At 33.9% G+C, this 115,343-nt stretch carries 99 protein-coding genes and 3 tRNA genes (1 of these 102 only partly in view); 46 read left to right on the top strand and 56 right to left on the bottom strand.

Annotated features, from left to right (window positions below; all coding sequences use genetic code 11):
• Positions 1-114: 114 nt before the first annotated feature.
• Complete coding sequence (locus tag BUE22_RS11650; RefSeq protein ID WP_073395182.1) at positions 115-3,633, bottom strand: nitrate reductase; 3,519 nt, start codon at positions 3,631-3,633, stop codon at positions 115-117.
• Positions 3,634-3,820: 187 nt separating this feature from the next.
• Here BUE22_RS11650 and BUE22_RS11645 point away from each other — a divergent pair, with 187 nt between their 5' ends.
• From BUE22_RS11645 to BUE22_RS11625, 5 genes are all read left to right on the top strand, one after another.
• A complete protein-coding gene (locus BUE22_RS11645) occupies positions 3,821-4,525 on the top strand; it encodes a Crp/Fnr family transcriptional regulator (protein ID WP_042563004.1) in 705 nt (234 codons plus the stop codon).
• 552 nt (positions 4,526-5,077) lie between these two features.
• A complete protein-coding gene (locus BUE22_RS11640; protein WP_207761278.1) occupies positions 5,078-6,517 on the top strand; it encodes an alginate export family protein in 1,440 nt (479 codons plus the stop codon).
• Between the two features lie 28 nt (positions 6,518-6,545).
• Positions 6,546-7,775 carry a CmpA/NrtA family ABC transporter substrate-binding protein gene (locus BUE22_RS11635; protein ID WP_073395181.1) on the top strand — a complete coding sequence of 410 codons (1,230 nt, stop codon included), beginning with the start codon at positions 6,546-6,548 and terminating at the stop codon, positions 7,773-7,775.
• A gap of 111 nt (positions 7,776-7,886) precedes the next feature.
• Complete coding sequence (ntrB, locus tag BUE22_RS11630) at positions 7,887-8,774, top strand: nitrate ABC transporter permease (RefSeq protein ID WP_073395180.1); 888 nt, start codon at positions 7,887-7,889, stop codon at positions 8,772-8,774.
• 94 nt (positions 8,775-8,868) lie between these two features.
• The gene (locus BUE22_RS11625; protein WP_073395179.1) at positions 8,869-9,675 is read left to right on the top strand and encodes an ABC transporter ATP-binding protein; all 807 of its coding nucleotides are present in this window, start codon (positions 8,869-8,871) and stop codon (positions 9,673-9,675) included.
• A 61-nt stretch (positions 9,676-9,736) separates the two neighbouring features.
• Here the strand turns inward: BUE22_RS11625 and BUE22_RS11620 are convergent, their stop codons facing one another.
• The 10 genes from BUE22_RS11620 to nirB form a co-directional block, all read right to left on the bottom strand.
• Positions 9,737-10,357 (bottom strand): class I SAM-dependent methyltransferase, encoded by a 621-nt coding sequence (locus BUE22_RS11620; protein WP_073395178.1) that lies wholly within the window; start codon positions 10,355-10,357, stop codon positions 9,737-9,739.
• A gap of 2 nt (positions 10,358-10,359) precedes the next feature.
• Entirely contained in the window at positions 10,360-11,073 is a 714-nt protein-coding gene (locus BUE22_RS11615) for an exonuclease/endonuclease/phosphatase family protein (RefSeq protein ID WP_073395177.1), read from the bottom strand.
• A 53-nt stretch (positions 11,074-11,126) separates the two neighbouring features.
• Positions 11,127-11,492: a hypothetical protein gene (locus BUE22_RS11610; protein ID WP_073395176.1), complete on the bottom strand. Its 366-nt coding sequence runs from the start codon at positions 11,490-11,492 to the stop codon at positions 11,127-11,129.
• A 138-nt stretch (positions 11,493-11,630) separates the two neighbouring features.
• On the bottom strand, positions 11,631-12,890 hold the full coding sequence (locus BUE22_RS11605) for an alginate export family protein (RefSeq protein WP_073395175.1): 1,260 nt from the start codon (positions 12,888-12,890) through the stop codon (positions 11,631-11,633).
• 100 nt (positions 12,891-12,990) lie between these two features.
• Positions 12,991-14,469 (bottom strand): MFS transporter, encoded by a 1,479-nt coding sequence (locus BUE22_RS11600; RefSeq protein WP_073395174.1) that lies wholly within the window; start codon positions 14,467-14,469, stop codon positions 12,991-12,993.
• A gap of 98 nt (positions 14,470-14,567) precedes the next feature.
• Complete coding sequence (locus tag BUE22_RS11595; RefSeq protein WP_073395173.1) at positions 14,568-15,227, bottom strand: response regulator transcription factor; 660 nt, start codon at positions 15,225-15,227, stop codon at positions 14,568-14,570.
• Positions 15,228-15,598: 371 nt separating this feature from the next.
• A complete protein-coding gene (locus BUE22_RS11590; RefSeq protein WP_073395172.1) occupies positions 15,599-17,404 on the bottom strand; it encodes a sensor histidine kinase in 1,806 nt (601 codons plus the stop codon).
• Between the two features lie 9 nt (positions 17,405-17,413).
• Complete coding sequence (locus BUE22_RS11585) at positions 17,414-17,998, bottom strand: DUF4202 domain-containing protein (RefSeq protein WP_073395171.1); 585 nt, start codon at positions 17,996-17,998, stop codon at positions 17,414-17,416.
• 136 nt (positions 17,999-18,134) lie between these two features.
• Positions 18,135-18,515 carry a nitrite reductase small subunit NirD gene (nirD, locus tag BUE22_RS11580; protein ID WP_073395496.1) on the bottom strand — a complete coding sequence of 127 codons (381 nt, stop codon included), beginning with the start codon at positions 18,513-18,515 and terminating at the stop codon, positions 18,135-18,137.
• 236 nt (positions 18,516-18,751) lie between these two features.
• Positions 18,752-21,265, bottom strand: a complete 2,514-nt coding sequence (nirB, locus tag BUE22_RS11575; RefSeq protein ID WP_073395170.1) for a nitrite reductase large subunit NirB — start codon at positions 21,263-21,265, stop codon at positions 18,752-18,754.
• 269 nt (positions 21,266-21,534) lie between these two features.
• Between nirB and BUE22_RS11570 the strand changes: the two genes are divergently transcribed.
• Together BUE22_RS11570 and BUE22_RS11565 are read left to right on the top strand one after the other, a co-directional pair.
• Positions 21,535-22,314, top strand: coding sequence for an META domain-containing protein (locus BUE22_RS11570; RefSeq protein WP_073395169.1), 780 nt, complete (start codon positions 21,535-21,537; stop codon positions 22,312-22,314).
• Between the two features lie 110 nt (positions 22,315-22,424).
• Positions 22,425-22,856, top strand: a complete 432-nt coding sequence (locus BUE22_RS11565) for an META domain-containing protein (RefSeq protein ID WP_073395168.1) — start codon at positions 22,425-22,427, stop codon at positions 22,854-22,856.
• Positions 22,857-23,153: 297 nt separating this feature from the next.
• Here the strand turns inward: BUE22_RS11565 and BUE22_RS11560 are convergent, their stop codons facing one another.
• Positions 23,154-24,437, bottom strand: coding sequence for a DUF2130 domain-containing protein (locus tag BUE22_RS11560; RefSeq protein WP_073395167.1), 1,284 nt, complete (start codon positions 24,435-24,437; stop codon positions 23,154-23,156).
• A gap of 397 nt (positions 24,438-24,834) precedes the next feature.
• Positions 24,835-25,716 (bottom strand): LysR family transcriptional regulator, encoded by an 882-nt coding sequence (locus BUE22_RS11555; protein WP_073395166.1) that lies wholly within the window; start codon positions 25,714-25,716, stop codon positions 24,835-24,837.
• A gap of 329 nt (positions 25,717-26,045) precedes the next feature.
• Here BUE22_RS11555 and BUE22_RS11550 point away from each other — a divergent pair, with 329 nt between their 5' ends.
• Complete coding sequence (locus tag BUE22_RS11550) at positions 26,046-26,753, top strand: class I SAM-dependent methyltransferase (protein ID WP_073395165.1); 708 nt, start codon at positions 26,046-26,048, stop codon at positions 26,751-26,753.
• A 170-nt stretch (positions 26,754-26,923) separates the two neighbouring features.
• On the top strand, positions 26,924-28,165 hold the full coding sequence (locus BUE22_RS11545) for a dipeptidase (protein WP_073395164.1): 1,242 nt from the start codon (positions 26,924-26,926) through the stop codon (positions 28,163-28,165).
• 36 nt (positions 28,166-28,201) lie between these two features.
• Here the strand turns inward: BUE22_RS11545 and BUE22_RS11540 are convergent, their stop codons facing one another.
• From BUE22_RS11540 to BUE22_RS11525, 4 genes are all read right to left on the bottom strand, one after another.
• Positions 28,202-28,675, bottom strand: coding sequence for a DUF3291 domain-containing protein (locus tag BUE22_RS11540; RefSeq protein ID WP_073395163.1), 474 nt, complete (start codon positions 28,673-28,675; stop codon positions 28,202-28,204).
• Positions 28,676-28,731: 56 nt separating this feature from the next.
• Positions 28,732-29,010: a putative quinol monooxygenase gene (locus BUE22_RS11535; RefSeq protein WP_073395162.1), complete on the bottom strand. Its 279-nt coding sequence runs from the start codon at positions 29,008-29,010 to the stop codon at positions 28,732-28,734.
• 1 nt (position 29,011) lies between these two features.
• The gene (locus BUE22_RS11530) at positions 29,012-29,617 is read right to left on the bottom strand and encodes an NAD(P)H-dependent oxidoreductase (protein ID WP_073395161.1); all 606 of its coding nucleotides are present in this window, start codon (positions 29,615-29,617) and stop codon (positions 29,012-29,014) included.
• A 320-nt stretch (positions 29,618-29,937) separates the two neighbouring features.
• Positions 29,938-30,924 carry an aldo/keto reductase gene (locus tag BUE22_RS11525; protein WP_073395160.1) on the bottom strand — a complete coding sequence of 329 codons (987 nt, stop codon included), beginning with the start codon at positions 30,922-30,924 and terminating at the stop codon, positions 29,938-29,940.
• A 119-nt stretch (positions 30,925-31,043) separates the two neighbouring features.
• Between BUE22_RS11525 and BUE22_RS11520 the strand changes: the two genes are divergently transcribed.
• Together BUE22_RS11520 and BUE22_RS11515 are read left to right on the top strand one after the other, a co-directional pair.
• Positions 31,044-31,889 carry an AraC family transcriptional regulator gene (locus tag BUE22_RS11520; RefSeq protein ID WP_073395159.1) on the top strand — a complete coding sequence of 282 codons (846 nt, stop codon included), beginning with the start codon at positions 31,044-31,046 and terminating at the stop codon, positions 31,887-31,889.
• Positions 31,890-32,034: 145 nt separating this feature from the next.
• The gene (locus BUE22_RS11515) at positions 32,035-32,322 is read left to right on the top strand and encodes a hypothetical protein (protein WP_073395158.1); all 288 of its coding nucleotides are present in this window, start codon (positions 32,035-32,037) and stop codon (positions 32,320-32,322) included.
• 24 nt (positions 32,323-32,346) lie between these two features.
• Here BUE22_RS11515 and BUE22_RS11510 read toward each other — a convergent pair whose 3' ends face one another.
• The 3 genes from BUE22_RS11510 to BUE22_RS11500 all read right to left on the bottom strand — a co-directional run bounded on the left by BUE22_RS11510 (position 32,347) and on the right by BUE22_RS11500 (position 35,445).
• Positions 32,347-33,402 (bottom strand): SMI1/KNR4 family protein, encoded by a 1,056-nt coding sequence (locus tag BUE22_RS11510; protein WP_073395157.1) that lies wholly within the window; start codon positions 33,400-33,402, stop codon positions 32,347-32,349.
• A 32-nt stretch (positions 33,403-33,434) separates the two neighbouring features.
• Positions 33,435-34,196, bottom strand: coding sequence for a C40 family peptidase (locus BUE22_RS11505; protein WP_073395156.1), 762 nt, complete (start codon positions 34,194-34,196; stop codon positions 33,435-33,437).
• A 70-nt stretch (positions 34,197-34,266) separates the two neighbouring features.
• Entirely contained in the window at positions 34,267-35,445 is a 1,179-nt protein-coding gene (locus BUE22_RS11500) for an acetyl-CoA C-acyltransferase (protein ID WP_073395155.1), read from the bottom strand.
• Positions 35,446-35,694: 249 nt separating this feature from the next.
• Here BUE22_RS11500 and BUE22_RS11495 point away from each other — a divergent pair.
• The 3 genes from BUE22_RS11495 (at position 35,695) to BUE22_RS11485 (ending at position 35,975) form a co-directional block, all read left to right on the top strand.
• Positions 35,695-35,778 (top strand) — tRNA-Ser (locus tag BUE22_RS11495).
• 15 nt (positions 35,779-35,793) lie between these two features.
• Positions 35,794-35,868 (top strand) — tRNA-Pro (locus tag BUE22_RS11490).
• A gap of 33 nt (positions 35,869-35,901) precedes the next feature.
• A tRNA-Arg gene (locus BUE22_RS11485) sits at positions 35,902-35,975 on the top strand.
• Between the two features lie 61 nt (positions 35,976-36,036).
• On the opposite strand, the gene BUE22_RS11480 is transcribed toward BUE22_RS11485, so the two are convergent.
• The 3 genes from BUE22_RS11480 to BUE22_RS11470 form a co-directional block, all read right to left on the bottom strand.
• Positions 36,037-36,933, bottom strand: a complete 897-nt coding sequence (locus BUE22_RS11480) for a helix-turn-helix domain-containing protein (protein ID WP_073395154.1) — start codon at positions 36,931-36,933, stop codon at positions 36,037-36,039.
• A 50-nt stretch (positions 36,934-36,983) separates the two neighbouring features.
• On the bottom strand, positions 36,984-37,277 hold the full coding sequence (locus BUE22_RS11475; protein ID WP_073395153.1) for a putative quinol monooxygenase: 294 nt from the start codon (positions 37,275-37,277) through the stop codon (positions 36,984-36,986).
• An 89-nt stretch (positions 37,278-37,366) separates the two neighbouring features.
• Positions 37,367-38,155: an SDR family oxidoreductase gene (locus BUE22_RS11470; RefSeq protein ID WP_073395152.1), complete on the bottom strand. Its 789-nt coding sequence runs from the start codon at positions 38,153-38,155 to the stop codon at positions 37,367-37,369.
• A 186-nt stretch (positions 38,156-38,341) separates the two neighbouring features.
• Between BUE22_RS11470 and BUE22_RS11465 the strand changes: the two genes are divergently transcribed.
• The 3 genes from BUE22_RS11465 (at position 38,342) to BUE22_RS11455 (ending at position 41,457) form a co-directional block, all read left to right on the top strand.
• On the top strand, positions 38,342-39,337 hold the full coding sequence (locus BUE22_RS11465; protein WP_073395151.1) for a helix-turn-helix domain-containing protein: 996 nt from the start codon (positions 38,342-38,344) through the stop codon (positions 39,335-39,337).
• Between the two features lie 123 nt (positions 39,338-39,460).
• Complete coding sequence (locus BUE22_RS11460) at positions 39,461-40,534, top strand: alkene reductase (RefSeq protein WP_073395150.1); 1,074 nt, start codon at positions 39,461-39,463, stop codon at positions 40,532-40,534.
• Positions 40,534-41,457 (top strand): NADP-dependent oxidoreductase, encoded by a 924-nt coding sequence (locus BUE22_RS11455; protein WP_073395149.1) that lies wholly within the window; start codon positions 40,534-40,536, stop codon positions 41,455-41,457. The genes BUE22_RS11460 and BUE22_RS11455 overlap by 1 nt, the downstream gene beginning before the upstream one ends.
• Positions 41,458-41,562: 105 nt before the next feature.
• On the opposite strand, the gene BUE22_RS11450 is transcribed toward BUE22_RS11455, so the two are convergent.
• From BUE22_RS11450 to BUE22_RS11430, 4 genes are all read right to left on the bottom strand, one after another.
• A complete protein-coding gene (locus tag BUE22_RS11450; RefSeq protein WP_073395148.1) occupies positions 41,563-42,324 on the bottom strand; it encodes a LytR/AlgR family response regulator transcription factor in 762 nt (253 codons plus the stop codon).
• A 9-nt stretch (positions 42,325-42,333) separates the two neighbouring features.
• The gene (locus tag BUE22_RS11445) at positions 42,334-43,128 is read right to left on the bottom strand and encodes a sensor histidine kinase (protein ID WP_159438474.1); all 795 of its coding nucleotides are present in this window, start codon (positions 43,126-43,128) and stop codon (positions 42,334-42,336) included.
• Between the two features lie 512 nt (positions 43,129-43,640).
• A complete protein-coding gene (locus BUE22_RS11435; RefSeq protein ID WP_124020527.1) occupies positions 43,641-44,276 on the bottom strand; it encodes an outer membrane beta-barrel protein in 636 nt (211 codons plus the stop codon).
• A 209-nt stretch (positions 44,277-44,485) separates the two neighbouring features.
• On the bottom strand, positions 44,486-45,487 hold the full coding sequence (locus BUE22_RS11430) for a zinc-dependent alcohol dehydrogenase family protein (protein WP_073395144.1): 1,002 nt from the start codon (positions 45,485-45,487) through the stop codon (positions 44,486-44,488).
• Positions 45,488-45,583: 96 nt separating this feature from the next.
• Between BUE22_RS11430 and BUE22_RS11425 the strand changes: the two genes are divergently transcribed.
• The 4 genes from BUE22_RS11425 to BUE22_RS11410 all read left to right on the top strand — a co-directional run bounded on the left by BUE22_RS11425 (position 45,584) and on the right by BUE22_RS11410 (position 47,982).
• Complete coding sequence (locus BUE22_RS11425) at positions 45,584-45,949, top strand: winged helix-turn-helix transcriptional regulator (protein WP_073395495.1); 366 nt, start codon at positions 45,584-45,586, stop codon at positions 45,947-45,949.
• Between the two features lie 21 nt (positions 45,950-45,970).
• Positions 45,971-46,552, top strand: coding sequence for a Crp/Fnr family transcriptional regulator (locus tag BUE22_RS11420; RefSeq protein ID WP_073395143.1), 582 nt, complete (start codon positions 45,971-45,973; stop codon positions 46,550-46,552).
• Positions 46,553-46,636: 84 nt separating this feature from the next.
• On the top strand, positions 46,637-47,527 hold the full coding sequence (locus BUE22_RS11415) for an MBL fold metallo-hydrolase (protein ID WP_073395142.1): 891 nt from the start codon (positions 46,637-46,639) through the stop codon (positions 47,525-47,527).
• Positions 47,521-47,982: a nuclear transport factor 2 family protein gene (locus BUE22_RS11410; protein WP_244152486.1), complete on the top strand. Its 462-nt coding sequence runs from the start codon at positions 47,521-47,523 to the stop codon at positions 47,980-47,982. The genes BUE22_RS11415 and BUE22_RS11410 overlap by 7 nt, the downstream gene beginning before the upstream one ends.
• Positions 47,983-48,036: 54 nt before the next feature.
• Here the strand turns inward: BUE22_RS11410 and BUE22_RS11405 are convergent, their stop codons facing one another.
• The 5 genes from BUE22_RS11405 to BUE22_RS11385 all read right to left on the bottom strand — a co-directional run bounded on the left by BUE22_RS11405 (position 48,037) and on the right by BUE22_RS11385 (position 51,911).
• Positions 48,037-48,726: a DUF4397 domain-containing protein gene (locus tag BUE22_RS11405; protein ID WP_073395141.1), complete on the bottom strand. Its 690-nt coding sequence runs from the start codon at positions 48,724-48,726 to the stop codon at positions 48,037-48,039.
• Positions 48,727-48,762: 36 nt separating this feature from the next.
• Positions 48,763-49,206 (bottom strand): DUF2141 domain-containing protein, encoded by a 444-nt coding sequence (locus BUE22_RS11400; RefSeq protein WP_073395140.1) that lies wholly within the window; start codon positions 49,204-49,206, stop codon positions 48,763-48,765.
• Positions 49,207-49,366: 160 nt separating this feature from the next.
• On the bottom strand, positions 49,367-50,128 hold the full coding sequence (locus BUE22_RS11395) for a LytR/AlgR family response regulator transcription factor (RefSeq protein WP_073395139.1): 762 nt from the start codon (positions 50,126-50,128) through the stop codon (positions 49,367-49,369).
• Entirely contained in the window at positions 50,109-51,167 is a 1,059-nt protein-coding gene (locus BUE22_RS11390) for a sensor histidine kinase (RefSeq protein WP_073395138.1), read from the bottom strand. Before BUE22_RS11390 ends, BUE22_RS11395 begins: the two co-directional genes overlap by 20 nt.
• 168 nt (positions 51,168-51,335) lie before the next feature.
• Positions 51,336-51,911 (bottom strand): porin family protein, encoded by a 576-nt coding sequence (locus tag BUE22_RS11385; RefSeq protein WP_073395137.1) that lies wholly within the window; start codon positions 51,909-51,911, stop codon positions 51,336-51,338.
• Positions 51,912-52,179: 268 nt separating this feature from the next.
• Here BUE22_RS11385 and BUE22_RS11380 point away from each other — a divergent pair, with 268 nt between their 5' ends.
• From BUE22_RS11380 to BUE22_RS11370, 3 genes are all read left to right on the top strand, one after another.
• Positions 52,180-52,770 (top strand): TetR/AcrR family transcriptional regulator, encoded by a 591-nt coding sequence (locus BUE22_RS11380; RefSeq protein ID WP_073395136.1) that lies wholly within the window; start codon positions 52,180-52,182, stop codon positions 52,768-52,770.
• A gap of 143 nt (positions 52,771-52,913) precedes the next feature.
• Entirely contained in the window at positions 52,914-53,681 is a 768-nt protein-coding gene (locus tag BUE22_RS11375) for an SDR family oxidoreductase (protein ID WP_073395135.1), read from the top strand.
• A gap of 22 nt (positions 53,682-53,703) precedes the next feature.
• On the top strand, positions 53,704-54,705 hold the full coding sequence (locus BUE22_RS11370; protein WP_073395134.1) for an NADP-dependent oxidoreductase: 1,002 nt from the start codon (positions 53,704-53,706) through the stop codon (positions 54,703-54,705).
• A gap of 307 nt (positions 54,706-55,012) precedes the next feature.
• Here BUE22_RS11370 and BUE22_RS11365 read toward each other — a convergent pair whose 3' ends face one another.
• The 10 genes from BUE22_RS11365 to BUE22_RS11320 form a co-directional block, all read right to left on the bottom strand.
• Entirely contained in the window at positions 55,013-56,314 is a 1,302-nt protein-coding gene (locus BUE22_RS11365; protein ID WP_073395133.1) for a hypothetical protein, read from the bottom strand.
• Between the two features lie 541 nt (positions 56,315-56,855).
• Positions 56,856-57,257, bottom strand: coding sequence for a hypothetical protein (locus BUE22_RS11360; protein WP_042565081.1), 402 nt, complete (start codon positions 57,255-57,257; stop codon positions 56,856-56,858).
• Between the two features lie 133 nt (positions 57,258-57,390).
• Positions 57,391-57,936 (bottom strand): YceI family protein, encoded by a 546-nt coding sequence (locus tag BUE22_RS11355; RefSeq protein ID WP_073395493.1) that lies wholly within the window; start codon positions 57,934-57,936, stop codon positions 57,391-57,393.
• Between the two features lie 11 nt (positions 57,937-57,947).
• Positions 57,948-58,298: a hypothetical protein gene (locus tag BUE22_RS11350; RefSeq protein WP_073395132.1), complete on the bottom strand. Its 351-nt coding sequence runs from the start codon at positions 58,296-58,298 to the stop codon at positions 57,948-57,950.
• Between the two features lie 10 nt (positions 58,299-58,308).
• Positions 58,309-59,151 carry a DUF5777 family beta-barrel protein gene (locus BUE22_RS11345; RefSeq protein ID WP_042565111.1) on the bottom strand — a complete coding sequence of 281 codons (843 nt, stop codon included), beginning with the start codon at positions 59,149-59,151 and terminating at the stop codon, positions 58,309-58,311.
• Positions 59,152-59,153: 2 nt separating this feature from the next.
• The gene (locus BUE22_RS11340) at positions 59,154-59,549 is read right to left on the bottom strand and encodes an OB-fold protein (protein WP_052483657.1); all 396 of its coding nucleotides are present in this window, start codon (positions 59,547-59,549) and stop codon (positions 59,154-59,156) included.
• A gap of 120 nt (positions 59,550-59,669) precedes the next feature.
• Positions 59,670-60,551, bottom strand: coding sequence for a COG4315 family predicted lipoprotein (locus BUE22_RS11335; protein ID WP_042565077.1), 882 nt, complete (start codon positions 60,549-60,551; stop codon positions 59,670-59,672).
• A gap of 296 nt (positions 60,552-60,847) precedes the next feature.
• Positions 60,848-63,298 carry a TonB-dependent receptor gene (locus BUE22_RS11330; RefSeq protein WP_244152485.1) on the bottom strand — a complete coding sequence of 817 codons (2,451 nt, stop codon included), beginning with the start codon at positions 63,296-63,298 and terminating at the stop codon, positions 60,848-60,850.
• A gap of 84 nt (positions 63,299-63,382) precedes the next feature.
• A complete protein-coding gene (locus BUE22_RS11325; protein WP_073395130.1) occupies positions 63,383-64,282 on the bottom strand; it encodes a FecR family protein in 900 nt (299 codons plus the stop codon).
• Positions 64,283-64,331: 49 nt separating this feature from the next.
• Complete coding sequence (locus BUE22_RS11320) at positions 64,332-64,847, bottom strand: RNA polymerase sigma factor (protein ID WP_042565074.1); 516 nt, start codon at positions 64,845-64,847, stop codon at positions 64,332-64,334.
• Positions 64,848-65,048: 201 nt separating this feature from the next.
• On the opposite strand from BUE22_RS11320, the gene BUE22_RS11315 reads away from it, so the two are divergent.
• The 3 genes from BUE22_RS11315 (at position 65,049) to BUE22_RS11305 (ending at position 69,946) form a co-directional block, all read left to right on the top strand.
• Entirely contained in the window at positions 65,049-66,068 is a 1,020-nt protein-coding gene (locus tag BUE22_RS11315) for a hypothetical protein (RefSeq protein ID WP_073395129.1), read from the top strand.
• 143 nt (positions 66,069-66,211) lie between these two features.
• On the top strand, positions 66,212-67,033 hold the full coding sequence (locus BUE22_RS11310; protein WP_073395128.1) for a phospholipase A: 822 nt from the start codon (positions 66,212-66,214) through the stop codon (positions 67,031-67,033).
• A gap of 639 nt (positions 67,034-67,672) precedes the next feature.
• Positions 67,673-69,946 carry a polyprenyl synthetase family protein gene (locus BUE22_RS11305; protein WP_073395127.1) on the top strand — a complete coding sequence of 758 codons (2,274 nt, stop codon included), beginning with the start codon at positions 67,673-67,675 and terminating at the stop codon, positions 69,944-69,946.
• Between the two features lie 220 nt (positions 69,947-70,166).
• On the opposite strand, the gene BUE22_RS11300 is transcribed toward BUE22_RS11305, so the two are convergent.
• Positions 70,167-72,539 (bottom strand): TonB-dependent receptor, encoded by a 2,373-nt coding sequence (locus BUE22_RS11300; protein WP_073395126.1) that lies wholly within the window; start codon positions 72,537-72,539, stop codon positions 70,167-70,169.
• 124 nt (positions 72,540-72,663) lie between these two features.
• Here BUE22_RS11300 and BUE22_RS11295 point away from each other — a divergent pair, with 124 nt between their 5' ends.
• Positions 72,664-74,316, top strand: a complete 1,653-nt coding sequence (locus BUE22_RS11295; RefSeq protein ID WP_243396822.1) for a histidine kinase — start codon at positions 72,664-72,666, stop codon at positions 74,314-74,316.
• Positions 74,313-75,008, top strand: coding sequence for a LytR/AlgR family response regulator transcription factor (locus tag BUE22_RS11290; protein WP_073395125.1), 696 nt, complete (start codon positions 74,313-74,315; stop codon positions 75,006-75,008). The genes BUE22_RS11295 and BUE22_RS11290 overlap by 4 nt, the downstream gene beginning before the upstream one ends.
• A gap of 5 nt (positions 75,009-75,013) precedes the next feature.
• Here BUE22_RS11290 and BUE22_RS11285 read toward each other — a convergent pair whose 3' ends face one another.
• A complete protein-coding gene (locus BUE22_RS11285; RefSeq protein WP_073395124.1) occupies positions 75,014-76,765 on the bottom strand; it encodes a CocE/NonD family hydrolase in 1,752 nt (583 codons plus the stop codon).
• A 159-nt stretch (positions 76,766-76,924) separates the two neighbouring features.
• Here BUE22_RS11285 and BUE22_RS11280 point away from each other — a divergent pair, with 159 nt between their 5' ends.
• Complete coding sequence (locus tag BUE22_RS11280; RefSeq protein ID WP_073395123.1) at positions 76,925-77,590, top strand: M15 family metallopeptidase; 666 nt, start codon at positions 76,925-76,927, stop codon at positions 77,588-77,590.
• 569 nt (positions 77,591-78,159) lie between these two features.
• Positions 78,160-83,442 (top strand): T9SS sorting signal type C domain-containing protein, encoded by a 5,283-nt coding sequence (locus BUE22_RS11275; RefSeq protein ID WP_073395122.1) that lies wholly within the window; start codon positions 78,160-78,162, stop codon positions 83,440-83,442.
• 71 nt (positions 83,443-83,513) lie between these two features.
• Here the strand turns inward: BUE22_RS11275 and BUE22_RS11270 are convergent, their stop codons facing one another.
• The 8 genes from BUE22_RS11270 to tsaD all read right to left on the bottom strand — a co-directional run bounded on the left by BUE22_RS11270 (position 83,514) and on the right by tsaD (position 90,952).
• Positions 83,514-84,077, bottom strand: coding sequence for a hypothetical protein (locus tag BUE22_RS11270; protein ID WP_042565064.1), 564 nt, complete (start codon positions 84,075-84,077; stop codon positions 83,514-83,516).
• Positions 84,074-85,261: a THUMP-like domain-containing protein gene (locus tag BUE22_RS11265; RefSeq protein ID WP_073395121.1), complete on the bottom strand. Its 1,188-nt coding sequence runs from the start codon at positions 85,259-85,261 to the stop codon at positions 84,074-84,076. The genes BUE22_RS11270 and BUE22_RS11265 overlap by 4 nt, the downstream gene beginning before the upstream one ends.
• 2 nt (positions 85,262-85,263) lie before the next feature.
• Entirely contained in the window at positions 85,264-86,355 is a 1,092-nt protein-coding gene (locus tag BUE22_RS11260; protein ID WP_073395120.1) for an AI-2E family transporter, read from the bottom strand.
• Between the two features lie 109 nt (positions 86,356-86,464).
• On the bottom strand, positions 86,465-87,415 hold the full coding sequence (locus tag BUE22_RS11255) for a zinc metalloprotease (RefSeq protein ID WP_073395119.1): 951 nt from the start codon (positions 87,413-87,415) through the stop codon (positions 86,465-86,467).
• A 158-nt stretch (positions 87,416-87,573) separates the two neighbouring features.
• Positions 87,574-88,068, bottom strand: coding sequence for a TrmH family RNA methyltransferase (locus BUE22_RS11250; RefSeq protein ID WP_073395118.1), 495 nt, complete (start codon positions 88,066-88,068; stop codon positions 87,574-87,576).
• Between the two features lie 363 nt (positions 88,069-88,431).
• Positions 88,432-89,070, bottom strand: a complete 639-nt coding sequence (locus BUE22_RS11245; protein WP_042565059.1) for a DUF4159 domain-containing protein — start codon at positions 89,068-89,070, stop codon at positions 88,432-88,434.
• Positions 89,071-89,216: 146 nt separating this feature from the next.
• Positions 89,217-89,927 (bottom strand): 16S rRNA (uracil(1498)-N(3))-methyltransferase, encoded by a 711-nt coding sequence (locus tag BUE22_RS11240; RefSeq protein WP_073395117.1) that lies wholly within the window; start codon positions 89,925-89,927, stop codon positions 89,217-89,219.
• A gap of 2 nt (positions 89,928-89,929) precedes the next feature.
• Positions 89,930-90,952 carry a tRNA (adenosine(37)-N6)-threonylcarbamoyltransferase complex transferase subunit TsaD gene (tsaD, locus tag BUE22_RS11235; RefSeq protein WP_042565057.1) on the bottom strand — a complete coding sequence of 341 codons (1,023 nt, stop codon included), beginning with the start codon at positions 90,950-90,952 and terminating at the stop codon, positions 89,930-89,932.
• Positions 90,953-91,157: 205 nt separating this feature from the next.
• Between tsaD and BUE22_RS11230 the strand changes: the two genes are divergently transcribed.
• The 5 genes from BUE22_RS11230 to BUE22_RS11210 all read left to right on the top strand — a co-directional run bounded on the left by BUE22_RS11230 (position 91,158) and on the right by BUE22_RS11210 (position 99,397).
• Complete coding sequence (locus tag BUE22_RS11230) at positions 91,158-95,645, top strand: translocation/assembly module TamB domain-containing protein (RefSeq protein WP_073395116.1); 4,488 nt, start codon at positions 91,158-91,160, stop codon at positions 95,643-95,645.
• Positions 95,646-95,945: 300 nt separating this feature from the next.
• A complete protein-coding gene (gene pfkA / locus BUE22_RS11225) occupies positions 95,946-96,932 on the top strand; it encodes a 6-phosphofructokinase (RefSeq protein WP_042565055.1) in 987 nt (328 codons plus the stop codon).
• Positions 96,933-97,024: 92 nt separating this feature from the next.
• A complete protein-coding gene (gene gap, locus BUE22_RS11220; protein WP_042565054.1) occupies positions 97,025-98,029 on the top strand; it encodes a type I glyceraldehyde-3-phosphate dehydrogenase in 1,005 nt (334 codons plus the stop codon).
• A 131-nt stretch (positions 98,030-98,160) separates the two neighbouring features.
• Positions 98,161-99,012 carry an N-acetylglucosamine kinase gene (locus BUE22_RS11215; protein ID WP_073395115.1) on the top strand — a complete coding sequence of 284 codons (852 nt, stop codon included), beginning with the start codon at positions 98,161-98,163 and terminating at the stop codon, positions 99,010-99,012.
• Positions 99,013-99,022: 10 nt separating this feature from the next.
• Positions 99,023-99,397 (top strand): methylglyoxal synthase, encoded by a 375-nt coding sequence (locus BUE22_RS11210; protein WP_029273108.1) that lies wholly within the window; start codon positions 99,023-99,025, stop codon positions 99,395-99,397.
• Here the strand turns inward: BUE22_RS11210 and BUE22_RS11205 are convergent.
• Positions 99,378-99,758 (bottom strand): RidA family protein, encoded by a 381-nt coding sequence (locus BUE22_RS11205; protein WP_073395114.1) that lies wholly within the window; start codon positions 99,756-99,758, stop codon positions 99,378-99,380. The genes BUE22_RS11210 and BUE22_RS11205 overlap by 20 nt on opposite strands.
• Positions 99,759-99,844: 86 nt before the next feature.
• The gene (locus tag BUE22_RS11200) at positions 99,845-102,541 is read right to left on the bottom strand and encodes a putative LPS assembly protein LptD (protein WP_042565110.1); all 2,697 of its coding nucleotides are present in this window, start codon (positions 102,539-102,541) and stop codon (positions 99,845-99,847) included.
• Positions 102,542-102,623: 82 nt separating this feature from the next.
• Here BUE22_RS11200 and BUE22_RS11195 point away from each other — a divergent pair, with 82 nt between their 5' ends.
• The 7 genes from BUE22_RS11195 (at position 102,624) to BUE22_RS11165 (ending at position 109,835) form a co-directional block, all read left to right on the top strand.
• A complete protein-coding gene (locus BUE22_RS11195) occupies positions 102,624-103,745 on the top strand; it encodes an N-acetylmuramoyl-L-alanine amidase family protein (RefSeq protein WP_073395492.1) in 1,122 nt (373 codons plus the stop codon).
• Between the two features lie 51 nt (positions 103,746-103,796).
• Positions 103,797-104,762, top strand: coding sequence for an MlaD family protein (locus BUE22_RS11190; RefSeq protein ID WP_042565051.1), 966 nt, complete (start codon positions 103,797-103,799; stop codon positions 104,760-104,762).
• Between the two features lie 16 nt (positions 104,763-104,778).
• Positions 104,779-106,110, top strand: a complete 1,332-nt coding sequence (locus tag BUE22_RS11185; RefSeq protein WP_073395113.1) for a 4Fe-4S dicluster domain-containing protein — start codon at positions 104,779-104,781, stop codon at positions 106,108-106,110.
• 142 nt (positions 106,111-106,252) lie between these two features.
• A complete protein-coding gene (locus tag BUE22_RS11180; protein ID WP_042565049.1) occupies positions 106,253-107,044 on the top strand; it encodes a (Fe-S)-binding protein in 792 nt (263 codons plus the stop codon).
• Between the two features lie 84 nt (positions 107,045-107,128).
• Positions 107,129-107,611, top strand: a complete 483-nt coding sequence (locus BUE22_RS11175; protein ID WP_042565048.1) for a hypothetical protein — start codon at positions 107,129-107,131, stop codon at positions 107,609-107,611.
• A 640-nt stretch (positions 107,612-108,251) separates the two neighbouring features.
• Positions 108,252-109,397 carry an N-acetyl-alpha-D-glucosaminyl L-malate synthase BshA gene (bshA, locus tag BUE22_RS11170; protein WP_042565047.1) on the top strand — a complete coding sequence of 382 codons (1,146 nt, stop codon included), beginning with the start codon at positions 108,252-108,254 and terminating at the stop codon, positions 109,395-109,397.
• A gap of 15 nt (positions 109,398-109,412) precedes the next feature.
• The gene (locus BUE22_RS11165) at positions 109,413-109,835 is read left to right on the top strand and encodes a protease complex subunit PrcB family protein (RefSeq protein WP_073395112.1); all 423 of its coding nucleotides are present in this window, start codon (positions 109,413-109,415) and stop codon (positions 109,833-109,835) included.
• A 222-nt stretch (positions 109,836-110,057) separates the two neighbouring features.
• Here the strand turns inward: BUE22_RS11165 and BUE22_RS11160 are convergent, their stop codons facing one another.
• Positions 110,058-110,555 carry a hypothetical protein gene (locus tag BUE22_RS11160; RefSeq protein WP_042565045.1) on the bottom strand — a complete coding sequence of 166 codons (498 nt, stop codon included), beginning with the start codon at positions 110,553-110,555 and terminating at the stop codon, positions 110,058-110,060.
• 157 nt (positions 110,556-110,712) lie between these two features.
• Positions 110,713-111,537, bottom strand: a complete 825-nt coding sequence (locus tag BUE22_RS11155; RefSeq protein ID WP_073395111.1) for a UDP-2,3-diacylglucosamine diphosphatase — start codon at positions 111,535-111,537, stop codon at positions 110,713-110,715.
• 188 nt (positions 111,538-111,725) lie between these two features.
• On the opposite strand from BUE22_RS11155, the gene aroC reads away from it, so the two are divergent.
• The 3 genes from aroC to BUE22_RS11140 all read left to right on the top strand — a co-directional run.
• Positions 111,726-112,784 carry a chorismate synthase gene (gene aroC, locus BUE22_RS11150; RefSeq protein ID WP_073395110.1) on the top strand — a complete coding sequence of 353 codons (1,059 nt, stop codon included), beginning with the start codon at positions 111,726-111,728 and terminating at the stop codon, positions 112,782-112,784.
• 51 nt (positions 112,785-112,835) lie between these two features.
• Positions 112,836-114,116 carry a dicarboxylate/amino acid:cation symporter gene (locus BUE22_RS11145; protein WP_073395109.1) on the top strand — a complete coding sequence of 427 codons (1,281 nt, stop codon included), beginning with the start codon at positions 112,836-112,838 and terminating at the stop codon, positions 114,114-114,116.
• Between the two features lie 129 nt (positions 114,117-114,245).
• Positions 114,246-115,343 carry the 5' portion of a response regulator gene (locus tag BUE22_RS11140; RefSeq protein WP_073395108.1) on the top strand. It continues 1,092 nt past the right edge of the window, so 1,098 of the gene's 2,190 nt are visible here — the first part of the coding sequence; it begins with the start codon at positions 114,246-114,248; its stop codon lies beyond the right edge, outside the window.

Below are 115,343 nucleotides of genomic sequence, written 5' to 3'. Positions count from 1 at the left end.
GTATATAAGCCTTTGCGAAACTTTGCGAAAAACCTTTGCGACCTCTGCGGTAAAATTTATGTTCAAAGCAAAGTAACTTGAAACATGAAACTAAAAAAAACTTGAAACATTTTTTTAAACTTTACACTTTGCTAATATCTCTTTTACTTCTGTCTTACAACTTCCGCAGCCTAATCCTGCACCGGTATTTTTACATAAATCGGTAAAATTGTTAACGCCACTTTTAATGGTTTCTTCAATATTTCCGGCTCCAACCTGACTGCAGGAACAAACTAATTTTCCTAAAACAGGTTTTGCGTTTGAACTTCCTCTCAGAAGAGAATTACGTTTGTCTGATAATTCGATTTTGCTTTCAATCATCGTTTTAAATTCGGCAAACTCATTTTTGTCGCCCATTAAAATCGCGCCAACAAGCAAATCATCTTTTACAATACATTTTTTGTAATAGCGTTTTTTCAAATCGGCAAAAACAATTTCTTCATATGAATCATCATTTTCGGGAATTTCGATATCGCCAATGCTGCACAGGTTTATATCTTCTAATTTTAAAATATTCATAAGAATCGAACCTTTGTAATAACTGCTAATATCGCCAGCCAAAAAGTTGGCTAAAATATCAGCCTGCTCTTCGGCCGCAGAAGTGATTCCGAATAATTTATTATCAAATTCAGCTATTTCTCCAATAGCAAAAATATCAGGATTCGACGATTGTAAATATTGGTTTACCTTTACACCTCGACCACAAATCAAACCTGTTTCGCGGGCAATTTCGATGTTTGGAATTGTTCCGATAGTATAAACAATCGCATTTGCGGTAATGATTCGCCCACTTTTTAAAGCGATTTCTATTTCATTGTCATTCTCAGTTTCAAAAACGGTACTCACTTCATTATCAAAGTAAATTTGTATATCACGAAGCTGAACTTCTTCTGCCAGTAATTTACTCGAAATTCGGTCTAATTGACGTTCCATCAAACGTGAAGCTCTTTGAATAATAGTAATTTTTACCTTTTTATGTTTTAAAGCGGCGGCCAATTCTAATCCTAGTAAACCGCCGCCAATGATAACAACATGTTGTTCTTCGGTAGGTAAATTGGTATTGTCCAGGTATTTTTTTAAACGATCGGCATCTTCTTTTCGTCTCACGGTAAATCTGCCGGGTAAATGAAGCTGGGCATTTTCTGGTACAAAAGGACGGCTTCCGGTTGCCATAATCAATGAATCAAAAGTATGCAGATTGCCCAGATTATCTAAAACCGTTTTGTCATTTGCGTTTATTTTATCAATTGCCACGCCGGCATTCATGGTAATTTTCAGCTTGTTTAAAGCTTCTCCATCTTTTACTTTTAAAAGTTGTTCCCAGGTAAATTCGCCCGTCATATATTCAGGAAGCAATACGCGATTGTAGAACGGGTTTACTTCATTTGAAAAAACAATAATTTCGTCGGTAGAATTGAATTCACGATAGTTTTGAATAAATCGAAAAGAAGCAGCTCCTGCGCCAACGATAACAATTTTTTGAAAAGGCTTTACATATTTGGTAATCGCAACTGTAGTATATTTAAAATCAGGTTCTTTTGAAATGGGATCGACAACCGTATTGGTTAAATTATTGGTTCTGTTTAAATCATTTTCGAGTTGTTTCCCCCAATGCATTGGCAGAAAAACTACTTTTTCTTTTATAGTATCCGTAACTTTTGCTTTAACCCGAACTTCTCCGTTTTTACTCGAAACGGTAACAATATCACCATTTTTAATGTCGTTTTTATACGCATCGATTGGGTTAATTTCTAAAACAGGACTTGGTGTATGCGTCATTAATCGCGATACTTTTCCGGTTTTTGTCATCGTATGCCATTGATCGCGAACGCGGCCTGTTGTGAGAATAAATGGATATTGCGGACTTGGTTGCTCTGAAGTATTTTCAATTACTGTTGGTAAATTGAAAATTGCTTTTTGCGATGGCGTATAGAACTTTTTGTCTGTAAAAAGGCGGGGAGTTCCCGGATGCCCGTAATCCGGAACGGGCCATTGAAAAGTACCTTCGGTTTTTAAACGATGATAATTTAAAAATGAAATATCAATATTGGTATTTTTGGTTAATGCGCAATGTTCTTTGTAAATTTCCTCGGCGCTATTAAAATTGAAACCGTTGAAATTCATTTTTTTAGCGAAACGAATTAAAATCTCAATATCCGGAAGTGCTTCTCCGGGAGCGTTTATTCCTTTTGGCAAATACGAAATTCGACGTTCAGAATTGGTCATTGTGCCTTCTTTTTCTAACCAGCCTGCAGCCGGTAATAATAAATCGGCATATTTTGAAGTATCTGCATTATGCGAAATATCCTGAACTACTACAAATTTGGCATTTTGTAACGCTTTTTCGATTCGGCGTGAATCAGGCAAACTTACTAACGGATTGGTGCAGATAATCCAAACGGCTTTCATTTTTCCAGATTCCAATGCTTCAAACATTTCTGTTGCAGTTAAGCCCGGTTTGTCTGAGATTTCGTCAACACCCCAAAAATCGGCCACCTCCTTACGATGTTCCGGATTTGCAATGTCTTTGTGCGCAGCCAAAAGTGTTGCCATTCCGCCCACTTCTCGTCCGCCCATTGCATTGGGTTGTCCGGTTAAAGAAAATGGTCCGGAACCCGGTTTACCAACTTGGCCCGTTAATAATGATAAGTTTAGTAAAGCCGTATTTTTATCAACGCCAACGGCACTTTGATTCAATCCCATTGCCCAAAGCGAAATAAATCCTTTTGCTTTACCAATAATATCTGCAGCAAGTTTGATGTCGTTTACAGAAATTCCGCAAAGTTTTGAAGCTTTTTCTAACGAAGTGCCTAAAACTAAATCTTTATATTGTTTGAAATTTTCGGCATTATTTTTTACAAAATCATGATCAACGTGTCCTTTTTCGATAATGCGTCTCGCGATAGCATGATACAATATAATATCAGATCCGGGAATAATCTGTAAATGCAAATCGGCGAAAGCCGCTGTATCGGTTCGCCTCGGATCAATTACTATGATTTTTATTTTCGGATTTTTCTCTTTGTGTTTTTCTATTCTTCGAAATAAAATAGGATGGCACCAAGCCGGATTTGCGCCGGTAATTAAAAAAGTATCTGCCAATTCAATATCATCATAAGCAATTGGAACAGAATCTTCTCCAAAAGTTTTTTTATAACCCACAACCGCCGAACTCATACAAAGTCTGGAATTGGTATCGATATTATTGGTTTTTAGAAATCCTTTTACTAGTTTGTTTACCAGATAATATTCTTCGGTTAAACATTGCCCTGAAATATAAAAACCAACGCTGTCAGGACCATGTTTTTTGATAATTGAAGTAAAAACGGCAGCGGCGCGATCAAGAGCTGTATCCCAAGTCACGCGTTCAAGCGGATAAGATTTACTGCCTCGCATTTCCGGATATAAAATTCTATCTGAAGTATCATTGACTACGTAATGCAAATTCATCCCTTTAGAACACAACATTCCTTTATTTACCGGGTGGTCTTTGTCGCCCGTTACCATAACACCATTTTTAGCGTCATTCGTAACGATAATTCCGCAGCCGACGCCACAATATGAACAGGTAGTTTTGATTTTGGTATTTTGCATTACAGCTTCTTTTTTAAATACAACTATAGTAATTATGCCCAGTCGTAAATGCCTCACGTATTTGACTTAGACAAAAATAAGTATTTTTACGTATAAATACGTATTTTTTGAAATTATTTTTATATTTTTGATGAAAATAAATGAGGAACAACAAATTAGTTTTTAAATCGATTAAAATTTAGGACTTATGAAAGAAGAGCAGCCCATTTGTTATTCCTGCGCCAACGAAAACTGTTTTATAAAAAAACACCTGCATCTGGAACAAATGAAACAATATGTTCAGAAGAAACATAGTTTTGTTTGCAAAAAAACGCAGCAGTTTATTATTGAAGGTGCTCCAATTCAGGGACTTTATTTTATTTGTAAAGGAAAAGTAAAAACGGTTAAAACCGGAATTAACGGCCGTGAACAAATTGTTCGTCTCACCAAAAACGGAGATACGATTGGTTTTCGTGGTTTCGGAACAAGTAAACGCTATCTGATTGGTGCTTATGCTCTTGAAGATACGGTTTTATGTAATTTTAGCAATGAAACCATGATGGAAATTCTTCAGAGCGTTCCTGAATTTACATATGCCTTAATGTTGTTTTATGCCGATGAACTTAATAAAAGCGAAAACAATATCCGAAAAATTGCCCATATGAATGTACGGGAACGCGTAATCGATTTGTTATTGTACATTCACCGAAAATTTGGACAAATAAACGGTCTAATTGACATCGAACTGTCACGAAAAGAAATTGCCGATTTCGCCGGAACTACTGAGGAACAAGTTATTCGTGTGCTTTCAAGCCTAAAAAAAGAGTCACTAATAAAAACAGTCGGCAAGAGAATAGGCATCCTCGCCATTCCAAAACTTCAGTCAGAAATCATGGAACATAAGTACTTTTAGGAGGGGAAAAAGTTTCAAGTTTCAGGTTTCAGGTTTTGACCTATTCCGGTTAAAACCGCTGGCTATGTATATCAAATTCATTTTCAAATATAGCCCGAGGTTTCAACCTCGGGAGACGTATTGTTTGGCGTCTCGTGCTCCCAAAGGTTAAAGCCGTTGACCATGTTTATTAATTCGTTTTTTCAAATATAGCCCGAGGTTTCAACCTCGGAGACGTATCGTTTAGCGTTTCATGCTCCCTACGGTTAAAACCGTTGGCTATGTTTTATCATCCAGGGGTTTACCAATCCCAACTGTAAATCACATTCCTCTTCTTCCCAACAATTATCTAATTTTCAAATTGGCACATTATCTAATTAAGTTGAACTACGTAATAACTAAAATCCCTTATTTTACTGACATTCGCCTTAGCTTCATGCGAAAACGCAGAAAACAAATTGACTTTAAAACGCTTTTTATGGGTTAAAAAAAATGTTTTGATATGGCATAAGTATTGTACTTAAGTATTTATACGTATGTAAATTTGCTTCATACAAATCAAACCAAATTATTATGAGCAAATTAACCAATCCAATATTAAAAAACCACAACACTATTTTTGCATCAAAAATTTCAAGATCTATTCTATTAGGTTTTGTACTTACAATCTTAGGAAGCTATGAAGCAAAAGCGCAATTTACATTTACAGGTCAGTTAAGAGACCGTGTTGAAATGCGTGCCGGACAAGGAACGTTACAACAACAAGGCGATAAAGCAGCTTTATTTACAAGTCAGAGAACAAGATTAAATGCCGGATATTCCGGATATAGATTTAAAATTTTTACAGCACTGCAAGATGTTCGCGTTTGGGGGCAAGATGCTTCATCAATCAACAGAACGACAACAGAAGCAAATAACGGAATTTTATTGCACGAAGCCTGGGCCGAGATTTTTTTGAATGATACAGTAAGTACGATTCAGAATTTGTCTATAAAAGCAGGACGTCAGGAGATTTCCTATGATGATCAAAAAGTCTTGGGAAGTTTAGATTGGTTACAACAAGGAAGACGTCATGATGCGATCGTTTTTAAATTTGCTAACAAAGGCTGGATTGCAGATGTTGGTGCTGCTTTTAATCAGAATAAAGAAAATAATACAGGAACAATTTATAATGGTACAAATCCGGCTTATGGCGCAGGAACTAACGGAATTGGCACCATGTACAAATCATTCCAATATGCTTATGTTGGCAGAAAATTCTTCTTTGGCGACTTGTCTTTTTTATTCTTCAAGGATGATTTCAACAAATATACTTTAGTGACTGCAGGAACGCCAGCGGTAACTACAAAAGTAAACGGAACCGGAGTTTGGAGCAGAAATACAACCGGAATTTACTTCAACACCAATGTAACCCGAAAATTAAATTTGACAGGAAGTTATTACTATCAGGGAGGAAAAAACAAAGATGGAAGATCATTAAACGCCAATTTATTTTCGATTACATCAACTCTGCAAGTAGGAAGAAAATTGTTTATTGGTCCCGGAGTTGATTTTTTATCTGGAGATGACGGAACTAAAACGGTTACGGCCGATTCAAAAGACAATCGATTTGATCCGCTTTACGGAACACCTCATAAATTCTGGGGAAGCATGGATTATTTTTATGCAGCGAATGGTTTTGGAAAACAAGGTTTACTGGATTACTTCTTCAAAATAAAATATAATGCCAAAGACAATCTAAGTTTTGCATTGGATATTCACGGTTTTGAATCGGCAAATACTTTATCTAATGGTGCAGGCGGAAAACTAAACTCTTATCTGGGAACTGAACTTGATTTGCTGGTAAAATACAACCTGACTAAAATCGTCAATATTGAAGCAGGTTATTCTTTCATGAAAGCTACAAATTCTATGGCTTCTGCAGCGGTTAAAAATGTTGCCAATGCCGACTTAAACCCACAATTTGCTTATGTAATGCTAAATATCAAACCTAATTTTTTAGCTAAAAAATAAAAACAAATAACTTTTAAATTTCTTAAAAATGAAAAAAATACAGATAATCACAACAGAAGTTTTCAAAAGAATGTTACTGACATTAATACTCGTTTTAGCTTTTTCTTTTTCAGAAGTTTCAGCGCAAAATGATCCTGTAAAACTTGGATTTATTCCATTAACAGATTGCTCTCCAATTGTAATGGCAAAGGAATTAGGATTGTTTAAAAAATACGGAGTGGAAGTCGTGGTAACCAAAGAATCTTCATGGGCGAATGTTCGTGATAAAATTTTAACCGGTGAATTAGACGGAGCGCACTGTCTGTATTCTATGCCATTTTCGGTTTACACAGGGGTAGGAGGGAAAGCAGGTTCTGAAATGAAAATCGCCATGATGCTGAATGTGAACGGTCAGGCGATTACACTTTCTAATGATTTTTGTGGAAAAGTTGGTTTCAAACAAATGACTAAAATCGCACCTGTTGTGGCGGCCAAACTTAAGGCAGAAAAAGAAGTGACTTTTGCCATGACTTTTCCGGGAGGAACACACGATTTATGGTTAAGAAACTGGATGGCCATTGCAGGTGTAAGTCAAAAAACATCTAAAATTATTACAATTCCGCCTCCGCAAATGGTGGCCAATATGAAAGTGGGGAATATGGATGGTTATTGTGTTGGTGAGCCTTGGGGCGGTGTTGCGGTAAAACAAGGAATTGGTTTTACACAAGTTGCTTCACAAGATATCTGGAAAGACCATCCTGAAAAAGCATTGGTTGTCAACAAAGAATTCAGCGAAAAAAGAAGAACTGATCTTGTAAAGGTGATGAAAGCAGTTTTAGAAGCCTGTATTTGGTTAGATAATCCGGCAAATCGTAAAAAAGCGGCTGCAATAATTGGAAAAGCACCTTATGTAAATGCTCCCGCTGATGTTATCGAAAATAGATTAATGGGAAATTACGATTTGGGTTGCAACCAGGGAACGGAAGTTTATGCTAAAGATTATATGTTGTTTTACAAAGGTGGTATGGTAAATTATCCTCGTAAATCGTATGCAATTTGGGCCATGGCACAATACGTTCGATTTGGATATTTGAAAGAAGCACCAAATTATAAAGCAATCGCTGATAAATTGATTTTACAGGATTTATACGAAGAAGTAGCCAAAAGCATGAAAGTAAAAGTACCAAATGATGACATGAAGCCTTTCTCGTTAACAATGGATAAAACTGTTTTTGATCCTTCAAATCCGGCGGCATATTTAAAAGTGGTTAAAAAATAATTTTTTTCCGCCACGAATTCACGAATTAATTTTTCTATTCAGTGCTACAATAAATTCGTGAATTCGTGGCGAAAATCCTTAACAGAATTGTCAAATTTAAATCAGAATATCATGTCTAATAAAGATACATTAACGCTAAACGACATCGCGGATCAAACAGAAGTTTTGATGGAAAATACCGTGATTGATAACGGAAGAAATGAGAAACTAAAATTGATTTTAAATTCAGTTTTGATTAAACTAAAATCAACTGCATTTGCAGGAATCGGAATTGCCTTATTTATTGGTTTTTGGAGTTTATTGAGTCTTTATACGAAAGACGCACTTCCGGGTCCTCTGGCTACTTTTACCGTTTTGAAAGAAATGTTAAGCGATCCGTTTTACGATTACGGACCAAATGATAAAGGAATCGGATTGCAATTATTTAATTCCATAAAAACCGTTTTATTGGGCTTTTTATTAGGTTCGTTAGTAGCAATTCCAATTGGGATTTTGATGGGAGCGAGCACGATTTGCAAGCAAATTATGTATCCAATTGTACAGCTTTTAAAACCGGTTTCGCCTTTGGCATGGTTTCCTATCGGATTGGTCGTTTTTAAAGACACTGGTTTGGCGACAATATTTATCGTTTTCATTACGTCGTTATGGTCGACTTTAATCAATACTTCTTTCGGAATCGCCTCTATTCCACAAGATCATAAAAATGTAGCAAAGGCTTTTGGTTTTTCTAAAATGCGTTATCTCACCAAAATTTTAATTCCGTTTAGCTTACCGCACATTATCACAGGATTACGTTTGAGTATCAGCGTTGCATGGCTGGTTATTGTTGCCGGAGAAATGCTTTCAGGTGGAGCCGGAATTGGTTTCTTCGTATGGGACAGCTGGAACGCCTTAAGTTTAGAAAAAGTAATTTCAGCCATTATCATCATCGGAATAGTTGGTTTGATATTCGATAAATTTTTTACATACGTGGAAAATAAAGTGGCTTACAAAGCTTAATCAGAGGTGCAAAGAAGCAAAGGTTCAAAGGGACAAAGAGAGGCAACCTGAAACCTGAAACTTGAAACTTTCAAAAATCTAAAATTATAAACTCATGAGTTATTTAGAAATCAAAAATTTAGAGATATCATTTCCAACTCCAAAAGGGAAATATATCGCCGTTCGTGATATTAATTTATCCATTCAAAAAGGAGAAATCATTTCGATTATCGGGCATTCGGGTTGTGGAAAATCGACTATTATGAATGCTATTGGCGGTATGTTGACACCAACGGGTGGTTCTGTCGAATTAGCCAGTCAAAAAATAAAAGGACCGGGACCGGATCGCGGAATCGTTTTTCAGAATTATTCCCTTTTACCATGGTTAACAGTAGAACAGAATATTTTTCAGGCTGTTGATTCGGTTATGAATTGCTCTAAAAAAGAGAAACACGAAATTGTGATTCAGAACCTAAAAATGGTCAATTTATTTGAACATAAAGACAAATTACCCGGACAACTTTCGGGCGGAATGAAACAACGTGTTGCTATTGCGAGAGCTTTTGCAATCAATCCGGGAGTATTGCTTTTGGATGAGCCTTTCGGAGCTTTAGATGCCTTAACAAAAGGATCGATGCAGTTGGAAGTTTTAAAATTGTGGAATTTAGACAACAGGGAAAAAACGATCGTAATGATCACGCATGATATTGAGGAAGCTTTGTTTTTATCTGATAGAATTGTGGTGTTGAATAATGGTCCGGCATCAACCATCAGAGAAATTGTTGAAGTGCATTTACCAAGGCCTAGAAATAAAATAGAAATCGTAAAAATGCCTGAATATATTGCTTTGAGAGATAAATTATTACATTTATTGACAGACAAATTCTCTATTGAAGATATGGGAATGAAGTATAAAAATTAAAGAGAATTTAGTTGAGATGTTCTGTTGAGACGCACTATATGGTGCGTCTCAACATTATGATTTACTTTTTCTTTCCAACAAATCGAATAACAGAACCTTTTCCGTTATGGAACAAACCTTCGTTCAGTTCGATTTCTGTTTCTTCTAATTGGATGATTTCGTAGTTTGGGAAATCAGCTTTTATTTCCTCAATAGAAAATAAAGATTCAATATCTTTTGGTCCGCCAACTTTATCGTTTATTGCAAGATATTCCAGATGTTTTTTGCTGAAAGCTTCAAAAATTATAATTCCGTTTTGGCGTAAATATTTGTCAAGCGTTTTATGGATTGAAGATTTTATTTCAGCAGGAAAGTGTGCGTAAATCAATGCAATAGCATCAAATTGTTCAGCTTGATAATTTAAAGTTTTCAATTCGCCAACCTGATAATCTATCGAAACATTATTTGTTGCGGCTAATTTTAAAGCTTTGTTTTTTCCTTCTTCGCTTATATCAAAAGCAGCAACTTTCCAGCCTAATTTTGCGGCATAAACGGCATTTCGGCCTTCGCCTTCGGCAGGAAATAGAATAGTTCCGGCGTTTAGTTTTTCGATTTGTTCCTTGAAGAAATTGTTAGGTTCTTCACCATAGGCAAATTCTTCATTGCTGTAGCGGTCGTCCCATCTTTGAGTCCAGTTGTTCATTTTTATATATTGAAATTAATTATTAAAGGTTTGTGATCACTAAGCATTGTCCAATCCTGATAAGTTCCAACTTCGACGCTTTCTAAGATTTCAATAAAATCATTCGACGCAAAGCAATAATCAAGATGATACGGTTTGTTTTCGTGTCGATAAAGATACAAAGTTGGATGCTCTTCTTTGCCCTGTATTTGATTGTAATATTGATGGTAGGTACTCAGGATTTTTTTAGATCCCAGTTTATTTACAACTGTAGTATGATTTCCTTCTCTTCTTGGTCTGTCCCAAATAGTATTGCTGTTGAAATCGCCAATTAAAATAGTTTTATTTTCTTTGATTAAATCTTCATAATAATGAATTGCTTTCCAAACCTGGGTTACATATTGCCCGTCTTTATCTTGGGGATTGTTTGCCCAGATTGCAAATAATGTAAAATCAACTTTTCCGCCAGTAACAGCTATTGGCAGAATGTTTTTGAATTGTGGATTATGGCAATCCAATAATTGAAACCGATAATCACTATAAGAGAAAACCCCAAGCCCTTTATGCGGATTTGTGCCATACCAAAGAATGTCAGTTGGTAATTTTGTATCGCTTGCAAATTTCAGTTTTTCGGGATTTTCACATTCTGAAATTACGGCAATATCAGGATTATAAGCCAAGATAAACTTGGCTTTTTTTCTAAATGCCATATTGCAATTCCAGGCTATGAGTTTCATTAGATTAAATGTATATGCGAATTTAAATTAAATATCGCTTTCTACTTTTAATCTTAACCAACAAGTTTAGTTATACCACTATTTATGTCAATTTCTGCAAAATTATGTTTTCCCATAACTATAAGTAGTTTGTTGGCATTATATCCTACATATCTTATTTGAGGTTCTCCACGTTTTGGTTCTCCACAAACAGAAATTACATTAGTTTGCCATTTCAATTTATTGCTTTTATAGGCAGATATTGTTTGTAAATCATTTTCAACATAGTAGATAATGTTGTTTTTTTTGATTCCTCTTTTTTGTGTTTTTGCAAAATTTATTTCTGAATCTTTTGAAATTAATGCATTATTGTATTTTTGAGCAATACCAGTTTGTGTTACAATGAAAGTTAACATTGACAGTTTTAAAAAATGTTTCATCAGGATAGAATTTGGGGTTCATAATCGATTCAAATATAACTAATTAAAACAAATAACAATTTTTTGGAAAGGCAAAAAAAATACCCTTTTTCCGAAATGGGAAAAGGGTAAAATATAGGAGTTAATTTTGCAGAAAAACTATTTTTTCCAGCTAAAAATTCTTGGATTTACAGAAATCATCAGCCATGCCCAATTGTTGGTATGCCCTGCGTCTCCGGCTTTTATGAATTCTAAAGTTTTAGATCCGAACATTTGTGAATATCCTCCTGTTAATGTAATTTCTTTCTTGAAATTAAAGCCCGCAGTAAAGTCAATTTCAGTTCCTAAATAAGAATCAAGTTTTTCGTTTAACGGAGTAACTACATCAGCAGCAGATAAAAATATATGCGGCATTAATGCAAATTGCCATTTGTTTACATTGTAATTCAATTTTAAGAAAGCATCCTGCAAACCAACATTGTTTAAATGATTGCCTACATAAAAATAATCCATATAACCATTAAAGGCATGGTTGGTTCCAAAAATTGGATTAAATGATTTAATAACAGTACTTCCGTCGTTTGTATCTTTTCCTGATAGAAATTCGTATCCTAAACCAGCTTTAAAAGATTCAGATATTTGGTACCCAAAATTGGCTGCAGCATTCCATGCGCTTACTTTTAGATCTGTGCTTTTCCCGGTTTGACCGTAGAAACTTAAATTACTGTCAATTTTTGCAGTTTTATAAGTTAAGTAAGTTCCAAAGGTTTGTTTGTAATCTATTAATAATTTAGTAGGAGTTGCGGCATATTCATAACCAGTATTCAATAATAATAAACTTGCTCCTAATTTGTCAAAAGTAGTGTGGTACCAGGCATATTGCATTGTTTTGTAATTGGCTACTGTATATGGCGTTTGTTTAACATTTTCAGCATCAGAATTATATGCAACTCCTAAATCTAACTGGTGGTTTTCCGGATGAAAAGACACCATTAATGCATCATGGCTTTGTCCTTGTTGCGCCCAGTCCATTTCGCCCATTATACGTTGGTTATCATAAGATAATACCTGACGCCCCATTCTGGCGCTCCATTTTTTGGTAATATCATATTGTGCCCAGGCTTCAAAAACAGCAACACCATTTTTATCTGCTGTTGTTGTAGTAGCAACATCTCCCCAGGTTCTGGTATTTTGTAAAGTCAGTTTTACCGTAAATTCATCCTGCTTATAATTGAAATTTAATCTTGAACGTTGCGAAATCTGAGAAGTTCCTTCCTGACCTTCCGGTAAAAGTGTTTTATATCCGTTTCGGTACTCAAAACGAGGTCTAATTTGTAAGTTCACATCCAACTCCTGTGCCTGAATATCTGCACTAATTGTTCCTAGTATTATTAGGATAATTATTCTTAGTTTTTTCATAACTGAATTTTTAAATACCAGGCAAATGTAAAAGATTACTAAGTTTTATTTTGTGATAAAAGTCATACAAATTTATTCATTTTATTGTTTCCCTTTTAATTTATTGTCTATCAATTACTTTTGATAATGCAGGTTGTTTTTCATTCATTATTTTCGTAATTGTATAATGCATCCATATTAAACAAATTAGAGAAAAAACTAAGATAAATATCCAAGAACTCGACCAGATTCCGGTTGAAGTAAGCAGGTAACTAAAAATAATTGGTCCAAAAAAGCCGCCCAGTCCTCCAATCATTCCAACCATTCCGCCTACAACACCCACATCCTTAGGGAAATACTCCGGAATATGTTTGTAAACTGCTGCTTTGCCTATTCCCCATGAAATACCTATTAGGATTACAAGAACAAGGAAAACCCACATATTGGCATCAAATTTAATTACGGTAATACCTTTGGCGAGAAGTTCTTTTTTCTTTACGGTTTGATTTTGATTCACAACAACTTGCTGCCATGAAGTTTTGGTTGGAAAAATAGCATTTTCATTTGTGTTTTCTTTTTTTTGTGTAACAGGAAATTCAGTGTCTCCAATTTTAATATTTTCATCTGAGACAGAAGTTATGGTTCCTTTTTTAGTTGCTAAAACACCAGGTCCTGTTGTTGTAATTTCCATTTTCGGAATCATTAATAATGCACTTAAAATTACGGATGAACTTAGAACCCAATACATGATTTTTCTGGCACCAAACTTATCTGATAAATAACCGCCAAAAGCTCTGATAACGCCCGATGGCAAACTGAAAAGTGTAGCAAATAATCCGCCCATAACCAAACTGGTTTGATAAACATTCATGAAATTAGGTAAAAGCCATTGCGAATAAGCTACAAAGCATCCGAAAACTAAAAAGTAATAAGCTCCAAAACGCCAAACCCGAACAGATTTAAGAGATTGAAGCATTTGAGAAACACTCTTTGTATTGTTTTCTATTTTCTTGTTTTTTGCAAAAATTAAAAAAGCAACTCCAATAACAACCAACGCTACACCATAAATTACAGGAAGTATTTTCCAGCCGTTTTGTGGATCTTCAATAGAAAAATGGTTTAGTAATGAAGGCGCTAAAAAAGTGGTGATAGCAGCACCGGCATTTCCCATTCCGAAGATTCCCAAAGCGCGTCCCTGCCATTCTTTTGGATACCAAATCGATGTATATCCAATTCCGACAGCAAAACTGGTACCCACCATTCCAAATAAAAAGCTTAATAAAGCAAATGTTATAAAACTATCAGCAAAAGGCAGTAAAAATAAAGGAATCGAGCAGAGTAGCAGTAAAAGTGAAAAAACATATTTTCCTCCAAACTTATCCGTAAGGATACCGATTGGCAAACGCATTATAGATCCGGTCAGAATCGGAATTCCAAGAAGCCAGCCCACCTGAACAACGCTCCAGTGAAAGATTCCGTTATCAACTAAAAAGGTTACTAAAACGCCATTCAATGTCCAACAGGCAAAACACACAGTGAAAGCCAGAGTATTTAAGAATAAAATTTTGTGTGATTGCGAGAGTGAGTTTGTATTTTTCATAGCACTTATATTTTTTAACAAAAATAAGTACTAAAACGTAGTTAAAAACTGCGAAAACGCAGTTTTTGAAAAATAATTACGTAATTATACGTAGTTTTTTATAATAAAGAATACTCAGTGGCTTTATTGGAAAGTTCCATTAAATTTTTAACTTTCAGTTTCTTCATCAGGTTAAAACGATGTACTTCGGCAGTTCTTTTGCTAATTTCAAGGGCTTCGGCGATTTCTTTGTTGCCTTTTCCAGATAATAAAAGTGTCAGGATTTCTTTTTCTCTTTTGGTAATCATCATTTCTTCGCCTAAATTTTGTTTAGGTTCTAATGAAGTTGAAGAGTTTGTTAACTGACTGATTAATATTGAGGAAATGTCACCACTAAAATACTTTCCACCGCCAGCAACGATATGGAGTGCTTTTAAAAATTCTTCTTTGCTTGAACCTTTTAATAAGTATCCATCGGCTCCGGCCTTAATAGATTTTAGTACGTATTCTTCAGATTCGTGCATGGAAAGCATAATAATTTTTACGTTATTATTATCGCTTCTAAGTTTTTCTACTAGTTCGATACCTGTAAGATTTGGCATGCGAATATCTGCTATAAGTAAATCCGGTTTACTGCTTGCAACCACTTCAAGAGCATCGGCACCATCAATAGCTTCGCCTACAACCTCGATGTTTGCTTCGTTTTCTAATAAAGATTTTATTCCATCTCTTACAAATACATGATCATCTGCCAGAACAACTCGAATAGTATTACTCATGATTTACTTAATTTTGATTCTAAATTTTTACGTATATTCATCTATAAATATTAGGCTAAGATACGTAATTTTTTAAATTAGAAAATGTGTCAATTAGAAAATGTGCCAATTTGATAATGTGTCAATTTGATAATTAGAAAATTGGTTGTAGACTTTTGTCTAATTTTTTTGTGAAGAAAATTTTGTTATGTTTTTTTTATCTCAACGGAGGAGGGATTACACTCGTAACTTGACAAAGATTGGCGATTTTGATTGCGGAGCTTCTTGTGTGATCTCTCCTCCGTCGAGATGACAAGATTGTAGAATATTGGAATTTTAAATTATCTAATTATCTAATTGTCTAATTGACAAATTATCAAATTATCAAATTTTTATATCGGAATATTAAAAGTAATCCTCGTTCCTTCACCCGGAATCGATTTAATAAAAACGCGTCCGTTGATGTATTGAATTCTTTCTTTCATGAACAATAATCCCATCCCGGATTCGCTATTGCGTTTTTTATCTACAGTGTGAATATCAAAACCTTTTCCGTTGTCGTCTACAATAATACTTAGGAGCGTATCGCTATGCGAAAGCTGCACAATAATATGTGATGATTCAGCATATTTTATGGCATTGTTGATCGCTTCTTGCGTAAGGCGATAGATGTTAATTTCGATTAAAGAATCTAAACGCTGGCTGAAGTCCGTTTTGTTGTAAAACAGGATTTCTTTTCCGGTAAGTTTTGAAAGTTCCTGTGTAAGTTTCGACAGAGAAGAAACAATGCCGTGATCGCTTAGTTCGGGAGGCATTAGGTTGAAAGTTGCCGTACGAACTCCTTTGATAATATCCAGTGATAATTTCTTTAAATATTCAATTTTTTGAGCTGCTTTTTCCTTGTCTTCCAGATTAATACTTTCCAGGCTAAATTTTAATCCTGTGAGCATCTGACCAATTCCGTCGTGAATTTCTTTCGCAATCCGGTTTTGTTCATTTTCCTGATTTTCGACAATTTTGCTCGAAATAATTTTCTGTTGATTGATTTTTTCGGTACTGTTTTCAATATTCAGACGTTCTACTTCACGCTGTGCTTTTTTGCGTTCGGTAATGTTAAAACAAACAATTAAAAGTTCGAGTTCATCTTTTTTTATCGTTACGGGAACCATTGATAAATCAAGCCAGATAGTCTGTGCTTCTTTATTGATGATTTTAATTTCGCCTTGCCAGCCGCTTCTGTGCTTTTCAAAAATAATGCGATCGATATTAAGCTGTTCTTTTTCGTCGGTCGTTAAAACTTCTGAGAATTTTTTATTAGATGAAAACTTAGTGTAATTCAAAAGCTTGGCAAATTTTTCTCCAATATGTATAATCGAACCATCGGGTGCAATACGGCAATAAAGCAGCGTATTTTCCATGGCGTAATTCAATGATTTTAATTCTTTTACGGAGTTTTCTTTTATCTCACTGATAATTTCAGTGTCGTAGGCCAATTTTAAAGCTTTCTTTTCTGAAGATAAAAGCTTGGCAATCAGTCTCTCAATTTTTTTATTGGTAGGTTTAAAAATAAAGAAAAATTCCAAAAGCAAAATGAGTAGCGTGAAACCAAAAATCCAATATTCTATTCTGCGTTGTTCCGTAACTTTCTCGTGTGCTTCAAGATCGTATTGTGTTACAATTTGATTCATTTTCGAAAGAAAGATACCTTCGTTTTTTAGAATAATTTCTACCAGTTTTTGATTGTCGGCTATTTTGTTTTTTTGTGCTAAATTCAACAGAAGCAAATCTGTTGTTTCTGCAATTTTCGAAAAATTGGGTTTTACTTCAATATATAATTTAGCAAGCGTTTCACTTTTTTCTTTTGGAAAAGCCAAACTATCATTGCCGTTTTCCAGCGAGTTTTGCGTGTTTTTCCAAAGAGATAAAACATTCTTTAAATGTGAAATTTGTTTGGAAGAAACAGTATCAGCAACATAATGAAGAATCAGAACTTCTTTAACAATCTTCTGGCTCAGCATTCTTTGCTTTCCGGAAATATTAATGATTTTAGAATCGCTTAATTGTTGATTTAGATTGTATTGAACTAAAACCTGACTAACAATAATAGTTACTGCAATAGTTAGAAGAGCAAAAAAATACAGACGGCGTAAATTTTTGAAAGTAATTTTATCTGCAGTTTCCTGATTGTTTTTTTTCATTATACTAATTTACAACCCTAAAGACGCTTTTATCAAATTTAAATTTTCTTCAGAATAATTAATTTTTAAAGCTTCCTGATGTCCTTTGTCTGACATTTTATCCCAGGTTTTTTTGATGATATTTTTTAGTTTTTCCTCATCGTGTTTATGAACAAAAGGATCCAGATAATATTCTAAAAAAACCAAGCAAATAACGTCTTCAAGTAATTGGGTTTCGTTGTCTTTTTTAAGCAGTTTTTTTTCAATTAAAAAAGAAACACGATCAATAAATTCTTGATTGTATCCTGCTTTTTCTAAGATTTCGGCAGTAGTTTTGGCGTGAAATTTTTTCAATTCTTCCCTCCATTTCAAATAACCAACACGATCCATTGGGTAAGATTCGCGTGCTACTTTCCATCGGCAGATATGCTGCGCTTTTGAGGCAATTTGCACTTCTTCTGAAGCCTCGGGTTCAAATTGCATCAATCTTTCGTACATCCTGTTAGAATATAATAATTCCTTCGGATATTCAGTATTTTGATCGATTTCGATATTCGGATCCTGAGCGTTTTCGGCATCAATCCATTCGCTTGCTTTTTGAAAAGGTGTAGTCATTGTTGGTAGATAATAGATTTCAAATATACGTAAATTAGTAGAAAAGTCGAAAGACAAAAGTGAGATGAAAGAAGCAAGAAGCAAGATGATAAAAATTTTCAGATCTTTCTTCTTGTTTCTTGCCTCTTAAAGCTCTCTAATCTACAAAACCAACGAATACTTGATCGTCAACAATTTTAATTGGATATGTTGCAATTTTTAAATCATCATCTCCATTTAAATTTGAACCATCAACCAATGAAAAGGTTTTTTTGTGCATCGGGCAGGCAATTTTCGGAATATCATCTGTTGATCCTGTCATTCCTCTTGCCAAAACCATTTCCATTTTATGCGGGCAGGCATTTTGACAAGCGTACCATTCGTTACGGCGTGCAAAATTAAAAATGGCGATTTGTTTGTTTTTGTATTTGATACAGCCGCCGCGATTGGTTGGAAAATCTTCTACTTTTCCGGCTTTGAACCAAATTGTAGCATCGCTTGGATGAACGGTTTCGTATTGATTTAAGATTTCTTCCATTTTAATAATTTTTTGGTTCCTGTTTCTTATCCCTCTTTTTACAATCATGAGAGTTATGATGGCGCAGTAAAAAAGAGGGTAAGAAGGACAGCAAACGTTTGTGATATTTTTATTTTTTTTTTGGAGCTGAATTTTTTAATTAAAAATTAAAAATCTTTGAAAGCTATGTGTGTAGTGAAATGCCTTTATTCACTTCTATAAGCTATGTTTCTATGTGTTTAAAAATGAAATATAAATTAAGACCACGCTTTTGGTGCTTTTTGATCTCGTAACGGAACAAAAACAACATTGTCATCTTTCTCGTCAGAGTTTACAAAATGGTTGAAACGTTTTAATAATCTTGGTTTTTCAAGAACTTGTTTCCATTCGCATTCAAAAGTGTTTACCAGAGTCTGCATTTCGGCTTCCAGCGTTTCGCAGATTCCTAAACTATCCTCGATAATTACTTCTTTCAGATATTCTAAACCTCCGTCAAGTTTTTCTAACCAGGTCGAAGTTCGAATCAGCGGGCCAGCCGTGCGGATGTAATACATTAAAAAGCGATCCATGTATTTGATAACAGTTTCCTTATCAATTTTTTCGGCTAATAAAACAGCGTGTTTTGGGTTGGCACCACCATTTCCGGCAATGTATAAATTCCAACCGCCTTCAACAGCGATAAGCCCAAAATCTTTTCCGCGAGCTTCGGCACATTCGCGAATACAAGCCGAAACACCACCTTTTAATTTATGTGGAGAACGAATTCCTTTATATCTGTTTTCCAGTTCGATAGCAAATCCTGCGCTGTCGTCCATTCCGTAACGGCACCAGGCATTTCCAACACAGCTTTTTACGGCACGAAGCGATTTTCCGTAGGCGTGACCACTTTCAAAACCATTATCAATTAATATTTTCCAGATTTTTGGCAGATCGCTCAAATGTGCACCAAATAAATCGACACGTTGAGCGCCTGTAATTTTAGTGTACAAATCAAACTGTTTGGCAACTTCTCCAATTACAATTAATTTCTCGGCAGTAATTTCTCCACCGGCAACTCTTGGCACAACAGAATACGTTCCGTTTCGTTGAATATTAGCCAAAAATCTATCGTTTGTATCTTGAGTTGTAACGTGCTTATTGGCTGTATCGTTGTAAATACTAGAGAAAATTGAGGCTACAACAGGTTTGCAAATTTCGCAGCCGTCGCCTTTACCGTGATGATCAATTACATCATAAAAATTCTCGTATTTATTGATTTTTACCAAATCGAATAATTCCTGACGATTATAATTGAAATGCTCGCAAATCACTTCTTTTACTTCTTTTCCTAAAGATTTTTGAGTGGCTTTTACCAAATCAGAAACCATTGGTTTACAGCCGCCACAGCCAGAAGTGGCTTTGGTATGTTTTACAACATCAGAAAAACTAGAACAGGTTTCGTCTAAAAGCGAACAGCAAATTGCACCTTTAGTCACATTTTCGCAAGAACAAATTACGGCGGTGTCAGGTAAATCCATTACACTTCCTAAACTTGAACCTTCAGATCCATCACGAGAACCTAAAATTAAATCTTCCGGATTTTTAGGCAAAGCCATTGCATTGCTGTAAATCTGAAAAAGTGAATTGTAATCGCTGGCATCTCCAACTAAAATTCCGCCTAACAGAGTTTTAGAATCTTTGGTAACGTTGATTCTTTTGTAAATTCCACTTAATTTATTCTCATAAACAATAGCGGTTACCTCATTATTTTCAACAAAAGGGTCACCAAAACTCGCCACTTCAACACCAATTAGTTTTAATTGAGTTGACATATCGATGGTTTCTCTCATGGTTTTTGTACCATTTAAGATTTGCTCTGCAGCGACATCGGCCATTTCGTAACCCGGAGCAACAAGCCCGTAAATGTTTTGATTATATAATGCTACTTCGCCAATGGCATAAATAGAAGGATCTGATGTTTGCATTTGATTGTTTACCACAACGCCGCCTCGTAAACCGACTTCAAGTCCTGAAACTCGAGCTAATTCGTCGCGAGGTTTAATTCCGGCAGAAATAACCAACATGTCAACTTTTAACAATTCGTCATCTGCAAACATCATTCCCGTTATGCATGCTGCACCGTCAATATATTGCGTGGCTTTGTTAAGATGAATGCCAATATTTAATTCTTCAATTTTAGATTGTAGCATATCGCTCGCGCCTTTGTCTAATTGCCTTGGCATCAAACGAGGTGCAAATTCCACAACATGTGGATTCAAACCCAGATCTCTAACTGCTTTTGCAGCTTCCAATCCCAATAAGCCTCCACCTAAAACTGCTGCTTCTGTCGCGCCTTTTTGTTTTATTTTTTTGGCGTAAGCCATAATAGCATCCAGATCTTCGATAGTTCTGTAAACAAAAACACCTTCTTTTTCTACACCATCAATTGGCGGCACAAAAGCCGAAGAACCAGTTGCAAGAACTAAGTAATCGTACGTATGTGTTTTTTCTAAATGAGTATGAATTGTTTTTTCTGTTCTGTTAATATCTGTAATTAATTCAGAAGTGTTAAGAATAATGTTGTTTTCTGTGTACCAATTACTTGTTGATAATGATAAATCATCTGCTGTTTTGCCTCCAAAGTATTCACTTAAGTGAACTCTGTCGTAAGCGCGTCTTGGTTCTTCTCCAAAAACGGTAATCTGATACTTTTCCTGTCCTGATTTTGCAATGAATTTTTCGCAAAATTTATAACCAACCATGCCGTTTCCAACTACTATTACTCTTATCATGATTTCTTTAATTAAGTATTACTACGCAAATATAAGTATTTATACTTATAAAAATACGTATTGTAATTAATTTTTTAACTAAGATATCTTTAATGTAATTACGTATTTAGTCGTAATCTTTTACGTAGTGGGTGTTTCGAGTGAATTATTGTAATAGAAATTATTTAAAATTTGAAAACATTCTAAATAAGAGTTTCAAAAAAATGTCGTAAATTCATAAGAATTTTATATGTGTTTTTCGGTAAGCAAATATTCTTAATAAAATCGTTATGAAAAATATAATTTCACTATTGCTGTTGTTTTCTTTAATTGTGAGTTGTAAATCTACTGTGGGCAAAAGTTCAGATCCACAAACTACTTCTGAATATGGAACTCAGGAAGATGAGATGAAATATTATTTTACAGCAACCGGAAATGAACCTTTTTGGGGATTGAAAATGGGAAATGATGAAATTGTTTTCACATCGTTGATTACCGGAAAAGAAAAAATTATTTTCCCATCTGTTGAAGCCATAAAAGCAATGGATGCCAATGTAAAAATGTATAAAGTAAGTAATGAAACTTCTACTGCGACGATTACAATTCAGCACTTGGAATGTCAGAATTCAATGTCAGGAGAAATTTCTCCTTATAAGGTTACGGTTGAAATTAAAAACAACTCCGAATTAGAATTGGAAAAATTAAGTGGCTGTGGAAAATATAATACAGATTATCGACTACATGATATTTGGGTTTTGGAAGAATTAAATGGATTTAAAGTTTTTATAACTGATTTTCAAAGAGAATTGCCAAGAATTGAAATTAATTCTGCAGAAAATAAATTTATGGGTTATGGCGGCTGCAATGCAATTAGCGGTACTCTGTTTTATGAAAAAGATTTGCTAAGATTCTCAAAAGTTATTTCGACTTTAATGGCTTGTGCACCAGGAAATAAAGAAGGCGAATTTGCAAAAGCGCTTCAAAATGTAACCACTTATAAAATAGGTGATAATAAATTAATGCTTTCTAATCCGTCCGGGAAATTATTGGTTTTTAAAAAAGTGGATTAGAACCTTACTTTAAAATGTCTTAATATGTTTTAAAAAAATCTTATTCCATATAAAGGATACTTTCAAGTGAGAATATTTTTGTAAAATAAAACTTATAAAAAATATTTTACATGAAAAGGATTTTAATGTTATTTATTGCAGGTTCATTGGCTTTTGGCTGTAAATCTGCTAAAGAAACGAACGCAACAGTATCGACTAATGAAAAGACAATTGAAAAGAAATTGCAGCAAAACTGGGTTTTGGAAAATTTAAACGGTAAAGTTGTTACTGATAAAGACTTTTCAAGCTTACCAAAAATTGTAATGAATCCAGCAACGTTTTCAGGCTCAACTGGATGTAATGCTATCAAAGGAAATTTATTATCTAAAGGCGAAGGTCAAATCCAGTTTTTAAATCTTACTTCAGAAACTAAAAAATGTGATGCAAAAAAAGAAGCTGAATTTTTGCAGTTGTTGAGAACAAATTCAGGTTATTCTATTAAGGAAAATAAATTATTCCTTTCAAACCAATTTGGATTAACAATGTCATTCAAAAAAGGTTAATTCAAAAAATTAAAGTTAAGAAGTAGAAAGGCTTCACTATTATTAGTGAAGCCTTTTTTTTATTGGGTGTTGCTAGGAACGAATTAATCTCATTTGTTAAATCGACAAAAGTTTACAGGCGTGATATTTCGAACGCCGATGACGCAGATTCGCAAGCGAAAACATGGATTTGCGCGGATTTTTTTTTGTTTAGCTAAATAAAGATTTACGCAATGACAATTGTTGCGTAAAAAAATCAGCGCAAATCCGTGTCTTCGCTTTAGCGAATCAGCGTCATCCGCGTTCTATCTCGTGATATTATTCCGGTAATTCTTTTGGATCTTCTTCTTCTTCTTCCTCAATAAAATCAAGTTCTAAAGCTCTTACAGTCTGAACTGCATTTCCTGCAATACCGCGAATGGAACCGTACATTCCTAAAGTATTATGCACGACTTTTTCAATTTGCTTTTCACGTTGTTTCCAGATTCTTTGCATCGCTCTTTTTTCGGCATCAAGATCGCCTTGCATTTGCGTGAAGCCTTCTACAATTCCTTCAATTTGTAAACGGAATTCGTTGCTGGTTAAAAAATCATACAGCATCGACATTTTATCGCCTTTGTTTTCCTGCGCCTGAACCGCCTGACTTACCTGAATTAAAGATTGACGCAAAACAGCACTTAAACCTTTAAATTCTTCATAAGTACAAATCCAAATTCCGTCTCGCATTCCCATTCTGTCCATTCCGGCTGGCATTACTTCGGTAACCAAAACCCCAATATTGGCTCTTTTGGTTCTAATGTCATTTTTAAATTTCTCAATCCACGATGGTTGAAAAGCTTTTGTACGTTTGCTTTCGTAATAAATAGAACCACAATTTTGCAATTCACGCGTGTTTACAATTTGAAGACAATCGGCACCATTTGCGCCTTTTTTAACTTCGTCAATACTGTCCAACGGAAAATTATTTGCAAGCCATTCTTCAATCGCCAATTCCATTACTTCGCCTTGCAGTTGCATAGAACCTTGTTCCTGCTTACGTTTCATTTCTTCGATCAGCTTTTTTTGATCGTCAGATTGTTTTTGGTATTCTTTTATTTTAAGCTCGTTTTTTTCTTCTTCCTGTTTTCTGATTTTATCGCGTTCTAAAACTAAAGTCTCATTAAGTTGTTTTTGAGCTTGTGCTTCAATAGCGTCTTTCATCTCCAGTTTTTCACGTTGAAGCTTCAATATTTCGCCTTCCATTTTATTTAATTCACGAAGTTTCTCCGATTTTTCAGAAAGCTCTTTTTCCATTGCAACCAAACGATCTTTGTTTTCTTCGTCGAGTTTGGTTTTTATTTTCTCGGTAATTTCTTTTTCGGCTGTCTTTTTTTCACGTTCCAAACGTTCAGCAAAAAGTTCATTTTCCTGTTTCTTTTTGGCTTCAAACTCAGCTTTAGCTTTTTCTAATTGCTCGTTTTTAAGTTCTAATTCTTGTTTTTGAGCATTGGCTTTTTGTTGGTATTCTTTACGGATACTATCTTCCAATTGATGTTTTAGAATATCATTTACATCGATTGTAGTTCCGCAATTTGGACACTGAATTGAAGATTGCTCTACCATTTTATTGATTTTATTTAGATAATGTAATAATTTGCTAAGGTATCTAAAAGTTCATTCTTTTTAGGGAATTTACTTGTGATAAATTGTAACTTTTTTGCCACGAATTGCACTAATTGTATTTGTGTTTCTTTCTGCTAACCGGTGCAATTTAATTCCTTTAAGCTTTTAGTTTTTACGGATTTCCATAATTTAATTAATCTCGCAAAGACGCAGATTTTAAGATATTTATAAATTGCCTCCAGCTTTAGCTGGAGGTTCTAATTGCATTATAAATGGCTTTAGCCGAATCGTATATTCGGCTAAAGCCATTTTATATACCATTTCTATTTTCCTCCAGCTAAAGCAGGAGGCAATTCAAAACTTTGCGACTCTGCGACTTTGCGAGAAACTCTTGTAATTATTTTTTAAAATTCAATAAAAAAGCAACCGCAGCTTTTGTGATTTCAGAATCGTCTTCTTTTGAAGTGATTAAAGAAACATCAGTATACAAATTGACTTTCTTTAATTCGATAAAACCAATTTCAGGATCCTTATTGTTTCTGGCAATATTAGACGGAACAATCGAAATTCCTAAACCATTTTTAACCAATTGCACAATCGAATTAATATTGTTTGATTCATGAACAACCTTCGGCGTAAAGCCATAAAACGCACAAAGTTCTAATAAAATTTCATGATAATGCGGTGCATAATCTTTATTGAAAAAGACAAAAGTTTCGTCTTTTAAATTCGGAATTTCTTTTTCAGAATTAATTTGGATGCAACTTTTGTTATAAACTACCGAAAATCCGTCCTGAAACCACAATTGTGATTTTATTTTAGGAGATTTTATTGGAGAACGAATAATTCCCAATTCGATTTTTCCTTGTTCTAAAGCTGCAATTTGTTTGGTCGTTGAAACTTCAAATAATTTAAAATTTACATACGGAAATTGTTCTTTGAGATGTTTTATTAATTCTGAAATTACTTCAGCATAAATCGAACTGATGTAAGCGATTCTGAATTCGCCCGAAATATTCTCGGCTATTTTTTTTGTTTTGATAGAAATGCGTTCCAGATTCTGAAAAAGTTCTCTAACTTCTTTCTCAAAGTATTTTCCGGCTTCGGTAAGTTCTACTTTTTTATTGTTCCTGATGAATAAACGTGCTTGGATTTCTTCTTCAAGTTCTATAATTTGTCTACTTAAAGGCGGTTGAGAAATGAATAATTTTTCAGAAGCTTTGGTAAAGTTTAATTCTTCGGCTACAGCCAAAAAATATTTTAGATGACGTAATTCCATAAATACCTATTAAGTATTAATAATTGACAAAATAAGTATTTTTGAAGTATATATGAAAGGAATACTTTTACTAAAAAATATATGGCACGCGGATGACGCGGATTTAAACAGGTTAATACGGATTTTTATTTTTTTGAAATTGAAAAGAAAATATGCCACAGATTAAAGGATTAAAATGATTCTTAAAATTTTAATTTGATTCTTAAAAAAAATCTGTGCGAATCTTTAAATCTGTGACAAAAAAATAATAAATAACAACAAGAATTAAAAAAAACCAGCGAAAATCCGTTTAATCCGTGTCATCTGTGTGCCATAAAAAACAGAAAACTATGAAAAAATCAACTATTGCAGAAATCAGGGAACGTTTTGATAATGATGTCGAACGATTCTCAAATTTAGAAACCGGACAAGTCGCCACAATCGACGCAACAATTTCTTTAGAATTAATTACAGAAGCTTCGAAAAGAATTGTTCCCGATGCTCAAAATGTTTTGGATATTGGCTGTGGCGCCGGAAATTATACTTTAAAAATGCTATCTAAAGTTCCGAACTTGAATTGCACTTTGGTCGATTTGAGTTTGCCGATGTTGGATCGTGCTTTTGAAAGGGTTTCTAATGAAACAAACGGTAAAGTAGAAGTGAAGCAAGGCGATATTCGTGAAGTTGATTTACAAGAAAATCATTTTGATATTATTTTGGCCGGAGCGGTTTTGCATCATTTGCGTGACGATCAGGATTGGGAAACGACCTTTACGAAAATATTTAAATTATTAAAATCAGGAGGATGTTTCATGATTTCGGATTTAATAACGCAAGACACAGAATTATTAAACGAATATACCTGGCAGCGTTATGGTGATTATCTTGAAGGAATTGGAGGTGCTGAATATCGCCAGAAAGTTTTGGATTATGTAGAAAAAGAAGATACACCAAGATCAATGAATTACCAATTGGATTTGATGAAAAAAGTGGGTTTTAAAAGTGTCGAAATTTTACACAAGAATATGTGTTTCGGTGCTTTTGGGGGAATTAAATAGATAAATTCCTGGCGTAGCTTTTTTGATTTCGGTAAAAGTTTAATCGGATGATTTTTGTTATTTGTCGGCTTGTATATTCGATCTGTATATTATTTGTTTAGCGAATACAAAAAAAGTGTTGTTTTGTACTATCAAGTTCTATTTTCTTTACAATAATTCAAAATATATAAATGGGCAATAATCAAGAATGGAATCGCAGACTTTTCCTGACAACCATGGGTGGAGCAGGAGCTGCTTTAATGTTAAATCCGCTTTTATCCTGGGCTTCAGTTGACCGGGATCCTCGAATTGAGGCTATTGTTGCCAAAACATTCGGCATTGATACTCATAATCACATCGATGTTCCGTTAATAAAATCAGAACTTCCGGGACCAAAAGTTGATTTGGCAAATGAGTTAAAAAAATCAGGTTTGTCTGCTATTTGTATGACGTTTGCGGTGGATTATCAAAAATTGGTAAATCCCGGTGATGCTTACGAACGATTTTTAAATGGTCTTACGGCAATGGATGAAATTTTGAAAGCTAATAATATGAAGCGTTCTTTAAATTTTAATGACCTTCAGCTTGCAAAAAATGCTAAAAAGCCAACAGTAATTCAGTCGGTTGAGGGCGGTCATTTTCTTGAAGGAAAGATTGATCGTTTGCAAATTGCTTACGATCGTGGTTTAAGACATTTGGGATTACTTCATGATAATGATGCTTCGGTTCCACTTGGTGATATTTTTACAAAAACACCACAATGGGGTGGACTTACTTCTTTTGGAATTGAAGTTATAAAGGAATGCGAAAGATTAGGGATTTTAGTTGATTTGTCGCATTGTGATGATAATACGGTTAATGGAGCTTTAAAAGTGGCAAAAAAACCTGTGCTTGTTTCACATACCGGACTTAATACGCGCCTTGGTCAAAATGAGTTCATGTCTAAAATGATGATGCCTCGTCTTATTAATAAAGAACAGGCTAAAATTGTGGCAGATAATGGCGGTGTAATTGGTGTTTGGACTCATCTTGCTGATTCTCCAACAGAATTTGCAGACAATATAAAAGCGATGGTTGATGTTGTAGGTATTGATCATGTTTGCATTGGAACAGATACAAAATTAACTCCGTCATATCGCTCTCCTAGCGATCAGGGACATAAGCCGGAAGGAGATAAAAAACCGAAAGAACAGCAAGGTGAAAATTTTGGCCAGCCTAAAAAAGAAAACGATCAAAGAAATCAAAAAGGTCCGGAAGCTAATAAAAAACAAGGCGGCGGTACAACAAATGAAGCTTGGGGAGATTTAAAACAAGGATTTTATTACACCGTTGTAGAATCTTTATTGAAGACTGGTTTTACTGAAGATGAAATTGGTAAAATTGGAGGTGGAAATTATTGCAGAATATTTGATGCTGCAACTAAGAAATCTTAATTTATTGATATAAAAACAAAAGCGAAATAAAGATTTTTATTTCGCTTTTGTTTTGCTTTCATTTGGCGCAGGAAATTTATTTCTAAGATCAAAAACAATTTCTGATGCTCCATTTTGTTGCAAATAATCTAACTTTTCAACGGCTTCTTCAAGAGTAGGAATCTGACCTGCAGGAACCCACCACATTGCGGTGTGGGCTTTTCCAAATTTTAAAAACCATTCTTTTCGGCGTTTTAAAAATTCACTATGAAACGTTTTGTACATGTAATGTTCTAACGTTTCGATGTTTTCCCAAACAGAAACATTCACAATTATTTGCTCGTCATTGTACGGGTTTAAGTTTGTTGCATTAGAGCTTTCGTCTTTTAGCCGCCAAACAAATCCTTCGCTTTTTTCGGCTAAGGTATTTACAAGATCTAAATTGTCTACAAACTCTTTCATGATTGGGTCATTAATATCGACACCTTTCATTTTTGCAATATTGATTTCGGCAAGATGATATTGGTTCATGTTTAAATATTTATATGAAGCAAGTTAGTTTTTTGAAATCTAATTATTGTAACTATTTATAAAGATTGTGTTGTTTTATAAACCAAAATAGGAGAGGCGACTAAACTTTCACTTTGTTTGATAAAATCCTGTAAATAAGGTTGGTTATTGTGAATGTCAAGACCAGCCTGATCTTTCCATTCTTCCCAAATAATAAATACATTTTCGGTTGTGTGAAGATCGTAGCGAATGCAGGCGTCTTCTTTTCTGGTTTGGATAACTAAATTTTGAACCAGGTTTTTGACTTCTTCAATGTTTTCCTGCTTGCTTTTTATAATTGCGGTTATTGAGATCATATTATAAAGTTTTAAAAGTTTTTTCTAAGTGCTTTGTATAATTTTCTTTAAAGATGACAATGTTTTCTGCAGTTGCACCTTTTTCAACGTCATGAAAGTGGAAACTGTTTAGTTTTTCCATTCCTGTAAATTTATTCATTTTATGGAAACCAAACATAGCTCCGTCGTCTACAGATGTTTCTTCGAAGAATTCTCCCGGAAGTATGAAGGCTGTTGCAGGTGCATTCCAACTTGTGGTAAGCATGTATTTACGTCCGTGCAATTGTCCGCCGGTTCCGTAATTAATGTCGGGATTGGTTCTGGTTCTTCCGTCGCTTTTGTAGATTCCTTTGTTGTGTCCGGCTGTAAAAACGTCGTCAATGTATTTTTTGAAAAGGTTTGGCAATTGAAACCACCAAACCGGTGTGTGATAAACTACAACATCGGCCCAAACGAATTTTTCGACTTCTTCGTCAAGATTAAAGTCTTGTTTGATGTCGGTTGTTTTTATTTCGAATTGCTTGCTGTTTGTTAAGTATTCGATTGTCCAGTCGGTAACGGTTTGGTTGAATTTTCCGCCTGAATGTGCGAAATTTTGACTTCCATTGATGATAAAAATTTTCTTCATTTTTCTTGTTTTCTTATGAATTCGTGAGTGTGAGGGATAGAGGCGGTATCCTTTTGTGAAGTGGAACGGAACAAAAGATATAGCCGAAAGCCCGACCCGGAGGGGCACACCCTGATTATTTTATTGTGAGTGTAATTTTTTAAACACATAGAAACATAGGTTTTTGCTTTGTGTTTAGAGAATGTAAAAAGAAACTAGTTTCTCACACATAGCTTAGCTTTGTCAAGCTTTGTCAAAGTTTAAAACTTTGACAAAGCTCGGGAATGCTTTTCACATTGCTATTGGCTATGTTTCTATGTGTTTAAATATTTTTAAGAATGCTATTTAACTTTCGCAATAGCTTGATTAATAAAATCTAATTCAGAATCAGATAAATCAAAATCCATTGCTTTTGCGTTTGAAATGGCTTGTTCTGCGTTTCTTGCTCCGGCCAAAACAATTGTGATTCCTTTTTGTAAAGTTGTCCAGCGTAAAACCAATTGCGAGATGGAAATGTGTTTTGCGTTTGCCAATGAACTCAATTCTTCGACCAACGTTTTTACTTTTTGAAGATCAAACTGCCCGAAATATCCATTTCTGTGATCGTTGTCTTTTAATTTGCTGTCGGTGAAATATTTTCCGGTTAATAAACCTCTTTCCATTGGACTGTAAGCGATGATTCCGATGTTTTCTTTTAGCGTAAGCGGAATTAAATCGGTTTCGATTTTACGGTTTAACATACTAAACGGAACCTGATTTGATGCTAATTTGATTGTTTTTTGTGCTTCCTGAATTTGCGAAACACTATAATTGCTAACTCCGGCTGCTTTGATTTTTCCTTGTTGAATAAGGGTTTCCAAAGCTTCCATCGTTTCGTGAATTGGCGTTGTAGAATCTGGCCAGTGAATTTGCAATAAGTCGATATAATCGGTTTGAAGACGTTTTAAACTTTCTTCGACTTCTTTGATAATGTTGGCTTTTGAAGCGTATTTGTAAATTGGGATTTTCTTTCCGTTGTCATCGGCATCGAAAAAGAAATCGCCTTTTTGGTTATTGCTTCCGTCCCAAACCAAACCGAATTTTGTCAATAACTGTACTTTAGAACGATCGTGAGATTTTAGAGCTTCGCCAATCATTTCTTCGCTTAAACCAAATCCATAAAAAGGAGCAGTGTCAATTGTAGTTACACCGTTATCAATTGAAGCGTGAATGGATGCGATTGAATCTGCTTTTTCGTTTCCGCCCCACATGTTTCCGCCAATGGCAAATGCGCCATATGTAATAGTTGATAATTCGAGTTCGCTATTGCCTAATTTTCTATATTCCATAATGTTGTATTTTAAATCTTAAATTTCACTTGGCAAAATTATACCATTTTTATGAGTGTAAACTTGTATATATTTGTCTTTTTTATGTAAATTTGCATCTTCAAATAATTTTTATCGTTATGAAAAAAGAAAATTTATACGAGCCTTTTTCTGTTTCTTTTGAAACTCTTGATGAATATCCAGATGTTGGAGATCGTCATAATTTCTTTGAATTGGTCTATATTTTAGACGGAACAGGAAGGCAATGTATCAACAAAAATATTTTTGAATATGATGCCGGACATATGTTTTTATTAACGCCTGAAGATTGTCATAATTTTACGATTGAGACCAAAACGGAATTCTTCTTTTTGAGATTTAATGATATTTATTTGAAAAACTCAAGCCTGCAAAATGAGAATATTCAGCGTTTAGAATATATTTTGCAAAACGCAAATCATCAGCCGGGCTGTATTTTGAAGAATCAAGCAGATAAATGTCTGGTAAAAGTGATGGTTGAAGCAATTATTCGTGAACATCAGGATAAAGATGTTTATAATAAAGAATTGATTCAGCAATTGGTAAATACACTTATTATTGTGGTTGCGCGAAATATTGCTAAGTATTTGCCGGAGCAGGTAAATATTGGTTGTGAGGCTAAAGCGATGGATATTTTGCAATATATCCAGAACAATATTTATTATCCCGAAAGAATTAAAGCAGAATCGCTTAGTGAGTATTTCGGAATTTCGAATACGTATTTAGGACGTTATTTTAAGAAACATGCTAACGAAACGATGCAGCAATATATTAGCAATTATAAAACGAAACTGATCGAACATCGTTTGCAATTTAGCGATAAACGTATTAACGAAATTGCATATGAATTTGGCTTTACGGATGAAAGTCACTTTAATAAATTTTTTAAGAAACAGCGAGGGAATAGTCCTTCGGAGTTTAGGAGAACGATTCGTGTTAGTGCGTGAGTTTGGAACGCGGATGACAGGGATTCGCAAGCGAAAACACGGATTATTGCGGATTTTTAATAGCTTTTGTTTATAACTCGATTGCTTTGTATAGTTAATAATGATTTATTGTTTTTATATTTGAATTAATAAATTTAAATATAAAATGGAAAAATTTGAAACTTTAATTGCGGCAGTTGTATTTCAATTTAGCGGACAATATGCTTACAATAGACAACAGCTTTGTGAATTTACTACAAAGGATGTAGACTCGGAATTTACACTGAGGATTGGAGAAACTTTTTATCATAATGGTGATAAATATAGAATAGAGAATATACATTTCGCTATGGAAGGGAAATATTATTCTCAACAAAAAACTTTAGAAGTATTTACAAAATATGATAATAATCCGGTAAACTGTAAAGTTTATGTTTCTATTGAGAAAATATGAGCTATTTTTTAATAATTGTTTTTATTATGAATCTTCTTTGCCGGTTATAAAGTCAAAATGTTCTGTTTTGCCTGTTTTCAGGTTATTAATTTCGTTTTTTAGAAGTTCTTCTAAGGATTCAGCTACTATATTTCGTTCCCAGGATTCGTTTTGAAGTTCTATGATTTGGCTAAATTTTCCTTTTTCGGCAGGATCTGTATCGTAGAGTAAATAATCTCCATTTCGTCCTGTTGCAAACGGAATCCATTTTGGATTTGCGTAATTGTCTGTCTTGATTTTTTCTAAGTCTATTTCTAATTCGGGAAGATCGTCTTCGTCAAATTGTAAATCTTGTATCGAATTCCATTCTTCTGAAATATCTTCAAAAGGAATAAGATCGTATGTCCAATTACCTATTAAAAATTGAAACGCAGAAGTTACGGCATCATATTCCACATTTTGAACTTTGTAAAAGTTTTGAAGCGCGGGCGGAATTATGATTTCATCTTCTAAGACTGAATGCTGTTCTAAATCTTCTACAGAAATACCATCTGTAAGATTGTAATAATCATTATCTGTTGCTACAATTTTATTAATTTCGGTAATCCATTCCTGCCATAATGATTCGAATTCTTTAAATTCCGGATCAACTGGTGTTTTGGCTTTCTTTTCTTTTTCCTGATATGCAGCGATGTCAATAGCTGTTGTTTTATCATCTTCTTTATTGAACCACACACTTATGCCATTCAGAATAAAAGCACCGCTGTCATCTCCCTTGTAAAGTTTTACGAGTTGATTTTTATTGGATTTATAAAATTGAAATAGTTCTTGATTTTCAAAAATGAATTGACCTGTAAATGGGTTTTTCGAACAAAAATCGTAATTACCATAATTCAGATCGAGTAATAAATTTTCTGCTTTTACTCCTTCTTTAGAAAATGCAATAATGCCAAAATCATCCCAGGTATAAATATGGTTATGTTGTTTTTTTAAATGTCGACAATCTCCCAAAATCTTTTTTAAGCTATCTATATCAATCGGAAATTGAATTTTAACATCATTAATTGTAAAATCTGTTTTAGAAAGTGAAAGCTTTGTCAAAGTATTATTTCTTTAAGGGATTACTAAGAAAATTAAATGATCTTTTTGATTACACGAAGGTTGTGCGTGTGCTTATTTAATTCAGGATTGTAAATTCCTAAGTGGTCTAAACGGTCAATGCGTACTTTTCCACTGGCATGAATGATGTAATTATTTTCCATTATGATACCAACGTGAATGATATTTCCTTCTTCGTTATCAAAAAAGGCTAAATCTCCTGGTTCACTTTCTTCGATGAAGCTTAAAGGCTCGCCATCAAGTGCTTGCTGAGAAGCGTCACGATGAATTTTGTATCCGTTTAGTTTGTATACCATTTGTGTAAAACCGGAACAATCGATTCCAAATGGTGTTTTTCCTCCCCAAAGATAGGGAGCGTTTAAATACATAAAAGCAGTATTTATGAGTGCGCTTTTAGGTTTAATGCCGCTGGTTTTTGTTCCTTCGAAATCAAAATTTGCAGTATTGATGTCGGTATTGCTTAAAAATGATAAGGAAGCGCCAAGCGGAATTGGTAATAATAAGTTGTCCGGCGCGCTAATATAATCAATCAGGTCGGCATTAAGAATAATAGCTTCTTTGCTTAATTGGTTATAATTTGCTTCGGAAATTACCTGATATTGTTTCGAATCTACCCAGCCTTCATAATCATCAAACTGAATCTTTATTCGCGCCCATTGATTTTGACGTTCTAAAATTTCGATGTGTTCGCCAAACAAAAGTTGTGTAACGATTTCACTTCTGTCACTTGGCTCAGATCGAACAGGTACTATGGCTAGATTGCAAATTCCGAACATTTAGGGTAATTTATAAGTTGAAAATTAGGAGTTATTTTTTTAATAAACAACTCCTAATTTAATATTTTGTTTAAGCTCTTTCGATAACAATTGCAGATGCGCCACCACCACCGTTGCAAATTGCAGCAGCTCCGGTTTTGGCATTGTTTTGTTCTAAAACATTCAGTAAAGTTACGATGATTCTTGCTCCCGAACATCCAAGAGGATGCCCTAAAGAAACAGCGCCACCATTTACGTTTACTTTTTCGTTATCTAAATTAAGGATTTTTGAATTGGCCAAGCCAACAACAGCAAAAGCTTCGTTGAATTCGAAATAATCAACATCGCTAATTGCAATTCCTGCTTTGTTTAATGCTTTTGGTAACGCTTTTGCAGGGCTTGTTGTAAACCATTTTGGTTCTTGTGCAGCATCTGCATATCCTTTTATGTAAGCTAAAGGTTTTAATCCTAATGCATTTGCTTTTTCTTCAGACATTAAAACCAAAGCGGCAGCTCCGTCATTTATTGTTGAAGCATTTGCAGCAGTAACTGTTCCGTCTTTTGTAAAAACAGCACTTAATGAAGGGATTTTATCTAATTTGACATTAGTATATTCTTCATCTTTTGAAAAAATAGCGGGTTCGCCACGTCTTTGTGGAACTTCTACAGGAACAATTTCGTTATCGAATTTTCCGGCATCCCAGGCTTTTGCGCTTCTTTCATAAGATTGAATGGCATAATTGTCTTGTTCTTCACGGGTGATTTTGTATTCAGATGCACATAAATCAGCGCAAACTCCCATTGCGTTGTTATCGTAAGCATCTGTCAAACCATCTTTTTGCATTCCGTCAAGCATTGTTGCAGGACCAAATTTGTTTCCGTTACGCATTTGTACGTAATGCGGAATCAAACTCATGTTTTCCATTCCTCCGGCTACCACAATTTCGGCATCTCCACAAGCAATAGCCTGCGCTGCAAACATTACAGCTTTCATTCCGGAAGCACAAACTTTGTTTACGGTTGTAGCAGCAACTTCTTCAGACAAACCGGCAAAAAGCGCAGCCTGACGTGCTGGTGCCTGACCAACTCCAGCTTGTACTACGTTGCCCATGAATACTTCATCAACTAATTTTGGGTCAAGGTTAATTTTTTGAAGTGCGCCTTTTATAGCGGCAGCACCTAATTTTGGTGCGGGTACGGTAGATAAACCTCCCATGAAACTTCCGATAGGTGTTCTAACGGCAGAAACGATAACAACTCTTTTGTTCATTTTCTGTTAATATTAGTTAATCTAGCAAATTTACTGTTTATTTAAATAAATTCAAATTTTGTATCAATTTGTATGAGTTTCATTAGAATTTAAATTGAATATGAATTTTTTGTTAATTCTATTTGTTTGATTGTGAAGAGGTTTAAAAAAAAGATTGAAAAAAGATTAAAAAAAGCGCAGAAATAGTTGTGAGATATGGAATGTTGTCTTACATTTGCAACCGCAAAACAGGACACGTTCCTTGAGCTTGGAGAGGTGCCAGAGCGGTAATGGAGCAGATTGCTAATCTGTCGACGGGTAACCGTCGCCAGGGTTCGAGTCCCTGTCTCTCCGCTTAATTTTTGCCTTCGGGGTGTAGCGTAGCCCGGTTATCGCGCCTGCTTTGGGAGCAGGAGGCCGCAGGTTCGAATCCTGCCACCCCGACTTTTTTTAAGAGTTTTTAATAAAAAATTTTATGGTTCCATAGCTCAGCTGGATAGAGCAACGCACTTCTAATGCGTAGGTCGAAGGTTCGAATCCTTCTGGGATCACATCAAAAGCCACTCAAACGAGTGGCTTTTTTGTTATAATAAATCAAAGAAGATTCTTCTATTAATTCAAAAACTGTTCCCGATATTCTGTTGGCGTTAATCCAACTTCTTTTTTAAATAATCTGGAAAAATAAGGAGGATTCTCAAAACCAAGTTGATAGGCTGTTTCAGCTACTGTATTGTCAGTGCTCAACAAGAGATTTTTGGCTTCTGTAACCAAAGAAATATGGATGTGTTCCAAAGCTGTTTTACCAGTTTCCTGTTTCAATAAATCGCTTAAATATCTTGCAGATAATGATAGTTGTGTTGCCATATATTTTACGGTTGGCAATCCTTCCTTTTGAAGTTTTCCACTTTCGAAATATAACTTAAGTATCTCGGTAAACTTGGTAATTATTGTTCCGGATATTGAGGTTCTGTTTAAGAATTGTCGTTTGTAATAGCGTTGCGAATATTTTAGGATAGAGTCAATATGAGTCAGCATAATATCTTTACTAAAATCATCCTGGTTATTGTAATATTCCAGTCTTATTTTATGAAACAAATCCCAAATGGTTTCTTCTTCCTTGGGTGATAAGTGCAAAGCTTCATTTACTTCATAATCAAAAAAGCCATATTTTTTTATTTCTGAATAAAGATTGGTATTCATTAAAAAATCTTCATCAATATAAATCATAAAGCCTTTTTCTGTGAGTTCAATATCGCTCATTGTAATTTTCTGACCCGGTTTTACAAATGCCATCGAACCATTGTCATGATCGTACTTCGTTTTTCCGTATAAAATGGTTCCTGATTTTACTTTTTTTAAAGCTATTTTATAAAAATTCATTGTGAATTCTGTTTCAGCAAACGTGCAGTTTTTTAGTTCTTCAAACGTCACCAAACCAAGCAAAGGATTTTCAGGTGGCGGAAATCCATTGGAAATATAGAGTTCACTTATCGTTTTGTAATTTTTCATTCTTTACAGTTTTATACATTATAAATCTACGCTTTAAAATTTATCACTACTCAAATTTCTTCAAGATAAGTTACTTCTGGGGTATTCGTCAGTTTTCCATTCAAAAAAGCAAAAAAACTTTTCACATAATCTTGCTCAAGATGCCAGTCATAAGTTTGTTTTGAGGTATAAACAGCAAAAATTACGAGTGTATGAGGTTCATCTGTTTTTCTCATCAATATGAAAATTTCGCATCCTTCTTCAAGTAAAATATGATTTCTTGTTTCGATTGCAAATGGAAGTACTTCATTGATAAATTGAGGATCTATTTTAAGTACGGCGTTTGTTATAATTTTATTTTTCATTTTTCTTGTTTTAAATATAAAATTGGAATGCTAAACAATCTTAAAACATTCCAACTATACATTTATTAATTTGTGTTTGTCAGAATTATTTATTTAATACTTTTTAGTATCGAGTTTTCGAACATTTTTGGTGCATAATGCTGCAGAAAAACAATCATTCCCGACATTTTACCAACCGGATTACTAAACTTAGGTTCTTTTGTGCCAATTAGTTTAATGATAATTTTAGCAACGGCATTTGGAGATTCTGCTTCGTCTAAACCTTTTTGAGTAGCTGCATTGACAAGTTTTCTGTAGGTATTATAATCCCCGATATTTCCTGTTGAAGAAATGGCATTATGCCCTAAATTTGTTTTAAACCATACAGGCTCTACAACACTAACTTTAATGTTAAACTGATTCAACTCAAAACGTAATGATTTAAAATATCCTTCTACAGCATGTTTCGAAGCAGAATAGTACGATAAATTTGGTGGTCCAATCAATCCAACAATCGAGCTAACAGTAATAATTTGTCCAAATTTTTGTTTTCTAAAATAAGGTATAATTGCATTTGTTACTTTAACGGTTCCCCAAAAGTTGGTTTCAAATTGTTTTCTGGCTACATCAATAGGCGTTTCTTCTGCAATACCCGTTATCATAAAACCGGCATTGTTTACTAAAACATCCAGTTGTTTGGTTTCTTTAGAGAGTCTTTCTTTAAATTCATTAATAGAATTATCGTCGTCAATATCCAAACGCATTAATTTAAACGGAACTTTGTATTTTTCCGGTTCGCGGCTTGTTCCAATTATGTTAAACCCTTTTTTGTGAAGGTCATTAGCCAGCATCAATCCAAAACCTGAAGATGCTCCTGTGATTAAAATTGTTTTGCTCATTTTATTGTTTATATGATTAATAATGAGGCAAATTTAGAGTACGGGTGATCGTTAGTACTTATACAAAAGTCGGAAGACGTGATACATTTTTACAATTTGTTTTTGGCAATAACTCCAACTATAAAATGAGTTATAAGAGTAAAATATAATTATTTGCAGTAATTTAGTATTCTCTATAGCTTCCTAATGATTTTTGAATTTACAGCAGCACCGGGTTTTGACTTTATAACTTTGTTTTCAAAACAAATAAATGTTCCTGTGCGAGATAATGTATTGCAAATTCCTGCAAGCCTGGGTGAAGGTTATGTGCGTAAAGTTGGTTTTGGAGATGATTTTAAATTAACGATTCATCGGTATATATTAAAGGAAGATTTAATTCTTAAACGTAATCCGGCAGTAAAGGCGAATAATGTGCGGACTATTTTCTTTTATAATAATAAAGAAGATCTTGAGGTTAAATGTAATAACGAGGAAAATATCCAATTTTTTCAAAAGAACGATTCGTCTATAATTCTTTCTACAAATGATTTGCGAACAGAAATTCGTTTTCCTGCCGGAAGCAATATTCAGTATGTTGTAGTGGGTATTACTGCCAGCAGATTGCATTCGGTTTTATCTATAGAAAAGCCTAACACTACAATACAAACTATTACTGCCGAAGACGCTTCTTTTCTTTTTTTCGAAAATCTGGATCCTGAAATGCAGTTGCTTCTTAAAAATATTGTATCGGTCGACATGAATAATTCTATGAATAATTCTATGAATAATTTTTATGTACAAATTAAAGTACAGGAATTAATGTATTTGCTTTTTAGTAAATTATCACTTCGGGAGAACACAACTTTTAAGAATATAAATAGTAACGATGCGCAAAAACTTCTAATCATTCGCAACGAAATACTAAACGATCTTAGTACTCCGCCGGTTTTAAGTGAATTGGCTATTATTGCTTCAATGAGCGAAACGAAACTCAAGCAGCTGTTCAAACAAACATTTGGAGATACCATCTATAATTATTATCAGAAAGCGAGGATGGAAGAAGCAGCTTTTCTGTTAAAGCAAGCCAAACATTCTGTTTCTGAAGTTGGTTACGAGTTGGGATTTTCAAACCTTAGTCATTTCAGCAGATTATTTGAGAAGCAGTACGGCATCACACCCAAAAAGTTTTCTTATACTATATAAGTATCCTTTTTCATCTTCGATATTAAAAATGTAACTGTCGGATAGGACTATTCTTGTGTCTTTTTTGGTTATTTTACCCATTTGTTTACTTCTAAATTTGTTCCTATAATTAAATAGAACAAAATGAAAAAGTTACTTACACCTTTTGAGAAAGGCACCATAAAATTTAAAAATCATCTGGTAATGGCGCCGATGACCCGAAGCAGAGCTATAGACAATCTTCCAAATGAACTCATGGCAAACTATTATGCACAACGCTCTGGTGCTGGTTTGATTATTACCGAAGGTACCTCGCCAAGTCCTGAAGGATTGGGATATCCGCGCATTCCCGGAATTTATTCTGAAGCGCAGGTTGCAGGCTGGAAAAAAGTTACAGATGCCGTACATCAAAACGGATCAAAAATTTTTCTGCAGCTAATGCATACCGGGCGTATCGCACATGTTGCCAATCTGCCAAACGGAATTCTGCCCGTAGGACCTTCGGATATCAAGGCGGCAGGTGAAATTTTTACTGATTCTCTGGGCATGCAGGAAAACTCTGTTCCGGTGGCTCTTAGTTTAGATGGGATAACGCGTGTTATTGAAGATTTTGTAAATGCTTCTAAAAATGCAATTCTTGCCGGTTTTGATGGTGTAGAACTTCATGGTGCCAATGGATATTTACTGGAACAATTTTTAAATCCAAATGTAAATAACAGGACAGATCTTTACGGTGGCAATCTTATCAACAGAAGCAGACTTATTTTAGAGATTTCAGAAGCAATTGCAGCAGCTATAGGTTCGGATAAAGTCGGAATACGTTTTTCTCCGTTTTCTCAATTAAGTGATCAGGCTGCATATGATTCAGAAGAAGTGCATCAAACCTATACTTACCTAAGCAGTGAACTGGATAAATTAGGAATCGCCTATATTCATCTTTCGACCAATCCTGAAATTCCGGAAAAAACATATAAGGCAATCCGTGCCGTATTTACCAATACAATCATAATTTGTAATGGACTTACAGCAGAAACAGCCGAAGAAAAACTATTGGACAATTCTGCAGATCTTGTTGCTTTTGGGCGCGGATTTCTCGCGAATCCCGATTTTGTAAAACGTATTGGAAAAAATCTTTCCCTCAATGATGTAGACTTCGGTACATTGTATTCTCCAGGTGAAACAGGTTATACAGATTATCCACTTTATACTTCAAAATAATGAAAGCAATACAATACAAAGATTACGGAAGTTCAGCTGTGATTGAACTCGTTGAGGTTTCGATACCATCAATTCAAAATGAAAATGATGTTTTAATTCAGGTTAAAGCAGTAGGCGTGAATCCAATAGATATGAAAATACGAATGGGATTAATGAAGGAAATCCGCCCTGTAGAAATGCCTTTTATACCGGGCGGTGAAGCTGCAGGAATAATTGTTGCCGTTGGCGGAGGTGTATCAAAATTTAAAGTTGGAGATGAGGTTATTGCTCTTACCTGGAAAAATGCTTACGCAGAATATGCAACTGCAAACGAAAATTTTGTTTTGCTAAAACCCGAAGGTTTGTCTTTTGAAGAAGGAGCTTCAATGGTCGTTAATATTGGTACTTCTCAATCTGTTTTATTTACAGAAGGAAAATTAGAAAAAGGTCAAAAAGTTTTGATTCAGGGTGGGGCCGGCGCAGTTGGTGGTGCAATGGTGCAAATGGCAAAAGCAGCCGGCGCATACGTTATTGCAACAGCCTCTGGAAACGGTGTGGCATTAGCAAAAAGCCTTGGTGCCGACGAAGTGATTGATTATAAATTGCAGGACGTTTCAGGTATTGCAAAAGATGTTGATTTAGTTGCAGATACAGCCGGAGGCGAAGCTCAGGTAAAACTTTTTCAAGTTTTAAAACCTGGTGGTAAACTTTTGAGTATCGCTATGCCGCCATCGCAAGAGCTGGCAGAACAATACAATGTAAAAGCTTATTTTGTGGTTTCTGATATCTCTGCCAAGACTTTACAAAGCGGAATTGATTTGATAAAAGCGGGGAAATTCAAAACAATTGTTTCCAAAACATTTAAGCTTGAAGACGCCGCCATAGCTCAGGATTTTTTAACAGCTGGCGGCGTAAACGGCAAGGTTGTACTTTTTATAGATTAGAAATAAAAACCAAATTAATTTTGAGATTAAGCCATTCTAGCGAGTGGCTTTTTTGTTTTTTATATGAGATTATTTCGTTTAATAAATTAATTTGAAATCCCAAAATCATTTGCTGTCAAGCCAGTTTTTAAAAGAAATGCCACGCTCTCTGCTTATCAGTATTATTTCATTAATTGCCGGAGTGAGTTCCAGTTTTAGTTTATAATCAAAAGATTGGGATAGCTTATGGATTGATTTTAAAGAAACGATGTAGTTTCTGCTCACTTTAAAAAAATCATTGGGATTTAATTCTTGTATTAATTCATCCAGCGTTTGCTTGACGACATATTTTTGGTTGGAATGTGTTGTAAGCTGTACTATTTTATTTTCAGAATTAAAATAAGCAATATTAGTGCAGGGGATTGTAATGAATAAATCTTTATGGTTAATTAAAAATCGGGATCTATAAATCTCTTTATGCAGGCGCATTTTTTTTGGAATTTCCACAACACTGTTGTCAGGCTCAGGAGTTATAAAACTTTTAATTCTTTTGATACTCGAATCCAATTTTTTTTGTTCGATAGGCTTTAAAAGATAATCTATTCCGTTTACTTCAAATGCCTGCAAGGCATATTCATCATAAGCAGTTGTAAAAATAACATACGATTTGATATTCACCTGATTGAAAATTTCAAAACTAAGACCATCTGTAAGGCGAATATCCATAAAAATAATGTCAGGGCTTTTTTCTGTTTCAAGCCAGGCAATACTCTCGCGCACTGTTTGTAAAACTGCCGTAACTACAATTTCTTCTTCTGATTGTAAAAGCATTTTTTGCAGTCTTGCAGCATTGGCAGCCTCATCTTCTATAATTAAAACAGTTATCATAAAGTACTTTTAATTGTTAAGTAAAGGTATTCGAACTTCAAAAATTGTGTCCAAATCATTGACCACAGGAGGCGTGTTGCCTATTATTTTATAACTATGGTAAATATGTGCCAGACCAATTCCTTCGCTGGGTTCTTTGGTAAATTTAGCCGACTTGTTATTCTGTATTATTATCCATTGATCTTCATAACTAATGCTGATAATAAGCGGCATCGTCGAGGAAAAAGAGTTGTGCTTTATTGCATTTTCAATCAAAAGCTGTAGCGTTAAAGGCGGTATAAATTTACTTAAATTAGAATTATTTTCCTCGATATGGATAGCGATAGAAGATCCATACCTGATTTGATACAGAAACAAATATTCGGTTATAAAATCCAATTCCGTTTTTAGAACTACCAGATTTTTATTTCTGTTGGACAAAACATAGCGATAAACTGCAGAAAGATTGGTGACATATAGCACAGCTGTAGTTTGGTTTTCCTCAATTAATGAAGTAAGCGTACTTAAGTTGTTAAATAAAAAATGCGGATCTAATTGAAGTTTCAGAGCATTGAGTTCTGATTGTAATGCTTGTTTTTTGTTTTCTATAGCTTCAAGTTTGCTTTCATTCCATTTAAAAAAAAGTTGTTCGGCGGTTAAACCTGTAGTTATCAATATAGAAAATATACTGCCAATGATTAAAACTCGTCTTAAAAGAAGGTCGTCATACCCATATTTTTGAGGAAGATCAATATTAAAAAATACAACAGCGAGAATACTTACAATAACGATGTGAAGCAACAGCTGAAAAATAAACCTTGACAAATTATATTTTTTCGAAACTGATTTTTTAGTAAAAATTTGCGATATCCAAAGACCGGTTTCAAATAATACTACTGTAAAGATCAAACAAAATAATCCTTCAATAATAAAATCCATTAGAGTATAAAACTTCCATCCCTGAAGATTGCTCTCGTCAGAATTAAGGAGTATTAGAATTAGATACAGGATTACAGTAAAAACTATATACCCATATAAACGTAAATATTTATAGCGCCTTAAATACATAATATTAATAATAAAAGTGCAATACTATGACCTGGTTATTACATCTAAAATAATTCTTCACAGTGTATTCCAACTTTATAAAGTTCTGTTATTAAAAATTCAGAGCAGCTTTTGTTACTCTCGACTCTTAAAATTTTGTCACAATCTTCTAAATCAAAATTCCATTTAGAATCCAAAAGTACTTTATTAAGAACAGGTTTTACTTTTCTTAATTTAGATTTTGTGTTAACGTTTGTTTTATAGACAGAAATTATCATGCACATACATTATTAAAAACTAAAAAGATATGATTTTAACCCTAGCTGCATACTCATACCGCTTAAATGTGTATCAGAACCCGAAGGTGCCGTTGGAAGTGTAGAGGCTTGTCCTTCAAGAGAAACAATAAAATACCTGTTGAATACATAATTAACACCAACACTTCCTGAGATGTAAAGGTAATTACCGGTTTTAGTAGTGTAGCTTATCGTATTTTCATTTATCAGCGATGTTTTAGGAGAGTCGATAAAAGAGGTACCTGACCCTAGCATTACAAAAGGCTGCCAATGTTTGATTTTATATTGATATCCAAGATTGATACCTATTGTGGTGCTGTTTGCTTTTGAATCTATGATGGAATTAAAACCATTAGAATTTTGGATAGATTTATAAGACACCGTGGTTTGTCCGAACTGTAATTTAGCAAAATAATGCTCCTTATAGTTTAGCTGAAGAAAAGTTACACCATTAGAGCCAAGTTGGTTTTTATCATCAGGAAAACCTTTGCCAGATCCTTTGAAAGGAGCGAAAACACCAAACGAACCTCCAAAATCAACTGAGAATTTTTCAGATAATGAATCTGATTCGGTTTGTGCCATTAATAGCGTTGCGCAAAATAATAAAATGGTGGTCAGTAACTTTGTCATTAGTATAAATTTTAAGATTAATGACGAAGATAGTTTCAGGTTAATTATTGGTATTGAAATAATTTACCCAACCCGTTAAATTGGCTGCTGAATTTAAAAATACCTGAACTCAAATTTTTTGTTTTTATTTACATGTATGGATGTAGAACTCAAAAAGACCTCATTAGCAATGAGGTCTTTTTTGAATTTGTTTAGTTTATAATTTTCAATTAAACAGTAACTACAATTTTACCAAATTGCTGGTTAGATTCGAGATAGTTGTGCGCAGCTACAATGTCGTCAAGCTGAAAAACTTTATCGATCACAGGTTTTAATTTCCCTTCGATTACGCCTTTGTCGATAAAAGCAATCGCTTCTGTTAAAATATCGGCATTAGCCAAAACTTCAATGGCGGAATATCCTCTGATTGTTGGCGTTTTCATCATAACGGCAAAAGTAGGGAAACTTGCCGCTTCCTGACTTAAAGCACCATAAACAAAAACTTTTCCATTTTCGGCAACAGCACTCACAAGATCGCTGAATTTGGCTCCAACAACCGGATCTAAGATGATGTGAGCACCAACATTATTTGTGATTTTGGCAATTTCTGTTGCAATATCTTCTTCAGATGTAACAATAACATGCGATGCACCGGCTTTTAATAAAGCTTCTTTTTTCTTTGATGAGGTTGTTAAAGCAATAGAAATTCCTCCCACATAATTCGTAAGCTGAATTGCCGCAAGCCCGGCACTGCTCGAAGCAGCATTAATAACCACAAACTCTCCCGATTTTAATTTTCCCGAATGTATCAGCATTCCGTACATTGTAGAATAACTGGTCCATAAAGCCGCAGCTTCATCATAAGATAAAACAGAAGGATATTTATGTACTGCGTACGACGGCATTAAAATGTATTCTCCATAAGAAGAATAGTGGTGTAATGAAAATCCTGGGATAACATTTACAACATCACCAACTACTACATTGGTAACTTCAGATCCAACAGCTTCGACTATTCCGGCAGCTTCATAACCTAATTTAGCCGGAAAAACAGGGTTTTCAATATACATTCCCATTCGGTACATGGCATCTGCTCTGTTTACGCCAATAGATTTCACCTGAATTCTTACTTCATGTGGTTGTGGAGCTAAAGTTTCTGTTTGTTCTACTTTTAAAACTTCTGGAGTTCCTGCTTCGTGAAAAATAACTGTCTTCGATAATATAGTATTCATTTTTGTTTTTTTAAATTATTGGTACAATATTAAATAACAAACCCTAAATTTGTACTATAGCCAACCAAATGTGTGATACATACAAAAATGTACGTAATGAGTAAAATAAAGGAAAAATCGACAAATAACCAGAATAGAAAATTCTTGTCAAACTGTGATATGACGTATGCAGTTGAAGTTATTGGCGGGAGATGGAAAATATTAATTCTGGTTAATTTAGCAAATGGGCCACTTCGATATAGCGAATTGAAACGTAAAATCGAAAAGGTTACAGAGCGAATGCTTACACTTCAATTAAGAGAAATGGAAAGTGACGGAATCGTTAAAAGAACTGTTTTTGCAGAAGTACCGCCAAGAGTGGAATATGAAATTACTCCCATTGGAGAAAAACTGGTACCTATTTGTCTTCAATTAAGTGATTGGGGAACTTTGCACAGGGAAACAACTAAAAATAGCTTGTAACTTTTTCAGATATTTAGTGAGATGACAGAACTTCTTCAAAAAAATATTGCAGCACATATTTCTCTTTCAAATCCTGAAACAGAAGCATTTTGCAATTTATTTCAACATGAAATAATCAAAAAAAGAAGTTTTTTACTTCGTGAGGGTGAAGTATGCAAATTTGAGGGATTTGTCATAAAAGGACTTTTTCGGGTTTATCATATCGACAAAGATGGCTTTGAGCAAATATTGTATTTTGCGATTGAAAATTGGTGGATTACAGATATTGACAGTTTTACCAACGAAACGCCATCACAGCTATTTATAGAAGCTCTTGAAGATAGCGAAGTGCTTTTAATATCTAAAAAAGATAAAGAATTTGCCTATTCTAATATGCCGGAAATTGAGAAGCTATTTCGGGTTATGACGCAAAAAACACATGTCGCCCTGCAACGCAGAATGATCGATAATCTGAGCAAAACAGCAGAGTCCAGATATATTGAGTTTTCAGAAAAATATCCACAGCTTATTCAGCGTCTTTCCAATATTCAAGTTGCTGCTTATTTGGGTATTACCAATGTTTTTTTGAGTAATATTCGAAAGAAAATTGCGCTGAAAAAATAAGTTTTCATTGCTTTATTAAACTAGTTTAATGTTTTGAGATTGCATAAGGTTTCATCTTTGCAGGGTTAATTTAAACCAAACAAAATGAAACAGAATATCACAATACTACTTACAACAATTTTAATCTTATTTAATATGGAAACACAAGCACAAAGTTTCAAAATTATTGAAACTAAAAATCTCAAACTTCAGGTTTACAACGCATCAGAAAATAGTTTTGGTGTAGCATCAGTAATTGTGTCCGGAAAAACTGATGCCGTTTTGATCGATGCGCAGTTTACTTTGGCTGAAGCCGAAAAAGTAGCACAGGAAATTAAGGCAGGCGGCAAAAAACTAACGACAATTTATGTATCTCACGGCGATCCTGATTTTTATTTCGGATTGGAAGTATTCAAAAAATATTTCCCGGAAGTAACTGTTTATGCATCTCCTTCAACGGTAGAACACATTAAAGCCACATCTCAAAAGAAATTAGAAGTATGGGGCGAGAGACTTGGTAAAAACATTACTTCGAATGTAATTTTACCTCAGGTTTTAAAAGGAAACAGCATCGAATTAGAAGGTCAGAAACTAGAAATTGTAGGTTTGGAAGAATTTCCGGCTGAGACTTTTGTTTGGATTCCTTCTATCAAAGCCGTTGTTGGCGGAATTAATGTTTTCGGAACTACTTTTCATCTTTGGATGGCAGATGCACAAAACCCAGAAGAACGTAAAAGCTGGATTTCGATTTTAGATAAAATTACGGCTTTGCATCCTGAAATTGTAATTCCGGCGCATGCGAGTTCAAATTCTCCATTTGATATTGCTGCTGTAAATCATACCAAAAGTTACATTCAGTTTTACGAAGAAGCTTTAAAAACCAATAAAACCTCTGAAGCTTTAATTAAGGCTTTAAAAACAAAATATCCTGCACTTACTTTTGAAACTGCTTTAATGATAGGAGCCAAAGTAAATACCGGAGAAATGAAATGGTAAAACTAATAAGCTCTGGCCTGATGATAGTTTTGGCATTGTCAGGCTGTTCTTTAAATAAAAAAGCAATGACAAATCTTGAAATCATAAAAAGTACTTACGAAGGAAAAACTTCTGAAGAAAACGGGAAAAATTTAGCAGAATATGCTGCAGCTGATATTTCCTGGACAGAAGCCAAAGGTTTTCCGTATGCAGGAACTTATATCGGCTTAGAAAGCATTACCAAAAATGTTTTTAGCAGATTAGGAAGTGAGTGGATTGATTACAAATTTACCCCGGAAGATTATGTTGCAAACGAGGATAGAGTAGCGGCTTTTGGAACTTATACGGGTACTTATAAAAAAACAAATAAGTTGTTTGCAGCCAGAGTTGCACACATTTGGAAACTGAAAGATGGAAAAATAATAAGCTTTGAGCAATTTGTAGACAGTCAGACTGTAAACGATGCAATGAAATAATTTATAATTTTTGAATAAAAAGAGCTGTCGATAAACAGCTCTTTTTTTTATGATTTAATTCTGCGAAAGCTGGGTCACGGTATATCCTGAAGAAGAAGATCCGGATATAAAAACAGTATAAACTTTTCCGGCAGCGAAATCAATTGCTGATAATGTGGCCAGATTTTCGGATCCTCCTGTACCGCGAACCTGAACGCTTACAGATCCGGCATTAATTTCGGAATAACCGCTTTGGCTGTATCTTGCAAGGTTTGAACTAAGAGTATTTCCCTGACCGTCGAGAAAATCAATATTGACCGGTGCTCCGGAACTTAAATGAATAAATTTTATCTTTGCTTTTCCACTAGATGGCGCGCTCACGTTATCTTCATAAAGTCTCACCTCTGCGTCGTCTCTTGATTCTCCCGTTAAATATACGGTATATCTTTTATCGTCATCCAGATCAAGTTCTTCTGAGGCATACAAATCGTTATCATTTTCATCTCTAAACTGACTTACTAAATTGTTACCCACCGCTACATCGTGATACGATACAGAATGTTCTAAATAACTCAGATTACCTATGTAAGGAATATTTGCCATAACAAATTTTTGAGAACCCGCATTAGGAGCTGCATTTACGACTTTAAGCCGTGCAGAACCAAACGGATCTACTTCATTGTTGTCACAAGATGACATTATAACTAGGGTTGCAATAGCTATTATTTTTACAGGAATTAAGGTAAGGGCTCTTTTAATTTTCATAATTTTTAATTTTAGTTTGACTTCGTTTTTAATTGATTACATGTATTTTACTCTGATACTAATTTTGTTGTTTTGATTTATTACATTGACTTTAAAGTCATCAAAAGCAGGTTTTTTCATTTTTTCCATGAAGAAATCAGAAAAGCCAAAACCTTCTTTTGGAATTCCTAACATGTTTTTATTAAGTTCCCCGCTTTTATTTTCATCATCAATAAGAGTAATGCCGTATGTTCCGGGTTCCAGCGTACAGTTAATAATCATGGAGCCGTTTTCAATTTTCTTTTCGAATACCAGTTTTTTAGAAACTTTTTCTTCCTGATAATCTTCGTTATTTTTAAAAACGTTGAGTATAATTTGCCCTTTTCCGGATCGAATCTCCGAAACTCTAATTTGGGTATTTTGCCCGTACGAACTGCTGAAGCACAAAATCGCAATCAGCATTATAAGCCGCGTGGCATTGGGAATTTTGATTTTAATCATCACATTTTAATTTAAGATTGCTCTGCGAAAGTAGTAGGGCAATTGCTTAAAAAGCCTAAAAAATAAGTTCAAACGGACAATATTACGGCTGAGGCGTTATGCCTGAACTAATGTGTGATAATAGATGGAAAAGTGGGGGAATTTTATTTGAATTTGAAGATTAACTTGCCAGCCAGGCCAATACTTTTGACCTTTTTTCTCTACTGACAAAAACATCTTTATGAAAAGAAAATGAAAGGTTTACTTTTAGCTTTCTGGGAAAATAATCTGTTACGTCAATTATGGCGTTTCGGTTAACGAGCTGTTGCCTGTTCATTCTAAAGAAAAATTTATTGGTTCTTTTTTCCAGATCTTCCAGGCTTTCGGTCAAAATATAACTTTTGCCATTGTGCGCATGCATGACCGTAGTTTCTGCTTCGACATAAAAAAGGGCAATTTTATCCAGCGTAAAAGGAAGCAGTCGATCTCTGTATTTTACCATTATAGTTTCGCTAACAGGTTGTTGCAGGTTTGAGATCGTTTCCATTGCCTTTTGGTATTGCTGCGCAAGCTGGCCGCTCATTAATTTTTGCATGTTCTGAAATTTGCCCAAAGCGGCTTCCAGTTCGTTTCCACTAAAGGGTTTCAGGATATATTCAATACCATTTGCTTTAAAAGCATCAAGTGCATATTCGTTAAAAGCCGTACAAAATATAACGGGAACATGAAGAGGTACCGCTTTTATGATTTCAAAACTCAAACCGTCGCCCAATTGGATGTCGCTAAAAATAAGATCTGGCTGAGGATTGTTTTTGAAATAAGCAATAGCTTCTTTTACAGATCCCAAAAAGGCTGTAATTTCAATTTCTGCATTGCAGTTTTTCAGGCTGTTGGCAAGATCTTCGGCTACAAGCGATTCATCTTCAATAATTATGATTTTCATCGGTATTTACTTTAAAGCTTACAGAAAAGGTAATGCCATCGTTATTAATTATAATTTCATTTCCGGACCAAATCAGGCATCGTTCTGCGAGATTTGCCAAACCGCTTTTTAAAGATGTTTCACCAGCTTCTTTTGTGTTTATGGTGTTAGATACTGATATATAATCCCCTTTTTGTTCTATTTTAATATGCAAAGGCTGTTGTTTGGTAAAACGATTGTGTTTGATCGCATTTTCTGCCAATGGCTGAAGTGAAAAAGTAGGAACGGTGCTTTTTAGCATTTCCGGATCATTAATTTTAATATCCCATTCTAAGGCTTCACCAAAACGCATTTTCTGCATTTCGAGATAGTTTTGGCAAAAATCCAATTCTTCTTCAAGCGTTGTAACCATACTGTCGTTAAGCGATACGGCAGCTCGCAGAAATCCGGCAAGCTGTATTAAATAATGTTCTCCAAGCGTAAGATCTTTTTTGTAAAGTGCTTTTAAAGTGTTGAGTGAATTGAATAAAAAATGCGGATGAATCTGTTGTTTTAAAAGCAAATTTTCTGCCTCGGCCGTACGAAGCTGTAATTTCGAATTTTCCATTTCGGCTTTTGTTTTGGCCAATCTTAAAATAGCAAAATCCTGCAGCAGCAATACTAATGTAGCAACAAATAGTGCTTCGGTTAAAAAAGTGGCAATAAGCTCTAAATCATCATGACGCCAGGCAATATCTGCCATATAAGCAAAAAAAGGCCACAAAAGCATTTCCAATATAATTGAACTGCAAAAACTCGCACCGTAACGCCAGAGTCTAAATTTAAAAATGTCATTGGGAAACTTTACAACGCATAATTCTAAAATTGCAGAAAGTGAAAAAGTAACCAGAAGAATGTAAAAAAAACTTTTTAAGGTCATTACCACAACAAGAAGAACTGAATTTTTGAATATAACCAGAAAAAATAAAGCAATAAACGATATTAAGAACGTTAGAAATAAGTTCATTTTATAAATTTCCCTCAAAATTAAAGGAGAGAAAGATTTTGATATATTGTTCATTTATATGGTTTTACATTTTTATTCAGCATTAGTTTTTCTTTATTCAAATGAAGGAAAAGTACAAAAAATAATAGCCGTTATAAGATATTTGATAAACAAATAATACTTCCTGTAAAAGTCAGGAAGTGTTATTTGTTTTTTAGATAAAAAAAAGGAAATCTTCTAAATTTAAAAAATGTAAAAAAGACTGACTTGCGACATATTGTTTTGAAAATCAGTATTTATAGTAGTTGATTTTATTTTACTGATATCTGTTAGGCCATAATAATATCGGGCACCAATACCAAGCCCATTTGGAAATTGATAACCAATTCCGCCGACCATTCCTGCATCAATTTTTTCTGCAAAATCGTCGTTGGTTAATTCTTTAAAATCTTCTGAAACCAGTATACCAACCTGAGGACCCGCTTCAAAATAAAGCCCGAAACTGGTTTTGTATTTTAAAACAATTGGCACAGAAACATACGATAGTTTAAGATCTTTGCCATCAGAGAATCCTCCTTTTATTTTAGCACCTTGGGTAGAAAATAAAAAGTCTTCCTGAACAGACCATTTTTCATTAATGTCAAAGGCGATAATAGCACCGGCATGAAATCCGGGAAGTCCTTCTGTATCAAAATTAGCATTCGAAAAGTCGCTGTAATTACCTCCGGCTTTTATTCCAAAATGAAGCCTGTCAAAAATACTTTGACTAAAAACACTTGAGGATACCAGAACAATGCAGAGCAAAAATAAATTTTTCATGATTTATAAATTTTAATGTTATGAGGCTTTATGCCTTTTATTAATTTGATGCTGCAAACATAAAAGGCAATAAATTCTGAACAGTTAAAAAATTGGCTCAAACGGACAAAATGTGCCGGGAAACGTTATTGTCACTTCTTTTTTTGACGATGTTGAATTTTTCTATTTTGTATCGAGGCATAAAAATTAATAAAAAGCTAAATTTTTAATCTTTTTGTATTTTAAAATATACTTTTTAGTATATTTGTCCTCTAATTTAAAAAGTACGATGCTTACAAAGGCAGAAAGAACAAAACAATTTATACTTGAAACTGCAATACCTCTTTATAATGAGAAAGGTATTTCGGGAGTTAATATTGATGACATCCTTGAAGCTACAAAACTTACAAAGGGATGTTTGTATGGACATTTTGAAAACAAAGAAGATTTGTCTGCACAAGTAATTGACTTATCGCTTAAGATGGTTTCTGAGAAAATCAGGGCTGCAGTTTACAAAGGAAAAACAATAAAAGGTAAAATATTTGCATTTTTAGATTTTTATAAAAATCCTATCGAAACTTATGTTTCCGGTGGATGCCCGATATTTAATACCGCTGTAGAAGCAGATGATAATTATCCATTTATAAAAGAAAAAGTGGCTAAGGTAATTAGAATTGGTCAGCAGGAATTGACAGCATTGCTTCAGGAAGGAATTAATAATGGCGAATTTTCCAAATCTCTTGATCCTGCTGTTTTTGCTTTCAAATTAGTAGCTTCTGTAGAAGGCGGAATTGTAATGTGCAGAGTTATGGATACAGCAAAACCAATGCAGGGTTTAGTTAAAAGTCTAAAGTCTGAATTAGAGCAATACGTTATCTAATTTTTTTGTTTTAAAATAAACTAAAAAGTATATTTTAAAATAGACTAAAAAGTCTAAAATGAAATAATTTTATTAAATAAAAAACAATAGAAAATTTAAAATATATATAATGAAAACAACTAAACTCTTTAAATAAACCAACAATGGATATAAAAGGTAAAACGATATTGATTACCGGCGGAGGTTCCGGGATTGGTTTAGAATCTGCAAAACAATTCTTAGATGAAGGTGCCAAAGTCATCATTACGGGTAGAAATCAGGCAAAATTAGAGGCTGCAAAAAAGCTGCTTCCGTCAATAACCATTATAAAAAGTGATGTCGAAAATCAGGAAGATGCCATTTCACTTTTTGATCACGTAGTTTCTTTGGGCGGAATCGATATTTTATATAATAATGCAGGGGTTGGCAGTCCGGCACTTAATCTGGGAATTGCAAATGACCAAATTTTGAACAATGCGATTTACGAAATGAATGTTAATTATTTTGGTGTTATAAGGTTAAACAACCTTTTTATAGAAATGCTGAAATCAAGAAAAGAAGCTGCTATCATAAATACAACTTCTATTTTGAGTATAGTTCCTGCTTTAGAAGAGCCAACTTATGCAGCAACAAAAACAGCTTTAAGTTTTTATACCAGAACGCTTAGAAAGAATTTAGAAATTTTAGGCAGCAATGTAAAAGTATTTGAACTGCTTCCGCCTCTTGTGGCAACAGAAATGACAGCGAACAGAAATGATAAAAAAATGACTCCGGAACAGTTGGTGAAAACGCTTATTTTGGGAATCAAAAAAGATAAATTCACGATTAGGGCAGGGGATGCAAAATTACTTTATATGGTAAACAGGTTTTTTCCGCAACTGGCTTTCAATTTAGTAAATCCTAAAAAGATTTACGCAAGCCTGAAACAATAACTAAAATTCTAAAATTTATAAAATGAAAGCATTTGTAATTAATAAATACAGTAAAAACGGAAGTTTACAGCTTACCGAAATGAATGTTCCGGAAGTAAAAGACCACGATATTTTGGTTGACATACACGCGACCGGAGTCAATCTTTTAGACTCTAAAATAAAAACGGGAGAATTTAAACTCATTTTACCCTATAAGCTTCCGCTAATTTTGGGACATGATGTTGCGGGAGTTATTATCAAAGTCGGAAAAAATGTAACAAAGTTTAAAGTTGGCGATGAAGTATATGCAAGAGTAAGAGATCAACGCATTGGTACGTTTGCAGAATTTATTGCTATAAATGAAACTGATGCTGCGCTTAAACCTAAAAATCTTTCTATGGAAGAAGCAGCATCTATTCCGTTAGTGGCGCTAACGGCCTGGCAGGTTTTGGTGGAAAAAGCAAAAATCAAAAAAGGGCAAAAAGTATTTATTCAGGCTGGTTCCGGAGGTGTTGGAACAATTGCAATTCAGCTGGCAAAACATTTGGGAGCCACAGTTGCTACAACTGCAAGCGCCAAAAGTTTTGATTTACTCGAAAAACTTGGAGCTGATATCGTTATTGATTATAAGAATAGCGATTTCGAAAACAGGTTAAGTAATTATGATGTTGTGCTAAATAGTCAGGACAAAGAAACACTCGAAAAATCGTTAAAAATACTAAAATCAGGCGGAAAACTGATTTCTATTTCCGGGCCGCCAACTCCCGATTTTGCTAAAGAAATTAAAGCACCCTGGTTTGTGAAAATAATTCTTTCTTTAATAAGTTCAGGCATTCGTAAAAAAGCAAAGGCTAAAAATGTTGACTATTCTTTTTTATTTATGAAAGCTGATGGCGATCAGCTAAATGAAATTACCAAACTTATTGAGGCCGGAATAATTGAACCGGTTATGGATAAAGTTTTTCCTTTCGATAAAACAAACGAAGCATTGTCTTACGTAGAAAGCGGACGTGCAAAAGGAAAGGTTGTTATTAAAATAAAATAATCTTTTTATAAAATTGATCACTATTTTCAATTTGAAATGAGCATCTAATTTACAGAATAGTTATAAATGAAATTTTTTTGATTTCATTCATTGAGGCCCTATAATGTAATTTAAAAGAGAATCAATTATGATTTAAATTCGGGAATGGGATTTAACTGATTTAAACCAAAACCGAATGCTTGTTTTGAATTGGAAGTATGTGATTTGTTCTAAACTTAAAAATTTTTGATTTTTTCTATAAGTTCTACATAAAAAAGCCACTCAAATCGAGTGGCTCTATTTGATATCCAAAAAACGTAAAAATAGTTTATAGAACGCTAATCTTCACAGAACTTGCTTTATCATTAAAATTTCCTAAACAACCATTATTCCCTGTTATTACAACAGATTCTCCTCCAAAATTATCGTTTTGGTACATTGTAATTTTGTATCCATTTTCTAAGCGAACAGAAGACAAATCATCATTTACGATACCATATGATTTTAGCTGATCTAATGTGTAATTACCAACAGGCAAAGCAATTGCATAACCGGTATAATTACAATTTTGGTAAACTGTTACAATACCACCAGCTGAAGTATTGTATTTATTATCAACATAAGTGCGGGATAAATTACCTACACCATCAAAATAATTATCTGCTAATTTTGCAGGATCGGTTGCAAATTCACCTCCTTGTACAATTCCATCATTTCCGTCATTCCATGCCCATGGAGCGTTTGCGCCACCAGTTTTAAAATCATTTCCTTTAAAACCTCCAGCCGGACTAGAAAATAATTCGGTGTTAAATCTTTGATCCCATAATCCTCCGCTTTCAAAAATATCAACAAGTTTATATTCAACATAGTTGTCATAATTATCAGCTGGTATTTGTGCAGTTCCGCTTGCAGAAGGGTAGTAAATAATTCCGTCTCCATCTATCTCATGTTGAGGCCAGGCTTTAAGGCTGTGTCCCTTAGCATCTTGTGCTGTTATAGGATGCAATTCGCCGTTATAGTCTCTCATTTGTAATGTTCCGTCAACACTTTCCAGTCCGCTTACAAAAGAACTTCCGGATGGCACGTAAGAAAAGAAATCGGAATGGCTTACTGTAACAGCTCCTTTTAAGGAACCATAAGTTGATCCATCTTTCTGTACAATCATTAATACTCCTTCTAAATCATTTTCATGTTGGTCTAATGAGTATAAAAGTGGGTTATCTGTCCAATCTCTTGGAGAAAAGAACGCATAAGTAATAAACCAATGTGTATTTGATTCTACTATCGAATAGTAACAATGAGCAGCTAAAGAATTGGAATAAGCAGGAAGGTTATTCCAGTTATTTTCGGCATTCCAGTCATTGTCATAATTAATAGCAGTAAGATAATCTGATTTTCCTCCTTCGGCATAAGTTCCAGTTGCATCTACATCTTTATAATGTATAGGCGCCCATCTTCTTGCCAAATCAGAAATAGCTGCTGCACTGATTTTGCTGGTGTTTTGTTGTTTTTTTGTCACACTGGTCTCTTGTGCTTCATCCAATGTCGTGTCCTGACAGGAGAATGTAACGGCACCTAACATAATAATAAATACTTTACTTAAAACCTTTTTTCGATTCTGTTTTTTCATAATTCTAGTTTTTAATGTTAATAACCTAATTTGAAATTCCTTGATTTTGATGCAATTATTAATAGCTATAACCAACTGAGAAATAAAAAATACTCATCAGCAGTAGAAACTTTGTTTTTTGAAAATCTTGTCGACAGATTTCTTTTGAATTATAATTCTTACTTGCATATAAGTACTTAAAAGGAGAAATCGTACTATCTGAAAATATTATGATACTGTTAACAAAAGGTTATTGTGCAGGAGTTTAATTCCATGCTTTTAAAGACTATTAAAAAGTGCCTGTGAAGGTTTGAATCATTTAAAAACCAAACACAATCTTTTATGTTTGTGTTTAAAATGTTTTTATTGATTTTAAGATGAAAGCATAGCAGAATTAAGGGCAATTATTTCTAATAATGCCCAATGTAAAAAAGAGAAATAATAAAGAGGAAAATAGGAGATGTAGAATAAAACAAAGAAAATATCTGCAAAGAACAGATTCAGAATCTACTTTGGAGTAAGTATAAAATAGAACATGGTCAATAAGACCATGATTCCTGACTTACAATCTGATGTTTGAATTAAAATGCTGTAGAATTTGTTTAGGTGCCGCTATAACTTCTCTTCGTATAGGATCGAACCATTCCATTTCTTTGGTAACCTCTGCACAGCATTCTTTTTTTGAGTTGAAGAAAGAGCTTTTAATATTGATTTTGTCCTCTATAGAACAATGTTTCATCTCAACAAAAAAAGGTTCGGTAAACATTAGATTTTTATAACAAACTAAAACATGATTTCCCTCTTGCAAACCCAAATGTAAAGCGTTGAGTTTCTCTTTTGAGAATCCATTATTAAACAAAAAATGATGTAATAATCTAAGCGTGTATGAAATGTAGGCATTGCTTTCCATTACCATAACATCATTTACATCTTCTCCGGCGACAACATAATTTTTGCAGATCATTTAAATTTAGTTGAGGTTATTAAAAAAGAGGTCAGTCTGAATGAAACTGACCTCAAATAGTAGTCATGTTTAATGATTTCTAAAGATGAAATCAGAATTTTCTATTGTAATAAGGAAGTGGTTATATTTCTAATTATAGTTTGGCTAGCAAGAGATTGAAACTTACCTTGATTTTATTAGATACTTTATTGCTAACCAGCTTTGGAATTTCGATATCAAAGTCTTGTGCTTTTATATCAAAATTCCCTGTAACTGTAATTTTATCACCAGATTTTGAAATTTTGGCGTTTGCAGTTACTTTTTGTGTTTTCCCGTGTAAGGTTAAATCTCCCGAAATCTTAAATGCCTTAGCTGTAGCAGAAAGTTTTGATGCATCAAAATCTTCTACTTTTCCTTTGAATGTTGCTTTTGGAAATTTATCTGATTCTACATAATTTTCATTAAAATGTTCCTCCATTAAGGCAACCTTAAAACGAAATCCTTTCATAAGCGTTAAAACTGCAATGTCTCCTGTTGACGACTCCAAAATGGCTGAGGTATTTTTATTTTCAGCCGCAATTTCTTCAACAGCATCAACAGTTGCTTCAAATTTTAAACTCCCTGTTTTTGTTGCATATTTTTGAGCTGAAACCTGTAATATTCCAACAAATAAAAATAGCAATACAATTATTTTTTTCATTTCAATTTGATTTAATTTTCTAATAATCCATCTGTATTCCATTGCAGAATGGTGTTGATTTTATTCTGTGGCATTCTTCCTGATCTTGGCATTATACCTGCAGCGCCGTTTTGTCTTTGAATTCTGTCTAACAATTCACCATTTAAAAGAGCATCTTTTACCTGGTCATAAGTTTCTAAAGGTATAAGCTGACCCGAAGAAGGATGACAGCCAATGCAATTTTGATCAATAATAGATTTGACATTTTTAGTATAAGTAGCTTTATCAACTATCACAGTTGGTTCTTCCAGACTTTCATAAGTATTAGATTCACAACCGTATAAGGATAGAATGATGATCGATAAATAAATATATTTTTTCATGTTTATATTTTTAAAAAACTCTATATAAATTAAACCCAAAGAAGAAATCGCCTTTGCCCCAATCGCCGGCAGCACTTGTTAAGTAACCGCTTTCGGTCATTGACTGCGAATTTGTAAAAATCAATTGAAAAATATGACCTCCCGTTTCTATGTCAAGTCCTACTGATAGCGGATTATTATAGAAGTCCGGTTTATTAAAATTCTCGCCGTATTCTAAATTAAGAGAAAGTCTTTTGGTTAATTTTAAGCGTCCGCCTGCACCCAAAGTGAATTGATTATCATTTTCAATAGCAGGATTGTATAGGTTTTTATGGATATAAGAAGGAACCAATTCTAAAGATAATCTATCAGAGAATTTTCTTGAAATCAGCACTTGATTTACATACGTTAAGCGATCAGAAAATTCAATTTTAGGATAATCGTCTTTTTTTAATCCACTATTAAAATCTATTGTACTGTAGCCAACAATATCCAAAGGAAATTTATCACTTTGTCTTATTAGTCTATATTTTAAAGATGCTTCATTCATTTTCAGCAAAGTATGGTGTGATGCACTTACAGCAAGCCAATCGGTAACTCCGTAAATTCCACCAATTTTTGTAGTGGCATCATCAAAACCAAAAAACTCCGAAATTCCGCCTTTTACAGTACCAAACCGATGAGAAATTACCATGTAAAACTCTTTTTTTGCAGGTAATTTTGTCGACTGCAAGGTTATAATCTGCAAAGCTTTAAATGTTGCTGTCACGTTTTTGTCAACCACTTGTGTTGAGTCCAGGCCGGAGAGTAAATCTTCCTGCGCATTACTATAAAGACAGATTAAGAAACTGACTATTAAGAATATTTTTTTCATATTTAATGTTGTTGAATACTGCATTGATCAAATTTTACTACTTCGAATAAATCATCAAAACCAATGCATCTGCCTTTTATATTGATCTTTTTATTCATTAAAGTCTTTTCAGCCTTTTTGTTCATTTTACAAAATACCTTATGGTCGATTACCATTGACGAATCTGTAACTTCAGAAACGATTCCTTCAACTTCAATTGTTTTATTTAAGTATTTTGAATCCCCTTTTGCAGGATCTAAAACATATTCATTTTCTAAATCTGTGGCAGAAATCGTAAGTATTGATTTTTCACTATTGATGTCTCTGGCATCTTTGTATAAAATATTTTTATAGATATAATAAGAGCCCAAACTAATTACCAGTAGAAGAACCAGTACTTTAATTATTGTTTTAGTCATTTGGATTTTCTGATTTAAATTTTACTGTAGTAGAGTAGAACTTTCTTTTTTATTATTTCAAATTAGCCCAATAAAGAATGGACTAATTTGAAATAGTATGATTTACAAAAAAACTATTGTTTATATAGCAAGTGGCAAATCTTTTACCGGTACAGGCCAAACTCCAGGGCTTGGGAAACTAATTCCTTTATTAGCGCCTCTTACGCTTGCATCTTGTCCAAAATAATATAAAGGCCAGCCATTGTAAGTCAACTGAGATTTACCAAATACAGTGATAACACCAAATTTAGTTTTGTCAAGTGTCGAAGGCACAACAATTTTATCGGTTTCATATATTGGCCAAACAGGATTGTTTGAAAAATCAGATTTGGTAAAATTGTTTTTATTGAAATTATCGTTTTTGAAAACATACAACGTTAATCCTTTAGCATCTGTAAAATAAGTGGTCTGGCCATCTCCAACAGTATAATCTGATTTGTAGTTTTTACCATCATGTCCTACAAGCTGGCTTCTTACGATCATAATCGAATAATCCGGTTTTGCTATAAACCAAACACCACCAACTCCGTCGCCCGTTGTTGCACCGGCAGCTTCTGCTGTGTTAGTTCCGTTTACACTTGGTGCATAATAATATAAAGGCCATCCTTTATAGGTTACTTGTTTTTTACCAGAGGCAGTAGTTACAGTACCAAAATCAGAGAATGTTAATCCTGTACCTATTTTATCTGCAGTTAAATTATCTACTATAAAAGCAGGCCATACAGCTTCACAACCTCCTGTACAAGAAACTTGTCCATTAGCATCTGTTGAAAAAAAGTATAAAGATCTTCCATCCTTATCAGAAAGATAAGAGCCTAATGTTGTACTTGTAGAAAGTTTAACTTCAATCTTTACTTCCGGAGTTGTAGGAGTGTCATCGTTGTTATTATCACTACTACAACTTAGGAAAAATGTTGTTGCTGCAAAAGCAACTAAAGCGAATTTAATTTGTTTTAATTTCATTGTTTTTTGTATTTGATTAATTATAAAAAGGGGGAGAAGCTACTTTACAGAAACAGTAAAGCATTTTTAGTTTGATTATAGTCCACGAGCATTTCGTTCAATAATCAGATTTGCTTATTGTTACGAACTGTCATTAAAATCTAGTATTACGTTTTGTAGGTGAGCCATTTTCTTCTTCTGATAGATTCAGTAGTAAAACAGCTTTAATGCAGATTACCCTACCAAAGAATTGTTATTTTATAAAAAAAATAAAAAAAGAGACAGAAAGGGGTTACAAATCTTGAAGGAAAATAGGGTTAGAGTGAAACTCTAAAGCTCACATTTGGAGTTATTTGCAATGCGAATGTTTCAACTTCTTCTATAGAATTTGTTAATGAACTTATTCTATAATATTCGCTGATTTCATTTTTCCTGTTTAGGATATTTAAGATAGAAATTCCTAATTTGTACTGAATTCCGTTTGCAGTTTCCCACTTATAAGTAGAAGAAATATTAACCTGCGAAAAAATATGCAGGTTCGTATTATTAGGTTTGTTGTAAACCAATTGGGGATTTGAAAGGTCAATTTGAGAAAAATCAGGCGAAGTTTTTGGCCTGCCCGAAGACCATTTTGTACCCAAAGCAATTTTAAAATTGTTTTTCTCATAAATTCCCGCCCACGAAACCGTATGCATTAACTGAAAATTGTTAGGGAAAGTTGGGTACTCATAATTAGAAAAATGGTAATTATTATGATTATACGTATAGCTTAACCAAGTCAGAAAATGATTCATTTTTTTCTGAACTAGCATTTCTGCTCCCCAAATTTCATAATCGCCAGTCGTTCTAATAAACTCTAACTGGTTTTGAAAACCCTGGCTGGAAGTTGTGATTCCGTTTACTTTTTTATAGAAATTTTCTATATCCAACAGCCAGTCATTCTTTTTGTAGAATAAATTTAAAGAGACTTGTTTGCTCTTTTGAATAGGAATTGTGGTGTTATTCGATATAATCCAGCGTCTTTTTTCAATACCAAAATAATCTTTTTGCAAATCAATGATTTGTTGCGAATTTTGACTTTTTAGTTCCCCCAGCAATTCTAAATTTAGATTTTTATTGATGCTATAACCAAATTGCATTCTCGGTTCTACAATAAATTTTTTAAATTTTTCTATATAATTAATTCGGGTTCCAGCCTTAAAATATATTCTGGCGAGCGTATCGTTGTATTTTCCTTCCAAAATCAGGGCGTGAGTTCTCAGAACGTCTTTTACATTACGATAAAAATCAGGATTCGTTACCTTTTCTAAATTAGAAATACCGACTTCGTTAAACTGATAACCATCATTAAAACTAAATCTGGTGGTAATAATATGATTGTTCTCTAAATTAATTCCATTATTGTTAACCGTATTTTCCTGAATAACGACTTGATTTCCTATCGTAGTTCTTTGATTGGCCAAAAGTTCATAAGCAGAGTTATAAACATTCATTTTTGTTGTATTGAAACGATTCCAGTTTCTCTTCCAGGACAAATTTCCGCCGTAATTTTGTTGACGTAAAATGTTGTTTTCAGATCTGTTCATATCATACACCATAGCACTTTGAAAAACTTCCAGATTGTCCTTAATGGTAATTAAATCCAATATAATCTGATCCTTGCTTCCAATTTTTTGAACATATTTGAGCGTAGCATCGTAAAAGTCAAATTTTTTGTCACTGCGATAATCTATATTTTGGTTTTGTGAAAAATCGGTAATCGTTGTGTTTTGAAATACTTTATTGAAATATTCCTTATAAGTAGGTGTTTCTACAAAATCGGTAATAGATTTGCGGGCTGAAATTTCGATAGAACTCTTTTTCGAAAGATTGTACTTCGCATAAACATCGGCATTAATCATATTGATTCCTGCACTAAAAGCATTTTTTTCTGCTGTTTCGGGAGTAGAAGAAATCGCTACGACACTCGAAACACTTTCTCCAAAAAATGCCGAACTTCCATTTTTATAAATAGAAATCGTATGTGCCAAATTGGGATTGAAAACCGATATTAAACCAAAAAAATGTCCCGTTTGGTACATTCGTATTCCGTTCCACAAAAATAAATTCTGATCGTGTGTGCCGCCGCGAACATTGATGCTTGATACACTCTCGTCGATGCTGTTTACACCGGGAATTTGCTGCATGGTCTGCAAGGCATCCGGTTCGATAAGCCCCGGCAAAATTCCAAATTTCTTGGGTTTAATTTCAAACGATCCATCGTTGTTTTTTGAAATTCCCGAAGCTAAAATAGCATTCGTTTTAATTTCTGCAAGTTCTGTAATTTCAGGGTCTAACAGTATTTGAAGACAATTTTTAGAATCGGAATTAGTCAAAACAACTCTTTTGGCCAGAAAGCCGATGTGACTAATCAGGACTGCGTTTTTATCCTCCCCGTTAAATTCAAAATAACCGTTTGAATCAGTTGTGATTTGATTGTTGTTGGCTAAACTGATATTGGCATTTTCAATGGGTTTTTTATCTGTTTTAGAAAAAATGTAGCCGCAAATTAGTTGTAATTCAATCTCTTTTTTATAAATATTAATGAATTTGTTTCCAATGTTTTCAAAAGATAAATGGGTGTTTTTGGCTAAATAATGCAATTTTTGATCTAAGGAAAGTGATTTTTTTGGTGGAACTAATTTCAGGTCGGCAATATTGTCTTCAGTATAATTAAAGCTAACCTGATGCTGTTTTTCAATATCAATTATGATTTTTTTAAAAGGCATAAGTTTTCCTTTGTCCTGAGCAAAAAGATTCAGGACAAGGAAAAACAGAAAAAACAAAAAATGAAATTGTTTGGGGAAGAACATTTATTTTTCGTCAAAAATTATTTTATTTTTTGAGACTTTTTTAGCCTCCAAATGATACGTTGTACTAATAATCTGCAAAGCTATATCAAGGTTTTTGGCGGGTAATTTTCCCGTAAATAAGGAAACTGTATCTTTTGTGTTTAATTCGATCTTAATATTATATTGCCTTTCAACTTCGTCTAAAAGCGTTCTGATATTTTCTTTATAAAAACATATTTGATTTTCTGTCCATTCCGGTTTTAAGGAATGTACTTTCATTTTAGTTTGTTTTCCGTTTTCAAAACTAACGCTTTGCCCGTGTGTCAATAAAATTTGAAAGTTTGCGTAATTTACTTTTACACGACCTTCATAACATACTACATCAAACCTGTTTTTTCTGGCTTTTACGTTAAACTGAGTTCCCAAAACCGATACTTTTCCCAGACTGGTCTGTACTTCAAAACGTCGGCCTTTGGCTACCCTGAAATAAGCTTCACCTTTTAATTCAAGACGCCTGTTGTTGTCCCAGTTCCATTTTTTATAATTTATTTCAGAACCTGAATTTAGTACGACTTCAGAATTATCAGGTAATGAAAAAGTTGTTTTTTCTCCAAAACTTGCCGTTTCCGTTTGTGGTACAAAAAATTTCAGCAAAAAGGTTATTCCAAGTGCCAGAACAAATATAGCGGCTGCTCTAAATATCCAGTTTTTGTATAAAGGAATCTCTTTTGGAGTTTCTTTTTTCTGATTAAGAATGTTCGACAGCATAGCGTTATCATCAAAATCACCTATCTCCAAATGTTCTGTATAATTTTTTATTTTTTGGTATTTTTCAAAATCGGCACTTGCTTTAAATTCAGCTAATTCATCTTCCGACAAATCATTGTTGAGCCATTTTGCTAATAAGCGATTCTTTTTCATTGTACTACTATTATATATTAAAACAATTGGAACTAAATTTACCCTACTTTTATAAATCAATTTCTTTACGAAGACTTAACAATGCCAGGTGAATACGTTTTTCTACAGCTTTTACGCTAATGTTTAATTCCAGGGCAATTTCACTGTATTTTTTTCCATCAATTCGATGCATCAAAAAGGCAACACGCTGTTTTTCGTTTAAGTTCTCGATAGCTTTCAAAAGTTTAGACTGAAATTGTTTTTCCTCTAAAAGATATTCCGGGTTTTCATTTGTTTTGTCTAAGCCTGTGAAGTTTTTTTCATATTTCAACACCACTTTCTGGTGTGCAATTTCGTTAAGACTGCTATTATTTGCAATTGTATAGATGTACGATTTTGCTTTTTCCAAAGGCACCGAAGCGCAGTTTTGCCAAAGTTTTACAAATGCTTCTTGTGCTATATCTTCTGCCTGATCTAAATTGCCAAATTTGTAAAAAAGGAAATTGCGAAGTGCTTTTATGTGACTTTTAAAAAAAGACGAAAAGACTATTTCATCACAAGTATTTGATTCGGTTTTATTTGGCATTTGGATTTTTCAATTTGTAGTAGCAAAAGTATTTGTTTTTACTTTAAGTAGGGTAAAAGTAAAGCTGATTGTTTTATAAGAGTAAGAAATATAATTTTCTTATGATAATTAACGATTTAAAAAAGTGAAACAGAAACCCTTAATGCCGTATTTATTAAAAAGCAGTTTCTTAAATTTTATTACCTTTGTAAAAATATAAGTATGTTCCCTTTCAAAAAATATTTATCAATAGCAGTCCTTTTAGTCTTATTCTCTTGTCAAAGCGACAGAGACGAGCAGGGAAATAATGCGCAGGGAACAATTACAAGTGCTTCTCCTCTTACTACTTATTTGCAAAGAGTGGCAATGGTGCCAACAGTGCAGGATAATGTAATCGACGGGTCTACGTACTGCACTATAAAACTTCCTTATACTGTTACTGTTAATAACGAGCAAATTGCCATTAATACAACTGCCGATTATCAAAAAGTAGTAGATAATATCAACGCAAGTACTTACGATGACGATATTGTAAAAATAGATTTTCCGGTAACGATGGTTTACTATAATTACGTACAAAAACTGATTCCCAATGAAACTGATTTTAATGATTTAATCGATTATTGGAATCTTTACCCTGATCTTTTATCCAAAATTAATGGGTTAAATATTAATTATCCTATCACGATTAATATCTATAACAGCGCCAGTCAATTTGCAAGTTCTCAGTCGATTATAAGTGATGAGGCTTTTTTTAATTTTATAAAAAATTTGAATGGCAGTCAGTATATTTCATTAAATTATCCAATTTCTGTAGTAGATTATCATAATCAGGTAAAGGCGATTACGAATAATTTGGAGTTCGAAAATGCTATAAAATATGCTATTGATTACTGTCCGGAAAATAACATTGCAACACTTGATTTTACAGAGACACTAACAAATGGTTCCTGGAAAATAGCTTATTATTTTGATGATTCAGAAAAAACACTTTCTTATAGTGATTATTGGTTTATATTTAAAAGTGACAAATCGGTAATTGCTAAAAAAGGAGCAATTGCAGAAACTGGAACATGGGAAAGTACGGTGGTGAATAATGTTAGGGAATTAAAAATAAATTTCAGTTCAGAATTACTTGGTAAATTAAGTTGTAATTGGAAATTGTTTGAATTTAATAATTCCCAAATCAGGTTACGTGATGTAACTGATAGCACCAATTATCTCTATTTTGAAAAATTATAAGTTCTTTTCCCTGAAAGAATTTTAAATAAAATATTCCTCTTGCATTTTTTGAGTTAACTCTCCTTTTTATTGAGTTAACATGGTTTATTAAAATCATGGATATTTATAGAAATTAATAAATTACCTCAATTTAATCCATATAAATGCATTTCAAATACCTATTGATCTTTTTCATTTTGTTTTCACTCAACGCAAATTCACAAATTGTAGAAGATAAAAAAAATTTTCGCGCAGCAGATTCCTTATTAAAGGAAAATAGTTTTTCTGTTCATAGGGATAATTATTTTTTAACGGGTGTGCCAATAAATGCTCCAATTACTAAAAACTCTGCCGATGTAAAATATCAGGTTAGTTTTAAGTTACGATTGCGCTCAAAGCCTATATTCGCAGGTTTTTATCCCTATTTACTATACACTCAAAAAGCTTTTTGGGATATTTATGCCAACTCAAAACCATTTTCCGAAATTAATTTTAATCCTGGTGTGGCTATTGTTCGACCATTTTATTTAAAAGGAGGAAGGCTAACCTACGGAACAGTTTCGTTTGAACACGAATCAAACGGCAGAGATTCTATTTATTCCAGAACATGGAATATGCTGGCCTTCTCATTAAAATCACAGATTTCCCCACGATGGACAGTTGGTTTGAGGGGATGGATTCCGCTTGTCGATAAAGAAGATAATCCCGGACTTACCAAATATGTAGGTTATGGCGAAGCAAGTGCAACTTACCAGATACAACCGGGACGATGGAGCGCAGATGTTCTTTTTAGAAAAGGAAGCGGCCTTATCAATTACGGATCGCTGCAGACACAGGTAAACTGGAGACCATACAAAAATGAAAATTATTATCTCACATTACAGTGGTTTGTGGGCTATACAGAAAGTTTGATTGATTACCAGGAACACAAAAGCATGATTCGTTTGGGATTTACAATCAAGCCTGAAAATATGGGCATTTTCTAAATTACTTTATTTTCATTGTACTTTTTACTTTAACCAACGAAGTAAAAAGATATTCATTGTTTGCAATGAAACCATTTCAGGTATTATCCCATTTTTTTCATCTTAAAACAACAAAAATATAAAATATCTTTTTTACTGATTTGTAATTGCTTTAGTGTATAAGTGGTTATAATTCAGTTAAATATGTTATGTGTTATTTGGTTGATAAATTAATTTTAGTATCTTTATTCTTATAAATTTTGTTTTTTACATAATCCTTATTTTTCAGGAATTTGTATACTACAGAAACAGAGAACACATAAATAAAGAGCGCTGGCGGTTTGGGTCCAGTCAGATAATATATCTAAAGAAGGCATATCTGCCTTTTAATTACAAGCCATATTTTTATAGAATTAGACTCATTTACGGTATTAGAGATTTATGAGGGAAGATAGAAATGTTAAGTATTTACATTAACAAAATGATTGATTTATACCTCTCCAATTATATTAATTTCTAAATTCATTATTCCTGTTTTCAGTTTTAGACTGTATTGAGCTGCCCAGCATTTAATTTCTAATACTATTTTCGCTATCGAGAAGAGACTTTGGTGAGCGGAGGTAAATATATTATTTAATAATAACTAATATGTCTAAAACTATGAAACAAGAAACCGATGCTCAACAAACAGATTTAAAAATTATTTTATCTGATTATGATTCCACATGGCCCGCTGATGGCCCGATCGATTTAGATATTCATGACCTTCCACACGATGCATCCGGAATCGAATGGTGGTATCAAAATTGTCATTTGACTTCTAAAGATGGTAAACGGCTTTCTTTATTCGCTTCCTTTTTCAGGGCGGCAAAAAGAGACGAGCATACAGGAAATTTAAACCATACACATTCTGTAATCTGGTCCTTATCAGACATCGACGGGAAAAAGTATTATACGGACTCTCTTGTAGATGGAAGTTTACCAAGTGAAGCATTAAAAATGATTAAGAAATACGACGAAAAAAATGTGGGAACCAAATGGATTCGCCGTGCATTAAAAGAGGTGTATGAGAAAGGAAATGTGCCGCTGCCTGACAGATTTCTTAAAAAAACTGTTACTGTAGGGACGAAGAATCTTTCACTTGAATATGATGAGAATTCTTTTAAGAAAGAGGAACAGGGCAACTATCATTTAAATCTGGAAAACCCATCGAAAGGAATCGCTTGCAGACTTGATTTTGTTCCATTAACAAATCCGGTAAGACATGGAAACAATGGAGTGGGGAGCAGTATAGGAAGAGAAGATCTGTTTTATTATTTTATTCCAAAATGTGAGGTAAGCGGGGAGATCCTGATCGATAATACAGTTTACAATGTAGAGGGCAGTGGTTGGTATGATCATGAATTCGGCAGGTCTGTAGATGAAAACCCAAACTTTGACCTTGAGCATGATCTGGCCTGGAACTGGATAGCACTCCAGCTGGATAATGGCTGCCAGATATCCGGATATAATCTTTTTGATAATAAAATTAATGGTGCACATGCTGGAGGTATAGTAATTATGATAGATCCGGATGGTGAAATAAACAGAACAGAAGATTTTTCATTTACTCCTGAAGATTACTGGACAAGCGTTCAAACTTTTATTTCGTATCCCGTTTCCTGGAGATTGGAAATCCCAGAATTTAATATTTCTCTTTCTGTTAAAGCTGAATTTCCGGAACAAGAGTTTATTACGATTCTCTCTCCGCCGGCAATTTGGGAAGGATGTGTAAATGCTACAGGAAGTTTTATGGCAGCAGAAGTTTCCGGCCCTGGATATATTGAAATAAACGGATTTAATACTACTATAAATATTGAAAATTTCTTAAAAAATGTTGGTAAGGCAACGCAAAAGGCGATAGAATCATTACTGCCTTTAGACCCTACTGACGATGAGTTTTACAGATTGGTAAACAGTTCGCTTGGAACTTCTTTTTTTAGCACTGCTGATAAAGAACAATATGTTTCGACTGTTATCAAACCAATCAGGGAAGTTGTTGATCGTAATAAAAAATCCTGGCGGTCTTATGTGTTTTTAGCTTGTATAGACGTTGTTGGCGGAAACTCCCAGCCGTTTGTCGACTGGCTCGCCATGCTAGAGATCATACATACAGGATCATTAATTGTAGATGACGTGCAGGACAAGTCTGATACACGCAGAGGAGGCACCGCTTTGCATTTGATGTACGGAGAAGCACTTGCAATTAATGCGGGCAATGCCTGTTATTTTATTGGAGAATTGATGATGCATAGTCCGAAGCTTCCAGAACATATCCGGCTGCAGGTATATGAATTTTATTTTGGAATGATGCGTGCTGGGCATGCAGGCCAGGCAATGGATATTAGCGGGCTTCATTATCTCATGCCAGATGCAGTAAATAGTGGGGATAACACATTACTGGAAAAGAGGATTTATACGATACACCGGTTAAAAACAGCAGCCTCTTCATGTACATTGGCCAAAATGGGAGCACTGTTAGGAGGGGGCAAACCGGAAGAAATAAATGCGCTTGGTGTTTTTTTTGAAGCCATTGGTGTCGCCTATCAAATAATGGATGATGTATTGAATTTGCAGGGGTACGACAATAACAGAGATAAAGGAGAAGATATTACAGCGGGAAAAATAACCATGCCTGTTGCCAAAGCAATGGGTTTATTGCCTTTGGATAAACGTGAATATGTTTGGGAAATAATTCAAACAATGCCTACAGACAGAGCGATTATAGAATCTGTAATTGTTACATTGCAAAATTGTGGTGCCATTGCCGCCTGTAGGCAGGAAGCAGAAGAGCTTGTAGAGGAGGCCTGGAAAAAAGTAGATGAAGTAGTAGAAGATTCATTTTTTAAAATAAGAATCCGGGCCTTTGGCTGGTTTGCATTGAAAAAAGGATAATGTGATATGAAGAATATATTTTCTTCTGAAAAACCACTCCAATCGAGTGGTTTTGTGTTTTATACTTTTTTACAAACCATTCGAACTTCATTTGATTAACTAGCAGCTTAAATTTAATTGATAAACACGAATTTCACGAATTTGCACTAATTAGTTTGTGAAATTTAATTTCACAAACTAAACCAACTATAGAATTAGTGCAAATTCGTGAAATTCGTGTTTAATTACGATTAGCACTATTGGCTTGTCTGATCACTTTTGGATCGGTTAGGTTAAAACGATAAACAAAACTTAGTCGGTATCGGGCGGCGTTAGGTATGCTTACTTCTTTAAATAAATAATCGATTCCCGTCGTCGTGTTTTTGTTTTGGCGTAAATTAAAAGCGTTGCTTACATCAAATACAATTGTTGCTTTGTCTTTTAATAAAGTTTTGCTCAAACCAAAATCGATTGATTGCAATGCTGCATTTGTGGTTTGTGCATTTTGCTGTTCTCCGCGAAAGTTATAGCGGCCCTGAAAACTAAATTTAGCCGGCAATTTAAGCTGCGTACTTAATCGTCCCGTAAAAGTTTCGCCGTTATAATCAAGGTTTTTTTCCTGATAATTTCCTTTCTGTACAAAGCTGTAAAAGTTCATTTCTAGATTTATCTGTAACCATTTTAACGGATTGTATAATGTAGAAAGTTCAAAACCAGTGCGCGTTTCGTAGTCAATATTAATTGGTGTTGTATAAAATATATCATTCTCACGGTAAGTAAAATCCTGAATATAATTTTTTTCTCTCTGATAATAAAAAGAAGGATTCAGGGTTATTTTTTTCCATGTTTTAAGAAAACCCAGTTCAAATGCATCGGTATAAGAAGGATTAAGATCTGGATTTCCAATATATTGTGCGTTTAAATCCGTCAGTTCATTAAAAGGATATAAAGCATACAAAGCCGGGCGGTTAATTCGTTTGCTGTAATTAAGCTGCAAAGTCGAAGTCTCAAATTTATAACTCATATTAACAGTAGGGAATAGTTTTCCGTAATTTTTCTTGTCGTCGTATGTGTTTTTAATATCTGTAATAGAAATTTGGGTTAGTTCTGTACGAAAACCCAGCATGTAATTGAATTGGCCTGCTTTGTTGCTAAATTGAGCATATGCACTGGAAATGGTCTCAGTATATTTCAAATTATTATCAATGTTTTGGTAAATTGTCCAGTCATTTTCTTGTTGCTGTTCGGCCAAAAAATCGCTGGAGACTTTGCGAATCTCACTTTTTATACCAAATTCAAATACCGAAACACTATCAATAGGTTGTATAAAATCACTCTGAATAAGTAAATCTTTACTGTTGCCTATTGATTTTGTTCTAATTCCGGGATAAGTTACTGGAGTTGGAAATAAACGCTCTGTTGAAAGATTCCAGTTTTTATCGCTGTTCCACCAATCGTATTGGACGTTGATAGTCCATTTTTTTGCCTCTTGTTTAAATGTTTGTGTATAGTTAAATTCTAATTGATTGTAATCCCTTTTTTCCAGTGATTTACCTTCTCGTATTAAAGTGCTATCCAGGCTCGTATCGTTGCTGTAATCGTATTTTAGGTGAGTTTTATCATTATCGTGTGTGGCATTCTTTAAAAAAGCTGCGGTAATAGTGTGGTGATCGTCAAAAAAATAATCAGCCCCAAGATACATCAGTTTTCCATCGTCGTGACGGTCTTCATTTTGCACACGGTTCATTAGACTTGGCGTGCCATTATTAATAGTGGACTGATTTGTTGTATACAAACCAACGTAATCAGATGAGCGAATACTAAAATTTGAAAAAATATTGATTTTATCTGATTTGTAGTTGATACTTGGATTAAGACGACTATCATTGGGCGAGCCGGCTACCAATCGTACCTGACCATTAAAACCACTTTTTTTGTTTTTTTTCAATATAATATTAATAATTCCTGCAGAACCAGAAGCATCATATCTAGAGGAAGGATTCGTAATCACTTCTATACGATCGATTTGGTCGGCAGCGATTTGATCAAGCGCGTTGGTTTGGGTAAGACCGGATTGTCGTCCATTAATAAGTACTAATACACTGCTGTTGCCACGTAGACTAACTCCGCCTGTTGGACTAACCGCGACAGATGGTACTCCATTTAAAACGTCATTGGCAGAGCCATTTTGCGAAAGCACATCTTTGCCCACTTCAAAAACCTTTTTATCCAGTTTTAAACTAATGTTTGGTTTTTGACCATTAATCTCTACGGCATTCAATTGAACTGCATCAGTAACTAAACCAATAGTTCCTAATTCTATTTTTGCTTTACCCGAAATAATCTCCAATGGCTGACTATAATTTTGATATCCCATAAAACTAAAAGAAATCGTCATTTTTCCTATTGGCAATTTTTCTAAACTAAAAACGCCATGCTCATCAGTAACACCAATTAGTACTGTTTTTAAGGCGCTGTCTTTTACCGCTATTGTTACATACGGCAATGCTTCTTTGGTAATATTGTCCTGAACTTTTCCTGAAACAGTTGTTTGCTGAGCGTTTGCTAAAAAGTGAAATAGTAAAATTAAAATACTGGTTATTAAGGTTTTCATGTTGATTGGTTATAGAGTACAAGATTAGTTGATAAAATAAAATGAGACCTTTTAAAACATGCAAACGGCTCCAAGAGCTTTTGAAATGCATTTCTAAATTCGATATTTATTCTATCTTTATCTTATGTATAGATTTGCCTTTTTTACCGCTTTTGTTCTGTTTTTATTTACCTCGTGTAAACAGTATACTGATTATGTGAAATCAGATGCATCTTATTCTTACTATGTTAATGAAGATCGTGTACAAGATTATCTGGGTAAATCTGCAGAAGCTGTTTTTAAAGTTCAAATACCGGTAAAGTTGATTAAACGGGATAATAATGCCGGACCATTAGGTTTACAGGTGAATGGTTTTGGTGCTTTTGATGTTTATTGGGATGGTATTTTTGTGGGAAGCAACGGTAAAATGGTCAAATCTGGTCAGCCCGAAGTAGCTGGCACTGAAACGACGTATTATGAAATACCCGAAAAAAGAGGCAATATTGGCTTGCACATGATCACTATTATTGGAACACAAACGCAATTGCGAGAAGCAAATCGTGGAATTGATATAAGACTCGAAAGCTTTTTAAGACTTCATCGCTCGCCGCTTATTGTAATGTCTTTTATGAATCTCATGGCAGGAGCTTTTCTTATTGCTGCTATTTATTATTTTTTTCTATACATAAACAGCACTCGTAAAGAAACAACTGTTTTGGTTTTTGGCATAATTTGTCTGCTTTTCTTCTGTCTTTTAATTATAGAATATGTCAAATTTTATGTAGACATTCCGTATACTCAATTTTATACCCGTTTACAAATCGTGGGCTTGCTTACTTTTGCCATTTCAATTCTGGTTCCTTGGTATTTTATGTTGCAGTTTGACTTCAAAAAAAAGCGGTTGTTTTTGTTTCTTTTGTTTACCAGTCTTATTGTAATCTATATTACGAATTATGGACATTATGATAGAACTGCTATTTATTTTAGTTATGCCATGTGTCTTGTTTCTATTATTATAGCAGCAAATGCCACATTCCGAAAAATCAAAGGCGGATCGATTGTTGTCGCGGGCTTACTGGCAAGTGTTGTTGTTAATCGCTATATTTTCTATGATTTTGGATTGTTTATCGCTTTTACCATCATCGTACTTTCTATGTTGTATCTTCATACCATTCGGGCAAAAGCAATCGAAGAGGCTCATAATGCATCCTTATTACTTTCGTCAAGATTGCAGTTAGAACTGATCAAGAAAAATATTCAGCCGCATTTTCTTCGAAATACTTTGACCTCGTTGATCGATTGGGTTGAAGAATCACCACAGCAAGGCGTTGTATTTATTCGCGCACTGGCAGACGAATTTGATATTATGAATGCCATTTCCGAAGATACACTTATTCCTATTAGACAAGAAATTGAATTGTGTCGAAAACATCTGGAAGTAATGTCTTTTCGTAAAGAAGTTTGCTATGATTGGGAGGAAAAAAATATTGATGAAAATGAAGAAATTCCACCTGCGATTATTCATACTATTATTGAAAACGGAATTACACACAGTTTACCGCCCAAAAAAGGCTGTATTTGTTTTTGTTTAAGTTTTACAAAAGAAAAAAACTATAAAGAATATACATTACAAACGATTGCAAAAAACCGAAAAACTAGAAAAGAGAAAAGTAACGGAACAGGTTTTAAATATATCAGTGCCAGATTGAATGAAAGTTACGGTACCAACTGGCATTTTGATTCTCATGAAGTAGAGGAAGGCTGGATGACAACAATTAAAATTTTTGATAAAAGATGAAGATTCTGATTATTGAAGACGAGGCCAGAATTGCCAAACGAATAGAAAGAATGACCCGGGATTTTTTTGATAAGGAGACCGGGATTTTACTTTGTGATTCAGTTGAAAACGGATTAAGTATCATTGATCGAAATTCAATCGATTTGCTATTGCTGGATTTGAATTTAAACGGCGAAGATGGGTTTGATGTTCTGCAAAATGTGGTAGCAAGGTCATTTCAAACCATTATTATTTCGGCTTATACAGATAAGGCAATTACAGCATTTGGTTATGGAGTTCTGGACTTTGTGGGCAAGCCCTTTGATGAAAACAGATTGACACAAGCTTTTAGACGTTTTACGTCACCAGAAAAACAACCCAATGGAGATCTTCAGTTTTTAGCAGTAAAAAAAGGGAAAACCATTAGACTGGTCCCCATTAAAGATATCCGATACATTAAAGGCGCGGGAATTTATACTGAATTGCATTTATCAGATAACCGTATTGAACTTCATGATAAATCTTTAGAATCTCTGGAAAAATTACTTCCCTCAACTTTCGAGCGAATACATAAATCGTTTATTGTCTGCTGGAATGAAGCCGACAAACTCATTGTAGAACCCGGAGGTAAATACAGCATGTTACTTAAAAATGCCGAACTTTTGCCTGTGGGCCGATCTAAGTACAAGGAAATCCGCCATAAAATGATTTGATTTTGTTATCTCAAAACAGGAATTTTTACAAAACTATCAGTATACCATTTTATTTGCAAAGGCACTTTTGCATCTTTAATAGTTTCATCGCTTACTTCTTTATCGGTTCCATAATTTAATTGAGAAAACGAATTTTTATTTACATCGACAACAATAAGCAATCTGCTTCCTTTGCTTAATTGCTTGCTTACCAAATGCGTATTTGAAAAAGAAATTGTTTCAATTGTATTAGGTTTTAGTAATTGTCTTTTTTCAATATTTTTTGCATAACTGGCGCGGCCAATGTAATAGGACAAATGAAAATATTCGCCATTTGGTAATACTTCATAAACAGTTACAGCCAAATCAACATCTCTTTTATTGATACTTATTTTTAATTCTCCTAAAAAGGAACCGTTTACAATTACAGGTTCTTTTAATGGATCACTTATAAAACGAAATCCACTCGTTGTATCCATTTCTTTTTTAATTATCGGATCTGGATAATAATCGTTGTTGCTGCTTTTCTGTCTGTCAGCAAGATCTATTTGTTGTAATAGAAAATCTTTTTTACCGGATTTTTTAGAGTTTGCCGTATAAAAATTTCCAGACTTAGTATTTGTTAAATAAAAAGTTAGAAAGTCGTTGTGCATTTTATCTATAGAAGAAGCACTTCGCCATGAGTTTGCGCCCATAACTTCATAATTGATTTTATCTTTTAACACTTCAGGTTTAGTCCCGTTCTTCAAAATAAAATCAAACCATTGATACGTGATTTTTTTGATATCGATTAATGCCAACGAATCAACTTTATAATCATTTATAACAGCTTCACCGCCAATTTGAGTTCCAAAATGTCCGTATGGACCAATAATTAAATAAGCCGGCGTATTGGGATTGTATTTTTGAAGTTCTCGTAAATAATATAAACTTGAATTTTGAGAATCGTTATAATATCCATCAAAAGCTAAAACGGGAATATTTATTTGCGCAAAATCTAATTTGTACGGAGCCATTTTTTGCCAGTAATTATCAAATGCAGGATGACTTATCCATTTTTGAAACAATCGGTTTGGTTCTCCATCAATGCTGTCCAGTTTTTTGTAGGCTGTACCGGATTCCCACCATCTTGATTGCATTGTTCTAAAACGCTGTCTGTTATTTCCCGAAACCGTATCTAAATATTTATTATTGCTAACATAAAAAGCCCACTCGTAATTTGGATTAATAAAAATATTATTTTCCATTGGCAAACCCATTCCGGGTCTGTTAGCAACATAAGGAACAATTGTTTTTAGCGCCGGATGAACTGTTTTGCAAGCCGCCCATTGCGTAAAACCATTATAACTGCCGCCAAACATTCCAACACTTCCATTACACCATTTTTGTTTACTAATCCAGTCAATGGCATCATAAACATCGGTGCTTTCATTCTCGTACGGATTTATTTCATTTGGACTAAACCGTTTTCCTCTGCTATATATCATTATACCAATATAACCATGATCTGCAGCTTCTTTTAAGGTTTTTAGATCTCTGCCTTTGTCTCTGACATAAATTGTATATTGAAGAATTACCGGTTTCGGAGTATTATCTTCTTTTTTGCGAACAATTATGGCTGATAAAATCGCGCCATCACGGGTTTTTACCGAAACGCTATCCTGAATATCATAATTACTTGTTTGGCTGGCCAATTTCGTAGCTTTTGTTTGCTGAGCCGATAAATTGATAACAACTAAAAATAAACTTATAAATAATAGGATTCTTTGATTGCACATAATTAGAAAGTTAAATGAATTCTAATTAATAGACAACAATTATTGAAAAGTGTTACAATTAAAGCTTATGTTTTTAATTATAATTAGCTTTGATTTTAGAGCCAGTTTTTTTGTTTTAAGCGTTTTGACTATATTTACTTCACACAATAATTCTTCACAATGAAAATCAATCTTCTGATACCTACTCAATTCTCATTCATTTTTGGATTTTTTTTCTCTGTAATTTCCATGAATGCTCAAAATGAGACTTATTCAAGCCCGGTAAAACAGGAGATTGCCGATACAACTTTTGTGAATTTAAAAGATTATAGCAAAGATTTTATCTACGACATGAAATATGCGACTGAAGATAATTTTCTGAAAGCCAAAGTATATGATTGCGCCGAATGTGTTTTACGTTTAAAAACTGTGCAGGCACTAATTGCAGCCAATAAAGATTTTATGAAAAAAGGATATAAAATAAAGCTGTACGATTGTTACAGGCCTTTATTTATACAAAAAAGAATGTGGGAAATTGTATCGAATCCGGAGTATGTCGCAGATCCAAAAAAAGGTTCAATCCATAATAGAGGAGGAGCGGTTGATATTTCTATTGTTGACGCCAATGGAAAAGAAGTTGATATGGGAACTCCTTTTGATTTCTTCGGAATTAAAGCAAGTCACAATTATACCAAACTTTCGGGTAAAATAAAATCTAATCGTGCTTATCTTAAAAAAGTAATGATTGCCAATGGCTTTAATTCATTCGACTCAGAATGGTGGCATTATAATTTGAAAACCGGTTTAAAAGATAAGGTTTCCAATCAAAAATGGGATTGCGAATAACTATTCCGCATATCCAGATATCCACAAAGTATTTTTTGTTATTCATTTAAGAAGATTATCGCTTCTTAGATACTATTATTAATATCAATAAAATATTCAACTCGCATAATCGTAGCAGACAATTTTTAGTTCTTTAAAATTGTTTTCCATGCACATAAAATTTCTTTAATTACTCCGTATTCTATTTTTTGTCGTGATTTACATCTGTTTATAAAACTTGAAGATATAATGATTTTATTTTTATTTATATAGGATTAAACTTATGTATTAAGAATATAAAAAAAGTTAATTCTAACAAATTACTGTTTTGAATGTTAAAAAAGAGAGAATAATCTTACCTTATCTGTCGAAGTGCATAATAATATACTGAATTATATATTATTGATTAATTTTTTTTGGTTAATTTCATCATCCTAGTTTTTTAACTACCTATATATTAGATAGTTGTGATTTTATATCCTCCTTAGAAAGAATGCTTTGACTAGCTCCTTTAGTCAGATATGCTTCTGTTTTTGTATAAGCCTCATTATTAACAAAAGTTTTTTTTTAACCATTAAAAAATTATTATTATGAGACTAAAATTATGTTTATTGCTCGTTTTTATTATTACTTTTTCCTGGGCTCAGACCACGAAAACATTTGTCACCAACGGAACATTTCCTGTCCCGAATGGTGTAACTTCTATTAATGTAAGTGCATGGGGCGGAGGAGGATCCGGCGGAGGTGCGAGCGGTGCCGGATTGCTTTTAGGAAGAGGTGCTGCCGGTGGAGGCGGAGGAGCCTTCGCAAGCTCCACACTTACAGTTACTCCCGGAGCTACCTTGAATGTAGTAGTGGCTGGTCAGACTTTGGGAGCTTCCGGAGCTAATGGCACAGCAGGAGGCAATTCTACTATTACAGGGTATGAATCTTTATTTCTAGCCGCTGGTGGTTCAGGTGGAGGAGCAAACAATGCAGGTGGAACACCTGTTGGTGGCATTGGAGGAACAGTTGCAAATTCAAAAGGAACAGTTCGTTTTGCAGGAACTTCAGGAGGCAATGGTAGTACATCACTATTATCATTATTGCTTTCTTCAGGAGCTGGTGGTGCGGGGGCTAACGCCGGAGGTGCAGGAGGTGCATCGTTATCGAGTCTAATTTTGGGTACTGCACCCGGAAATGCTGGTTCATCTCCAGGTGGCGGTGGCGGTGGGGCAATAAATTCTGCATTAGGTGCCGCTCAAGTTGGAGGTACTGGTGCGGCAGGTCAGTTAACTATTTCTTATACGTGTCCAACTTATAATATTACCAGTACAACAGCCACTAATGTGTGTGCTTCTAGCGGTACAACATCAACAGTAACAGTAACTTCTGGCGCATCATCATTACCGGTTGGTAATTATGTAGTGACTTATAACAGAAGTAATCCCAGTGCTACAGCATTAACAGCAAATTTAACAGTGAGCACAGCAGGAACCGGTGTCTTTACAGCAGTAGGATTAAATACTGTAGGTTCCAGTACAATAACAGTAACCAAAATTACTTCTCAGACTTGTTCTTCAACTATTAGTTCTAACAATACTGCCACAGTAATTATTTCGCCTGCCACAGTTGCAGGAACAGTAACTGGCGGAACAACAATTAATGCAGGAAGCACAAGTGGTTTATTAACTTTATCAGGTCATACAGGAACTGTTGTTAAATGGCAGTCATCAGTGAGTCCGTTTACAACATGGGTTGATATTGCAAATACAAATACAACTTATACTTCAGGAACATTAACAGCAACTACACAATTTAGAGCAGTTGTTCAGAGTGGTGCTTGTGCAGCAGCAAATTCTGCTGCAACAACAGTAACAGTAGTGCCTTTACCCACTATAACGGGATTAGCTGCAAGTAATGTATGTACAAGTGCTACTGCACAAAGTACAGCTCTAAGTTACAGTGCAACAACGGGATCTCCAATTACCTATAGTATAGTTTGGAATTCTTCTCCTGCAAATAGTTTTGCAGCTGTTACAGATGCAGCATTGCCATCCAGTCCAATTACGATTGCAGTTCCTGCCGGAGCTGCCGCCGGAACTTATACCGGAACATTAACTGTGAAAAATGCAAACGGCGGTATAAGTACAGGTTCAATTTTTACTGTAACTATAAATGAAACTCCTACAATTACATCAGATGGCGTATTTTCTCTAATTTGTGCAAACGGCTCTTCGCAAATAGCAACTTTATTTTATATTGCTTCTTCCGGTAATCCTACAAGTTATGCCATTGATTGGAACAGTACAGCAAATGCCGCTTTCTTACCGGATATTCCTGATATTCCAAACGTTTTTGATCCAACTGGAAGTAAAATTGAAATAGAAATACCAGCAAATGTTTTGCCGGGAACCTATAACGGGTCACTTATAGTGAAAAATGGATCTTGCAGTTCTGCATATCCGGTAACCATAACAATAATTGAGCAAGCTGTTGGCGGAACAGTAACTGGCGGAACAACAATTAATTCTGGAGAGACAAGTGGTTTGTTGACTTTATCAGGTCATACAGGAACTGTTGTTAAATGGCAGTCATCAGTGAGTCCGTTTACGACCTGGGTAGATATTGCCAATACAGATACAACTTATACTTCAGAAGTATTAACAGAAACTACACAATTTAGAGCAGTTGTACGAAATGGATTTTGTCCGGTTGTAAATTCTGCTGCAACAACGGTTACAGTAGAGGCTTTACCTACTGTAGATGTAATAGCCGTAACTAGTGTATGTTCAAGTACTGCAGAGCAGGAGACAGATTTAATTTATGAAACGACCGGGTCTCCGCTTACATACAGTATCGTATGGGATTCTTCTCCTGCAAACAATTTTGCAGCTGTTATTGATGAACAATTGTTTGGCGGTACTCTTCCTATTATCCATATTACTGTTCCAGCCGGAACTGCTGCCGGAACTTATACCGGAACATTGACAGTAAAAAATGCAAACGGGGGTACAAGTGCAGGTTCAATTTTTACAGTAACTGTAAATGCAACTCCAACACTTACAACAGACGGAGAATTCTCTGTAGTTTGTGCAGGCAGCGCTTCGGTATCTGCTTTAACATATACTGCTTCTTCCGGAAATGCTACAAGTTATGCTATTGATTGGGACAATGCGGCAAATGAAGCCTTCCTTTCAGATATTCCTGATACATTACAAAATTTTGATCCAGATGGAGGAAAGATCGAAATAGCAATACCAGCAAATGCTTTGCCGGGAACCTATGAAGGATTATTTACATTAGAAAATGAATTTTGCAGTTCTCAATATCCGGTAACCATAACAATATTCCCGGCAACTGTTGGTGGAACAGTAAATGGCGGAACAACAATTACCTCCGGAAACACAAGTGGTTTACTAACATTGTCAGGTCATACAGGTTCAGTTGTTAAGTGGCAGTCATCTGTAAGCCCTTTTACGACATGGGACGATATTGCCAATACAAATACAACTTACACTTCTGAGGTATTAACAGCAACTACACAATTTAGAGCAGTTCTACAAAGTGGGGATTGTGCAGTAGTAAATTCTGCTGCAACAACTGTAACAGTAGAGGAATTACCTACTATAACCGGAGTTGGTGCATATGCTGTATGTTCAAGTGCAGCAGCGCAAAGTACAACGTTATATTACAGTGAAACAACCGGATCGCCGGTTACCTACAGCATAGTATGGGATTCTTCTCCTACAAACAGTTTTGTTGCTGTGACTGATGAAGTACTGCCTGCCGGTGATATAACGATTGCTGTTCCTGCCGGAACTGCTGCCGGAACTTATTTTGGTGTATTGACTGTAAAAAATGTAAATGGAGCTAGCAGCACAGGTTCTCTTTTTATTGTAACTGTAAATGCAACTCCAACAATTGTAACTGATGGAATATTATCTGAAACTTGTGCAGGTACCTCCTCGGTATCAGCTTTATCCTATAGTGCGTCTTCTGGAAATCCTACTGGTTATGCTATTGATTGGGAGGAAGATGGAAATGATGCTTTCTTACCGGATATTATTTATGGTGAGCAGACTTTTGATCCAAGCGGAGGTAAAATCGAATTTTCGATACCAGCAAATGCATTGCCGGGAACTTATCAAGGATTATTTACAGTGAAAAGTGATTTTTGCGATTCAGAATATTATCCGGTAACTATAACAGTAAATCCAAAAACTGTAGGCGGAACAGTAAATGGCGGAACAACAATTATTTCTGGAAGCACAAGTGATCTGTTGACTTTATCTGGTCATACAGGTTCAGTTATTAAGTGGCAGTCATCTGTAAGCCCTTTTACGACATGGGTTGATGTTGCTAATACAAATACGACTTACACTTCAGGTGTATTAACAGCAACTACACAATTTAGAGCAGTTGTTCAGAATGGGGATTGTGCAATAGTAAATTCTGCACCAACAACTGTAACAGTAGAGGATTTACCAGAAATAACAGCAGCAGAATCAGCAAATACAGTTTGTAGAAGTAATGCTGCACAAAGTACAACGTTAAGTTACAGTGCAACAACGGGATCTCCTGTTTCTTATAGTATTGTTTGGGATTCTTCTCCTGCAAATAGTTTTGCAGCGGTTACAGATGCGGCATTACCAGCCAGTCCAATCACGATTGCTGTTCCTGCGGGAGCTGCTGCCGGCACCTATACCGGAACATTGACTGTTAAAAATGCGAGCAATGTTAGCAGTGCAGGTTCACTTTTTACAGTAACTGTAAATCCACCTCCTACAATTACAACAAATGGAACAATCTCTCCGGTTTTTACAAGTACCAGTTCACAAACAACATCATTGGCATATACTGCAGTTACAGGAAACCCGACAGGGTATTCTATTAATTGGGACATTTTTTCAACAAACAGTCCAATAGACAATCAAGGTTTAACTCCATTTACTTTTGCTCCGGGCGGGGGCGTGATCAATACAATTGAAATATCTCCAAATATTCCGGACGGAACCTATGTTGGAATACTGACTATTTATAACGAAACTTGTATTGTTGAAGCTGTGGGCGTAACAATAGTAGTTAATGATGCGGTTGTACCACCAACAATAACAGTAGCAGAATCAACAAATACTGTTTGTTCAAGTAATGATCTGCAAGGAACAGCGTTAAGCTACAGTGCAACAACAGGATCTCCGGTCTCTTATAGTATTGTTTGGGATTCTTCTCCTGCAAATAGTTTTGCAGCCGTTACAGATGCAGAATTGCCTGCCAGCCCAATCAAGATTCTGATTCCTGCGGGAACTGGTGGCGGAACTTATACCGGAACATTGACTGTAAAAGATGCCAACGGTGTCGTAAGTACAGGTTCGGTTTTTACAGTACCTATTAACCAATCGCCGGAAGTTACAATTACAACTACACCAGAAACATCTGGATCTTTGGGGAGTATTTTTGTAGAAAATTTACCTGAGGGTAATTCGTTGGTAGCGATTAGTCCAGGCGGAACAATTTACGAATCAAATACAGGTTCTTTACTTATTGATAACCTGTCATCCGGTACTTATCTTCTAAAAATAATTTCAGAGCAAGGTTGTGATCAGGACGTAACAGTTGGAGTTCCTTATCAATTTTTCGCACCAGAAGGTGCAAAATCGGCAAACAATTCAATTTCAATAGCTTCTGCAAACAAAGTGATTAACGTTGAAACTTTTAATGAAAATATTGATGAGGTCCTTGTTTATGATATGTCAGGTAGTTTACTCTATAAAAAAGAGAAAATTGGCGATTCTAAACTGGTTATAGATAATTTAACCAACCGTCATCAGATTTTGATCGTCAAAGTTGTTTTAGATAATAATCGAACTGAGACAAAAAAAGTAAGTTATTAAATTGAATTGAGGTTAATTTAAAAACCATTCCGTTTTGCGGAATGGTTTTTTTTATGAGAAATGGCGAATAGTTATTCAACGCATCGAATGTTTTCCATGAAATAAGTATCAGGATGATATACTTTTTTGTTCATTTCAGAAGTTAATTCGCTTCTTACGATATAATCTTCAATATCAGTTAAATATTTAATTCGCATAATCGTAACAGGAGATTTTTTTAGTTCTTCAAAATTATCTTTCATAAACATGAAAATTCCGGTAGTTACCCTGTTATTATATTCTTTATCGCGAATAAGAGTTCCGCAGTTTTCCTGATCGATATGAATTAGCGTTACAATTTTACCGTTTTGCAATTGTAAAAATACTTTTGAATTTTTGTCAAAACAATTTGCTTTTACAAAATCTTTGCTTTTTTGAATCAATTGCAGGTTTAAGGTTGGTAAACCATCAGTTTGTGCCAATGAAAAGAACACATAATTTGAAGTTCCGCCAAAGTTTTTTTCGCTTATCATGTATTCGTTTGTAACTTTATAAGTACCAATAGAATCAGATACATTTGCACTGTATTCACATGGTTTTTGGGCAAAAGCGGTAAAGGTTAATAGGAAAAAAGTTAATGTAATTAGTTGTTTCATTTTTCAGTTATTTTTCTGCAAATTAAAACTATTTTGTTATCATTTTTATCTGTTGTAAAAAAACAATACAAATTTCCTCCATTTTTTATTTTCCATTTTTTTCTAATGTTTTCTACCGTGTCCGGAAAATTTCTGGTAGTAATATTTGCCTGCTGATTTAAGAGTTCGGTTTTCATATCATTTTTGCTGTATGAAATCACTTTTTCAATTTCAAAAGCTCTTCCCGGAAAATCAATCAATTCATCAGAAGTATATAAATGAGAATGTTTATGCAGTTTATTTATTTGGAAAGAAGTACTAACTTCATCAAAACCACCAGATTTCATAATGGCCGAATTGGGTTCGTACAGAAATTTTTGTGGTAAATGATAAAAAGGCAAATCTAATTGGTCGCCCAAAATAAATTCAAAAGTTTCAGTTTTGTCTTTTAAAATGTTCGCTGTTTTGATGGTTATTTCGCCCGAATAATGATTGTGAATTTCAAAAAGCAATTCTTTTACTTCATTTTCCAAAGCAATAATATGAATATTTTTCACGAATTTCAATTCAGATAAACCTGCAGAAATATCTAATAAAGGCGCTGTTTTAATTAAAATTGAATTGCTTTTTTCGAAGTAAAAATCTAAAGATTCCGGAACATTTGGCAAACAGTCTTTCAGCATAAAAACTTTGCCTTTTGCATCATTTCTTCGAGAAGGATCAATATAAATCCAATCCCATTTTTGCTCTAAATTATTTAAAATAGTTGAAGAATCATCGGCATAAAATGTACAATTATCAACTTGTAACTGCTCAAAATTATGTTTTACAATTGCCGATAAATCTTCGTTAATCTCGCAATGTGCAACGACTTTAAACTTTTTAGAAAAATAATAATCATCAACACCAAAACCTCCTGTAAGATCAATTAAACTTTCGCCCGAAATTAAAGAAGCTTTATAAGTCGCTGTTTTCTCAGATGAGGTTTGTTCTACAGAAATCTTGCTTGGATAAATGATGTTTTCTGTTGAAAACCAGGTTGGTAATTTTTCTTTTGCTTTTGATTTGGCTTCAATTTGATTTAAAATTGAAATCCATTCTACTTCAGGAAAAGGATTTTTCTGAAGCGCTAATTTTGTAATTGAAACACCGCTATTTTGGGTAATAAATTCTTGAATATTTTGTTGTAAAATAGAAGTGTTCAATGCTAAATTCTTTCGGTTAATACGGAGACAATTTTGTTGTCAGGAAAAAATTCTTTCAAAATTACTTTCACCATTGTAAAAACCGGAATTGCAATAATCATTCCTACGATTCCAAAAGTAATTCCGCTAATTAAAGTAATCAGGAATATTTCTAACGGGTGCGAATTTACACTTTTTGATGAAATTATCGGCTGACTAATATTATTATCAATTGCCTGAACAATCATAAAACCGATGATTACATAAATAGTTTTTGGTAAAATTTCTGTTTGAAAATCACTTCCAATCATGCTTATCATTGTTAAAAGTCCTGCTAAAACAGTTCCAATAATTGGCCCTATGTACGGAATAATATTTAGTATAGCACACAGAAAAGCAATTACGAAGGCATTTCTGTTTCCAAAAATCATTAAAACAATTAAATACAAAATAAAAACAACTGTTAATTGAAGCAGTAAACCAATAAAATAACGGGTTAAAAAGTGATTGATTTTAGTAACAGAATTGATGATTTTATCTTCATTATTATCTGGCAAAATTTTTCTGGCTGTCGATTTAAAATTATCCTGATCTTTAATAAAGAAAAAAGTGATAAAAAATACAGAGACCAATCCCATTCCCATATCAGCAACGAATCCTAAAATAGAATTGATAAATCCTGTAAAATAACTAAAACTAAGCATGGATGTTATCTTAGATTCTTTCAGTACTTTATTCAAATCTACGTGAGGAATGTTAAAGTAAGTTTCAATGCTTTTTTCGGCTTCTAAAAATTGCGCCTGTAAATGATTTGTATCCAAAAGGGATAAATTATTGGCTTGTGAAATAATCAACGGAACAAACAAAAATATAAAACCAATCATCGTTAATATGAAAACAATTATGGTAGTTGTGGCCGCCAATGAATTACCGAATTTTAATTTATTTTTTAAAAACTGAACTAACGGATTGGCTATCAAACATAATATCAATGAAATACATAAATAGACAATTACGGTTTGAATTTCGTATAAAAAATATAAAATTATACCAACAACCAGGATAGTGGTTAAAGCTCGTAATATTCCATTAGAAATAATTTTTGATGTGATCATGATTCAGTTTTAGATTATAAATATAGGAAAAAGCTTTTATATTTCAGGGCGAAAACAAAAAAAGCGAGATAGTGTATATCTCGCTTTAATTATATCATAAGGATATATTTTAGATTCCAAATGCAGCTCTTGGACCTCCGGTTACAAAAATCGCAGCCATTCTGCTTTTTTGTCCGTTAGAGAACATGTACATTGCATTATCATCTGTATAATCCATGTAGTTCATTGTCATTTCTACAGGAGTTCCAGAACATGTGCTGTAATGTGGGTAAGCCGGTACACCGTAGTTTGCAGTGTTGTGAGTTGGCGTATCAGATACTAAATCGCTTCCGCAAGTTGCATCTCCCCAAATATGACGTAAATTCATCCAGTGACCTACTTCGTGAGTACCTGTTCTTCCTAAATTGTAAGGAGCAGCTGCTGAACCAGATAAGCCAAAATATTGAGTGTCAATTACAACTCCGTCAGTAGCAGAAGCTCCACCAGGAAATTGTGCATAACCTAAAATTCCGCCACCAATTTTACAAGCCCATAAGTTAAGCTTTGTAGTTGGCGAAGTTGGTGCAAGACCTCCCTGAGCCACTTTTTTCATAGCATCATTTGTTCCCCAAGATGTTTTTGTAGTCGATTTTCTAATTACCTGATCTAAAACAAATGAAATACCAACATTCGCTTTAACACCAGAAAATAGTGCTGGTACACTACCGAAATCAGAGTTTAATGCATTAAAATCTTTGTTTAATACATCGATTTGTGTTTGGATTTGTGCATTCGAAATGTTTTCAGCAGTAGTTCTGTACAAAACATTTACAACAACCGGAATTTGAACTTTACCGTTTACAAGTTTTCCTGTAAGTAAAGCTTTGTTTGTAAAAGCTTCAATTTCATTCATTCTGATAGCTAATGTAGGATCAGCTTTTAATTGTGCTTCTAAAACTTCCTGAGTAGCACATCCTCTTTGGGCAATTGCACTTACATTTGAGTCTGCTGATTCTGTTGAATCATTTTGACATGAGAACAGCAACAGGGCTGTAACTGCGGATAAAAAAACTTTTTTCATAATAATAGGGGTTTTTGTTATAATATTGTTGATTAGTTAAACAATATCGCAATTTTATAACAAAAGTTTTACGTAGCAAAATATTTACAAATAATTATTTGTGAGAATTTTACAATCCCTTATATAATCTAGTTCTTACAAAAATTTAACAAATTTTATTAAGAAGTAATTTCGTACAAAGCTATACTTGCGGCTTGTACAACATTCATCGAACTGTTCTTTCCAAACATATTTATGTGTACAATTTGGTTCGAAATTTTTAAAAGTTCATCTGAAATTCCGTCAATTTCACTTCCTACAATCAATGCAATTTTCTGATTGTCAGGAATTGTAACTTCTTTAAGAGGTTTGCTGCTGCTTGCAATTTCCAGAGCGATAATTTCGAAGTTATTTGAAGTTAAATAATCGACAACTTCAGCCGTTTGTTCGATTACAGTATGTGGCACATGAAGATGTGTGCTTCTTGACGTTTTATTGATTTTTCTTGGCGTAAGCGGAATATCTTTTCCTAAAAAAATAATATTTTCTACACCAAAAGCTTCGGCAATTCTAAAAAGAGAACCAATATTTTGTTGAAAATAAATATGATCACAAACCAAAGTTATGGGAAATGTTTTTCGCTCAAATTGATTTTCTTCGTGAGTAAGCTGCACTTTGTAAAGAATTAAGAATTAAAAATTAAAAATTGAGAATTAAAAATGTGAAACCGCAATTTTTATGTTAGTTTGCTTTGTAAAAAAATTGATTTCTGAATATTTCAAATTCAATCAAAAGCCTATTTTTCAATGGGTTAAAATTAATTATGCCAATGAGTTTTAATTAATCCGTTGGGTGTAATGTCAAAAAAATAATAATTAAACACATAGAAACATAGATTTTATATTTAGAAATAAGTAAACCAAAAAGAAACTCGTTTCTTCACACATAGCTCTATGTTTGTTAATGCGAGTGAAACGCCTTTTTGAGCTCAATAATTCTATGTTTCTATGTGTTAAAACAATTGCACCCAACCGGTTTTAATTCGTAAAAATATAATTGATGATGTTAGCACCCATTTTTAGTGCTTTATCTCTCGCTGCAAGTGGATCGTTGTGTACTTCTGCATCTTCCCAGCCATCACCCAAATCGCATTCGTAAGTATATAATAAAACCAGTTTGTTTTCGATAAAAATGCCAAATGCCTGAGCACGTGTTCCATCGTGTTCGTGAATTTTTGGCAAACCATTCGGAAAAGGAAATGGCTTTTGAAAAATAGGATGATTTGCGGGAATTTCAATCAAATTATTATTTGGGAATATCTTTTTGATTTCTTTTCGAATATATTGATCCATTCCGTAATTATCATCAATATGAAGAAAACCTCCACCTGTTAGATAATTTCTTAAGTTTTCGACATCAGTATCGCTAAAAACCACATTTCCGTGACCTGTCATATGTACAAAAGGATACGAAAGCAAGTCAGGATTTCCTGGCTCAACCGTTGATGGTTTCGCTTTTATTCTCGTATTGATATTTGAATTACAAAACTGAATTAAGTTAGGCAAAGAGGTTGGATTTGCATACCAATCGCCTCCGCCGCTGTATTTTAATAAAGCTATTTCCTGCGAAAAAGAAGGAAGGGAAAGAAGGAATAATAAGTAAAATATTTTTTTCATTTAATTTATATTTTTTGTCTTTCGACAGAAATCTTCACAACAAACTCTGCAGTAACCTTTATCAAAGTTCAAAACTTTGACAAAGGTTTTACGTGTGTTAAACCGGACAGGTTTTTAAAACCTGTCCGGTTTACGTAATCAATCAGCTAAACATTCTCATTAAAAAACACCACACTATGACACGCCACAACCGCAGCAGTTTCAGTGCGTAATCGCGTATTTCCTAACATAACCGGCTGAAAATTATTTTCTAAAGCCAATGCAATTTCTTTTTCAGAAAAATCGCCTTCGGGACCAATTAATAAGGTTACGTTTTCGTTTGGTTTTAAAACTTCTTTTAATGATTTTTTATCGGTTTCTTCGCAATGTGCGATCAATTGTAAACCTTTATTTTTTTGTTTGATGAATTCCTTAAATGAAATGGCATCGTTTAATTTTGGCAAATACGTTTCATTCGATTGTTTCATCGCCGAAAGGATAATTTTTTCAAAACGTTCTTTGTTAACCACTTTTCTTTCAGAGCGATCACAAAAAACAGGTGTAATTTCCTGAATACCAATTTCTGTAGCTTTTTCTAAAAACCATTCAAAACGATCGTTCATTTTGGTTGGCGCAACCGCCAGATGCAAACGGAATTTTGGTTCCGGAGTTTTTTTTATCGAAAGTACTTCAACAATACATTTATTGTCTGAAGCCAGTGTAATTTCTGTTTCAAACACTAAACCTAAGCCGTTTGTAACATGAAGAATATCAGAGTCTTTTTTGCGTAAAACTTTTATAATGTGACGGCTTTCTTCTTTATCAAAAGAAAAAGTTTTAGTCGTTTCGTCTATATTCGGATTGTAAAATAATTGCATAATTAAAATTGAATTCGTGCTTTTGAAACTACTGCCTGAGTTTCAAAGCGATTTGATAAATATTTTTGATATCCTACAATTCCAATCATGGCAGCATTATCTGTAGTGTATTCAAATTTTGGAACAAAAGTTTTCCAGCCATATTTGCCTTCACTTTCTTTCAAACGCGTTCTGATTCCGGAGTTTGCCGAAACCCCGCCGCCGATGGCAATTTGCTTAATTCCGGTTTCTTTTACCGCTAATTTTAATTTATCCATCAAAATTTCGATAATCGTATATTGAATAGAAGCGCAAATATCATTGAGGTTTTCTTCGATGAAATTTGGGTTTTCTAATTTTTTCTTCTGAATAAAATATAAAATTGCTGTTTTTAAACCAGAGAAACTAAAATCCAGTCCGGGTACTTTTGGTTTTGTAAAAGCAAAAGCTTTTGGGTTTCCTTCTTTGGCATATTTATCGATCAAAGGTCCGCCGGGATAGGGAAGTCCGAGAATTTTTGCACTCTTGTCAAAAGCTTCTCCAACTGCATCATCAGTGGTTTCGCCGATAATTTCCATATCAAAAAAACCATTTACTTTTACAATTTGCGTGTGGCCGCCACTAATGGTCAGGGCCAAAAACGGAAATTCTGGTTTATCAAAACCTTCTTCATCAATAAAATGCGCCAAAATATGGGCATGCATGTGATTTACAGCAATTAGCGGAATATTTAATGCTAATGAAAGTGATTTGCTAAAAGAACTTCCTACCAATAAAGAACCCATCAAGCCAGGTCCTTGTGTAAAGGCAATGGCAGTTAATTGTTCTTTTTGTACATTTGCTTTGCGAAGTGCAGCATCAATCACAGGAACAATATTTTGCTGATGTGCTCTCGAAGCCAACTCAGGAACAACGCCGCCGTATTGATTATGAATTAGCTGATTAGCCACAACATTTGAAAGTACTTTGTCGTTATGTAAAACTGCAGCCGCAGTATCATCGCAAGAACTTTCGATGGCAAGAATAAAAACCTCTGAATTTTGCATATAAAGGCACGAATTTTGGATTATATTTGACAAATCAAATTTTTAAATTTCTTTGATTGAAGTAGAAGCCAAAATTAAAGAATTTTTATCAAAAACAGTCGTTCTTTGTCTGTTCAAAGTAAATTTAAAAGAAAACTAAAATTAAAGAGCTATCAAAAAAGTAAAGAAAATAATATCACGAACCCTAATTGGGTTAATTTTACTTTTGTTGGCATTGGCTATAACACTCTCTTTGCCTATTGTGCAAACTAAAATTGCACGATATGTTACAGATTCTTTAAATGAAGATTTTAAAACAGATATTACGGTAGATAAAGTTGCCATCAATATTTTTGGCGGAGTTAAACTAAAAACTGTCCTGATTCGTGATCATCATAAAAAGACTTTAATTTATTCAGACATTATTAGTACTGATATTTTAAGTATTAAAAGACTTCTTGATGGTGATTTAATTTTTGGTGATCTTCGTTTAACAGGTTTGATTTTTAATTTGAAAACCTACAAAGGCGAAAACGAGAATAATATCAATAAATTTATTCGCTTATTTGATTCTGATAAGCCTTCAAAAACCAATAAACATTTTTTACTGACGGCCAAAAATGCCTATATCTCAAAAGGTACTTTTTCGGTTGTGGATGAAAATAAGAAAAACCCACAATTTCTTGATTTTAAAAAGCTTAACGCTTATATCAGTGATTTTAAATTATATGGACCGGATGTAAATACGACGATTCACAGGTTTTCTTTTCTGGATCATCGTGGTTTGTATGTTTCTAATTTGGCGGCGAAATTCAGTTATACCAAAAAACAAATTAAGCTTGAAAATTTAGCCATAAAAACCAAAAGATCATCAATATATGGTAAAGCGATTTTAAATTATAAACCAGGAGATTTTCTTGCTTTTACAGATAAAGTTAAGTTTGATGTTGCGCTTGATTCGGCTTCGATTGCTACAAATGATATTCGTTATTTTTATGACGGATTGGGTAAAAATCAGCATTTTAAGCTTAGAACTAAGATAAAAGGAACCCTTAATAATCTTAATTTAAAAAAACTTAGACTTTCTGATACAAACGGTTCAAGAATTATTGGAAACATTAATTTCAGAAATCTTTTAGGAACAAAAGAGCAAAAGTTTGCCATGGAGGGAAAGTTTGACAGATTAACGTCAAGCTACGATAATTTGGTGGTTTTGATGCCAATTGTTTTAGGAAAAAAACTTCCTAAAGAGCTTAAGCGAATTGGTAAATTTAATATTGTTGGAAAAGCAAAGGTTTCAACAACAGAATTAGAAAGTGATTTTAGAATTGCGACAGATTTAGGAAATGGTCAGGTAGATTTGCATCTGAATCAGATGGATTTTATTGATAAAGCTTCTTATTCGGGCAATATTATTTTGGATAATTTTGATGTTGGTGCACTATTGCAGCGAAAGGATCTCGGCAGGACTACTTTAAATTTAGATGTTGACGGTGTTGGTTTTACAGAGAAATATCTAAACACAATTATAAAAGGTGATATTGCAAAACTGGATTATAATAAATACACGTATAATAATATTGTAGTAAATGGTAATTTTAAATTGCCTTATTATAAAGGACAAATTTCTGTAAACGATCCTAATTTGACTTTAACATTTGATGGTTTAGTCGATTTGAGCAAGCGTGAAAGTAAATATGATTTCCACATCAATATTGAAAATGCCGATTTGAAAAAACTGAAGTTTGTAAACGATTCCATATCTCATTTTCAAGGGGATGCAGTTGTCGAAGTTACAGGAAATTCTATTGAAAATCTTCAGGGAAATATTTATATAAAAGATGCAGTATATCAAAATCCAAAATCTACTTATGCTTTTGATGAACTAACAATCAATTCTAGTTTTGATGCTGATAAATTGCGTACCATAACTATAAATTCTACAGATGTAGTTAACGGAAAAATTGTTGGTAAATTTCAGTTTGCTCAGTTAGATAAATTGGTGATGAATTCAGTAGGAAGTCTTTACACCAATTATAAGCCATATAAAATTAAAAAAGGACAGTTTTTGCGTTTCAATTTTCATGTTTATGATAAAGTTGTCGAAATGCTTTATCCTGAAATTAATATAGATTCTTCAACTGTTGTGCGCGGTAGAATTGATGCCGATTTAAATGAATTTAAGTTTCGATTTAAATCACAAAAAATTACAGCGGCAAAAAATACTTTTGATAATATCAGAATCAATATCGATAATAAAAATCCACTTTATAATGCATTTATAGAGTTGGATAGTATTAAAACGCCGTATTATAAAATCCGTGATTTTAATTTAATTAATGTAACTTCAAAAGATACTTTATTTGTGCGCTCAGAGTTTAAAGGGGGCGAAAAGGGCAACGATTATTTTAATATGAACTTGTACCATACCATTGATAAAAACAAAAATAATATTGTTGGTATCAAAAAATCTGAAATGAAATTTAAAGATTATTTATGGTATTTAAATGAAGAAGACGGATCAGATAATCAAATTATTTTTGATAAAAACTTCAGCAACTTTAATATAGACAATATTGTTCTTTCGCATGAAGATCAGAAAATTGACTTAAACGGAGTTATAAAAGGCACCGATTATAAAGATTTAGTACTGAATTTTGAAGATGTTGATATCAATAAAATTACACCGCTCACTTCGAAGTTTGTCTTTAATGGTAATTTGAACGGAAGTGTCAATTTTAAACAAAACAAAGATGTATATCAGCCCACGGCATCTATTGTCATTGATCATCTTAACTTAAATAAAACGGAACTTGGAACATTAAATTTCGATATTTCCGGAGATGAGAGCCTGAGAAAATTTACCATAAATTCGTCTATTCAAAATGGTTTTACAGAATCGTTTAGTGCCAACGGAAATTTTTCGATAGAAAACAAAGAGACTTTTCTTGATTTAAAGTTAAAACTCGAAGGATTTAATCTGGCAACTTTAGGAACGGTTGGTGGAGATGTTTTGTCGAATGTGAGAGGAAGTGTTTCCGGAAATGCGGCTGTTGTTGGTAATCTTAAAAAACCTGAAATCAATGGTAGATTATATGTAGAAAAAGCAGGAATGACAATTCCGTACCTTAATACAGATTATGAATTAAGCGATCGAACAGTTATTGATTTAACTGATGAAAAGTTTTTGTTTAGAAATAATCAGTTAACAGATACTAAATATGGTACGAAAGGATTACTGAACGGAAGTATCGAACATCATAATTTTGGCGATTGGAAATTAGATTTAACTATAACCTCCAAAAGATTATTGGCACTTGATACAAAAGACAGTGACGATGCCGCTTATTTTGGTACAGCATTTATTAATGGTACGGCAAGTATAAAAGGACCAACAGAAAGTTTATTTATTAAGGTAGATGCCAAGTCTGAAAAAGGAACAGAAGTTAAGATACCTATTAATAATGTACAAAGTGTAGGAGAGAGCAGTTGGATACATTTTGTGACGCCAAAAGAGAAATATAATTTAGCAAACGGTATTGTCGAGAAAACCAGAAACTATAACGGACTTGAGTTAGAATTTGATTTTGATATTACGCCAGACGCCGAAGTCGAGGTAATTCTGGATCGAAATTCGGGTCATGGAATGAAAGGAAAAGGATACGGTTCATTGTTGTTTAAGATCAATACATTGGGTAAATTTAATATGTGGGGAGATTTCCAGGCATACGAAGGAACTTATAACTTTAAGTACGGAGGTTTAATCGATAAAAAATTCGCCGTTAAAAAAGGAGGATCTATTATTTGGGAAGGTAACCCAATGAAGGCTCAGTTAAATTTAGAAGCCGTTTATAGAACAACAGCAAATCCTGCTGTATTGTTGGATAATTCTTCTTTTAATAAAAAAGTGCCGGTAGAAGTTGTTATTGGTCTGAGAGGAGATTTAACAAGCCCGGAACCTAATTTTGATATTCAGTTTCCATCTGTAAGTAATGTTTTAAAATCAGAAATACAATATAAGTTAGACGATAAAGATGTGCGCCAAACGCAGGCATTGTATTTATTGTCAACAGGTTCGTTTATGAGTCCGGATGGATTTAACCAAAGTGATTTATCAGGAACATTTGCAGAAACCGCCGCAAGTTTATTGGGTGGAATTATTAAATCAGATAATGATAAATTTAATATTGATTTGAATTTTGTATCGGCAGACAAACGAATTGGTCAGGAAGCCGACGGTCAGTTTGTGGCAAATATATCCTCTCAGATTAATGAAAAAATATCCATAAACGGAAAACTTGGAGTTCCGGTTGGAGGTGTTAACGAATCGGCAATTGTGGGAGATATTGAAATTCTTTACCGAGTTAACGAAGACGGATCTATGAACCTTCGTTTGTTTAATAAGGAAAATGATATTAATTACGTAGGGCAGGGAATTGGTTATACTCAGGGAGTTGGTATTTCGTATGAAGTAGATTTTGATACTTTTAGTGAACTGGTCAATAAAATTTTCAAAAACCATAAATTAGAGAAAGCCTTAAAAACTTCTCCTGATGATTTGCCGGATTCTTATGCAAATCCCGATTATATGAATTTTTCAAGTTCAAAAGAGAAAGAGAAGGATAAAAAGAAACCGAATAAAAAAGACGAAGAAAAACCGAAGGTTCAGCCAGGAAATAATCAGGGATATATTCCCGACGATAACGATTATTAGTCTGTGAATTGTTAACTTTTCTAAAACCATTTTTATAATGGTTTTTTTTATGCTAAATTTATAAATTAATAATTTTTTGAAAATCAGGTATATCCCGGATTTTTATAACACTTCATTTATGTATTGTTAATTTTAAAGATTTAATTAAAATATGTGCCTTTTATTATTTTAAATGAATTTTTTCATATCAAAAAACTTATTAACGAAAACGTTTGAATTTAACATATTTTATTAATTTATGACAATTACCACCTGTAAAGTGGTGAATGTTTGCTAATTTTACACTTTAATACTTAAATAATGCCAAAAACAATAAAAAAAGTTGGTGTTCTAACTTCAGGGGGAGACTCACCAGGAATGAATGCCGCAATACGATCAGTTGTTCGAACATGTGCTTATCATAATATAGAATGCATAGGAATTTATAGAGGGTATCAGGGAATGATCGAAGGAGATTTCAAAGAAATGGGTCCCCGAAGTGTAAATAATATTGTAAACAAAGGAGGAACGATTTTAAAATCAGCTCGTTCTACTGAGTTTAGAACTCCGGAAGGTAGAAAAAAAGCACACGAAAACCTTTTAAAAGCAGGAGTTGATGCTCTTGTAGTAATTGGCGGTGATGGAAGTTTTACCGGAGGTTTGATTTTTAATTCAGAATTTGATTTTCCTGTAATGGGAATTCCGGGTACAATTGATAATGATATTTTTGGTACAAGTCATACTTTAGGATATGATACTGCTTTGAATACTGTGGTAGATTGTATTGATAAAATTAGAGATACTGCAAGTTCGCACAACCGACTATTTTTTGTAGAGGTTATGGGTAGAGATGCGGGGCATATTGCTCTAAATGCAGGTATTGGAGCTGGTGCCGAAGAAATCCTTATTCCTGAAGAAGATTTAGGTCTGGAAAGATTGCTGGACTCTCTTCAAAAAAGTAAAGCTTCAGGAAAATCATCAAGTATAGTAGTTATTGCTGAGGGAGATAAAATTGGTAAAAACGTATTCGAATTAAAAGATTATGTTGAAGCTAATTTACCGGAGTACGATGTAAGAGTTTCTGTTTTAGGACACATGCAGCGTGGTGGTTCTCCATCTTGTTTTGACCGTGTTCTTGCAAGCCGTTTAGGTGTAAAAGCAGTAGAGTCTTTAATCGAAGGTAAATCTAATTATATGGTTGGTTTACAACAGGATAAAGTAGCTTTAACTCCGTTGGAACAAGCAATCAAAGGAAAATCTGAGATTGACAGAGAGTTATTAAGAGTGTCTGACATCATGTCGACATAAGAAGATAAAAGTTTAAAAAAGGAATGAAGTTTATTGTGAGGAAATTAGACTTTAAATTAGTGTAATAAAAACAAAAGCAAAAATTAAGTAAAATGTCAAAAGTAAAATTAGGAATAAACGGATTTGGACGTATTGGAAGAATCGTTTTTAGAGAATCATTCAATAGAGATAATGTAGAAGTAGTAGCAATCAACGATTTATTAGATGTAGATCACTTAGCTTACTTATTAAAATATGATTCAGTTCACGGTCGTTTTGACGGAACTGTAGAAGTAAAAGAAGGAAAACTTTATGTAAACGGAAGAAATATCCGTATCACTGCAGAAAGAAATCCAGCTGACTTAAAATGGAATGAAGTTGATGTTGATGTAGTTGCTGAATGTACTGGTATTTTTACAACTATCGAGACTGCAAATGAGCACATTAAAGGTGGTGCTAAAAAAGTAATTATTTCTGCTCCTTCTGCAGATGCTCCAATGTTTGTAATGGGAGTAAATCACGAAACTGCAAAAGCTTCTGATTTAGTTGTTTCTAATGCTTCTTGTACTACAAACTGTTTAGCTCCTTTAGCTAAAGTTATTCATGATAACTTCGGAATTGAAGAGGCTTTAATGACTACTGTACACGCTACAACTTCAACTCAAATGACAGCTGACGGACCTTCTAGAAAAGACTGGAGAGGTGGACGTGCTGCATCAATCAATATCATTCCTTCTTCAACAGGTGCTGCAAAAGCGGTTGGAAAAGTAATCCCTTCTTTGAATGGAAAATTAACTGGAATGTCTTTCCGTGTACCTACTGCTGACGTTTCTGTAGTAGATTTAACTGTAAAAGTTTCTAAAGAAACTTCATACGAAGAAATCTTAGCTGTGTTGAAAACGGCTTCTGAAACTACAATGAAAGGTATCTTAGGATATACTGAAGATGCAGTTGTATCTCAGGATTTCATTTCAGACAAAAGAACTTCAATCATTGATGCTACTGCAGGAATTGGTTTGAATTCAACTTTCTTTAAATTTGTATCTTGGTACGATAATGAGTACGGATACTCTTCTAAATTGATCGATTTATCTGTGCATATCGCAGGTTTAAAATAATATTGTATAAATTTGGCAAATCCCGTTATCTCAAGGTAACGGGATTTTCTTATTTTGTTTTGACTTTAATTAATGTAAAAAACACACTTTTAAATTGATGAAGAAAAACTAAATCCAAAAACTAAAAAAAAATGAAATTAATAGTTGATAGTGGATCTACAAAAGCAGATTGGATTGCAATTGATGATAATGGAAAAGTATTATTCACAACACAAACTTTGGGATTAAACCCCGAAATTCTTGACGGTCCTGAAATTGTTTCAAGATTAAATGATCGTTTTGATATTCTGCAAAATAAAAAAAATGCAACACATTTGTTCTTCTACGGAGCAGGTTGTGGAACAGAGAGAATGCAAACTGCACTTTCGCAAATATTCCAGGAATATTTTAATAACGCTATTGTTGAAGTTCACGAAGATACTTATGCAGCAGTTTACGCTACAACTCCAAAAGGAGAAGAAGCAATTGTTAGTATTTTAGGAACAGGTTCAAACTGCAGCTATTTTGATGGAAAAGTATTGCATCAAAAAGTACAGTCATTAGGTTATATTGCCATGGATGATTGTAGTGGAAATGTTTTCGGAAAAGAATTAATCAGAAAATATTATTTCAATAAAATGCCTAAGGAATTGGCAGTTGAATTTGAAAAAGAATATAATTTAGATGCTGATTATATCAAAAACAAATTATACAAAGAACCAAATCCAAATGCTTATTTGGCAACTTTTGCTAAGTTTTTAATCAAACATAAGGATACAGAATTCTGCAGAAAAATCATTTTCAAAGGAATGAAATCTTTCGTTAAAAACTATATCAAACAATTTGATAATTGTAAAGAAGTTCCTGTTCATTTTGTAGGTTCTATTGCTTTTTATCTTAAAGATGAATTACAAGAAACATTTGATAAATATGAACTTCAGTTAGGTAATGTTTTAAGACGTCCTATTGATGGTTTAATTGCATACCATGTTGCTAACCAATAGTTCCGGTTTTATGGAAATTGCTATTATTGCACATGATGGTAAAAAAGCAGATTTAATTGATTTTTTAATTAAAAACGAAGCAGTTTTACATCATGAAAAAATAAAGCTCATTGGTACAGGAACTACCGGAGGAAAAGCTGAAGCTGCGGGTTTTAAAACTCAAAGAATGCTTTCCGGGCCTTTAGGCGGAGATGCGCAAATTGCAGGAAGAGTGGCAGAAGGAATTACACAAATGGTTTTCTTTTTTAAAGATCCATTGTCAAGTCATCCACACGAAGCTGATATTAATATGTTAATTCGCGTTTGTGATGTACATAATGTGCCGCTGGCAACAAACGAAGCAACGGCACAATTACTATTAGATGCTATTGCACTGCAATTATAGAAATTTCAACATTTACATTTTTTGGCAAACAAGCCACTTGAACCGTTTCACGAGCTGGAGCGGTTTTTTCGTTAAAATAAGATCCGTAAACCGTATTAATAGCGCCAAAATTATTCATATCCATAATGAAAATAGTTGCTTTTACTACATTTTCAAAAGTCATATCTGCGGCTTCCAGAATAGCAGCAATATTTTGCATTACCTGATGTGTTTCATCATTTATATTGTCAGTTACAAGTTCTCCTGAAGCAGGGTTTATTGCAATTTGACCAGATGCATAAAGTGTATTTCCTGATAATACAGCCTGATTATAAGGTCCGATTGGAGCAGGTGCTTTTTCTGTAAAAATTATTTTTTTCATAGTAATTGATTGTTAAATACCAAAATAGATTATTCGGCCACTATAGATAATGGCTGAGAAAATTATTGATCTAAAATACGATTTTATTATCGATTAGAAGTACTTCGTTTATTCCATTTAATGTCGCTAAGAACACCAGATTTAATTCCGATAAAGAAATTCCAGTTAGAATTTGTTCCCAATGGACTCCAGTTAAAGGCCATTCTCCAGCTTAATAAATCTCTTTCAAAACGAAATTGCGTAAATGTAACTCCATTTTGTACAAAATCGTAACCCGTAGAAATTCCGCCTTTCCATTTTGGAGTAATATCCATATTGGCAGAGACCATGATAGAGTTTCCTGTGATTTTGTTTTCACGATTTACATTAGAGTAAGTCAATGAATAAGCCAATGTCATGTCCCAGGGTAATTTTGAGTTAAAGAACTCTGTTATTACATCTTCGTCATCGTCTTTTTCATTTGCAAACTGACTGTTTCGGCTATCGTTCAAATCGGTATTGGTACCAAATAAATCATCTTTACGACCTCCGTTCCGTTCACTTTGTTTGTTTTCTTCCTTGGTGCCTTTATTTGAAAAAGAATAATTCAAAGTTACGTTGGCGCTTGTCATTCGAAACAAACTTCCACCATTATCAATGTTATAAGTATTCATTCTTGTTCCTGAGTTATCTATGGCATAAGGATCTAAAGTTGCACCAAAATTGACATTCATTTTATTGTCAAAAAACTGAGTTCCACCACTTACAAGAACAGGCTGCCATGCTAAAGTTTCTTTACCGTTAGCATTAAAATTATAACTTGTACTAAAGTTTAAATTGTTCAGTAACATTATTTTTTTAGGTTCTGTTTTTGTACTGTCACTGTCTCTTACTTTTGCTTCAAAGGTATTACTTAAAGCAAATGCCACTATATTAGAATTTTCCTTGCTTGGAACACCATAAACACCACCTTCAAATCGGGTGTACTGGCTCGTAATTCTGCCTGAAGCATCTACTGCATAAGTATCATAATATTTTTCAAAACTAGGCGTATATGCATACGTAATAGTTGGTCGCATTACATGGCGAATAGACTGGATTTTTTTATCATTACCAAAATTAAAAGTACCATAAATAGTAGTACCTAAATTTGTACTCAAATTATATGTTCTAAACGCATCAAAACCATTTACAGTTGTTGTATCAACTCTGCTTAGATTTGTATCGTAATGCCTGTCTATTGTTTTGGTAACCCATGTTTCCTGGTAATTTGTAGAAGCTCCGGCACTAAAATATTTAAATATCTTGAAATTGGTACTAATCGGAATCGAATGCTGCATTCCAATTTGTGCATCTTTAAACATTTGTGGCTTAAAGAATAATGAATCGGTAGTTACTATGTTGTTTTTACCGCTTAAATTATATTGTAAGTTGATGTTTTTTATAAAACCTTTTTTCACACCATCTTTACCAACAAAAGGATAAACACGATCGACACTTGCCTGTAAAGTAGGTAAAGTCATGTTGATTACTTCAGTTTGTGTATTTTGAGAGTGCGTCGCCGTTAACGATATTCTCGCCTGCGGAATTGTGTTGAAAGTTTTATTATAGGAAATAGAAGAACTTAAGGTATTGTTCAAATTAGATCCAACGTTGGCCTGATTGATAGATTGCTTAAAATATTTACTACTACCCATATTTACCGAAGCAGAAAAGGTAGAGTTAGGATTCGATTTTGTGTCTTTCGAATGCGACCACTGAATGTTGTAAATATTCTGTTTAGAATAATCAGGATAACCTCTTTCGCTGTTTATCAGGTTTTCAAAACGAATATTTACATTTCCTCGATACTTATATCGGGTTGCATATGCCGATTCAAATCGCATGGCATAACTTCCGTTTGTGTAATAATCCCCCAACACGGTTAAATCATAATTATCGCTTAAAGCAAAATAATAACCCATATTTTGAAGGGAGAATCCACGTGTATTTGAGTCATTATAACTTGGTATAATGATTCCCGAGACACTTTTTTCTTCACTCATCGGAAAATAAGCAAAAGGCAAAGCCAGCGGGGTAGGTACATCGGCAATAACCATATTGGTTAAACCGGTAATTACTTTTTTGCCCGGAATAAATTTTACTTTATTGGTCTGGAAATAATATTCAGGATTGTCAATGTCTTTAGAAGTTGTGAATCTCGCACCTTTTAAAAAGTAAACCGAGTCATTTTCTTTCTTTGTAACGGCTGCTTTGATTTTAAATTCGCCTTGTTCCGTTCGTGAATTATAAATTAAAGCTTTTTTTGTTTTAAAGTTAAAACGAATAGAGTCGGGCTGAACTTCGCTTGCTCCTTGTTTAAAATTAGGATATTGAGTTAATACGCCTGCGGAATCTTTTATCCTTCCAGCATATACTTCATCTTTCTCATAATCAAGTACAATTATACCAGATTTTAATTCAACATCTTTATAGTATAGTTCACCTTCATTATAAAGAGTGATTCTTTTCTTTTTCTGATCGATTTTTGCGTAGTCCTTTGCCCTGTATTTTACTTTTCCATCCAGAAAAGTCTTTGTTGGCCTAACAGTATCCAGCTTTATGGTGTCTGCAACAACAATTTCAGGTTTATCTGTTTGTTTTTCAGTTGATAAAGGAGCTTTTTTAGATTTTATCTCTTGCGAATATAATTTACCACAACCTAGTGTTAGGAAAAATGATAATAAAACGATATTAAATAAGTTTGTATGCAAAGGTTTAAATGCTATTTTTGTAAAAGTATGGCTTGTTTTTTGACATGTCAAACTTACATATAATTTTTTGTCAAAAATAATCAATTGTAAAAATTATAGCTGTTGCATTTTATTAAAATTAACTTTTAGATTTATGAACATATTTAACAAAACTAGACTAATCTTTAGTTTTTTTCTAACGATAACAACTTTTTGTGCTTACAGTCAAACAAATGTATTTAAAGTAACTCTTGATGCAGGACACGGTGATCATGATTTTGGTGCCGTTTATAGTGGAAGGATCGAAAAGAATATTGCGCTGGCTATTGTGTTAAAAGTTGGAAAATTACTGGAAGCTAGTCCTAATATTGATGTTATTTATACTCGTAAAACAGATGTTTTTATAGATCTTGTGGAAAGAGCCAATATTGCCAACCGTGCAAATTCGAATATTTTTGTCTCTATTCACTGTAATGCAAATAAAAATACTGCCGCAGACGGAACGGAAACTTATGTAATGGGTTTGAGTAAAGTTGCGTCGAATCTTGAAGCTGCGAAAAAAGAGAACTCGGTAATTACATTAGAAAAAGATTATAAACGTAAATATGAAGGTTTCGATCCTAATTCTCCTGAATCAATGATCGGAATGACCTTAATGCAGGAAGAATATCTGGATAATAGTATTTCATTAGCCAGTAAAATTGAAGATAATTTTGATAAATTAGGAAAAAAATTACGTCAGGGTGGAGTAAAGCAAGCGCCATTTATGGTGCTTCATAAAGCATATATGCCTAGGGTATTGGTAGAAACAGGATTCGTTTCTAATCCTACAGAAGGAAATATTTTAAATTCTGAAGAAGGACAAGATGATATTGCTAAAGCTATTGCTGAGGCAATTATAAGCTATAAAAGAGAATATTTTGGCTCTGGAGTTCCAGAAGCTGATACAAGACCGGTAAAAGATACTTCTACAGCAAAACCCAAAACTGTTGAAGCACCCGCAGTAGTGAAAAATGCTCCAAAAGGTACATTTTTCAAGGTACAGCTTATTGCCAGCATTAAAAAAACACCATTAGAACCTAAAAACTTTAAAGGGCTTAAAAATGTAACGATGTTATTTGAAAACAATATATATAAGTATTTTTATCAGGAAACCTCAGATTACGAAACTGCAAAGAAATATCTGCAAGAGGCTAAAGGTAAAGGATATGGAGCAGCTTTTTTAATTGCTTATAAAGACGGAGAAAAAATCAATATTCAGGACGCAATTAAATAATAGCAACAAGTTCGGATATTTATATTAATTTTGTATTAAACACTTAGAATTTTGAAAATAACTAGAGAAATTAAAACGGCTATATTAGTCATCGCGTCAATATTATTATTTATTTGGGGTTATAGTTTTTTAAAAGGCAGAGACCTTTTTACAAATTATCAAACATTATATGTTGAATATGATAATGTTGAAGATTTACCACAATCTGCTCCCGTAACTTTAAACGGACTTGGAATTGGTAAAGTACATAAAATTACAATTAATGAAACTACAGGTAAATTATTAGTAGAACTTCAGTTAAAGACTGATTTTCCAATTTCTAAAACCAGTAAAGCTGCATTATATTCTCCAAGTTTAATTGGAGGAAAACAAATCAAAATTATTCCGAATCTTGCAGATAAAGATCCTGCAGTTGATGGACAAAATTTAGAAGCTGCTGTAGAATTAGGATTAACAGAATCTTTAGGAGGTAAAATTGAGCCAATCCAGGCAAAATTAAATTTAATGCTTGAGAACATTAATACACTGGTTGTAGGATTGAATAATGTTCTGGATAAAAAAGGACAGGAAGACCTTAAAAAATCTTTGTCAGAATTGAGCGAGACTATGGAGCAATTTCATAGAGCTTCCGGAAGTTTAAATTCTATTTTGGATACAAACAAAGGTCAGATTAACGGAGTTGTGACAAACTTCAATAAAATGTCAAGTAACTTCAATAAAATATCAGATTCTTTAAACAAAGCAGATTTAGGTAAAACAGTGAGAAACCTAAACCAAACTTTGGCTAAAGTTGATGGAATTATGAGTAACCTAAACTCAGGAAAAGGTACAGCAGGTAAATTATTAAACGATGATGCTTTGTATAACAATCTTTCTAAAACGTCAAAAGAATTAGAATTGTTATTGCAAGATGTTCGTCTTTACCCAACACGTTACGTAAATGTTTCTCTTTTTGGAAAGAAGAACAAACCATACGTTGCGCCTGCAGATGATGCAAAAACGACTGACAAAAAATAATTAAGAATAATAAAGAATGAGTTATTTAGACAATATTTTATTCGCTATACTTCTGATAGCTGGTTTTGGTTTTTTTGCAACGAGTGTAAAAAAAATTATCCGAAACATTAATTTAGGAGGTGATGTAGATCGAAAAGACAATCCTAAGGCACGTTGGGCAAACATGGCTTTGATTGCGCTTGGACAATCTAAAATGGTGAAACGTCCGGTAGCGGGTGCATTGCATATTGTTGTCTATGTAGGTTTTATTATTATTAATATCGAATTACTGGAAATCATCATTGATGGATTAATTGGAACTCATAGAGTTTTTGCCCCATTTTTGGGCGTAGTTTATGATGTTTTAATTGCTTCTTTCGAAGTATTGGCTTTCCTTGTAATTTTTGCAGTGACTGTTTTTTGGATAAGAAGAAACCTGATCCGATTAAAACGTTTTGTACATTCAGATTTAAAGGGATTCCCTAAAAGTGATGCGAATTACATTTTGTACTTTGAAACAGTTTTAATGATTTTGTTTTTATTGATGAATGCATCTGATTATCATTTGCAAAATGTACCGGGTGGAGTTTTTCATAAAGCGGGAAGTTTCCCAGTAAGTCAATTCATTGCGCCTATTTTTAACGGGATGTCAAATGAATTAGTAGTGATTTTATTTGAAGTATTTTGGTGGTTGCACATTGCGGGTATTTTAGTTTTTATGAACTATTTGTACTTCTCAAAACACTTGCATATCCTTTTAGCGTTCCCAAATACTTATTTTGCAGATTTAAATCCGAAAGGGAAATTTGATAATTTAGAGTCAGTTACAAAAGAGGTGAAATTAATGATGGATCCTAATGCTGACCCATTTGCTGCTGCTCCGGTTGATGAAAATGCTGCGCCGAGTAAATTTGGAGCAAGTGATGTTCAGGATTTAAACTGGGTGCAGTTATTAAACGCTTACACCTGTACAGAATGTGGACGTTGTACATCTGCATGTCCTGCAAATCAAACCGGTAAAAAATTGTCTCCTCGTAAAATTATGATGGATACAAGAGACCGTTTACAGGAAGTAGGAAAAAATATAGATGCCAATAAAGGTGTTTTTGTTCCTGATAATAAAACATTATTAAACGATTATATTACTCCGGAAGAATTGTGGGCATGTACTTCATGCAATGCCTGTGTTGAAGAATGTCCGGTAAATATTAGTCCGTTATCTATTATTATGGATATGCGTCGTTATTTGGTGATGGAACAAAGTGCTGCTCCTATGTCATTAAATGCCATGATGACCAATATCGAAAATAATGGGGCTCCTTGGCAATACAATCAACAAGATAGATTGAATTGGAAAAACGAAAATTAAAATTATAGTTTAATCGTTGAATTGGTTATTTGTTTAACCGTTTAATTGATGAATAAAATATTTAAGGTTTTTTAGTGCAGGTTATAGTAAAGAGTACGATTAACCAAATAAACGATTAACCGATTAAAACAAAAAAAGGAAGATGTCAGAAAGTTTAGTAGTACCAACAATGGCAGAAATGCTTGCCGAAGGAAAACAGCCAGAAGTTTTGTTTTGGGTGGGTTGTGCAGGAAGTTTTGATGATAGAGCAAAAAAAATTACAAAAGCATTTGTACGTATTTTAAATCGTACAAACGTTTCTTTTGCTGTACTTGGTACTGAAGAAAGCTGTACTGGAGATCCGGCAAAAAGAGCAGGAAATGAGTTTTTGTTTCAAATGCAGGCTATGATGAACATTGAAGTTCTAAATGCTTATGAAGCAAAAAAAATTGTTACAGCTTGTCCGCATTGTTTTAATACTTTAAAGAATGAATATCCTGAATTAGGAGGTCAATACGACGTAATTCACCATACAGAGTTTTTAAAGTCATTAATTGATGATGGAAGATTAACTGTTGAAGGCGGACAGTTTAAAGGAAAAAAAATCACGTTTCACGATCCTTGTTATTTAGGAAGAGCAAATAAAGTATACGAAGCGCCAAGAGATTTAATTCAGAAATTAGATGTTGAATTAGTCGAAATGAAACGCTCAAAAGCAAACGGATTATGTTGTGGAGCCGGTGGAGCACAAATGTTTAAAGATGCTGAGCCAGGAAATAAAGAAGTAAACGTATTGCGTACAGAAGATGCTCTGGAAGTAAAACCGGATATTATTGCCGCAGGTTGCCCTTTCTGTAACACAATGTTAACCGATGGTATTAAACATCAGGAAAAAGAAGGACAAGTGAAAGTAATGGATATTGCAGAGTTAATTGCTAATGCACAGGATTTATAAATAAAGGTTCAAAGTTCCAAAGGTTCAAAGGAACAAAGGCGTTAACTTGAAACTTGAAACAAATTAAACTAAAGAAGAATTAAAATGTATATACCTTTTGAAAATTTACCTGGTGAATCCAGAATCTGGATTTATCAATCGAACAGAAAATTTTCTGAGGAAGAATTTTCTGAAATAGAAACTGATCTAAAAGCTTTTGTAGAAGAATGGGCAGCACACGGAACTAGTTTAGAAGCTTCATATCTTTTAAAATATAACCGATTTATCATATTAGCTGTAAATCAGGATGTACAAGCGGCTACGGGATGTTCTATTGATAGTTCTGTTGAATTTATTCAGAGTTTAGAGAAAAAATACAACGTTGATTTATTAGATAAAATGAACGTAACTTTTAAACTTGGTGAACATATCGCGCACAAACCTTTAATCGATTTTAAGAAAATGGTTAAGGATAAATCAGTTTCTGAGAACACCATTGTTTTTAATAACCTGGTAAACAATATAGAAGAATTTAATGAATCCTGGGAAGTACCTGCCGCTGATAGTTGGCATAGCAGGTTTTTCTAAGAGAAATTTATAACATATTTAAAAGGCATGGAACTTAGGTTTTGTGCCTTTTTTTGTGGAATTAAATTGTTTGTTTTTATTTCAGGTTAGGTCTGTTTGTCATTTCGACGGAGGAGAAATCACACGCGTAATTCTACAAAGATTGGTTGACATACTAGATGGAGTTTCTTGTGTGATTTCTCCTCCGTCGAAATGACAAGATTTTGGGAATCTTTGTCAAAGTTTTAAACTTTGACGAAGATAAATTGCGAGAAACCCCGATAGGTTTTTATCCCGAGGCTTCGGGACTGTCGGGTTTAGGAATCAAGTTCTTATAAAAACAAAAACCTCTAATCTAGCCCCGATGGGAGCGGTATCCTTTTTCTTGCTTCTTTAGCAAGGAAAAGATATAGCGGACAGCGGGGGAGGTGGCCTTGAAAAACAATTTTTTCTGCTCCTGATAAAAACTATTAATTATCATTATGAGTTGTATAAAATTGTTCGACTTCGCTCAGGATGACAGTAAAATCTATTTCTATAAAAAAGTCTATAATCTAACATTCTAATAATCTGATCAATCTATAATTCACAAAAATCTAACAATTTAAACGATCAATTAAAAGCTATTTTTGAGTACTTTCGTAGTTATTAAATTTAATACATGAAAATAGCTATAGTTTGTTATCCGACATTTGGCGGTAGTGGGGTTGTAGCCACAGAATTGGGCCTTGAACTAGCCAGACGCGGACACGAAATCCATTTTATTACTTATAGTCAGCCGGTAAGATTGGCACTTTTAAACCCTAATGTTCATTATCACGAAGTAAACGTTCCTGAATATCCTCTTTTCCATTATCAGCCTTATGAGTTGGCTTTATCGAGCAAATTGGTTGATATGGTGAAATTATATAAGATTGAATTACTGCATGTACATTATGCTATTCCGCATGCGTATGCGGGTTATATGGCGAAGCAAATGTTGAAAAATGAAGGAATTAATCTTCCGATGATTACAACGCTTCATGGTACAGATATTACATTGGTAGGAAATCACCCTTTTTATAAACCGGCGGTGACTTTTAGTATTAATAAATCAGATTATGTAACTTCGGTTTCGCAGAGTTTGAAAGATGATACTTTGAAATTATTCAAAATCAAGAATAAAATAAAAGTGATTCCGAATTTTATAGAACTGGATAAAGTTAAAAAAGACCCGTTAGCGCCTTGTCATCGTTCTGTTATGGCAAAGGAAAATGAGCGTATTATTACGCATATCAGTAACTTTAGAAAGGTAAAACGTATTCCGGATATTATTAAAATTTTCTACAATATTCAAAAAGTAATGCCTGCTAAATTAATGATGGTTGGTGATGGTCCTGAAAAAGAAAAAGCAGAAGCTTTATGCATGGAATTAGGAATTCACGACAAGGTTATTTTCTTTGGTAACAGTAATGAAATTGATAAAATTTTACTTTTAACCGATTTGTTTTTACTTCCGTCAGAAACGGAAAGTTTTGGTTTGGCGGCTTTGGAAGCTATGGCATGCGGCGTTCCGGTTATTTCGAGTAATTCCGGTGGTTTGCCTGAAGTAAATTTTGATGGCTACTCAGGTTATTTGAGTAATGTTGGAGATGTCGACGAAATGGCTGCAAACGCCATTAAAATCTTAAAAGATGATGCTGTTTTGAATGAATTTAAAGCAAATGCCTTAGAGGTTGCGAAAAAATTTGATATTAAAAATATATTGCCAAAATATGAAGCACTTTACCAAAGAGCAATTGATGATTATAAATACGAAAAACAGTAATTAAAAAATAAACAGATGAAAAAAGTTATTTCGGTTTTAACAGTTTTTGTTTTAATTTCCTGCGGAGCAAAAAAAGGATCTGATTCAAAAGCACTTTATGAAGTTTTAACAGAACAATCTGATGGTGGCGGAAATATTAAGTTTTTTGAAATCTTAACAGAGCCAAATGAAATTAAAATGCTCGAGAATGACCCACTTTTGGCTGATAAAATGAAACAGGCCGATATAAATAATTCGAATTATGTTATTCTGAATATGGGAGAAAAGAACACTGGCGGTTATTCGATTAGTGTTGAAAAAGTAGAAGAAACGGATAAAAATATCATTATTACAGTGAAAGAAAAAGGGCCGGCTGCAGATGCTATGACGATGCAGGTAATTACTTATCCTTATACAGTTGTGAGAGTTCATTCTAAGAAAGAAATTATTGTTAAATAATTTTTTGAGGTAAAAGGCTATTGTTGTCACATGCTGAGCGGAGTCGAAGTCAACGCAACAAAGGCTTCGACTCCGCTTAGCCTGACAATGTTTTAGAATTAGCAATTAGCAGAACCTGAAACAAAACAAACCTGAAACCTGAAGCAAAATTAAATCATAAAAAAAACCTGTCGTTTTAAAGCGACAGGTTTCTTTTTTACAATTATTTTTTACTTTAATATTTTAGAATCTGAATTTAACTCCTAAACCTACATCAAATCCAAAATTGTCATCGTCATAATATCCAGAACCAATTTCAGGTCTTGCGTCTAATGATAATGTAATTGGCACTTCAGAAAATCTATATTCTATACCAATATCTCCAGCTGCAAAAACATAAGTTCCGCTATCATTATATCTTCCGTTATCGTAGTAATAATCATGATCCCAAGCGGCAACACCTCCACCGACACCTGCGTACCAGTTAAAACCTCCATCGATATTCCAAACCCATTGATAAAGTGCAACAGCCTTAATAGCATCTACATCGCTGCTGTTTCTCCAGCCTAAATCAAATTCAAGCCTGTTCTTTTGGTTTAATCCCAATTGATAAGATACTTCGCCTCCAAAACCGTTGTTGTCGCCCAGACGTAATCCCAGTGCATTTTTTGAAATTTCTTGTGATTGCGCTGTAAACGCTAAACCTAACAGCATAAAGGCAGATAAAATGATTTTTTTCATGATTGTTATTAATTTTTATTCAAACTTACAATTACTCTAAAAGTCAAAACGTATAAGATTCTATAAAATTGTTATATAATTTACATTTTGACTTATTTGCAAGTCTGTTTAAAAATCAATTTGCTATTTAAGTCCGAAGCAATTTATTAATTGAGCGTTATTTTTGTTTTAGAATAGAGGTAATTAAATGGTTGCTCAGAATGTCTTCCATTTCAAAAAGATTTTCTTCTTCTGTGAAGTTAGTTTGAGAATACGAAAATAATTTCCAGCGTTTTTTGTGGTATTCTAAAGCTGTTAAATTCTCGACCCAATCCCCTGAATTTAAATATAATGTAGAACCGTGTTTGTTTTCTTTTTTGATAATTTTAGGTTCATGAATATGACCGCAAATTACATAATCGTAGTTTTTTTCTATAGCTAAATCAGTAGCTGTAGTTTCGAAATCAGAAATGAATTTAACTGCTTTTTTTACGCTTGCTTTTATTTTTTTGGAAAATGAATAAGGTTCGCGGCCCAGTTTAGATAATATCCAATTGACAAAACGGTTCGTAAGAATGAGGTAATCATAACCTAAACCACCCAATTTTGCGATCCATTTTGAATGTTGTACAGAAGCATCAAAAACGTCTCCGTGAAAAATCCATGCTTTTTTATCGTCTAATTCTAAAACTAATTTATCGACAAGAGCAAAATTACCCATATTCATATCTGTAAATTTTCTTAGAATTTCGTCGTGGTTTCCGGTAATGTAATACACTTTTGTGCCTTTGGAAGCCATTCCGATTACTTTTTGAATCACCCTCAAATGGGCTTTTGGAAAGTATGATTTTCTAAATTGCCAGGCATCAATTATATCGCCATTTAAGACTAATGTTTTGGGTTTTATACTTGATAGATAGTTGTTTAGTTCTTTGGCGTGGCTACCGTAAGTTCCTAAATGGACATCTGATAGAATGACCAACTCGACATTTCTCTTTTTCAATTTTTCTTATTTTGAAGTTTAACAAATAAAAGAATCTAACACGAGATTTGTTTTATCAAAAGGTTACCAATTTGGCTACAATTTTAATAAATTGTGATTTTTAAACAACTTAACCTTTATTTAATAATACCAATTTTAAATTTTTTAATTTAATTCATAAAACTTACATTTGCTCAAAACAAATTACAATGGCAGGAAATAGCTACGGCACACTATATAAAGTAACCACATTTGGAGAATCACACGGAGAAGCTTTAGGCGGAATTATAGACGGTTGCCCGTCGGGAATACAACTTGACTTAGAAGCGATTGAAGTTGAAATGTCACGCAGAAAACCAGGACAATCTGCAATCGTAACCCAACGTAAAGAACCGGATGCGGTTCAGTTTTTATCAGGAATATTTGAAGGTAAAACTACGGGAACTCCAATAGGTTTTATTATTCCGAATACCAATCAAAAATCAGACGATTACTCTCATATAAAAGACAATTACAGACCAAGCCATGCAGACTATGTGTATGATCAAAAGTATGGTTTTCGTGATTATCGCGGTGGCGGAAGAAGCTCTGCACGTGAAACAGCAAGCAGAGTAGTTGCAGGTGCAATTGCTAAGCAAATGTTACCCGAAATTAAAATTAATGCTTACGTTTCTTCTGTTGGACCTATTCATTTAGATACACCTTATCAGGAATTGGATTTTTCTAAAATTGAAAGTAACCCTGTTCGTTGTCCTGACGAAAAATCAGCAGCGATTATGGAAGAATATATTCGTGATATTCGCAAACAGGGAGATACTGTTGGCGGTGTTGTTTCCTGTGTGATTCAAAATGTTCCGGTTGGTTTAGGCGAACCTGTTTTTGATAAACTTCATGCTGAATTAGGAAAAGCAATGCTTTCTATAAATGCCGTAAAAGGTTTTGAATACGGAAGCGGATTTTTGGGTTCTGAAATGAAAGGAAGCGAACACAACGATTTATACAATCCTGACGGAACTACAAAAACAAATCTTTCCGGAGGAATTCAGGGTGGAATAAGCAACGGAATGGATATTTATTTCAGAGTAGCTTTTAAACCCGTTGCTACTATCATGCAAACTCAGGATTCACTTGATAATAAAGGAAATATCACACCAATGACCGGTAAAGGCCGTCATGATCCGTGTGTTGTACCTCGTGCAGTGCCTATTGTTGAAGCAATGGCCGCGATTGTTTTGGCTGATTTTTATTTAATCAACAAAACATATTAATAAAAATTAAGACAGTGAGGGTCTTAATGTTTTAATCTAAAAAACTATTTAATGCAAGTTACAGAAACCAAAAAAAAATCATTTCTTTCAGGATTAACGGGTCAAATTATAGTAGCAATGGTTCTTGGGGCTATTCTCGGAATTATATTGCACAATTCGATTTCACCTGAGGCAGCGCAATCATTTAGTAGTAAAATAAAAATGTTAGCAACCATTTTTATCCGATTGGTACAAATGATTATTTCGCCTTTGGTATTTACTACTTTAGTAGTGGGTATTGCTAAACTGGGAGATATAAAAACTGTTGGAAGAGTTGGAGGAAAAGCATTAGCATGGTTTTTTACTGCTTCGTTTATATCATTATTAATCGGGTTGTTTTATGTAAATGTTTTAGAGCCGGGAGTTGGTATAAAATTAGAGCATATTGATATGGCTTCTGCTTCAGAAGTAACCGGTAAAACAAAAACGTTATCTTTTGATAATTTCGTAGAACATATTGTTCCCAAAAGTATTTTTGAAGCATTGGCAACAAATGAAATTTTGCAGATTGTAATATTTTCTATCTTTTTTGGATTAGCCGCTGCATCTTTAGGAAATACTGTAAAGCCGGTTATAAATGCTTTGGATAAAGTTTCGCATATTGTTTTAAAAATGGTAAATTATGTAATGAACTTTGCTCCAATAGGGGTTTTTGGTGCCATTGCAGGAGTTTTTGCTATTAGAGATACAGAAGAATTAGTGATTACGTACTTTAAATTTTTCGGATCATTTTTAATAGGTATAAGTACTTTATGGGTTGTTTTAATCGCTGTGGGGTATATTTTCCTAAAAGGAAGAATGACAGAACTATTAAAACGTATTATTGGTCCGTTGGCAATTGCCTTTGGAACAACAAGTAGTGAAGCTGTTTTTCCTAAATTAACAGAGGAATTAGAGAGTTTTGGTGTAAAAGACAGAATTGTATCTTTTATGTTACCACTTGGATATTCATTTAATCTGGATGGAAGTATGATGTACATGACTTTTGCCAGTATTTTTATCGCCCAATTTTATGGCGTTCATTTAGATCTGGGAACTCAAATGGTTATGCTTTTGGTTTTAATGTTAACCAGTAAAGGTATTGCAGGCGTGCCAAGAGCAAGTTTAGTTGTAGTAGCGGCAACTTGTGGTATGTTTGATATTCCTATTGAAGGTATTGCATTAATATTGCCAATTGATCACTTTTGTGATATGTTTAGAAGTGCAACCAATGTTTTAGGAAATGCTTTGGCAACTTCAGTTGTGGGACAATGGGAGAACGATAAAGAATCTGATATTGTTTCTGAAAACTAAAATTTTCTTCACGAGAAAAACGTTGTAGTTTTCTTTGGAATATTTAAAATAAGAAAAAAGCTGTATTTTTATTTGAAATACAGCTTTTTTTTATTTTTAAACGTATATTTGAATGAAACTAGCCTATTTATGCCCCAAATACGCATTTTTTTAACCCTACTTTTAATTCTGAATTGTGCTGACAATTTGGCGATTGCACAATCTGAAATTATTTCTGAAGACAAGATAAACAAACTTGTAAAACAGGCCTGGTTCGATTATAAAGATTCCAATTTCGAAAAATCCTTAATTACTTCCCGTGTAGCTTTAAATTATGCAACAGCCCTAAAAAACGACTACTTAATAGCGCGTTCGTATAAAATCATTGCAGGAAATTATAGCGAATTATCAGAGTTTGACAAGGCTATTTTTTTCTATAACAAAAGTTTGTTTTACGCCAATAAAACCAATAACGATTCTATAAAATATAGTCTTTACAATAACTTAGGAAATATATATTGTTTTGAAAGAAAGCAATTTGATAAAGGGATTCGGTATTATAAAAAATCAATTGCATATGGTTTAAAAATAAATGATTTGAGTCAGGTATATTTTACAAACGTAAATATTGCCTGGGCTAATTTTGATTATGGTAATTTTAAAGAAGGATATCCGTATTTGAAATATATCGACGCTAATAAAAAAAAATACGGCGACGAATCTACAGATGTAGTTGTGAATATGCTTAACGGCATGTATTCCAGTTATAAGGAAGATAATGATAATGCGAATACCTACTTTTTAAAAGCGATTGAAGCAGGTAAAAACAGTATAGAAAAATCAGATTTATCATATAGTCATTTAGAATATTCTAAGTTTTTAACCAAAATTGAAAAATACAAGGAAGCTTATGAAAATCTTTCTGCATTTAATAAAATTACCGAAGAATTATATAATGAAGAGAAATTAAAAAAGGCTTCTATTGCCGGGTTTAATCTCGAATTGGACGAATACAAAAGACAGATTGATAAAATTGAAAACGAAAAAATATCACAATATCAGAGCCTGAAAAAATCGAGACTTATTGTTATTTTGTTTATCGTAATTTCGTTTATTCTCCTTTTACTGATTATTACGCTGATCAAGAATATCCGATACAAGAAAAAACACAATTTAGAACTTTTACAAGCCAAAGAAATCGCTGAAGAAGCATCTTTGCTTAAAACACAATTTATTTCTACTATAAGC

Source organism: Flavobacterium pectinovorum (assembly GCF_900142715.1).
GTDB lineage: Bacteria > Bacteroidota > Bacteroidia > Flavobacteriales > Flavobacteriaceae > Flavobacterium > Flavobacterium pectinovorum.
Note: the sequence above shows the minus strand (reverse complement) of the source record. Positions and strands in the feature narration are given on the sequence as shown.

What these genes read in the sequence shown, in the direction of transcription:
- BUE22_RS11650 (WP_073395182.1), bottom strand. Translation starts at nt 3,633, where the DNA reads ATGCAAAATACCAAAATCAAAACTACCTGTTCATATTGTGGCGTCGGC.
- BUE22_RS11645 (WP_042563004.1), top strand. Translation starts at nt 3,821, where the DNA reads ATGAAAGAAGAGCAGCCCATTTGTTATTCCTGCGCCAACGAAAACTGT.
- BUE22_RS11640 (WP_207761278.1), top strand. Translation starts at nt 5,078, where the DNA reads ATGAGCAAATTAACCAATCCAATATTAAAAAACCACAACACTATTTTT.
- BUE22_RS11635 (WP_073395181.1), top strand. Translation starts at nt 6,546, where the DNA reads ATGAAAAAAATACAGATAATCACAACAGAAGTTTTCAAAAGAATGTTA.
- ntrB (WP_073395180.1), top strand. Translation starts at nt 7,887, where the DNA reads ATGTCTAATAAAGATACATTAACGCTAAACGACATCGCGGATCAAACA.
- BUE22_RS11625 (WP_073395179.1), top strand. Translation starts at nt 8,869, where the DNA reads ATGAGTTATTTAGAAATCAAAAATTTAGAGATATCATTTCCAACTCCA.
- BUE22_RS11620 (WP_073395178.1), bottom strand. Translation starts at nt 10,357, where the DNA reads ATGAACAACTGGACTCAAAGATGGGACGACCGCTACAGCAATGAAGAA.
- BUE22_RS11615 (WP_073395177.1), bottom strand. Translation starts at nt 11,073, where the DNA reads ATGAAACTCATAGCCTGGAATTGCAATATGGCATTTAGAAAAAAAGCC.
- BUE22_RS11610 (WP_073395176.1), bottom strand. Translation starts at nt 11,492, where the DNA reads ATGAAACATTTTTTAAAACTGTCAATGTTAACTTTCATTGTAACACAA.
- BUE22_RS11605 (WP_073395175.1), bottom strand. Translation starts at nt 12,890, where the DNA reads ATGAAAAAACTAAGAATAATTATCCTAATAATACTAGGAACAATTAGT.
- BUE22_RS11600 (WP_073395174.1), bottom strand. Translation starts at nt 14,469, where the DNA reads ATGAAAAATACAAACTCACTCTCGCAATCACACAAAATTTTATTCTTA.
- BUE22_RS11595 (WP_073395173.1), bottom strand. Translation starts at nt 15,227, where the DNA reads ATGAGTAATACTATTCGAGTTGTTCTGGCAGATGATCATGTATTTGTA.
- BUE22_RS11590 (WP_073395172.1), bottom strand. Translation starts at nt 17,404, where the DNA reads ATGAAAAAAAACAATCAGGAAACTGCAGATAAAATTACTTTCAAAAAT.
- BUE22_RS11585 (WP_073395171.1), bottom strand. Translation starts at nt 17,998, where the DNA reads ATGACTACACCTTTTCAAAAAGCAAGCGAATGGATTGATGCCGAAAAC.
- nirD (WP_073395496.1), bottom strand. Translation starts at nt 18,515, where the DNA reads ATGGAAGAAATCTTAAATCAATACGAAACCGTTCATCCAAGCGATGCT.
- nirB (WP_073395170.1), bottom strand. Translation starts at nt 21,265, where the DNA reads ATGATAAGAGTAATAGTAGTTGGAAACGGCATGGTTGGTTATAAATTT.
- BUE22_RS11570 (WP_073395169.1), top strand. Translation starts at nt 21,535, where the DNA reads ATGAAAAATATAATTTCACTATTGCTGTTGTTTTCTTTAATTGTGAGT.
- BUE22_RS11565 (WP_073395168.1), top strand. Translation starts at nt 22,425, where the DNA reads ATGAAAAGGATTTTAATGTTATTTATTGCAGGTTCATTGGCTTTTGGC.
- BUE22_RS11560 (WP_073395167.1), bottom strand. Translation starts at nt 24,437, where the DNA reads ATGGTAGAGCAATCTTCAATTCAGTGTCCAAATTGCGGAACTACAATC.
- BUE22_RS11555 (WP_073395166.1), bottom strand. Translation starts at nt 25,716, where the DNA reads ATGGAATTACGTCATCTAAAATATTTTTTGGCTGTAGCCGAAGAATTA.
- BUE22_RS11550 (WP_073395165.1), top strand. Translation starts at nt 26,046, where the DNA reads ATGAAAAAATCAACTATTGCAGAAATCAGGGAACGTTTTGATAATGAT.
- BUE22_RS11545 (WP_073395164.1), top strand. Translation starts at nt 26,924, where the DNA reads ATGGGCAATAATCAAGAATGGAATCGCAGACTTTTCCTGACAACCATG.
- BUE22_RS11540 (WP_073395163.1), bottom strand. Translation starts at nt 28,675, where the DNA reads ATGAACCAATATCATCTTGCCGAAATCAATATTGCAAAAATGAAAGGT.
- BUE22_RS11535 (WP_073395162.1), bottom strand. Translation starts at nt 29,010, where the DNA reads ATGATCTCAATAACCGCAATTATAAAAAGCAAGCAGGAAAACATTGAA.
- BUE22_RS11530 (WP_073395161.1), bottom strand. Translation starts at nt 29,617, where the DNA reads ATGAAGAAAATTTTTATCATCAATGGAAGTCAAAATTTCGCACATTCA.
- BUE22_RS11525 (WP_073395160.1), bottom strand. Translation starts at nt 30,924, where the DNA reads ATGGAATATAGAAAATTAGGCAATAGCGAACTCGAATTATCAACTATT.
- BUE22_RS11520 (WP_073395159.1), top strand. Translation starts at nt 31,044, where the DNA reads ATGAAAAAAGAAAATTTATACGAGCCTTTTTCTGTTTCTTTTGAAACT.
- BUE22_RS11515 (WP_073395158.1), top strand. Translation starts at nt 32,035, where the DNA reads ATGGAAAAATTTGAAACTTTAATTGCGGCAGTTGTATTTCAATTTAGC.
- BUE22_RS11505 (WP_073395156.1), bottom strand. Translation starts at nt 34,196, where the DNA reads ATGTTCGGAATTTGCAATCTAGCCATAGTACCTGTTCGATCTGAGCCA.
- BUE22_RS11500 (WP_073395155.1), bottom strand. Translation starts at nt 35,445, where the DNA reads ATGAACAAAAGAGTTGTTATCGTTTCTGCCGTTAGAACACCTATCGGA.
- BUE22_RS11480 (WP_073395154.1), bottom strand. Translation starts at nt 36,933, where the DNA reads ATGAAAAATTACAAAACGATAAGTGAACTCTATATTTCCAATGGATTT.
- BUE22_RS11475 (WP_073395153.1), bottom strand. Translation starts at nt 37,277, where the DNA reads ATGAAAAATAAAATTATAACAAACGCCGTACTTAAAATAGATCCTCAA.
- BUE22_RS11470 (WP_073395152.1), bottom strand. Translation starts at nt 38,155, where the DNA reads ATGAGCAAAACAATTTTAATCACAGGAGCATCTTCAGGTTTTGGATTG.
- BUE22_RS11465 (WP_073395151.1), top strand. Translation starts at nt 38,342, where the DNA reads ATGATTTTTGAATTTACAGCAGCACCGGGTTTTGACTTTATAACTTTG.
- BUE22_RS11460 (WP_073395150.1), top strand. Translation starts at nt 39,461, where the DNA reads ATGAAAAAGTTACTTACACCTTTTGAGAAAGGCACCATAAAATTTAAA.
- BUE22_RS11455 (WP_073395149.1), top strand. Translation starts at nt 40,534, where the DNA reads ATGAAAGCAATACAATACAAAGATTACGGAAGTTCAGCTGTGATTGAA.
- BUE22_RS11450 (WP_073395148.1), bottom strand. Translation starts at nt 42,324, where the DNA reads ATGATAACTGTTTTAATTATAGAAGATGAGGCTGCCAATGCTGCAAGA.
- BUE22_RS11435 (WP_124020527.1), bottom strand. Translation starts at nt 44,276, where the DNA reads ATGACAAAGTTACTGACCACCATTTTATTATTTTGCGCAACGCTATTA.
- BUE22_RS11430 (WP_073395144.1), bottom strand. Translation starts at nt 45,487, where the DNA reads ATGAATACTATATTATCGAAGACAGTTATTTTTCACGAAGCAGGAACT.
- BUE22_RS11425 (WP_073395495.1), top strand. Translation starts at nt 45,584, where the DNA reads ATGAGTAAAATAAAGGAAAAATCGACAAATAACCAGAATAGAAAATTC.
- BUE22_RS11420 (WP_073395143.1), top strand. Translation starts at nt 45,971, where the DNA reads ATGACAGAACTTCTTCAAAAAAATATTGCAGCACATATTTCTCTTTCA.
- BUE22_RS11415 (WP_073395142.1), top strand. Translation starts at nt 46,637, where the DNA reads ATGAAACAGAATATCACAATACTACTTACAACAATTTTAATCTTATTT.
- BUE22_RS11410 (WP_244152486.1), top strand. Translation starts at nt 47,521, where the DNA reads ATGGTAAAACTAATAAGCTCTGGCCTGATGATAGTTTTGGCATTGTCA.
- BUE22_RS11405 (WP_073395141.1), bottom strand. Translation starts at nt 48,726, where the DNA reads ATGAAAATTAAAAGAGCCCTTACCTTAATTCCTGTAAAAATAATAGCT.
- BUE22_RS11400 (WP_073395140.1), bottom strand. Translation starts at nt 49,206, where the DNA reads ATGATTAAAATCAAAATTCCCAATGCCACGCGGCTTATAATGCTGATT.
- BUE22_RS11395 (WP_073395139.1), bottom strand. Translation starts at nt 50,128, where the DNA reads ATGAAAATCATAATTATTGAAGATGAATCGCTTGTAGCCGAAGATCTT.
- BUE22_RS11390 (WP_073395138.1), bottom strand. Translation starts at nt 51,167, where the DNA reads ATGAACAATATATCAAAATCTTTCTCTCCTTTAATTTTGAGGGAAATT.
- BUE22_RS11385 (WP_073395137.1), bottom strand. Translation starts at nt 51,911, where the DNA reads ATGAAAAATTTATTTTTGCTCTGCATTGTTCTGGTATCCTCAAGTGTT.
- BUE22_RS11380 (WP_073395136.1), top strand. Translation starts at nt 52,180, where the DNA reads ATGCTTACAAAGGCAGAAAGAACAAAACAATTTATACTTGAAACTGCA.
- BUE22_RS11375 (WP_073395135.1), top strand. Translation starts at nt 52,914, where the DNA reads ATGGATATAAAAGGTAAAACGATATTGATTACCGGCGGAGGTTCCGGG.
- BUE22_RS11370 (WP_073395134.1), top strand. Translation starts at nt 53,704, where the DNA reads ATGAAAGCATTTGTAATTAATAAATACAGTAAAAACGGAAGTTTACAG.
- BUE22_RS11365 (WP_073395133.1), bottom strand. Translation starts at nt 56,314, where the DNA reads ATGAAAAAACAGAATCGAAAAAAGGTTTTAAGTAAAGTATTTATTATT.
- BUE22_RS11360 (WP_042565081.1), bottom strand. Translation starts at nt 57,257, where the DNA reads ATGATCTGCAAAAATTATGTTGTCGCCGGAGAAGATGTAAATGATGTT.
- BUE22_RS11355 (WP_073395493.1), bottom strand. Translation starts at nt 57,936, where the DNA reads ATGAAAAAAATAATTGTATTGCTATTTTTATTTGTTGGAATATTACAG.
- BUE22_RS11350 (WP_073395132.1), bottom strand. Translation starts at nt 58,298, where the DNA reads ATGAAAAAATATATTTATTTATCGATCATCATTCTATCCTTATACGGT.
- BUE22_RS11345 (WP_042565111.1), bottom strand. Translation starts at nt 59,151, where the DNA reads ATGAAAAAAATATTCTTAATAGTCAGTTTCTTAATCTGTCTTTATAGT.
- BUE22_RS11340 (WP_052483657.1), bottom strand. Translation starts at nt 59,549, where the DNA reads ATGACTAAAACAATAATTAAAGTACTGGTTCTTCTACTGGTAATTAGT.
- BUE22_RS11335 (WP_042565077.1), bottom strand. Translation starts at nt 60,551, where the DNA reads ATGAAATTAAAACAAATTAAATTCGCTTTAGTTGCTTTTGCAGCAACA.
- BUE22_RS11330 (WP_244152485.1), bottom strand. Translation starts at nt 63,298, where the DNA reads ATGCCTTTTAAAAAAATCATAATTGATATTGAAAAACAGCATCAGGTT.
- BUE22_RS11325 (WP_073395130.1), bottom strand. Translation starts at nt 64,282, where the DNA reads ATGAAAAAGAATCGCTTATTAGCAAAATGGCTCAACAATGATTTGTCG.
- BUE22_RS11320 (WP_042565074.1), bottom strand. Translation starts at nt 64,847, where the DNA reads ATGCCAAATAAAACCGAATCAAATACTTGTGATGAAATAGTCTTTTCG.
- BUE22_RS11315 (WP_073395129.1), top strand. Translation starts at nt 65,049, where the DNA reads ATGTTCCCTTTCAAAAAATATTTATCAATAGCAGTCCTTTTAGTCTTA.
- BUE22_RS11310 (WP_073395128.1), top strand. Translation starts at nt 66,212, where the DNA reads ATGCATTTCAAATACCTATTGATCTTTTTCATTTTGTTTTCACTCAAC.
- BUE22_RS11305 (WP_073395127.1), top strand. Translation starts at nt 67,673, where the DNA reads ATGAAACAAGAAACCGATGCTCAACAAACAGATTTAAAAATTATTTTA.
- BUE22_RS11300 (WP_073395126.1), bottom strand. Translation starts at nt 72,539, where the DNA reads ATGAAAACCTTAATAACCAGTATTTTAATTTTACTATTTCACTTTTTA.
- BUE22_RS11295 (WP_243396822.1), top strand. Translation starts at nt 72,664, where the DNA reads ATGTATAGATTTGCCTTTTTTACCGCTTTTGTTCTGTTTTTATTTACC.
- BUE22_RS11290 (WP_073395125.1), top strand. Translation starts at nt 74,313, where the DNA reads ATGAAGATTCTGATTATTGAAGACGAGGCCAGAATTGCCAAACGAATA.
- BUE22_RS11285 (WP_073395124.1), bottom strand. Translation starts at nt 76,765, where the DNA reads ATGTGCAATCAAAGAATCCTATTATTTATAAGTTTATTTTTAGTTGTT.
- BUE22_RS11280 (WP_073395123.1), top strand. Translation starts at nt 76,925, where the DNA reads ATGAAAATCAATCTTCTGATACCTACTCAATTCTCATTCATTTTTGGA.
- BUE22_RS11275 (WP_073395122.1), top strand. Translation starts at nt 78,160, where the DNA reads ATGAGACTAAAATTATGTTTATTGCTCGTTTTTATTATTACTTTTTCC.
- BUE22_RS11270 (WP_042565064.1), bottom strand. Translation starts at nt 84,077, where the DNA reads ATGAAACAACTAATTACATTAACTTTTTTCCTATTAACCTTTACCGCT.
- BUE22_RS11260 (WP_073395120.1), bottom strand. Translation starts at nt 86,355, where the DNA reads ATGATCACATCAAAAATTATTTCTAATGGAATATTACGAGCTTTAACC.
- BUE22_RS11255 (WP_073395119.1), bottom strand. Translation starts at nt 87,415, where the DNA reads ATGAAAAAAGTTTTTTTATCCGCAGTTACAGCCCTGTTGCTGTTCTCA.
- BUE22_RS11245 (WP_042565059.1), bottom strand. Translation starts at nt 89,070, where the DNA reads ATGAAAAAAATATTTTACTTATTATTCCTTCTTTCCCTTCCTTCTTTT.
- BUE22_RS11240 (WP_073395117.1), bottom strand. Translation starts at nt 89,927, where the DNA reads ATGCAATTATTTTACAATCCGAATATAGACGAAACGACTAAAACTTTT.
- tsaD (WP_042565057.1), bottom strand. Translation starts at nt 90,952, where the DNA reads ATGCAAAATTCAGAGGTTTTTATTCTTGCCATCGAAAGTTCTTGCGAT.
- pfkA (WP_042565055.1), top strand. Translation starts at nt 95,946, where the DNA reads ATGCCAAAAACAATAAAAAAAGTTGGTGTTCTAACTTCAGGGGGAGAC.
- gap (WP_042565054.1), top strand. Translation starts at nt 97,025, where the DNA reads ATGTCAAAAGTAAAATTAGGAATAAACGGATTTGGACGTATTGGAAGA.
- BUE22_RS11215 (WP_073395115.1), top strand. Translation starts at nt 98,161, where the DNA reads ATGAAATTAATAGTTGATAGTGGATCTACAAAAGCAGATTGGATTGCA.
- BUE22_RS11210 (WP_029273108.1), top strand. Translation starts at nt 99,023, where the DNA reads ATGGAAATTGCTATTATTGCACATGATGGTAAAAAAGCAGATTTAATT.
- BUE22_RS11205 (WP_073395114.1), bottom strand. Translation starts at nt 99,758, where the DNA reads ATGAAAAAAATAATTTTTACAGAAAAAGCACCTGCTCCAATCGGACCT.
- BUE22_RS11195 (WP_073395492.1), top strand. Translation starts at nt 102,624, where the DNA reads ATGAACATATTTAACAAAACTAGACTAATCTTTAGTTTTTTTCTAACG.
- BUE22_RS11185 (WP_073395113.1), top strand. Translation starts at nt 104,779, where the DNA reads ATGAGTTATTTAGACAATATTTTATTCGCTATACTTCTGATAGCTGGT.
- BUE22_RS11180 (WP_042565049.1), top strand. Translation starts at nt 106,253, where the DNA reads ATGTCAGAAAGTTTAGTAGTACCAACAATGGCAGAAATGCTTGCCGAA.
- BUE22_RS11175 (WP_042565048.1), top strand. Translation starts at nt 107,129, where the DNA reads ATGTATATACCTTTTGAAAATTTACCTGGTGAATCCAGAATCTGGATT.
- bshA (WP_042565047.1), top strand. Translation starts at nt 108,252, where the DNA reads ATGAAAATAGCTATAGTTTGTTATCCGACATTTGGCGGTAGTGGGGTT.
- BUE22_RS11165 (WP_073395112.1), top strand. Translation starts at nt 109,413, where the DNA reads ATGAAAAAAGTTATTTCGGTTTTAACAGTTTTTGTTTTAATTTCCTGC.
- BUE22_RS11160 (WP_042565045.1), bottom strand. Translation starts at nt 110,555, where the DNA reads ATGAAAAAAATCATTTTATCTGCCTTTATGCTGTTAGGTTTAGCGTTT.
- aroC (WP_073395110.1), top strand. Translation starts at nt 111,726, where the DNA reads ATGGCAGGAAATAGCTACGGCACACTATATAAAGTAACCACATTTGGA.
- BUE22_RS11145 (WP_073395109.1), top strand. Translation starts at nt 112,836, where the DNA reads ATGCAAGTTACAGAAACCAAAAAAAAATCATTTCTTTCAGGATTAACG.